Origin of the sequence: Anaerocolumna xylanovorans DSM 12503, from assembly GCF_900143645.1 — a bacterium.
Taxonomy (GTDB): Bacteria; Bacillota; Clostridia; order Lachnospirales; family Lachnospiraceae; genus Anaerocolumna; species Anaerocolumna xylanovorans.
In genome coordinates, this window is sequence record NZ_FRFD01000009.1 from 207,122 (window position 1) to 317,314 (window position 110,193).

General features: G+C 38.9%; 107 protein-coding genes, 1 tRNA gene and 1 pseudogene. 21 read left to right on the top strand and 88 right to left on the bottom strand.

All coding sequences use genetic code 11. From position 1 onward, the window contains the following. Both BUF11_RS15905 and BUF11_RS15910 read left to right on the top strand, forming a co-directional pair. Positions 1-801, top strand: an 801-nt coding sequence (locus tag BUF11_RS15905; protein WP_330393902.1) for a BclA C-terminal domain-containing protein, incomplete at its 5' end; no start/stop codon positions are given. Between the two features lie 155 nt (positions 802-956). Then, a complete protein-coding gene (locus BUF11_RS15910; protein WP_073589839.1) occupies positions 957-2,039 on the top strand; it encodes a tetratricopeptide repeat-containing glycosyltransferase family 2 protein in 1,083 nt (360 codons plus the stop codon). Between the two features lie 182 nt (positions 2,040-2,221). On the opposite strand, the gene BUF11_RS15915 is transcribed toward BUF11_RS15910, so the two are convergent. The 6 genes from BUF11_RS15915 to BUF11_RS15940 all read right to left on the bottom strand — a co-directional run bounded on the left by BUF11_RS15915 (position 2,222) and on the right by BUF11_RS15940 (position 7,444). Next, on the bottom strand, positions 2,222-2,572 hold the full coding sequence (locus BUF11_RS15915; RefSeq protein WP_073589840.1) for a hypothetical protein: 351 nt from the start codon (positions 2,570-2,572) through the stop codon (positions 2,222-2,224). Between the two features lie 301 nt (positions 2,573-2,873). Next, positions 2,874-3,866, bottom strand: a complete 993-nt coding sequence (locus BUF11_RS15920) for an ABC transporter substrate-binding protein (protein WP_073589841.1) — start codon at positions 3,864-3,866, stop codon at positions 2,874-2,876. 114 nt (positions 3,867-3,980) lie between these two features. Then, a complete protein-coding gene (locus BUF11_RS15925; RefSeq protein WP_073589842.1) occupies positions 3,981-4,988 on the bottom strand; it encodes a hypothetical protein in 1,008 nt (335 codons plus the stop codon). Further along, the gene (locus tag BUF11_RS15930; RefSeq protein ID WP_073589843.1) at positions 4,975-5,331 is read right to left on the bottom strand and encodes a PadR family transcriptional regulator; all 357 of its coding nucleotides are present in this window, start codon (positions 5,329-5,331) and stop codon (positions 4,975-4,977) included. Before BUF11_RS15930 ends, BUF11_RS15925 begins: the two co-directional genes overlap by 14 nt. A 253-nt stretch (positions 5,332-5,584) precedes the next feature. Next, the gene (locus BUF11_RS15935; protein WP_073589844.1) at positions 5,585-6,562 is read right to left on the bottom strand and encodes a dipeptidase; all 978 of its coding nucleotides are present in this window, start codon (positions 6,560-6,562) and stop codon (positions 5,585-5,587) included. 54 nt (positions 6,563-6,616) lie between these two features. Further along, the gene (locus tag BUF11_RS15940; RefSeq protein WP_073589845.1) at positions 6,617-7,444 is read right to left on the bottom strand and encodes a C40 family peptidase; all 828 of its coding nucleotides are present in this window, start codon (positions 7,442-7,444) and stop codon (positions 6,617-6,619) included. Positions 7,445-7,593: 149 nt separating this feature from the next. Between BUF11_RS15940 and BUF11_RS15945 the strand changes: the two genes are divergently transcribed. Continuing rightward, complete coding sequence (locus BUF11_RS15945; protein WP_073589846.1) at positions 7,594-8,160, top strand: hydrolase; 567 nt, start codon at positions 7,594-7,596, stop codon at positions 8,158-8,160. A 58-nt stretch (positions 8,161-8,218) separates the two neighbouring features. Here BUF11_RS15945 and BUF11_RS15950 read toward each other — a convergent pair whose 3' ends face one another. From BUF11_RS15950 to BUF11_RS15975, 6 genes are all read right to left on the bottom strand, one after another. Next, on the bottom strand, positions 8,219-8,911 hold the full coding sequence (locus BUF11_RS15950) for an ABC transporter ATP-binding protein (protein ID WP_139243431.1): 693 nt from the start codon (positions 8,909-8,911) through the stop codon (positions 8,219-8,221). A 17-nt stretch (positions 8,912-8,928) separates the two neighbouring features. After that, positions 8,929-11,457, bottom strand: coding sequence for an ABC transporter permease (locus tag BUF11_RS15955; RefSeq protein ID WP_175562080.1), 2,529 nt, complete (start codon positions 11,455-11,457; stop codon positions 8,929-8,931). A gap of 102 nt (positions 11,458-11,559) precedes the next feature. After that, positions 11,560-13,266 (bottom strand): LolA-like protein, encoded by a 1,707-nt coding sequence (locus BUF11_RS15960; protein WP_073589849.1) that lies wholly within the window; start codon positions 13,264-13,266, stop codon positions 11,560-11,562. 76 nt (positions 13,267-13,342) lie between these two features. Then, on the bottom strand, positions 13,343-13,888 hold the full coding sequence (locus tag BUF11_RS15965; protein ID WP_084558701.1) for an RNA polymerase sigma factor: 546 nt from the start codon (positions 13,886-13,888) through the stop codon (positions 13,343-13,345). A 109-nt stretch (positions 13,889-13,997) separates the two neighbouring features. Beyond that, the gene (locus tag BUF11_RS15970; RefSeq protein ID WP_084558717.1) at positions 13,998-15,158 is read right to left on the bottom strand and encodes a M23 family metallopeptidase; all 1,161 of its coding nucleotides are present in this window, start codon (positions 15,156-15,158) and stop codon (positions 13,998-14,000) included. Between the two features lie 99 nt (positions 15,159-15,257). After that, positions 15,258-16,592, bottom strand: coding sequence for an MATE family efflux transporter (locus BUF11_RS15975; RefSeq protein WP_073589851.1), 1,335 nt, complete (start codon positions 16,590-16,592; stop codon positions 15,258-15,260). Positions 16,593-16,873: 281 nt separating this feature from the next. Between BUF11_RS15975 and BUF11_RS15980 the strand changes: the two genes are divergently transcribed. Further along, positions 16,874-17,662: a MerR family transcriptional regulator gene (locus BUF11_RS15980; RefSeq protein WP_073589852.1), complete on the top strand. Its 789-nt coding sequence runs from the start codon at positions 16,874-16,876 to the stop codon at positions 17,660-17,662. Between the two features lie 97 nt (positions 17,663-17,759). Here the strand turns inward: BUF11_RS15980 and BUF11_RS15985 are convergent, their stop codons facing one another. The 18 genes from BUF11_RS15985 to BUF11_RS16065 all read right to left on the bottom strand — a co-directional run bounded on the left by BUF11_RS15985 (position 17,760) and on the right by BUF11_RS16065 (position 42,965). Then, complete coding sequence (locus tag BUF11_RS15985) at positions 17,760-20,234, bottom strand: leucine-rich repeat domain-containing protein (RefSeq protein ID WP_073589853.1); 2,475 nt, start codon at positions 20,232-20,234, stop codon at positions 17,760-17,762. A 258-nt stretch (positions 20,235-20,492) separates the two neighbouring features. Next, on the bottom strand, positions 20,493-22,355 hold the full coding sequence (locus tag BUF11_RS15990; protein ID WP_073589854.1) for an ABC transporter ATP-binding protein: 1,863 nt from the start codon (positions 22,353-22,355) through the stop codon (positions 20,493-20,495). Next, positions 22,348-24,594, bottom strand: coding sequence for an ABC transporter ATP-binding protein (locus tag BUF11_RS15995; protein ID WP_073589855.1), 2,247 nt, complete (start codon positions 24,592-24,594; stop codon positions 22,348-22,350). Before BUF11_RS15995 ends, BUF11_RS15990 begins: the two co-directional genes overlap by 8 nt. Before the next feature lie 42 nt (positions 24,595-24,636). Then, positions 24,637-25,152 (bottom strand): MarR family winged helix-turn-helix transcriptional regulator, encoded by a 516-nt coding sequence (locus tag BUF11_RS16000; protein WP_073589856.1) that lies wholly within the window; start codon positions 25,150-25,152, stop codon positions 24,637-24,639. Positions 25,153-25,423: 271 nt separating this feature from the next. Next, complete coding sequence (locus tag BUF11_RS16005) at positions 25,424-26,701, bottom strand: O-acetylhomoserine aminocarboxypropyltransferase/cysteine synthase family protein (RefSeq protein ID WP_073589857.1); 1,278 nt, start codon at positions 26,699-26,701, stop codon at positions 25,424-25,426. 18 nt (positions 26,702-26,719) lie between these two features. Next, a complete protein-coding gene (locus BUF11_RS16010; protein WP_073589858.1) occupies positions 26,720-29,212 on the bottom strand; it encodes a homocysteine S-methyltransferase family protein in 2,493 nt (830 codons plus the stop codon). 128 nt (positions 29,213-29,340) lie between these two features. Next, positions 29,341-29,739 (bottom strand): hypothetical protein, encoded by a 399-nt coding sequence (locus tag BUF11_RS16015; protein WP_073589859.1) that lies wholly within the window; start codon positions 29,737-29,739, stop codon positions 29,341-29,343. A 27-nt stretch (positions 29,740-29,766) separates the two neighbouring features. Then, positions 29,767-31,548: a bifunctional homocysteine S-methyltransferase/methylenetetrahydrofolate reductase gene (locus BUF11_RS16020; RefSeq protein ID WP_073589860.1), complete on the bottom strand. Its 1,782-nt coding sequence runs from the start codon at positions 31,546-31,548 to the stop codon at positions 29,767-29,769. Between the two features lie 224 nt (positions 31,549-31,772). Next, positions 31,773-32,201, bottom strand: a complete 429-nt coding sequence (locus BUF11_RS16025) for a hypothetical protein (RefSeq protein WP_073589861.1) — start codon at positions 32,199-32,201, stop codon at positions 31,773-31,775. 76 nt (positions 32,202-32,277) lie between these two features. After that, positions 32,278-32,970, bottom strand: a complete 693-nt coding sequence (locus BUF11_RS16030) for a response regulator transcription factor (protein WP_242952386.1) — start codon at positions 32,968-32,970, stop codon at positions 32,278-32,280. 19 nt (positions 32,971-32,989) lie between these two features. Beyond that, positions 32,990-35,677, bottom strand: coding sequence for a sensor histidine kinase (locus BUF11_RS16035; protein WP_073589863.1), 2,688 nt, complete (start codon positions 35,675-35,677; stop codon positions 32,990-32,992). A 140-nt stretch (positions 35,678-35,817) separates the two neighbouring features. Beyond that, the gene (locus BUF11_RS16040; RefSeq protein ID WP_073589864.1) at positions 35,818-36,378 is read right to left on the bottom strand and encodes a potassium-transporting ATPase subunit C; all 561 of its coding nucleotides are present in this window, start codon (positions 36,376-36,378) and stop codon (positions 35,818-35,820) included. A 41-nt stretch (positions 36,379-36,419) separates the two neighbouring features. Beyond that, the gene (gene kdpB, locus BUF11_RS16045) at positions 36,420-38,477 is read right to left on the bottom strand and encodes a potassium-transporting ATPase subunit KdpB (RefSeq protein ID WP_073589865.1); all 2,058 of its coding nucleotides are present in this window, start codon (positions 38,475-38,477) and stop codon (positions 36,420-36,422) included. Between the two features lie 17 nt (positions 38,478-38,494). Then, positions 38,495-40,180, bottom strand: coding sequence for a potassium-transporting ATPase subunit KdpA (kdpA, locus tag BUF11_RS16050; RefSeq protein ID WP_073589866.1), 1,686 nt, complete (start codon positions 40,178-40,180; stop codon positions 38,495-38,497). Next, the gene (locus BUF11_RS16055; RefSeq protein ID WP_139243439.1) at positions 40,177-40,266 is read right to left on the bottom strand and encodes a potassium-transporting ATPase subunit F; all 90 of its coding nucleotides are present in this window, start codon (positions 40,264-40,266) and stop codon (positions 40,177-40,179) included. Before BUF11_RS16055 ends, kdpA begins: the two co-directional genes overlap by 4 nt. A gap of 209 nt (positions 40,267-40,475) precedes the next feature. After that, the gene (locus tag BUF11_RS24430; RefSeq protein WP_175562082.1) at positions 40,476-40,619 is read right to left on the bottom strand and encodes a hypothetical protein; all 144 of its coding nucleotides are present in this window, start codon (positions 40,617-40,619) and stop codon (positions 40,476-40,478) included. Positions 40,620-40,875: 256 nt separating this feature from the next. Then, positions 40,876-42,087 carry a GNAT family N-acetyltransferase gene (locus BUF11_RS16060; RefSeq protein WP_073589868.1) on the bottom strand — a complete coding sequence of 404 codons (1,212 nt, stop codon included), beginning with the start codon at positions 42,085-42,087 and terminating at the stop codon, positions 40,876-40,878. A gap of 74 nt (positions 42,088-42,161) precedes the next feature. Beyond that, positions 42,162-42,965 carry a MerR family transcriptional regulator gene (locus BUF11_RS16065; protein ID WP_073589869.1) on the bottom strand — a complete coding sequence of 268 codons (804 nt, stop codon included), beginning with the start codon at positions 42,963-42,965 and terminating at the stop codon, positions 42,162-42,164. A gap of 131 nt (positions 42,966-43,096) precedes the next feature. On the opposite strand from BUF11_RS16065, the gene BUF11_RS16070 reads away from it, so the two are divergent. After that, entirely contained in the window at positions 43,097-43,783 is a 687-nt protein-coding gene (locus BUF11_RS16070) for a YitT family protein (protein ID WP_073589870.1), read from the top strand. Between the two features lie 89 nt (positions 43,784-43,872). On the opposite strand, the gene BUF11_RS24435 is transcribed toward BUF11_RS16070, so the two are convergent. From BUF11_RS24435 to BUF11_RS16110, 7 genes are all read right to left on the bottom strand, one after another. After that, positions 43,873-45,126 carry a GDSL-type esterase/lipase family protein gene (locus BUF11_RS24435; protein ID WP_084558702.1) on the bottom strand — a complete coding sequence of 418 codons (1,254 nt, stop codon included), beginning with the start codon at positions 45,124-45,126 and terminating at the stop codon, positions 43,873-43,875. Between the two features lie 77 nt (positions 45,127-45,203). Next, entirely contained in the window at positions 45,204-46,607 is a 1,404-nt protein-coding gene (locus BUF11_RS16085; RefSeq protein WP_073589873.1) for an MBOAT family O-acyltransferase, read from the bottom strand. 171 nt (positions 46,608-46,778) lie between these two features. Next, positions 46,779-47,609 carry a carbohydrate ABC transporter permease gene (locus tag BUF11_RS16090; RefSeq protein ID WP_073589874.1) on the bottom strand — a complete coding sequence of 277 codons (831 nt, stop codon included), beginning with the start codon at positions 47,607-47,609 and terminating at the stop codon, positions 46,779-46,781. A 1-nt stretch (position 47,610) separates the two neighbouring features. Beyond that, positions 47,611-48,489 carry a carbohydrate ABC transporter permease gene (locus BUF11_RS16095; protein ID WP_073589875.1) on the bottom strand — a complete coding sequence of 293 codons (879 nt, stop codon included), beginning with the start codon at positions 48,487-48,489 and terminating at the stop codon, positions 47,611-47,613. A 57-nt stretch (positions 48,490-48,546) separates the two neighbouring features. Continuing rightward, a complete protein-coding gene (locus tag BUF11_RS16100) occupies positions 48,547-49,821 on the bottom strand; it encodes an ABC transporter substrate-binding protein (RefSeq protein ID WP_073589876.1) in 1,275 nt (424 codons plus the stop codon). 119 nt (positions 49,822-49,940) lie between these two features. Next, entirely contained in the window at positions 49,941-51,041 is a 1,101-nt protein-coding gene (locus BUF11_RS16105) for a response regulator transcription factor (RefSeq protein ID WP_073589877.1), read from the bottom strand. Continuing rightward, positions 51,013-52,806: a sensor histidine kinase gene (locus tag BUF11_RS16110; protein ID WP_073589878.1), complete on the bottom strand. Its 1,794-nt coding sequence runs from the start codon at positions 52,804-52,806 to the stop codon at positions 51,013-51,015. The genes BUF11_RS16105 and BUF11_RS16110 overlap by 29 nt, the downstream gene beginning before the upstream one ends. A 213-nt stretch (positions 52,807-53,019) precedes the next feature. Between BUF11_RS16110 and BUF11_RS16115 the strand changes: the two genes are divergently transcribed. Further along, positions 53,020-53,691 carry a class I SAM-dependent methyltransferase gene (locus BUF11_RS16115; RefSeq protein WP_073589879.1) on the top strand — a complete coding sequence of 224 codons (672 nt, stop codon included), beginning with the start codon at positions 53,020-53,022 and terminating at the stop codon, positions 53,689-53,691. A 111-nt stretch (positions 53,692-53,802) separates the two neighbouring features. On the opposite strand, the gene pyrF is transcribed toward BUF11_RS16115, so the two are convergent. Genes pyrF through BUF11_RS16130 form a run of 3 tightly spaced genes read right to left on the bottom strand, consistent with a single transcriptional unit; the run spans position 53,803 to position 56,494 of the window. Further along, positions 53,803-54,738, bottom strand: coding sequence for an orotidine-5'-phosphate decarboxylase (gene pyrF / locus BUF11_RS16120; protein ID WP_073589880.1), 936 nt, complete (start codon positions 54,736-54,738; stop codon positions 53,803-53,805). 25 nt (positions 54,739-54,763) lie between these two features. Further along, complete coding sequence (locus BUF11_RS16125) at positions 54,764-56,038, bottom strand: dihydroorotase (protein WP_073589881.1); 1,275 nt, start codon at positions 56,036-56,038, stop codon at positions 54,764-54,766. 60 nt (positions 56,039-56,098) lie between these two features. After that, complete coding sequence (locus BUF11_RS16130; protein ID WP_073589882.1) at positions 56,099-56,494, bottom strand: NUDIX domain-containing protein; 396 nt, start codon at positions 56,492-56,494, stop codon at positions 56,099-56,101. A 216-nt stretch (positions 56,495-56,710) separates the two neighbouring features. Here BUF11_RS16130 and BUF11_RS16135 point away from each other — a divergent pair, with 216 nt between their 5' ends. After that, entirely contained in the window at positions 56,711-56,911 is a 201-nt protein-coding gene (locus BUF11_RS16135; RefSeq protein ID WP_073589883.1) for a hypothetical protein, read from the top strand. Between the two features lie 118 nt (positions 56,912-57,029). Here BUF11_RS16135 and BUF11_RS16140 read toward each other — a convergent pair whose 3' ends face one another. The 5 genes from BUF11_RS16140 to BUF11_RS16160 are packed head-to-tail and all read right to left on the bottom strand — an operon-like array spanning position 57,030 to position 61,644. After that, positions 57,030-57,710 (bottom strand): DUF3298 and DUF4163 domain-containing protein, encoded by a 681-nt coding sequence (locus BUF11_RS16140; RefSeq protein WP_084558704.1) that lies wholly within the window; start codon positions 57,708-57,710, stop codon positions 57,030-57,032. Positions 57,711-57,758: 48 nt separating this feature from the next. After that, positions 57,759-58,604 (bottom strand): sugar phosphate isomerase/epimerase family protein, encoded by an 846-nt coding sequence (locus BUF11_RS16145; protein WP_073589953.1) that lies wholly within the window; start codon positions 58,602-58,604, stop codon positions 57,759-57,761. 53 nt (positions 58,605-58,657) lie between these two features. Then, complete coding sequence (locus BUF11_RS16150; RefSeq protein ID WP_242952387.1) at positions 58,658-59,722, bottom strand: Gfo/Idh/MocA family protein; 1,065 nt, start codon at positions 59,720-59,722, stop codon at positions 58,658-58,660. Then, a complete protein-coding gene (locus BUF11_RS16155) occupies positions 59,682-60,857 on the bottom strand; it encodes a Gfo/Idh/MocA family protein (RefSeq protein ID WP_073589884.1) in 1,176 nt (391 codons plus the stop codon). Before BUF11_RS16155 ends, BUF11_RS16150 begins: the two co-directional genes overlap by 41 nt. Before the next feature lie 31 nt (positions 60,858-60,888). Further along, on the bottom strand, positions 60,889-61,644 hold the full coding sequence (locus tag BUF11_RS16160; RefSeq protein ID WP_073589885.1) for a sugar phosphate isomerase/epimerase family protein: 756 nt from the start codon (positions 61,642-61,644) through the stop codon (positions 60,889-60,891). A gap of 157 nt (positions 61,645-61,801) precedes the next feature. Between BUF11_RS16160 and BUF11_RS16165 the strand changes: the two genes are divergently transcribed. Both BUF11_RS16165 and BUF11_RS16170 read left to right on the top strand, forming a co-directional pair. Then, the gene (locus BUF11_RS16165; RefSeq protein ID WP_073589886.1) at positions 61,802-62,647 is read left to right on the top strand and encodes an AraC family transcriptional regulator; all 846 of its coding nucleotides are present in this window, start codon (positions 61,802-61,804) and stop codon (positions 62,645-62,647) included. 80 nt (positions 62,648-62,727) lie between these two features. Further along, positions 62,728-64,524, top strand: coding sequence for a glycosyltransferase (locus BUF11_RS16170; RefSeq protein WP_175562083.1), 1,797 nt, complete (start codon positions 62,728-62,730; stop codon positions 64,522-64,524). 44 nt (positions 64,525-64,568) lie between these two features. On the opposite strand, the gene BUF11_RS16175 is transcribed toward BUF11_RS16170, so the two are convergent. Then, a complete protein-coding gene (locus BUF11_RS16175) occupies positions 64,569-64,913 on the bottom strand; it encodes a VOC family protein (RefSeq protein WP_073589888.1) in 345 nt (114 codons plus the stop codon). Positions 64,914-65,485: 572 nt separating this feature from the next. Between BUF11_RS16175 and BUF11_RS16180 the strand changes: the two genes are divergently transcribed. The 3 genes from BUF11_RS16180 (at position 65,486) to BUF11_RS16190 (ending at position 68,191) form a co-directional block, all read left to right on the top strand. Continuing rightward, entirely contained in the window at positions 65,486-66,778 is a 1,293-nt protein-coding gene (locus BUF11_RS16180; RefSeq protein ID WP_073589889.1) for an esterase/lipase family protein, read from the top strand. A 266-nt stretch (positions 66,779-67,044) separates the two neighbouring features. After that, positions 67,045-67,917: a hypothetical protein gene (locus BUF11_RS16185; RefSeq protein ID WP_073589890.1), complete on the top strand. Its 873-nt coding sequence runs from the start codon at positions 67,045-67,047 to the stop codon at positions 67,915-67,917. Positions 67,918-67,927: 10 nt separating this feature from the next. Continuing rightward, a complete protein-coding gene (locus tag BUF11_RS16190) occupies positions 67,928-68,191 on the top strand; it encodes a helix-turn-helix domain-containing protein (protein ID WP_073589891.1) in 264 nt (87 codons plus the stop codon). A gap of 16 nt (positions 68,192-68,207) precedes the next feature. Here the strand turns inward: BUF11_RS16190 and BUF11_RS16195 are convergent, their stop codons facing one another. Together BUF11_RS16195 and BUF11_RS16200 are read right to left on the bottom strand one after the other, a co-directional pair. Next, on the bottom strand, positions 68,208-68,882 hold the full coding sequence (locus BUF11_RS16195) for a flavodoxin family protein (RefSeq protein WP_073589892.1): 675 nt from the start codon (positions 68,880-68,882) through the stop codon (positions 68,208-68,210). Continuing rightward, on the bottom strand, positions 68,879-69,472 hold the full coding sequence (locus BUF11_RS16200; protein WP_073589893.1) for a TetR/AcrR family transcriptional regulator: 594 nt from the start codon (positions 69,470-69,472) through the stop codon (positions 68,879-68,881). Before BUF11_RS16200 ends, BUF11_RS16195 begins: the two co-directional genes overlap by 4 nt. A gap of 269 nt (positions 69,473-69,741) precedes the next feature. On the opposite strand from BUF11_RS16200, the gene BUF11_RS16205 reads away from it, so the two are divergent. After that, on the top strand, positions 69,742-70,197 hold the full coding sequence (locus BUF11_RS16205) for an AraC family transcriptional regulator (protein WP_073589894.1): 456 nt from the start codon (positions 69,742-69,744) through the stop codon (positions 70,195-70,197). A gap of 100 nt (positions 70,198-70,297) precedes the next feature. On the opposite strand, the gene BUF11_RS16210 is transcribed toward BUF11_RS16205, so the two are convergent. Continuing rightward, positions 70,298-71,014, bottom strand: a complete 717-nt coding sequence (locus BUF11_RS16210; protein ID WP_073589895.1) for a hypothetical protein — start codon at positions 71,012-71,014, stop codon at positions 70,298-70,300. A gap of 219 nt (positions 71,015-71,233) precedes the next feature. Between BUF11_RS16210 and BUF11_RS16215 the strand changes: the two genes are divergently transcribed. Beyond that, positions 71,234-72,193: a D-2-hydroxyacid dehydrogenase gene (locus tag BUF11_RS16215; RefSeq protein ID WP_242952388.1), complete on the top strand. Its 960-nt coding sequence runs from the start codon at positions 71,234-71,236 to the stop codon at positions 72,191-72,193. An 86-nt stretch (positions 72,194-72,279) separates the two neighbouring features. Here BUF11_RS16215 and BUF11_RS16220 read toward each other — a convergent pair whose 3' ends face one another. The 7 genes from BUF11_RS16220 to BUF11_RS16250 all read right to left on the bottom strand — a co-directional run bounded on the left by BUF11_RS16220 (position 72,280) and on the right by BUF11_RS16250 (position 78,055). Beyond that, positions 72,280-72,873, bottom strand: a complete 594-nt coding sequence (locus tag BUF11_RS16220) for a YdeI/OmpD-associated family protein (protein WP_073589896.1) — start codon at positions 72,871-72,873, stop codon at positions 72,280-72,282. A 171-nt stretch (positions 72,874-73,044) separates the two neighbouring features. Further along, positions 73,045-74,109: a GNAT family N-acetyltransferase gene (locus BUF11_RS16225; RefSeq protein ID WP_073589897.1), complete on the bottom strand. Its 1,065-nt coding sequence runs from the start codon at positions 74,107-74,109 to the stop codon at positions 73,045-73,047. A 391-nt stretch (positions 74,110-74,500) separates the two neighbouring features. Beyond that, positions 74,501-74,848, bottom strand: a complete 348-nt coding sequence (locus BUF11_RS16230; RefSeq protein ID WP_084558706.1) for a hypothetical protein — start codon at positions 74,846-74,848, stop codon at positions 74,501-74,503. A gap of 58 nt (positions 74,849-74,906) precedes the next feature. Continuing rightward, entirely contained in the window at positions 74,907-75,416 is a 510-nt protein-coding gene (locus BUF11_RS16235) for an AAA family ATPase (RefSeq protein WP_073589898.1), read from the bottom strand. Positions 75,417-75,671: 255 nt separating this feature from the next. Further along, a complete protein-coding gene (locus tag BUF11_RS16240; protein WP_073589899.1) occupies positions 75,672-76,304 on the bottom strand; it encodes an undecaprenyl diphosphate synthase family protein in 633 nt (210 codons plus the stop codon). 393 nt (positions 76,305-76,697) lie between these two features. After that, complete coding sequence (locus BUF11_RS16245; RefSeq protein WP_073589900.1) at positions 76,698-77,564, bottom strand: hypothetical protein; 867 nt, start codon at positions 77,562-77,564, stop codon at positions 76,698-76,700. Positions 77,565-77,689: 125 nt separating this feature from the next. Continuing rightward, positions 77,690-78,055, bottom strand: a complete 366-nt coding sequence (locus BUF11_RS16250) for a RidA family protein (RefSeq protein ID WP_073589901.1) — start codon at positions 78,053-78,055, stop codon at positions 77,690-77,692. 420 nt (positions 78,056-78,475) lie between these two features. On the opposite strand from BUF11_RS16250, the gene BUF11_RS24440 reads away from it, so the two are divergent. Genes BUF11_RS24440 through BUF11_RS16255 form a run of 3 tightly spaced genes read left to right on the top strand, consistent with a single transcriptional unit; the run spans position 78,476 to position 79,580 of the window. Then, positions 78,476-78,634 (top strand): hypothetical protein, encoded by a 159-nt coding sequence (locus BUF11_RS24440; RefSeq protein WP_175562084.1) that lies wholly within the window; start codon positions 78,476-78,478, stop codon positions 78,632-78,634. 2 nt (positions 78,635-78,636) lie between these two features. After that, complete coding sequence (locus BUF11_RS24445; RefSeq protein ID WP_175562085.1) at positions 78,637-78,792, top strand: hypothetical protein; 156 nt, start codon at positions 78,637-78,639, stop codon at positions 78,790-78,792. Between the two features lie 20 nt (positions 78,793-78,812). After that, a complete protein-coding gene (locus BUF11_RS16255) occupies positions 78,813-79,580 on the top strand; it encodes a hypothetical protein (protein ID WP_073589902.1) in 768 nt (255 codons plus the stop codon). A 137-nt stretch (positions 79,581-79,717) separates the two neighbouring features. On the opposite strand, the gene BUF11_RS16260 is transcribed toward BUF11_RS16255, so the two are convergent. Beyond that, positions 79,718-80,173: a GNAT family N-acetyltransferase gene (locus tag BUF11_RS16260; RefSeq protein ID WP_073589903.1), complete on the bottom strand. Its 456-nt coding sequence runs from the start codon at positions 80,171-80,173 to the stop codon at positions 79,718-79,720. Between the two features lie 519 nt (positions 80,174-80,692). Here BUF11_RS16260 and BUF11_RS16265 point away from each other — a divergent pair. After that, positions 80,693-81,931, top strand: coding sequence for a plasmid recombination protein (locus tag BUF11_RS16265; RefSeq protein ID WP_073589904.1), 1,239 nt, complete (start codon positions 80,693-80,695; stop codon positions 81,929-81,931). A gap of 102 nt (positions 81,932-82,033) precedes the next feature. Beyond that, complete coding sequence (locus BUF11_RS16270; RefSeq protein WP_073589905.1) at positions 82,034-83,266, top strand: tyrosine-type recombinase/integrase; 1,233 nt, start codon at positions 82,034-82,036, stop codon at positions 83,264-83,266. A gap of 62 nt (positions 83,267-83,328) precedes the next feature. Here BUF11_RS16270 and BUF11_RS16275 read toward each other — a convergent pair. The 3 genes from BUF11_RS16275 to BUF11_RS16285 form a co-directional block, all read right to left on the bottom strand. Further along, positions 83,329-83,400: transfer RNA gene (locus BUF11_RS16275), tRNA-Gly, on the bottom strand. A 96-nt stretch (positions 83,401-83,496) separates the two neighbouring features. Next, positions 83,497-83,868, bottom strand: a complete 372-nt coding sequence (locus BUF11_RS16280) for a hypothetical protein (RefSeq protein ID WP_175562086.1) — start codon at positions 83,866-83,868, stop codon at positions 83,497-83,499. Between the two features lie 559 nt (positions 83,869-84,427). Next, the gene (locus BUF11_RS16285) at positions 84,428-85,642 is read right to left on the bottom strand and encodes an EAL and HDOD domain-containing protein (RefSeq protein ID WP_073589907.1); all 1,215 of its coding nucleotides are present in this window, start codon (positions 85,640-85,642) and stop codon (positions 84,428-84,430) included. Between the two features lie 228 nt (positions 85,643-85,870). Here BUF11_RS16285 and BUF11_RS16290 point away from each other — a divergent pair, with 228 nt between their 5' ends. Beyond that, the gene (locus tag BUF11_RS16290; protein ID WP_073589908.1) at positions 85,871-87,982 is read left to right on the top strand and encodes a helix-turn-helix domain-containing protein; all 2,112 of its coding nucleotides are present in this window, start codon (positions 85,871-85,873) and stop codon (positions 87,980-87,982) included. Between the two features lie 480 nt (positions 87,983-88,462). Beyond that, positions 88,463-89,218: a class I SAM-dependent methyltransferase gene (locus BUF11_RS16295; protein ID WP_073589909.1), complete on the top strand. Its 756-nt coding sequence runs from the start codon at positions 88,463-88,465 to the stop codon at positions 89,216-89,218. Between the two features lie 125 nt (positions 89,219-89,343). Here BUF11_RS16295 and BUF11_RS16300 read toward each other — a convergent pair whose 3' ends face one another. From BUF11_RS16300 to BUF11_RS16440, 28 genes and pseudogenes are all read right to left on the bottom strand, one after another. Next, complete coding sequence (locus tag BUF11_RS16300) at positions 89,344-89,775, bottom strand: DUF6442 family protein (RefSeq protein ID WP_073589910.1); 432 nt, start codon at positions 89,773-89,775, stop codon at positions 89,344-89,346. Further along, entirely contained in the window at positions 89,772-89,975 is a 204-nt protein-coding gene (locus BUF11_RS16305) for a helix-turn-helix transcriptional regulator (protein ID WP_073589911.1), read from the bottom strand. Before BUF11_RS16305 ends, BUF11_RS16300 begins: the two co-directional genes overlap by 4 nt. A gap of 104 nt (positions 89,976-90,079) precedes the next feature. Further along, positions 90,080-90,868 carry a class I SAM-dependent methyltransferase gene (locus BUF11_RS16310; RefSeq protein WP_073589912.1) on the bottom strand — a complete coding sequence of 263 codons (789 nt, stop codon included), beginning with the start codon at positions 90,866-90,868 and terminating at the stop codon, positions 90,080-90,082. 69 nt (positions 90,869-90,937) lie between these two features. Further along, positions 90,938-91,564 carry a DUF2812 domain-containing protein gene (locus BUF11_RS16315; protein WP_242952390.1) on the bottom strand — a complete coding sequence of 209 codons (627 nt, stop codon included), beginning with the start codon at positions 91,562-91,564 and terminating at the stop codon, positions 90,938-90,940. Further along, a complete protein-coding gene (locus tag BUF11_RS16320) occupies positions 91,561-91,884 on the bottom strand; it encodes a PadR family transcriptional regulator (protein ID WP_073589913.1) in 324 nt (107 codons plus the stop codon). The genes BUF11_RS16315 and BUF11_RS16320 overlap by 4 nt, the downstream gene beginning before the upstream one ends. Before the next feature lie 259 nt (positions 91,885-92,143). Continuing rightward, on the bottom strand, positions 92,144-92,599 hold the full coding sequence (locus BUF11_RS16325; RefSeq protein WP_073589914.1) for a hypothetical protein: 456 nt from the start codon (positions 92,597-92,599) through the stop codon (positions 92,144-92,146). Between the two features lie 75 nt (positions 92,600-92,674). Then, positions 92,675-94,183 (bottom strand): methyl-accepting chemotaxis protein, encoded by a 1,509-nt coding sequence (locus tag BUF11_RS16330; RefSeq protein WP_073589915.1) that lies wholly within the window; start codon positions 94,181-94,183, stop codon positions 92,675-92,677. 140 nt (positions 94,184-94,323) lie between these two features. Beyond that, entirely contained in the window at positions 94,324-94,866 is a 543-nt protein-coding gene (locus BUF11_RS16335; protein ID WP_084558709.1) for a GNAT family N-acetyltransferase, read from the bottom strand. 136 nt (positions 94,867-95,002) lie between these two features. Beyond that, positions 95,003-95,461, bottom strand: coding sequence for a GNAT family N-acetyltransferase (locus tag BUF11_RS16340; protein ID WP_073589916.1), 459 nt, complete (start codon positions 95,459-95,461; stop codon positions 95,003-95,005). 255 nt (positions 95,462-95,716) lie between these two features. Next, on the bottom strand, positions 95,717-96,433 hold the full coding sequence (locus BUF11_RS16345) for an SAM-dependent methyltransferase (protein ID WP_073589917.1): 717 nt from the start codon (positions 96,431-96,433) through the stop codon (positions 95,717-95,719). 351 nt (positions 96,434-96,784) lie between these two features. Beyond that, positions 96,785-97,249, bottom strand: coding sequence for an NUDIX domain-containing protein (locus tag BUF11_RS16350; RefSeq protein ID WP_073589918.1), 465 nt, complete (start codon positions 97,247-97,249; stop codon positions 96,785-96,787). Positions 97,250-97,411: 162 nt separating this feature from the next. Further along, a complete protein-coding gene (locus BUF11_RS16355) occupies positions 97,412-97,852 on the bottom strand; it encodes an NlpC/P60 family protein (protein ID WP_073589919.1) in 441 nt (146 codons plus the stop codon). Between the two features lie 281 nt (positions 97,853-98,133). Further along, positions 98,134-98,517: a GTPase RsgA gene (rsgA, locus tag BUF11_RS16365; RefSeq protein WP_242952393.1), complete on the bottom strand. Its 384-nt coding sequence runs from the start codon at positions 98,515-98,517 to the stop codon at positions 98,134-98,136. A 518-nt stretch (positions 98,518-99,035) separates the two neighbouring features. Next, complete coding sequence (locus tag BUF11_RS16370) at positions 99,036-99,833, bottom strand: DUF5104 domain-containing protein (RefSeq protein WP_073589922.1); 798 nt, start codon at positions 99,831-99,833, stop codon at positions 99,036-99,038. 260 nt (positions 99,834-100,093) lie between these two features. Then, the gene (locus BUF11_RS16375; protein ID WP_073589923.1) at positions 100,094-100,924 is read right to left on the bottom strand and encodes a TrmH family RNA methyltransferase; all 831 of its coding nucleotides are present in this window, start codon (positions 100,922-100,924) and stop codon (positions 100,094-100,096) included. Between the two features lie 489 nt (positions 100,925-101,413). Then, positions 101,414-102,025 (bottom strand): CPBP family intramembrane glutamic endopeptidase, encoded by a 612-nt coding sequence (locus tag BUF11_RS16380; protein WP_073589924.1) that lies wholly within the window; start codon positions 102,023-102,025, stop codon positions 101,414-101,416. A 309-nt stretch (positions 102,026-102,334) separates the two neighbouring features. Beyond that, positions 102,335-102,499 (bottom strand): annotated as a pseudogene (locus tag BUF11_RS24770) (IS3 family transposase); the annotation flags it as partial. Positions 102,500-102,590: 91 nt separating this feature from the next. Then, positions 102,591-103,256, bottom strand: coding sequence for a hypothetical protein (locus BUF11_RS16390; RefSeq protein ID WP_073589925.1), 666 nt, complete (start codon positions 103,254-103,256; stop codon positions 102,591-102,593). A 340-nt stretch (positions 103,257-103,596) separates the two neighbouring features. Further along, complete coding sequence (locus BUF11_RS16395; protein ID WP_073589926.1) at positions 103,597-104,103, bottom strand: GNAT family N-acetyltransferase; 507 nt, start codon at positions 104,101-104,103, stop codon at positions 103,597-103,599. A gap of 51 nt (positions 104,104-104,154) precedes the next feature. Further along, positions 104,155-104,706 carry a GNAT family N-acetyltransferase gene (locus tag BUF11_RS16400; RefSeq protein WP_073589927.1) on the bottom strand — a complete coding sequence of 184 codons (552 nt, stop codon included), beginning with the start codon at positions 104,704-104,706 and terminating at the stop codon, positions 104,155-104,157. Between the two features lie 168 nt (positions 104,707-104,874). Next, on the bottom strand, positions 104,875-105,213 hold the full coding sequence (locus BUF11_RS16405) for a serine hydrolase (protein WP_073589928.1): 339 nt from the start codon (positions 105,211-105,213) through the stop codon (positions 104,875-104,877). 129 nt (positions 105,214-105,342) lie between these two features. After that, a complete protein-coding gene (locus BUF11_RS16410; RefSeq protein ID WP_242952391.1) occupies positions 105,343-105,912 on the bottom strand; it encodes a GNAT family N-acetyltransferase in 570 nt (189 codons plus the stop codon). Positions 105,913-106,370: 458 nt separating this feature from the next. Beyond that, on the bottom strand, positions 106,371-106,973 hold the full coding sequence (locus BUF11_RS16415; protein WP_073589930.1) for a DUF6273 domain-containing protein: 603 nt from the start codon (positions 106,971-106,973) through the stop codon (positions 106,371-106,373). Positions 106,974-106,990: 17 nt separating this feature from the next. Then, positions 106,991-107,974 (bottom strand): MerR family transcriptional regulator, encoded by a 984-nt coding sequence (locus BUF11_RS16420; protein ID WP_073589931.1) that lies wholly within the window; start codon positions 107,972-107,974, stop codon positions 106,991-106,993. Between the two features lie 218 nt (positions 107,975-108,192). Beyond that, entirely contained in the window at positions 108,193-109,173 is a 981-nt protein-coding gene (locus tag BUF11_RS16425) for a hypothetical protein (RefSeq protein ID WP_073589932.1), read from the bottom strand. Further along, positions 109,170-109,385 (bottom strand): IS3 family transposase, encoded by a 216-nt coding sequence (locus BUF11_RS16430; protein WP_073589933.1) that lies wholly within the window; start codon positions 109,383-109,385, stop codon positions 109,170-109,172. Before BUF11_RS16430 ends, BUF11_RS16425 begins: the two co-directional genes overlap by 4 nt. Positions 109,386-109,538: 153 nt before the next feature. After that, on the bottom strand, positions 109,539-109,865 hold the full coding sequence (locus BUF11_RS16435; protein WP_073589934.1) for a helix-turn-helix domain-containing protein: 327 nt from the start codon (positions 109,863-109,865) through the stop codon (positions 109,539-109,541). Between the two features lie 78 nt (positions 109,866-109,943). After that, positions 109,944-110,193: IS3 family transposase (locus tag BUF11_RS16440; protein WP_139243435.1), on the bottom strand; the 250-nt coding region annotated here is incomplete at its 5' end.

Sequence of the window (110,193 nt, forward strand, 5' to 3'; positions counted from 1 at the left end):
GGTCCTACTGGCGCTACCGGTGCCACTGGCGTTGGCTTAACAGGTGCTACCGGTCCTGCCGGTCCCACTGGCGCTACCGGCGTTGGTTTAACAGGTGCTACCGGTCCTGCCGGCGCCACTGGTGCTACCGGTGCTACTGGACCTGCTGGCGCTATTGGTCCTACTGGCGCTACCGGTGCCACTGGTGTCGGTCTAACGGGTGCTACCGGTCCTGCTGGCCCCACTGGTGCTACTGGTGCTACTGGTGCTACTGGTCCTACCGGTCCTACTGGTGCTACTGGCGTCGGTCTAACGGGTGCTACCGGACCTACCGGTGCCACTGGCGTCGGTCTAACGGGCGCTACTGGTCCTACCGGCGCTACCGGTGCCACTGGAGCTACCGGCGCGGGAAGTACAATTTATGCCTATATTTATAATTTAGCAGCTCAGGTTGTAGCAATTGAAGCAGATATACTCTTTAGTGATAATGGTGTCATTGTTGGTCCAATAACACATGCACCTGGAACATCAACAATAAGTATAGGCAGCGCAGGCGATTATGCAATACACTTCAATGCAGCAGGCGTGGAGCCAAATCAATTTGCTCTTTTTCTTAACGGTGCTCCTCTTATGGGAAGTATCTACGGTTCCGGAGCTGGAACACAGCCAAATCCAGGCATGGTTATTCTTACTGTATCTGCTGGAGATACCATAACCTTAAGAAATCACTCCAGTGCTGCTGCTGTTACACTGCAAACATTGGCTGGTGGAACCCAAACTAATGCTAATGCCTCCATCTTAATACAAAAATTAAGCAGTTAACCTATATAAAATTAACATTAATTATCATTGACAATTTTATTATAACTGTAAATATAACAGGTTCGTCACGATATTACGTTGAAACTAACGTGTATCGTGACAAATCTGTAATTAAATCAGTAACCTGAAAATTAATTTTATTATGGAGTGAAGCTATGATAACTATTAGTCTATGTATGATTGTTAAAAATGAAGAAAATGTTATTGCAAGATGCTTGAATTCCGTTAAAGACATTGTTGACGAAATTATAATTGTTGACACAGGCTCAACAGACAATACTAAGGAAATAGCCAGTGGATTCACGGATAAAATTTATGATTTTAAATGGATTGATGATTTTTCAGCTGCCAGAAATTTTTCCTATTCTAAAGCTGTTATGGATTATATTCTTTGGTTGGATGCCGATGATGTGATTTTAGAAAAAGATAAAGAAAAATTTATCAATCTTAAGCAAACTTTATTACCTGCTATTGATATGGTTATGATGAAGTATGACGTCGCTTTTGATGAACATGGCACTGTAACCTTATCTTATTTTAGAGAACGTCTGTCAAAACGAATTAATAATTACGAGTGGAAGGAAGCTGTCCACGAATATCTGCAAATAAACGGTATCGTAATAAATTCCGACATTCATATCACTCATCAAAAATTACACCCCTCCTCATCAGGGAGGAATTTATTAATTTATGAAAAAATCATTTCAACGGGTGCTGATTTAACGCCGAGAGGTCTTTTCTATTACGCCAGGGAGCTTTCAGAAAGCGGAAGATATGACGATGCCATTAAATATTATAATAAATTTTTAGATACCGGGGAAGGGTATCTAGAAGATAATATACGTGCTTGTAGCGACTTAGCGATTTGTTATTATATTAAGCATGATTTGCACAACATGTTGAAAATATTATTAAGAAGTTTCGAATATGATACTCCAAGAGCAGAAATATGCTGCCACCTTGGCTTTTACTATTTAGATAAAGAAGAATATGATAAAGCCATTGTCTGGTATAAAATAGCTCTGCAACTAGAGAAACCTGCTGAAGGTTGGGGCTTCATTTTGCACGATTACTGGGATTTTATACCGAATATACAATTAAGTGTATGTTATGATCGACTTGGAAATTTGGATGAAGCGATAATATATAATAATAAAGCTGCTGAATACAAACCCGAAAATTCCCAAGTTTTGTTTAACAAGCTTTATTTTAAAAAGTCTAATGAAATTATCAAATAAGGCCGTTCTTCCCGGTAGTATCCCAAAGCTTGTATAAACCTTCAAACTGATGTAAAATATGATATGTTCTCCTTGTAGTAAACAGTTTAAAAATAAAAATTCTTGTTTTCTCACTGTCTGCTTGACAGAAAGCGGTTCATTCCATCTGTTTGAAGGTTTTTTTCGTTAACTCTTCCATATCCTTACCGAATATTAAAAATAACAGGTACTACTAAGAGCAATATTCCGGCAATACCCATAATAACAGAGAAAGCCCTGTTGTCTGCCGCCAGTTTGATGTCCTCTGTAAATCCTCTGGACCACTTTCTGGATAACTTCGTCTGATTATCTCTTACATTGCTCCTGATACTTAAATCCCCCAGTGAGGATACTCCTCCTATTGCAATCAGCAGGATTCCCACAGATTCCAACACATGCATGTAATCATAATTAAAATGTCTGCTGATTAAATAACATATTCCTACCATTGCCGCAATAAAAAGAAAGAATACTACAATCCACCCAAAGGCCCCCATTTGCTTTCTCTTCTTCATAGTTCCTCCTCAAAATCAGAAATTTGAAATTCCTGTTAATATTTCAATAACTATAAGAACAATAACAATGATTACCAAACATACCTTTTTTGGAAATATACGTAATATAGTATACCTTTTTTCGGTATTTGTCTATCCGTCTTAGCGAATTCTAATCTTAATCTCCTGCTTCTCTTAGCTCTTGCTTCCCTTGGCTCTCGGAAGGCATCTGGTCCTTTGAAAAACAGCTCAAAAATAATGGGGCAGCTGCCCACTTCATACAGCTGCCCCATTATACAAGTACATAATAGCCTTTTACTATTTATTTTGCTTTTTCCGCATACACCGTTGTTACCAGCTTATCATAGGGTGCTCTTGTACTGATAACTCCGCCATCCTCCAGAATATCCTGTAAAAGTGTAAAGTTATCTTCTTTCAATACGGTATTTTCTTTCCAGGTCTGCTGGTCATAATACCTCTTTACAATCGCAGTAAGGGTATCGGGATCTGTCTCCTTAAACTGCGGCTGTATTGTCTTAGCGATTTCCTCCGGTTTATGAGAATTCACATAATCAAGCCCCTTCTGGATGGCATTGGTGAATTTCTGGATAACTTCCGGATGCTTATCAATATAGCTCTTCTTGGCAGAGTAAACGGTATAGGGAACCTTTCCGCTCTCTACGCCAAGAGAAGCTGCAACCTTGCCGGTACCTTCCTTTTCCAGAGCTGTAGCTGCAGGTTCAAACTCTATGGTATAGTCCCCGTTGCCTGCTGCAAATGCCTGTGCCGTCAGTCCGAAATCAATATTCTGGACAAGGTTCAGATCTGTTTTAGGATCTATGCCATTCTTCTTTAAAATGTACTCAAATACCATCTCCGGCATTCCGCCTGCCCGGCCGCCAATGACAGTTTTCCCTTTTATGTTATCCCAGGTAAAATCCTCATTTTTATCTCTGGTCACTAAGAAATTTCCTGCACGCTGTGTCAACTGTGCAAAGTTAACCACATAATCTTCTTTTCCTTCATTGTACACGTAGATAGTTGCTTCCGGTCCCATAAAACCAATATCAGCATCTCCTGACAGAACGGCCGTCATTGTTTTATCGGCTCCGAGTCCATTTACCAGTTTAACATCCAGTCCTTCGTCCTTAAAATACCCAAGTTCAATTGCCGCATATTGAGGAGCATAGAACATGGAATGTGCCACTTCATTTAACTGCACTTTCGTCAGGTTACCGTCACCTTTACTGCAGCCGGGTAAAAATACTGCTACAAGCAGGAGTATAGCCAGTACTGCTATTCCCTTTCTCTTCATTGCATATCTCCTTGTAACTTAGCTGTTACAATAAATATATTTATTATAATTTATTTCGTGCCAGTCCAAAGAAAATTTGGCTAAGAGGGAATATATGCCCTCCATGTCCGTAAGTCACCCTTTTTTCCCAAAACCTTTTATCCATACTGCAATACTGTCCCAAACAGCAATCACAACAAAAATACCAAGTATGACCCAGATTATTCTATTCTCCCAAAGAGCCATATAATGTTTCGGAGTTTCATTCAAATATAGTGCCATACGGGTAAAGAATTCCTGATTAAATAAAAGTTTATCTGTCAGCATTACCGCAATAAGTATACAGGACGCCATATTATAAGCCGCATTGGCAGCTGACAGAGGCCTATTCCAATATCCCTTCATAAACTTTCCGATGAACATGCCAAGCTGCAGGACTGTAAAAAGCAGAATAACAGGAATATATATCCGTAATCTGTCAGATTGGAATAATGGAAATATTTCCGTATTACCGCTCTCTCCTTTTAAATACAAAGCAATTAAATGAGGCTTGAAATATAATAAAGCCGTAAAAAGCACCGTCATAAACAGGGAAATAACTGTCTCTCCTCTGGTTATCCTGTTATTTCCCTGAACAGACATATCCTTTAGTTCATCCGGAGACCATTTCTTATTAAGAATCGGTATATCTCCCGATTCAATACCTGTTTTCTCTAAAATAACGAACACCAAAGTTACCCACAAAGCTCCTTGTATTGCACCTTCCAATACGGCGGAAATCAGGCCGCTTATCATACCGGCAAGATAACCGCTTAACGAATCTGTGATTTCCGGATTCGAAATCCAGGAGATCATCTCCAGGCTTATAAAGACAACAATACAAATACCAATAACGGTTTTCAGTGTCATAATATACCTGTCGTAATACCCGGGCCCTATGAGATATCTTTTCTGCGGGATATATTCATCCGCCAGCTTTATTGGACTTCCAAGTTTTTTCAATACCTGGTACACCTCATCTTCCGTAGGCTCATCAGGCAGCATATCTTCAATATTGGCACGCAGTTCCTTCCCTACATCTTCACGGCTGTCTGCAGGCAGGTATTTCGTAACAGCATATACATACTGGTCAATCATTTTCATTTTCTTCCTCCTCCCTTAAAACGGAATCCAGCTGTTTTGAAAGAGAATTCCATTCCTTCTTTAACTTGATAAATACTTCTTCCCCTTCTTTGCTAAGTCTGTAAAACTTCCGGGGCCGGCTCTCACTTGTATCCCACTCACTTATCAGCAGATTCTGTTTCTCCAGTCTGCGCAGTAAAGGATACAGAGTTCCTGCTTCCACAGGTATATTTTTTTCTTCCAGCTTCTGAACCAGAGAATACCCATACTCATTCTTACGGAGCTGACTAAGAACTAAAAGTACCAGGGAACCTCTTTTCAGTTCCACAGTTAAAGAATTAACTATATTTTCTATTGATTCCATTTCATCACCTCTGTTTTATTATACTGTACGTCATACACTATTGTCAATATCATTATATTAATATTTTAACATTATAATACCATCAATAACATTAGGTCATTATTCTTCATAATGGGGAAGCTTTACCTGATACGGCAATGTACATAAAAAAGATATTGCAAAGTGTCAACTTTACAATATCTTTTTTATCCAATACTTGATGATGATAAAGGACATGCGCTCTTTACTGCTGTAAATAATTCCGGTTCGTATTTTATAACAGCTCCTTATATACCCTTAATACATTCTTATAGAATACCGCCTCGATTTCATGATTGCTTAGCCCCGCTTTCTCCAGTGCTTCTGCTAAGAGAGGCATGCAGGAGCTGTCCTTTAATTCGTCATGTCCCGGTATACCGTCAAAGTCTGAACCCAGACCGATACATTCGTAACCGCCGACATTTCGTATATGAAGGATGTTTTTTACAATGGCTTTAATTGTACCGGCATCAGCATCCTCCCCCAGAAAAGCAGGGTAAAAGTTCATCCCCATGACTCCCCCCCTGCCAGAAAGCTTATAAATCATATCATCCGTTAAGTTCCTTACATGGGGGCAAATACTTCTGGCATTGGAATGGCTTGCCACAAAGGGTTTTGTCGTATGCGCAAGCACCTGGTAAAAGCCTGCATCGGACAGATGGGACACATCAATTATCATCCCGATATTCTCCATCTCCTGAATAAACTCCAGCCCGAAATCTGTCAGTCCGTCTGCAGTGTTTGGAGTATGCCAGTCCGGCCTGCCGTCCTTTATGGTAACATTGGGATAACCAATGCCGTTCTCATGATTCCAGGTAAGAGTTAGCATTCTTACACCCAGCCGGTAGAAGTTCCTTAGATGGGCAAGGCTTCCCCTGGTTACACCGCCCTCTTCAATGGTTAAGAGAGCCGACATTTTCCCGTCTTTTTTGTTTCTTTCAATATCTTCATAGCAAAAGACCGGAGCAATCACTTCCTGGTTCAGTTCCATCTGTCTGTAATACAAGTCTATTAATTCTAAACAATAGAAAAGGGCATCCTCTCTTTCATTCAAATCCACAAACATAGCAAAGTTCTGAAGAAGGTAATCCCCCTTCTTCATTTTCTCAATATCAATATGCAGTTCATTCTTAGCAAGGGTATCTGCCCTTTTGTCTTTCATCCTCTGAAACAACTCTGATATGGTATCACAATGCATATCCACTATTTTCATAGATTTTCTTTCCTTTCATTCTCACTGTTATATTTCATGATTTCTGCTCATCTTCTATCTATAAAAGATACTGCCGACTTCTTTCAAGCGCTTGGCAAGATCTTCCCGGTATAACAAATTCTGTGGATCAAGGCTGTTAATTGCCACACCGTCACTGCCGTTTCTGGCTGTGGAATGGATATACTTTTCTTCTCCCAGGTAGATTGCCACATGCCCTCCAAAGAAAAGTAAATCTCCAGGCTTCTTCTGTTCCCTTTGTATGGGTTTTACAGGGTAGCCCTCTATAATAGAAGCATCCCGGTATATGGTTATGCCATTCATCTGGTATGCCATAAAGGTAAGCCCCGAACAGTCTACTCCTAAGGGACTTTTTCCGCCCCACCGGTACTGGCAGCCCATATAAGAATAAGCCGTCTGTATGATATCATACCGCAATTCTTCCTCTTTTTCCATAGAGTAATCTGCTTTATATTCCTTAAGAAACCCTTCTTTGGTATAGCCGGTTTCTCCGTTGCTTAATCCCACCTTAACATATCCCTGTGAATCTGCAGCCGAAAGTACTGTGAGCAGGGCCCCCTTGCAAAGGGTAATAATATTCCCGCCTCTTACAGACGGAATATCCAAAATATCGGCGAAAGGTACTACTACCAGCTTTTTAAAGGCTTCTTCCCAAGCCCTTATCTTCTTCTCCTCCGTTATCAGATTCTGTCTTTCTGTATATCCACAATAACCGTACTGGGTCTTGATGTAACTAAAGCCGCCTTCCACTTGTTTTAGTATCTCAACCTTTCTCCCATAAAAGTCCTCGTCTGCCAGTTCCCCTCTCTTTCCAGGGTCCTTTCTCAAGGCGGCAATTGCGGTATTTATGATGGCTTCTCCCATTAAAATATTCTCCTGACGATATAATATCTGCTGTTTTCATCTTATTCCTGCGACAATACATTCATTCAAAAAAGTCATGCTATTTGACAAAGGTATCCGTCAGTGCTATATTCGTAAGTATATTTATACACACATCGAAAGGAGAACTTATGAGTTATATACCTACACCGGAACAAGCTTATGAAATCTTACAGAAATACAATAAGGACGACTTTCATCTAAAGCACGGCAGGATTGTAGCCGGAGTTATGGAGTACTTCGCTAAGGAATACGACCCTGAAAATACTGCTTACTGGAAGAGCGTCGGCATGCTTCATGATCTGGATTTTGAACTTTACCCCGAGGAGCATTGCATAAAATTACAGGAAATTATGAAAGAGCTGGATATCGATGAAAGCATTATCCATGCCACAGCAAGCCATGGCTATCAGCTCACTGTAGATATTAAGCCTGAACGCTATATGGAGAAAGTCCTGTATGCTGTGGACGAGCTTACCGGCCTTATCGGTGCGGTAGCGCTTATGAGACCCTCAAGAAGTGTGTCCGATCTGGAAGTGAAATCTGTTATGAAAAAGTACAAGACAGCCAATTTTGCCGCAGGCTGCAGCCGTGATGTCATTAACCGGGGGGCAGAAATGATGGAGATTGAATTAAAAGACTTAATTGATAAAACCATACATGCTATGAGAAGCTTAATTCCAGAAATGGAGATATAACCTTTGTTTTTGCATGGAAAAAGGAGGGATGCTTTACGCAACTTCCCTCCCTTTGACTTTATATAGCCACAACTTCTCTTTGCTCTACTATCTCACCGTCAACCAAACGTATAATTGATGTTCCATACTGCGCTGCGCTTTGAGAATGAGTAACCTGGATCAGAGTCTTTCCGTACTTTACATTAATCTTTCGGAAGAGTTCCATGATTTCTTTGCCCGTTTTCGAATCCAGATTACCAATGGGCTCATCCAAAAAGATGATTTCCGGGTCTGCAATTAAGGCCCTTGCAATTGCCACTCTCTGCTGCTGTCCTCCGGAAAGCTCTCTCGGCGTTTGTTTCCTTTTATCGGAAAGCCCGATGGTTTCCAGTATTTCTGTCAGCTTTATTTCATAATTACGTGGATTTTTACCATCCAGGATAATAGGAAGCATAATATTATCTTCTACGCTTAGATTTTGAACCAGATTATAAAATTGAAATACAAAGCCAATTTTTGTTCTTCGTAATTTACTCATTTCTTTTTTCTTTACCGTACTTAAATCTTTTCCTTCAAAATAAATATTACCGCCGGTTGGTTTATCGAGTCCTCCCAAAAGATAAAGCAAAGTTGATTTTCCACTGCCGCTTGGTCCCATTATTGATACAAATTCACCCTTATCTACGCTGAAATCTATTCCTTTTAACACCTGTGCCTCCTCTTTTCCCGTCAGAAAAGATTTTGTTAAATTACTAACCTCTAATGCTTTCATTGCATCCATCCTCCTGGTCATTCATATTTTAATTCCTGTATAATTGAAAGTTTTCTGCTTCTAAAATAAACGGGAACCGTTGCTATTAACACAATCCCTAAAGAGATTGCATATATCAATGGAAGTGAAGCCCCATCAAGTACGATATCCATATCAAATCCGATTGATTTTGTCATGATTGAAATCAGCCTCAATCCAAAGAAACTATAAATTATCGTTAAAAGCATTGCCCAGGTTACCGATGCAATCGATTCAAAAAATATAATTTTCGTTCTTCCTGTATTCTCCATTCCTACAGATGCCAGTACCGCAAATTCTTTTTTCCTCTGTAAGAAGCTAATCGAAACATTATTGACTATACCTAAGCCAGCTATAATAATTGCCATATAGGAGAAGATACTTAATGCATTTACAAGCATTTCATTTGCCTCTAAATTCTTCTCACACATTTCCTCTCTTGTAATTGCCTTTGCTCCGACCTCTCTTAATACAGGCTTTAAATCTTTCATAACCTTATCAATATCTTTATCCGTATTGAATGTAATTGTATTTGCAAAAGGAACTGCAAAAAATTCCTTTAAGGTATCCAGTTTGACCAATATAAAATATCCGTTATTAAATAATTTTCCATCAACCACACCGGCAACTTTTAGTGTCTGCTTTAATCCGTTGCAGGTAACCTCAACATTATCTCCGGTTCTTTTACCTGTTTTTTTGCTTAAAACCGTTGTGATGATAACTCCATCCTCATCCTGCCCTAAGTTATCCAGATATTTTTTATACTCTGCTTTATCAAGCTGCAGATACCGGTTGTATTCGACATAGGTATCCGGATTGATTCCCATTACAGATACGGGTACTTTTAAGTCTGTTTCATTGCGAAGTTCTCCCTGCTGGAAGCTTAATCTATTTATCTCCTCATCTTCTATCCCCATTTTGTTAAGCTCTCTTACCAGATAATCTGTTGTGGATTCTTCTGCATTTTCCCTGACGGTAGAGATATTGTCGATTTCGACATCAAATACCAGCTTGGTATACGCTTCGGTTACCACATTAATCATACTGGCACCTAAGGATGCTATGGTAATAATAGAAGTCAATGATATAATAATCAATGAAATATTCCCAAGGAGTATTTTGGAAGTACGCAGGTTATTAATTGCATAAATCACATTTTTACTCTTACCACGGAATAACCGGTAAAAGTAACCGGATATCAAATCAATCAGCTTAGGATAAGCAAAAATCAATCCGCTTAAGGATACGACTAAAACAATAGCTGAGAATCCTTTTAACTCCTCCTTAAATATCAGATAAGCAGCAAGGGAACCTGCCAGCATAATAATTCCGATAATGAATTTTTTCCACCCTATAGCTTTCGTAATCCTAACATCGTTTAGGATAATATCCTTTACCTGTAATTTTGAGATTTTACGGACCGGCAGACTTGCAGAGATAATGGATAAAACAATTGCAAATACTGTTCCGATTATAATGTAAGCTGGTTCTATTACAACTATTCCGTATATTCCGTACTCTTTAAGCGGTGATATCATCCGGTTAATTACATATAGCGCTGCAATGCCCAGCCCATTGCCCAGTAACGCTCCGAAAACACCATAGGTAAAGCTTTCCAGGTATAGAATGAATTTCACCTTACCTACGGTAGCTCCCTGGCTTAGAAAAGCACCTATTGTTGATAACCGCTCCGTTATAATTAATTTAAAAGAGCTGTAAATAATGATGGAACTCATAACAACTACTACAATAAGCATCACATACAATAAAGCTTTAAAGCTTGCCGTTTGATCTTTTACCATATCTTCATCAAACAGTTTTTCAGCAGTAAACATCTTATTACCAGCGTTAAAGGTATCTATTCCTTCTTTTATTGTCTTTTCCCCGGAATCAGCCAATATTAAGTTATATTTACCTTCGGCCCCCAAGTCCTTGCTCAAATATTCATATGGCACTATGACAGTAAAGGAATCCTTGCTGTCACTGTAAAAAACACCGGCTGTTCCGCTTATCGCTCTTATTTTAAAGCTTTTTGTCGCTCCTCCAATTACTGCTTTTATTGTATCATTCAGCTTTAGATTTCTCTTATCTGCCGTCCTTTCCGATATGATACAGGATTCTCCGTCAAAGTTCTTCAAATCGCCTTCTGTTATTATCTTCTGGTTGATATATGCCTTTTCTCTTCCCCGTACTATGACCGTCAGCATCGTTTCCTCATCCGTACCGGCTTTATCAGCCATACTGCCCGGCAAATACAATTCTTTGGAAATGCTTTTCTCGTCCAGTCCTTTTGTATTCAACCCTTCATCCGAATAAAAATAGGAACTTTTGTCCGTTGAATTAATCACAATATCTTTGTTTTCATAGGATTCCAACTGCGGTGCAACAATGCTGTCCAAGATAATATCAATCATCCCGGTACTGGCTACCAATAAAGCCATACTGATGGAAATAGCAATAATAAGCAGAAAAAATCGGCCTTTTTTCTCTGTCATACTTCTTAGCACATACTTTAGAAAAACTTTCATGTCCTTCCCCTTTGCATTCTTATTTGTTATTCTTCCACAGTATAATTGTTCCGGAAAAATAATGTAAGTGAATGCAGTCATGAGAGAATATGACAAATGTAATTAGTTTTTCCTGTAATTATTATTCTTATCATATCCGACAACTGTCCAGATACCGGTGCTGTCCTGTCTTACAAGCTGTTTTAAATATATTTTTGAAACCGGGGACTTCTTATTATCCACTTCAATCACCACGGAACTTCCGGTATTTTTTGTTACCTTAAAGTCTTCATAGGGAATCGGGTAATCTCCTGTTATTCCTTCCGGATAGAGCAAAAGACTCGTAAATACCTGTGCCACAAAAGCAGGGTCAAGCTTCCAGGGCTGGTGTCCGGCATCCACACCTTTTTGCGTCTCTTCCTCTGTCTTAATATCATAATCTGCCTTTACCTGTGGTGTATCTTCTTTTACCTCCGGAAGAACAGCCTTATTTCCTGTCAGTGCTTTGACAAAGACATTGATTTCATCCATGGAGCCGTTACCAATAATCTGATATGCTATTCCATCCTGCTGCCAGCGGATGCTGGTAATACCCGTCTGCTGCCCAAAGCTCTCTGCCGCAATGCTTACAGCCTTACTGCCGGCTTCAATGTCAGTTCCTTCTGCATCCGTTATGATTTCCGCTTTTATAGAACCAATTGAGCCCGTAACAGCTTTACTGCTTTCTTCTTTTGCAGCTGCAGCTTTTTCTATAACAGCAATCTTATTCTCCTGCCCATCAAGTCCGTAGTAGACCTTTAGTGCCTTATCCGCTGCATTTGCCGATATCTCCATCATGCTGTAGGAAGTCTCCGAAATATCCGGTAACTCCGGTGTAAAGCCTGATATACCCTCTGCTTCTTCCATCGTAGCGCAAAGCTGCCAGTTATCTTCTCTGTTTACGACATATCCGGTCAAATCACCGTAGCTTAAATATTCTTTTGGTATGCTGCTTGTGTAAGCAATATCCTTATAACTTAGCTCATACGCTATTCCATTTACCATAGCACTTTGCTTTTTAAGAGGCATCCCTGTATTTTTATCCAGCCATAGGCTATAGGTATCCCCTCCCTTTGGTGTGACTTTATAAAGAACCGCCTGCACTCCTCCAATTGTATCCTCGTCTGCTTCTTTTACTGCCTTTGCCTCCTCAATCTCTTTTATTTCCTTCCCGATTTCAAAGGTAAAGGAGTAATTGTCAGGAAATGCTGCATACAGGCTGATATAATTATCTTCCTTTTTCATCTGCCATTTCTCTTTGTTGTTATTGGCAGTGATAAGCCCCTTCTGAATCCCCTGTAATTCCTTGACATAATACCGGCCTTCCTTGTCCGCCCACACTTCCCTGACTGCCTGAACATTACGCTGTCCCTCTCCGTTTATCGAAGTGACAGTTAATATCCCATGATAGGCATTTGCCTTTTCATAAGCCTGTTCCATGGCATATACAGGGTCTGTACCGGAGAAAATCGGTCCTTTTAGGTAAAGTACCCCCAAGAACACAGCTGCCGCCGCTGCTGCCCCCCAGAATACCCGCTTAGGCAGTTTACTGCCTCTTTTTGCAGGTTCCTTCCTTTCCTTCTCTCCTGTTTCCTTATATGCTCTCCACATGGTATCCGAGAGCTGCTTTTCAAAGCCCTCTTCCGGGTAAACAGGTTCTTCCAGACTTTTTAATGCCCTGATAGTATCCGTCAGTTCCTTTATTTCTTCCTCTGCCCATGCTTCCTTGCCGGGTACCTGTTCCTGGTTCAATCTGTCTATATATTCTGAAATTATCTTCTCTTTTCTCATTTTATTAACCTTTCCCTTTCCTATACCTGCAAACTTTGGGCCCCAGGCACAAACTGCGTGTGAACTGCTTTTTATTTCACCAAATATTTTCCTTTAAAATCCCTGCCAGTTTCTCCAAGGCACGAAGCTGGAGAACTCTTATGTGGGACTCCTTTTTCTTTAAGATGACAGCCGTTTCTTTTACCGAATAGCCTTTTAATATTCTAAGCTCCACCACACGCCTTTGCTCCTCTTTTAAACTCTCCATCGCATCCTTTAGAGCCCTCCTTTGCTCTAAGGTCCTGGTAAAATCCTCTTCCTGCCCTTCTAAGTCCAACTCTTCTATGTTAATGCTCACCGGCTCTTTTTTCTGCTTTCTCCATTCATCCCTCACTATGTTTAATGCAATGGCCTTTAAATAAGCGCTGTAATTTTCAACTACTGCGTATTCCTTCTTCAGATATACCATAGCCCTTGCATAGGTTTCCTGGGTAATATCCTCTGCCTCTTCCCTGTTTCCTACTTTATAGTAAATATACCGGTAAACTTCCCTCCAGGTATCCAGGCAAAGCTTTTCTATCCATTTTCTGATTTCTGCCTCGGAGCCGATACGTTCCATTTTATCATTTTCTTCCGTTCCCATTCCTGCCTCCCTGTTTTATCTTCTTCATTAGTATAGACGAAAAAAACATACAAAACGTTACAGTAGTGCTAACATTTTATATGTTTTTATTATTAGTGTATTTATATATCTACTGTCCGGTCCCATCAATGGAATCTCCCGTATCCTCATCGGTATTATGCGGTACAATATTGGTATTGCCTTTATTCTTCTCGAATTCTGCCACCGCCGGGTCCTTGATATTATAGACACGTTTCCACTCCTTGGAATCCGCCACCTTTGCGGTCTCTGACCGGTTGCGGTACAGAAATCGAACTATTTCATAACAATCCACCCAGATTTCATTTGTTCCTTCCTTCTGGGATTCATCAAAGATCAGCTGCAAGCCAAAATGCAGATGGGGAGTATCAATATTATTCACATTTTCCGTGCTGCTGTAGCCTGTTCTGCCCAGATATCCTATAACGTCTCCTGCCTGAACGATGCTTCCTGCTGCCAGTTCTTTATTGTAAGGGTAATTCTTTCTAAGGTGTGCATAATAGTAATAACGTTTTCCGTCAAAGCTTCGGATGCCAATCCGCCAGCCTCCGTACCGGTTCCAGCCAAGTGCTTCCACATATCCGGATTCTACGGCAATTACCGGCGTTCCCACCTGTCCCATCATATCATGTCCCAAATGTCTTCTTTTATAGCCATAAGTCCTGGATACACCAAAGTCGTCATAATCACTGTAAGGAAAGTATCTTGCAAGGGGAAGATAGGCTTTTAATCCATATTTCTTAACCCATACCTTCTCTTTCGCATTCTCTTCCTTTGGAATCTCTGCTTCATATTCCCCTACCATTCCCCCAAGAACTGCCGTATAGGCTTCCAGATAATAGGAGTAGTATTTCATATCCTTTGTAAGGGCCTCCATTGTGGTCTCACCGCTCTTTAACTTATCGGCAAGGGCAGTAAGGTCCTTTTCCTTATATCTTGAAAAATCCCCGCCATAGCGGGTGCCCACATATGCCAATAACTCTATCCAATTTAATTTGACATTCTCTGATTGTGAAGCGACATCCAAATCGCAGGCTTTCTCCATAGCTTCAGCGCAGACATCAAAATCCACCCATTTTATGTATTTCTTTTCTGTTCCTTCCCCCGAACTCGTTGTAAGAAAACGAGGCAGAAAGGTTTCCGTCATAAATTGCTTGATCCCTCCGCTGTTACTGCTGCCAAAAAGAATAATCCCAACAGCCGCCAGCATTAATGCCGCCTCTATCATTATTCCAATTTTAAGTTTTTTCATAAAAAGAAAGCCCTCATCCATAAACTGTAGTAACATTTTATGTCAGACGAGGGCTTCTTAGCACTGCTGGATTTGAATTACTTGGATAAATTGAGGTTCCTATTTCAAATAGGCATGTTTGCCCCATCTGCCTCCCGCAAACCGTAGAGTAAAGCAGATTCCCCGGAACAGCCAGTCGATGGTCATGGCAACCCACACCCCCATTACTCCCATGTGAAGACCTTTCACAAGGAAATAACTGAATCCAATACGCCATACCCACATGGATATGATGGAGACGCCCATTGTGGTCTTTACATCATTGGCAGCTCTTAAGGCATTGGGCAGAACAAAGGACAGCGGCCAGATAATACAGCAGCAGATGCTATGGTAGATAATCAGCGCTATCGTAGTCTTTTCAGAAGGTCCTGACAAATCAAAAAGTCCTATGATTGGCACCCTAAACAGAAATATTCCGATATTTAACACACCAAGGATAAGATAGCACAGCTTCATCAGCTTTACAGTATATTTCTTCGCCTGTGCTATATCTTCCGCGCCAACACACCGGCCTACTACCGTAATCATAGCTAACCCCATGGCACTGCCTGGTATTAATGCAAATCCGGCTATGGTACCTGCCACGCCGTTGGCTGCTATTGCTACTCCTCCAAGGCTTGTGATTAAGCCTTGTACCAGAATCTTACCGATCTGAAAGATACTGTTCTCCAGACCGTTTGGAACACCAATATTTAATATCCGTTTAATCATCGGAAAGTCAATTCCTGCATGAAGAATATTATTTACATGGATGATATTTTTCTTCTGCCTGATCAGAGCAAAGATAATAACAGCAGAGGCCGCTCTTGCTACTAATGTGGGAACAGCAACTCCTTCCACCCCCATATGAAAGAGAAATACCATAATAAAAATTCCGGCGATATTAATAAGGTTCATTATAATAGAAACATACATGGATATCTTCGAATTCCCCATTGCACGAAACAGGGCAGCGCAGGAATTATATACTGCCAGAAAAGGAAAGGAAAAGGCAGTAATAAAGAAATATATGGTTGCGCTTTTCATAATGTCCTTTTCCGCTTCCCCATAAAGCACTCTTAGTATATTTTCATTTCCAATAAGAGAGACTGCCATAATGATAAGAGCAAAAAACAAGGTAGTTATGATAAGCTGTCCGCCGGCCTTACTGGCATTATCCGCTTCCTTCTTTCCAAGATACTGTGAAGATACTACCGCTCCTCCCGTCGCCAGAGAGGAAAAGAGAGTAATTAAAAGAACATTTAAGGTATCAACCAGAGATACTCCGGCTATGCCGGCTTCACCGGCCGCTCTGGATACCATCATAACATCCACCAGCCCAACGGATACTGCAAGAAACTGTTCAGCAATCAGCGGCAGAATCAATTGAAAGAGCTGCTTTCTGGTAAATAGCATAATAAAACTAACCTTTCCTTTGTAAATCAAACGTAAACATCATGTTAACAACAGTTAAATTCCATTATGAAGCTGTAAAATTGAAATTACAATATGGTATTCAACAATAATTCATGTATTATCTTATTTAAAATTTAAAATTTTTTTCTCTTTCCTATTGACTTTAACGTTCCGTAAAGGTTTATGATGTCTACAGAGCTTAAGATAACCGCTGCCTGGGGGCGGTTTATAAGAAGCTCATAGGTGTGCACACAATAAAAACAGCAAGTTAGGGAGGACCTATGGAATACAGTATACTAAAGTTAAGCAAAACAGCAGGTATCAGCACCAGAACCCTGCGGTATTATGACAGCATCGGACTGCTGAAACCATTAAGAATCAGTTCTTCCGGCTACCGCATATATGGAGAGAAGGAAGTCTCTCTTCTCCAGCAGATACTATTTTATAAGGAATTGGGCTTTGGCCTTGAGGATATCCGGGCCATTGTCCTAAAGCCTGATTTTGACAGTCTGAAAGCTTTAGAGGAACACCGGGAAAAGCTGTTGGCTGAAAGAGCCAGGCTGGATATATTAATTACTACCGTTGACAAAACAATTGATAATGAAACAGGGAGGAATACCATGAGTGATAAAGAAAAATTCGAAGGTTTTAAAAAAGACCTTGTAAGAGAAAACGAAGAAAAATACGGAAAAGAAATACGTGAAAAATATGGTGATAAAGTCGTAGAAGAATCCAATAAAAAGATGCTCAACTTATCAAAGGAAGAATATGAACACTGGGAGGACCTTAGAAACCAAATCAACGAAACCTTAAAAGAAGCCTTCCTTACCAGGGATCCGGGAAGTGAAACAGCCCAGGAGGCAGCACGTCTTCACATGGAATGGCTGACTATCAGCTGGGGCAATGCTGTCCCATACACCCCGGAGGCACATGCAGGCCTGGGTAATATGTACGTGGCAGATGAACGCTTTAAGGCTTATTATGATAAGGAGCAGGAAGGACTGGCAGAATTCTTAAGAGATGCCATCCACATCTATACACAAAACCTAAGCGGAAAAACTGATAAATAAGAAAGGGAAGGCTTTCCTGTAAGTTTCCGGATTTTTACGGAAACAGGGTACAGGAAAGCCTTCCCTTATTATAAATTATATCCTGCGTTTCCAGATACTAATTGCTAAATACGCTTTTCAGATATTCTGTATCACCCAGTTTAAAATACAGCTTATTCCCTGCATAATTATAGAGTGCCGTACCATCTGTACTGAAGTTTTTGCTGTCTTCTACTTTTATGGACTGCAGATATTTGTTGTTGACTACAGCATTAATAAAAGCATAATTTATTTCATTTACGGTGGACGGAATTGTTAAAATCGTATCCGTGCGGTCTTTTGAATAGTAATACATTGTTGTATAATTCTCATTGTATAATATACCGTCCTTCATGTGATAATTCGGATTCTCTTCACTAACCTCTACACTCTTAAGACTGGAAAAGTCTACGATACCATATCCTAAGGAATTATAAAACAGTTCCTTCACATTTTTTCCGACGGCAAGTGTTTCCAGATAGGGATGTGAAAAGCTTCCATAAGTATATTGGTAGTAATCACTGCCCTTTTTAAAAACCCATTCTTTACATTGAAAGCCTGACACGGTAATAACCGTATCCGGAATAGAAAAGGCCTTGTCTGTCTTTTGGCTGGGATATGCTAACAGCTGTGTCATATCTTTGTTATATAATACTCCATCCACAGTTTTAAAAGCCGTACTTTCCGCACCGACCTTTATCTCCTTTAAGGCTTTGCTGTATGCCAGCTGGAACCCATCGCTTACCGTTAACCCTGCTGACAAAGTTATACTTTCCAGATAAGGATTTTCAGAAATAACTGCTGCAATGGATTTTACGGTATCCGGCATAACATATTCTTTCTCTTGTCTATTTACCGGATAGTATAGCAGCTGTGTAACATCCTTATTATACAAAACACCGTCAATACTGGTGTATGCACTGTTATCCGGCGCCACCTCAATGGAGGCCCCGCTTTTCAGCCATCTAAGATAGCCTGAATAAATATCCGTAACCTTTGGCGGTATATAAATTTTGGTCAGATTCGGTTTTGTAAAGATATTGCCGTCAATCTTCTTTACCGTTTCAGGAATAATAAGCTCCTTTGTATCGTTTGGTACCTCATATAATACTGTTTTATCCTTGTTAAACACCATTCCGTTTTCCATGGTATGGTACTTGCTGTCTTTTGCCACCGTTATCTTCTTCAAGGTGGGAATATAGACCCAGTCATAGAACTTGGCATTTTGAGGGATAACCAGTTCTGTAACGCCGGAATTCTTTAAATAATAGGAAACAGAAAGGTTCTTTAAGGCAGAGGGAAATTCCTGTTTGCTCTGCTTTTTTAACAGATATAATACTGTCTTATCCTTGCTGTAAAGAGACCCATTATAAAGGGTGAACTTTTTATTTCCCTTTTCCAGTGAAATCTTACTGTAATTTATGTCAGCGCCATATTTAATTTCTGTGAGATCTCTTGGAATAACAATCTCTTTGGACTGCTTAAAATAATATGATAAATCCAGACTCTTCAGGGTGCTTGGAAATTGGAGTACTTCACTTTTGTAGGCGGAGGGAACAGAAATAATTTCTGTTTTCTTTGCATTATAAAGAATTCCTTTATACGAAGCATAATTCTTATTTCCGCTTTCCACTGAAATCGTCTTCAGGGATCCTGTCATATCAAAATTCAACGGCTCCATCTTTGTAACGGATTTTGGTATCGTTATGGCAGTTAGCTTTGTACAGGTACCGAAAGCATTTTTCTCTATCGTCTTCAGGCCTTGGGGAAGGGTTACTTTTTTTACTTTACTATTGTAAAAGGCATTTTCTCCAATTGTACGTGTCCCGGAGGGTACACTGTAAACAGTTCCCTTTCCATTGGGATACCAAAGCAGAGTATCTCCTTTTTTGTTAAAGATCACACCGCTTTTTACACTATAGGCAGTATTTTTTTTACTGACTTTAAATTCTTTGATATTCTTTAATGTTCTTATATTCTTAAGCTGGTTGCTTCCAAGCTTTGCTCCCAGTGTAAGAGTAGTAAGATTGTCTGCGCCTCTGAAAGCATCTGCATTGATACTTGTGACCGTATCAGGAATTACATAGGAAGTATTCGTCGATGCGGCGGGATATTGTATCAGGACTGTTTTATTCTTATTAAACAGGCAGCCCTTATCAGAGGTATAGTTCGCATTATTCTTGGCAACCTCAATAGATTTTAGTTTTGATAATCCCATATCGGCACTGCTGATAAACGTCATTTGGGATACCGTCTCTGATATCTGTACCTTTTCCACATTGGGAAAAGTATGTCCGGTTAAAAATACCCAGTTAAAAGAAGTTACTCCTTTTGCAATGATGACCTCCTTTACGTTTGGATAGCTTGACCAGCTTTCCAGAAAGTCGGCACCAATTACATTTTCCGTAAATACAAAAACTTCTTCTCCCTGGTAGGTCTTTAGATTATCCTTTGTCAAATAGTATTCGGATGCTGCCCGCACGGTCTTAGGTGCCAGTGAGAACAGAGTAAGTGCGATTATAAAATAAAGAACAAATTTTACTGATTTTCTCATATCTCCTCCTATATCATGAGCTTTGAATAGAAATAATACGTTGCTTTTATGTTATTTACAAACCATGTCAAAGCCATGGCAAAAAAGTTATGAAAAAATGAATAAAAAAATCCCCCTGAAAATACCCTGACAAGGATATTTCCCAGGGGGAAATTCTACGTCCCTATATTTAACTTAATCTATCTTACCGACCCCATTGCATAAACCATCTGCCTGGAGATGATTTACTGCCTCAAATCAGGGTGTGCTAATCTCCAATTAAGCTGTCTCTTCAAACTGTGAGTTGTAGAGGCTTGCATAGAAGCCGTTCTTCTTTAAGAGCTCTTCGTGGCTGCCCTGTTCTACAATGTCACCATCCTTCATTACAAGGATAATGTCCGCATCACGGATTGTTGAGAGTCTGTGGGCAATAACGAAGCTGGTTCTTCCCTTCATCAGGTTATCCATTGCTTTCTGGATTCTCACCTCTGTTCTGGTATCAACAGAACTGGTTGCTTCATCCAGAATCAGAATCTTAGGATCTGCAAGAATGGCTCTTGCAATCGTTAAGAGCTGTTTCTGTCCCTGGGATACATTGCTGGCTTCTTCATTCAGCTCCATCTGATAGCCGCCGGGAAGCGTCTGGATAAAGTGATGGGCATGGGCGGCTCTGGCGGCTGCAATTACTTCTTCATCCGTAGCATCTTCCTTGCCGTAACGGATATTTTCCATGATACTTCCGTTAAAAAGCCATGTATCCTGCAATACCATACCGAACATCTTACGAAGCTCACCACGGTTAAAGTCTTTGATATTGTGTCCGTCAATTAAGATATCACCGGAATTAACATCATAGAAACGCATTAACAGCTTCACCATAGTAGTCTTTCCTGCTCCGGTGGGTCCTACGATAGCAATCTTCTGACCTGGCTCAATCTTTGCCGAAAAGTCATTGATAATGATTTTATCAGGGTCATAGCCAAAATGTACATGGTTAAATTCTACCCTGCTGACTACAGTTTCGGTATTTACCGGATTGGCGGCAAACTGGTCTTCTTCGGCTTCATTTAAGAATTCAAATACCCTTTCTGCAGCTGCAGCGGTCTGCTGAAGCTGTGTGGATATCTGCGCTATCTGTGCAATGGGCTGGTTAAAGCTTCTTACATACTGGATAAAGGACTGGATATCACCAACCTCGATCGTCTTTTTAATAACCAGATAGCCTCCTAAGATTGACACAGCAACATATCCAAGATTTCCGACGAAAGCCATAATAGGGTGCATCATGCCGGATAGGAACTGGGACTTCCAGGCTGAATTATAAAGCGTATTATTTGCCTTTTCAAATTCTTCAATTACCTGCTCTTCCCCGTTAAAGGCCTTCACAATATTATGTCCGGAATAAACTTCTTCCACCTGGCCGTTAACGTGGCCTAAATATTCCTGCTGGGATTTAAAGTATTTCTGGGATTTCTTCATTATAAAAGCAATTAATAAAGAAGAAATCGGAAGAGTAAGGATTGCTACCAGAGTCATTCTGCCGCTTATGGAAATCATCATGACAGTGATACCAATTATCTGGGTGACGGCGGTTATAATGGGTGTGATACTCTGATTCAAGCTCTGTCCCAGGACATCAACATCATTGGTTACTCTTGATAATACTTCACCCACAGTCTTTGTTTCAAAGTATTTCATGGGCATACGGTTTATCTTGCTGGAAATCTCTTTTCTCATTCGATAAGTAACCTTTTGGGTTACGCCTGTCATGATATAGCTCTGCACAAAGGAGAATATAGAACTGATAACATAGAATCCTAAAAGCAGAAGAAGCGTTTCTCCGATTTTAGTAAAGTCTATTTCTCCTGTACCCTGTACTTTGCCTAAAAGTCCTTTGAATATATCTGTTGTAACATGACCAAGTATTTTAGGTCCTATGATAAAGAAAATTGTACTTCCTATTGCAAACAGTATGGCAATTATAATACTGATTTTATAAGCGGATATATATTTTACAAGCTTTGATATGGATCCTTTAAAATCCTTGGGCTTTTCTACCGGTCCTCCGAAAGGACCTCCGCCCATGGGGCCTCTGGAATGCTTTGCCGTTTTTGCTGTCTGTACATTCTTTTCATCACTCATATGCCAATTCCTCCTTTGACAACTGTGATAACGCAATTTGGTTGTAAACATCGCAGTTCTTTAACAGTTCTTTATGAGTGCCTTTTCCGACGATCTTACCGTCATCCAGTACTATAATCTGATCTGCATGAAGAATGGTTGAAATTCTTTGCGCTACAATAATAATTGTCTTATTCTCAATTTCTTCATTTAAAGCTTTACGAAGCAATACGTCCGTCTTGTAATCCAATGCAGAAAAACTGTCATCGAATATAAAGATTTCCGGATCTTTAGCAATTGCTCTTGCAATAGAAAGCCTTTGTTTTTGACCGCCGGATACGTTACTGCCGCCCTGGGATATGGGAGTCTGATATTTTTCTGTCTTCTCCTCAATAAAATCAACCGCCTGTGCAATGCGGGCAGCCTTTTTCATCTCTTCTTCACTGGCATCTGTCTTGCCGTATTTAATATTGGATTCAATGGTACCGGTAAAGAGTACTCCCTTTTGCGGTACAAAGCCGATCTTATCCCTTAGGTCATGCTGATTCAACTCTCTGATATCAACACCATCCACGAAAATATTTCCGCCCGTAACATCATAAAATCTCGGAATCAAATGTACCATTGTGGATTTACCGCTTCCGGTACTTCCGATAATGGCTGTTGTTTTACCCGGTTCTGCAGTAAAGCTGATATCCTCTAATACTTTATCATCTGCATTGGGGTATTTGAAATCAACAGATTTAAATTCCACATAACCCTTTTTATCCGGCAGAAGTGCTTGGGGACAGACAGGATCATGTATCGTTACCTTGGAATCCAGCACCTCTAATACACGCCCTGCTGCGACCGATGCTCTTGGCAGCATAATAGATATCATGGAGAACATTAAGAATGACATGATAATCTGCATGGTATATTGCAGGAATGCCATCAGGTCACCTACCTGCATTTCTCCGTTATTGACACCGTGAGCACCGCTCCAGATAATAAGAACGGATACACCGTTCATAACAAGCATCATTAATGGCATCATAAATGTCATTGCCCGGTTTACAAACAGATTGGTCTTCGTCAAATCCCTGTTGGCTTCATCAAAGCGTACTTCTTCCGACTGCTCCTTATGAAAGGCACGAATTACGGAAAGTCCGGTAAGTATCTCTCTGGTTACAAGATTCAAACGGTCTAACAGTTTCTGTAATGACTTGAATTTCGGCATAGCTACAATAAATAAGGTACCTACAATCGTAATAATCAGGATAACCGCCAGTGCAATAATCCAGGTCATGGATACATTGGTATTTAGAACCTTAACAATACCGCCGATAGCAAGAATCGGCGAATAAAATACGATTCGGATCAAAAATACCAACATCGTCTGAATTTGCTGGATATCATTGGTGTTTCTTGTAATAAGAGATGCCGTTGAGAAGTGGTCGAACTCTGAATTAGAAAAGCTTACAACCTTTCGGAATACCTTGCCTCTTAACTCTTTTCCCAGTTTGGCTGCCATCCTGGAAGCGAAAAAGCCTACCAGTACGGTAGAAATCATGGCGATAAGAGCTAATCCAAGCATTTTTAAGCCCGTAAATAAAATATAATGGGTCTGAATCTTATCGGTATCCATTCCCAGTGCCTGGTATTCGTACTTCACGATTGCTGCTGCCCCCTGGGATTTCAGGGAATCCGGCGTGTCTTCTATTTTCTTCGTAATTGGCTCCAGGAATTTATTTGCTTCTTCTTTTGGTAAGGAAATTATCATCGCTAATAAAGGGGCTTTTTGTAACTCAGCCGGAACTAATTTGGCAACCTGCTCCTTTAATTTTGCCGTGGCATCACCTTCCATTCCTAAGGAACCTACGATTAACATAGGGTCATCGATAATCTGGTCTAGATTATCCGTTTTCTCCTTGTCTAAATCCTTAAGAACATAGATATTTTCCTTTTCCAAAGCCGGATATTTATCAAGATAATCCTTGTATTCTTCTGCGGATACGGAATCTTTTGTTACTAATGTATAGGAATCCAGTACTTCCTTCTGTCCCTTATCATCCAGGAAATAGAGAACCGCTTTCATATAGTTTTCCTCTATTGCCTCTGGAACTGCACTTTTTATTCCTCCTCCCTGTATTCCCACATCCACAATATCGGAAGTATAAGTAGGAAGGGATAAATCGCAATAAGCCTGAAGTCCTAAAAGAGCTATCACTACAAGCATAATAGCCCAGGAGGATTTTAACAGCTTTAATATTTTTAACATAGCTGCTCCTTTCTGTTATGTTTTTTCTGTCATCTTTAGGGATTAAAGCGTGCTGCTTTCATCGGATTCCTTTGTTACCTCCTGCATGGCATCATATAGCCTGTTGAGTGTATGAATCAGATTCCTGGCTTCTTCCTCTCCCATTTTCTGAATTGTCTTTTCCATAAATTCATGGATTCTTTTCGTGGAATCCTGGATAATCTCATTCCCGGTTTCCGTAAGTGTAATATAAACTACTCTGCGGTCCCTGGTATCTGTTATTCTTTTGATATAATCCTTTTCTTCTAAACCTTTTAACATTTTGGATGTGGCAGATTTGGTAGAATGAGCCCTTTTACAAAGCTCGCTTATACTAACGCCGGGAGCACAGTCTTCCCCTTTGTCCTCTCCGCACTTGCCACCACCGTGATGGATAGCTCCTAACATCATGAACTCTGCCGGATGAAGCACTCTGTTGGAATGAACCTTTCCCATCAGCTTGCGTACATTGCTAAAAGAAGTGAAAAGCTCCCGTGTTATGGTTTCTTCCAGTTTCCTGTCGTCCTGTATATCTGCCATTTCTATTCTTTCCTCCTTAAGAACTTCCTATAATCAAGCTCTTATTGTTGGTTATAAGCTTGTTTTAGTTGAACACTTCAACTATTGAGGTGTTCAACCATTAATTATAGTTCTTTTTTTCCCTAAGTCAAGATAGCTTTTAAAAAATAGCAATTTCCATAATACATTTGCATTATGCGATTTTTTTATCTTCATAATGCACAAAATGAAAAAAGATTGCAGGTATCTACTATCATTGTACCATGCAATCTCTTTTCTATAGTTTCTCTGTCTATATCTGTTCCAGTGCCTGTCTTAAATCCTCTATGATATCCTCTGCATTTTCTACCCCTACGGAAAGACGTATCAGATCCGGTGCCACTCCGGATTCCCTTAGCTGTTCATCCGTGAGCTGCCTGTGTGTATGGCTTGCCGGATGCAGCAGGCAGGTTTTACTGTCGGCAACATGTGTTACAATGGAAGCCAGCTTTAAGCTATCCATAAACTTTATTGCCATGTCTCTTCCGCCTTTTACTCCAAATGCCAGTACTCCGCAGGACCCCTTAGGCAGGTATTTTTCTGCCAGTGAATGATATTTATCACTTTCCAGACCGGAGTAATTCACCCATGCAACCTTTTCATTCTTTTCTAGAAATCTTGCAGCTGCCAGGGCATTCTCACAGTGCTGCCTCATGCGCAGATGAAGAGTTTCCAGTCCAAGATTTAAGTAAAAAGCATTCTGCGGAGATTGGACAGCGCCGAAGTCCCTCATAAGCTGTGAAGTTGCCTTGGTGATATAAGCAGCTTTTCCGAACTTTTCTGCATATATAATACCATGATAGGAATCATCCGGTGTTGTAAGCCCAGGAAATTTATCAGCATGGGCATTCCAGTCAAAATTACCGCTGTCCACAATACAGCCGCCCACACCCGCTGCATGTCCGTCCATATACTTGGTAGTGGAATGGGTTACAATATCTGCTCCCCACTCAAAAGGCCTGCAATTAATAGGCGTTGCAAAGGTATTGTCAATAATTAACGGAACCCCATGGGAATGCGCCAGTCTGGCAAATTTTTCAATATCCAGGACTGAAACGGTGGGATTGGTAATTGTCTCTCCAAATACTGCCTTTGTATTAGGCTTAAAGTACTTGGAGAGCTCTTCCTCTGACAGCTCCTGGTCCACAAAGGTACACTCAATACCCATTTTCTTCATGGTTACGCCAAACAGGTTAAAGGTTCCTCCGTAAATGGCGGAAGAAGCTATAAAATGATCCCCTGTCTCACATATATTAAAAACAGCATAAAAATTAGCTGCCTGTCCGGAAGAAGTTAACATTGCTGCCACTCCGCCTTCCAACGCACATATTTTACCTGCTACTGCATCATTCGTCGGGTTTTGAAGTCTTGTATAAAAATACCCTTCTGCCTCCAGATCAAACAGCTGCCCCATTTCTTCGCTGGTATCATATTTAAAGGTAGTACTCTGATAAATCGGCAGCTGACGGGGCTCCCCCCTCTTAGGCTTCCAGCCTTCATGAATACATTTTGTTTCCAGTTTGCTATCCATAACTTATTCCTCCAAAAATTATATTTTCAAAAGCTTCTTAATTACTGCTACGGTCTCTCCGGCATCTTTTGCGTAGCCGTCGGCTCCTATTTCATCCGCATAGCTTTGTGTAATAACCGCACCCCCGATAACAATCTTAGCCTTAATACCTGCTTCTTTCTTAAGGGCTATTACCTTCTTCATTTCCAGCATGGTTGTGGTCATAAGGGCAGATAATGCAATAACATCCGCATTGTGCTCCTTTGCTGTCTCAATAACTTTCTCGGTGGGCACATCCTTACCCAGGTCAATCACATCAAAGCCGTAATTTTTAAGCATCAGAACCACCAGATTCTTACCGATATCATGGACATCCCCTGATACTGTGGCAATTACCACAGTTGCCAGCTTTTTCTTCTCTTCCTGTCCTTCCTTTAACAGCGGTTCCAGATAATCAACAGCTGTCTTCATGGTTTCTGCGGAAGAAATCAATTGGGGGAGGAAATAAATCTGCTTATCAAAAAGCCTTCCCACCTCATTAATCCCAGGAATTAAAAGCTCGTCCAGTACAAAAGAGGGTTTTACTTCTTCCTTTAGAGCTTCTTTCACCTTATTTAGAACCTCTCTCTTATTTCCCTTAATAACAGCCTCATAAACCTGATAGAAAATCCCCTTTTGTAATGCCTCTGACAGATTTTCTTTCTCTTCTTTCTTTTTATTCCCATCCGCCGCACTACTGCCAGGGCCTTTATGCTCTGTACCGGAAATAACGGAAGCCGGATGATCTGTCACCCTCTTTATATAGCGGATATCCGCTTCCGCCTTTGCTGCAAGAAGGTCTGCCGCAAAGGCGGTATTCATCAAAAGTTCCTGGGAGGGATTTGCAATTGCCATGGTTAAGCCTTCCTTAATAGCAATTGCCAGGAAGGTGCTGTTGACAAACTGCCTCTCCGGGAGCCCAAAGGAAATATTTGATAATCCTACCACCGTTGCCAGTCCCAATTCTTCCTTGCAATAGCGTATGGTCTCCAGAGTTTGAAGAGCAGCTTCTTTGTTGGCACCCACGGTATTCACAAGCCCGTCAACCACAATATCTTCTCTTGTCAGACCATTTTCCTCTGCCGCTTTTAGAATTGTATGAATGATTTCTTTCTTCTCTTCTAAATCCTTTGGAAGGCCTTTATCCGATAATGGAAGAAGTATAAACATAGCTCCGTATTTTTTCGCAATGGGCAGAAGTTTTTCTATCTTTTCCTTCTCTAAAGAGATGGAGTTTATAAGAGCACGTCCCGGGTAGATGCGAAGGGCATCCTCCATTACATTAATATGGCTGGAATCAATACTTAAGGGCAGGTTCGAAAATCCGGTAACTTCATACACGGCATTTACCATTGTTTCTTTCTCATCAATTCCGTTCATACCCATATTAACATCCAGAATATCTGCACCGTCTTCTTCCTGCTTTCTTGCAAAATCCGTCACCATCTGAAAGTTTCCCTGCCGTAATTCTTCCTGAAGGGCTTTCTTTCCGGTAGGATTAATCCGCTCACCAATAATTAAGAATTTTCCGGTATCCGGTATTTTAAGTGCCCTTCGCTCTGTGGTCAGTATTCTCACCCTTTCAGGGTTAAGAACAGGCGGTGTGAGACCTCTCACTGCCTCATGAAGTACAGCCAGATGTCTTGGCGTAGTTCCGCAGCATCCTCCTATAATTCCTGCCCCTGCTTCTGCAAGTCTTTTTGTTTCCCGTGCAAATTCTTCACTCTCCATGGTAAATACGGTTTCATCATTTATAAGCTGCGGCAGCCCTGCATTTGGCTTTGCAATAATAGGAACAGAGGCATACCGCTTCATTTCCTTTACAATTTCATACATCCCCTCCGGTCCGGTGGAACAGTTAACACCAACCGCATCCGCACCCATCTTCTGAAGAACCGTAATGGCTGTTACAGGGTCTGTTCCGTAAAGTGTCCGGTTATTCTCATTAAAGGTCAGGGTAATCATTACCGGAAGATCACAGGCCTCCTTTACGGCTAACAGAGCTGCCCTGCACTCCTGAAGGCTCATCATGGTCTCAATAACAAAAAGATCCACCCCTGCAAGAAGAAGGTAAGCAATCTGCTCCTTATATACCTCCACCAGTTCCTCAAACATAAGGGTTCCCACCGGATAAAGCTGCTGCCCTGTCATGGTGATATCTCCTGCAATATATACCTCCCTGTCCGCTTTGGCTTCCCTGGCAGCCTTCTTTGAGAGCTTCACAAGCTCCTGATTGATTTCCGATATCCTGTCTTCCAAGCCATATTCCGTAAGCTTAATCCGGTTCCCTGTGAAGGTAGGTGCATAGAGAATATCCGTCCCCGCCTGGATATATTCCTTTTGGAGCTTAATTAAGGCATCAGGATTTTTTAGAATCCATTCCTCCGGGCATACTCCTACCGGCATACCGGCTTTTTGCATATTGCTGCCGGTTGCACCGTCCAGCAAAACAATCTTTTGCTTTATAAGTTCTCTGAATTTTTCTTTCGTCATGGCAACCTCTTTCCTGAATATCAATTATTATGAATATTCATAAATATGTAGTAAGAAAATTTATTTTCCACATAGACTCCATGTGGCGCGCTTAAGTGCGCACTCCAATCAGAAATGGAAATTGCTTTTTAATTTCCACATAGCCACATCTTTGCTTTTTCGAAGTCATCTATAAAGTTAAAGGCAAAGCTTATGCCTTTACCGCTGTGATTAAACTGCTCTTTGATAACCTTCTTTATTTTCCGGTCAACACCTACAAATACAACTCTTCGAAGCTTTTGGAATTCTATCAGCCGGTCCGCTATCTCTGTTGCCATCTCTTTGTCAACAGCTGTCTGGTTTAAGTTGATACCTATAAGCCCGGTAGCCGAAGGTCTTTTTATGGAATCCATATCTTTTTGAAATTTTTCCATCACAAGTTCTTTCCGGTCATAGAGGGCATCCAATTGGCAAAACCATATCTCTCCTCCCATATATGCCATAGAAAAGGATTCTCTGACAATAATATTATTCTGTGCATCCTTCATATGTTTACCGCCTCCCGCCATACATCCTTACTTAATTATGATCTTCTCCATCAGGCTTACCCGGTTAAAGGGAAGCATAAAGTAATAACCGTCTGCATAAGGGCTTAAATCCTTTATTATCTGACTGGCAATATCCGCACCTACCCATTCCGCTTCTGCTTTGTCCATATCGGGGCGGTATTTTTCTACTACCCAGTCCGGCACATGAATACCGGATATTTCATTCTTGATAAAGTTGGCATTCCGGTAACTTACTAAGGGCATAATGCCGCAGAGAATCTTGGTATTAACCTTTGCCTTAATCTCCTCAAGCCTTCTGATATCTTCTTCTGTAAATACCGGCTGGGTCAAAAAGTAACTTGCCCCTGCCTCTATCTTCTTTTCCATCCGTTCAATCACCTTCTCTATCGGACCTCTGCCGTAATTTAAGGCTCCTCCATAATAGATGGGTTCCTGTGCAAAATGTTCCCGGTTCATTTCCTTCACATAATTCATGAGCTGGATGGAATTATAGTCAAATACTCCTGTGGTGGACTGCCTGTGTTCACTTGGAATGGGATCTCCGGTTACAACAAGAATATTGCGGATACCATTCGTGTAAGCTCCCAGTATGCAAGAGCGCATGGCAATCATATTCTTATCCCGGCAGCAGATATGAGGCATCACCGGGAGCCCTGTCTCATTGTGAAGCTTTAAGGCCATAAGTACAGAATCCACACGGCTTCTTCCCATAGGAGAATCTGCAAGGGTAATGATATCCGTCCCCGTTTCCTTTAGCCTGTGTGCACAGGCAATGACCGCTTCATCTTTTGCATCAAAGGGCGGATCAAGCTCAACAGCTACTACCTTCTTCTTTTCTTTAAAAACCTGATAGAATTCATTGGGCCTTACTTCAACCTTCGCTTCCCGCATAACCGATAATACTTTTCGTTCGCCTCTGTAAGATTCCTCTAAGGAAAGCTTCTCTGCCATATTCTTAATGTAATCCGGCGTGGTACCGCAGCATCCTCCCACCGCATCAATACCCAATTCACATATCCTCTGGATATTTTCCCTGAAATACCCCTCATTATCCATGAATATCAAACGGTTCCTGAATTGCTCAGGGTATCCGGCATTTGGCATTGCAAAGATGAATTTGCCGGCAGGAAGAGTGAGCTTTCTTAATATCTGGTACATATGTCCGGAACCGATACCGCAGTTAAATCCTCCCGCTTCAATTTCATCTGTTTCCTCTATGGTTTCTAAGATTGACCTGGCGCTGATTCCCTTTGCCGTAAAGCCATTCTTATTTAAGCAAAAATCCGTTATGATAAAAGCAGCGGGTTTCTTATCCCTTATATACTTAACAAGCGGCTTTAAGTAGTAAAAATCCGAAAAAGTTTCAAAGAGAAAGATATCTCCGCCCTCTTCTAGGAAGGCATTACAGATATCCTGATATTCTGAAAGGATGTCCTCCTCTGTTCTGGTTCCGTTTTCCGGAATGGGACCGATGTCGCAGGCAATATAGACTTGCTCTTTGGCTTTCTTAACGGCTCTCTTAGCAAGCTGATAGGCTTTTTTAATCAGTTCCTTTTGTTCTTCCTTTGTCTGATTCAGAGTCTGGCGGTTAGCCGCAAAGGTATTGGTGCGGATCAGCTCTGCACCGGCCTTAATATAGGCCTGATGTATATTTACAATGGTATCTTCTTCTGTCAGGTTGCCAAATTCCGAAACTGCACTGTCATTGTTTAAAAATCTGGAATAATAGGTACCCATGGCACCGTCTGTTATTAGTTTATGTTCCGTTAAATACTCTCTTAATTCCATGGTTTTATCCTCTCTCCTTCAATGACCTTTCTCTTATTCCTGCTTTGCTGTATATTTATGCAGGTTTGCTGCCGGTATTTTTTCATTTCTTCTATCATAATCAGAAATGCATAAATTGTCTACTAAAAATATTGACAGAAAAGAAAAACGTGAGGCTGCTGCATTTTGGATCATACTCTCCAAAATAATTTGCAACAGCCCCACGCCATTTTTCTTTGATATTTTTATATAAATTTCTTACATTCGCTGATATTATTTTCTTCAAATTTTAAAAGTCTTTGCCCCAGGCTTACAATCTCCTTATCCGCTTCCTGATACTTACGGTTATTCCGGATAATGTCTATTACTCCCATCGTACTGCCCTGCATCATCATTTCTGCTATATGGGAGGCAGATTTATCCGTAAGGGTCTTTACATTAATCATGATATAGGCCGATACCTTCTGGTACAGGCTGATATCCTTTTCTTCCTTGCTCTTTTCCCTTAGAATCCTTTCCGCTTCCTTCTCAATAGCTTCATACTCCTTGTACTGGGAATTTAAAATATCTTTAAACTCTTTCTCTTCTACAATATCCAGAAGCTGTCCGATGGTTTCGGTCCCCATCTGGGCATTCTGGTAAATATAATTTAAATACTCTGCATTTGCATCCATGATATTACCTCCTGGCAGATAATATCTTCCAAATTCCATTATTTTATACTTTCTTTTACAAATGCCTTTCGCTTTTTTATTTATCTGCCATTCGGTAACCTACACCCATTTCTGTCAGGATATATTGCGGTTCACCCGGATTCTTCTCAATCTTTCTGCGGATGTTAGCCATATTCACCCTAAGGGTACGGCTTTCATTGGCATAGGGACCCCATATTTCCCTTATGATATAATCATGGGTCAATACTTTTCCCGGATGCCTGGAGAGTAACGCCAAAATCTTATATTCTATGGGTGTTAAGTGTATCCTCTCTCCTGCCATTTGAACAATTCTTTTATCAAAATCGATTTTCAATTCCCCTATAGTGACAAAGCTCTCCTGCTTTTCTTCTCCATCCTTGCTCCTGATGCCGTGCCTTAGGGCTGTCCGTATACGGGCAAGTAATTCCGAGGTACCAAAAGGCTTTACGATATAATCATCTGCCTCCATATCCAGTGCCTGGACCTTCTCCCTTTCATAACCTCTGGCCGATACTACAACAATTGGAATCTTTGACCACATACGGATGTTTTTTAGTACTTCAAGGCCATCCATATCCGGCAGTCCCAAATCCAGCAGGATTAAATCAGGAACATGGGAGGCATTCATCTGGATGGCCTCTTTTCCGCCTGTACACCGGATTACCTTATAGCCATTTGCCGTTAATACCGCAGAAATAAAATTACCTATGGTCTCATCATCTTCTACTACCAAAATTAAAGGTTCCATATTCCATTTCATCTCCTTCTCAATTTTCTTCTACCGGCAGATAAAAGCGGAAAGCTGCGCCTCCTCCGCTGCGGTTTTCGGCTTCCATTCTGCCGTTATGGGCTTTTATAATCGACATACAGATGGAAAGGCCGATTCCCATTCCCCTGGAAGAGTCTAAGGGCTTATCCCCGCCCGGCATATAACTGTCGAAGATATAGGGAACATCCTCTTTTAGTATACCTCTTCCATTATCCAGCACCTCAAATACCGCCCATTTTTCCTGTTTCTCAAGATGTATTTCAATGAATGCGTCCTCTTTGGAATGCTTTATGGCATTTTCCAAAAGATTAATAATAACCTGTGCAATCAAAGTCCCATCCATAGGCACCTCTAAAAGTTCTTCCGGTACCTTCACCAGGATATTTCTGCCAGGATACCGAATCCGGATCCTGCCCACAGCTTCCGCAATCACTTCTTCCCCGGCTTCCAGTGTCTTTGTCACATTCATCGTACCTTCCTTAATACGGGTAACGGATAAGAGATTCTCCACCATTCTGATAAGCCACTGGGAATCCTCCCTGATATTTACAACCAGCTGGTGGTTGGTCTCCGCATTTAAAGTACCTTCATTTTCCAATATGGCGGAACTGGCTCCTAAAATTCCGGTAAGGGGAGTACGAAGATCATGGGAAATGGCACGTAAAAGATTACTCCGCATCTTTTCCTTTTCTGTCTCTACAAGAATATTCCTCTGCTCATCACTTAGCCTCTGGCGCTCCAGTGCCATAGCAACAAGAGGTGCGATCATTCTTAAAAACAGCCGGTTATTATGATCCAGGTTCCCTTTTTTACAGGAAAGCCCAATTACTGCCAGTACATTACCCTGAAACAGTACCGGCTGGTAATATGCTCCGGCACCCATTAAGGTATCCGTTCCGGCTCCGGCTCTTTTCTGATTGACAAATACCCAATGAGCGACTGCCTTTTCATCGTCTGACCGCATAAAAGAGGCATCTTCCTCTTCTTCGGACTGCAAAAAGCCGCCATTCATTTCTGCCTTATCATTTATAGTATAGAGTATAACAGATCTGCCAAAAAGCTTCACTGCATAATCCAGAACAAGGGAAACAATATTTTCAGTTTCTCTGGTAGCAAGAAGCTTTTTATTGATTTCGTACATAACTTCCGTACGGTGCTCTCTCTCAACGGCCAGCCTTGCCTGTGTCTTGATTCTTACAGTCAGAGCACTTGTAATCAAAGCCACCAGAAGCATTATTAAAAAAGTCAGGGGATATCCGTTGCCAATGGCATTAAAGGTAAAATACGGTTCTGTGAAAAAGAAGTTAAAGAGCAGTACACTGACAATGGAACCAAACACTCCGTAAAAATAGCCTTCCGTAATCCTGGAGACAATAAGTACTGACAAAATGAATACCATAATAACATTCTGCTCCCCAAAATTTAAGGTCTGCAGTCCTTCACAAAGAAGAAGGGAAATTAAAAGGATACCAGCCATTTTAATCATATCACTGCCTTTAAAGCTAAGATGAGGCTTTAAAAAAATCAGCCTGCCTTTTGCCTTAAATCTTCTTGTCAGTGCACTGTCCGGAATAATATGAACCTCTATCTGCGGAAGCAGAGAAATCAACTTGTCTTCAAAATCCATTTCGAAAAGGCTCTTTATCGTCTTTTTGTTCCGGCTCTTTCCTACTACAATATTCGTGATTCCCGACAGTCTGGCATACTCTGCTATGGTTTCGGCAATATCATGTCCGTTCAGGGTGGTCACCTCTGCCCCCAACTTCTCAGCCAGTTCCATATTCTCTCTGATAGCCTGTTTTTGCTCCGATGCAGGCATATCCTCTTCTTCTACATATACCGCAATCCAGTGGGCATGAAAGGCTTCCGCTGCTCTGGCTGTCCAACGAAGACATTTTGCAGAGGAAGGGGAGGCTCCTATGCAGACTAAGAATTTGGTACTTGCCATCTTTTCCTGCATGACCCGTTCATTCTGGTTTTCATTACTGATACGCTCCGTGGCCTTTCTAAGGGCAATTTCCCGTAAGACCTTTAGATTTTCCACCGTAAAGAAATTGTTCATGGCAGTTTTTGCCCGCTCCTCCCGGTAGACCTTGCCCTCCTTTAACCGGTGCAATAGCTCTTCCGGCTCTATATCAATCACCTTAACCATATCTGCCCTGTCAAATATGTAATCAGGAACGGTTTCCCTTACCGTTATTCTGGTAACATCTTCAACCACATTATTAAGGCTTTCAAGATGCTGCACATTTACCGTAGTGTAAACATCAATTCCTGCATTCAAAAGCTCTTCCACATCCTGATAGCGTTTACGGTTCCTGGAACCTGCTGCATTGGTATGGGCCAGTTCATCCACCAGAATCAGCCGCGGCTTTCTTTTCAAAGCCTCGTCCAGGTCAAATTCCTTTAACTCCATGCTTTTATACGGTATAATTTTAGGCGGCAGTACAGGAAGTCCCTCTAAAAACCGCAAAGTTTCAGGGCGTTCATGGGGCTCTGCATATCCAACCAGGACATCCGTTCCCATATTGTAACGGTCCTTTGCTTCATCCAGCATAGCGTAAGTTTTCCCGACTCCGGCAGCATATCCGAAGAAAATTTTTAATTTTCCGGTTTCTTTTTCTTCCTCATCTTTTATTTTTTCTAAAATCGCCTCGGGATCCGGGCGATAATCCTGATTATCCATGTTACTCCTCCATGCATATCGAAAGTTTACTTGCGATACTGCCAGCCTGGCACTCTTTTTTCACCCGGATTTTCCCATTCCTTTTATCTTTCATTATTATATCACATAAATCATTTTAATATCTTATCAGCTTGGTTTTTTTACAGCAAGCCATCCAGGGCCAGATTCACCTTTAATACATTCACCGCCGGTTCTCCAAAGATGCCAAGGAATGATCTTATGGTGTATTTATCAATAATCTCTTTTACCTCATCTTCTGTCATTCCCCTCTCCCTTGCTATTCTGCCCGCTTGATAAGCGGCGGCATCAGGTGATATACCCGGATCAACTCCACTGGCAGATGCCGTTACTAAATCCGAAGGTATTTCCCTTTTATTATCCGGGTCAAGGTTATGCCACCATTCTATTCTTTTTTCTACCAGCTTTTTTTGCTCAGCGCTTGTCGGTGAAAGATTGCTGGTGCCAAGAGGCCTTCCGATTAAGTATTTCGGGTCGGAAAATTCCTGTGCGATAAGAGCAGAACCGTATTCCTTCCTGCTGCCGTCCTTTAAAGTGACCGTAATGATACTTCCGTTTGCTTTCTGCGGAAAGAAAATTCCGGCAATTCCTGTAACTGCCGCGGTATAAAGCACACCGCATAAGGCCGTCATCAAAAGAAGACATACAATTGCCGGTCTTAGAACTCCTCTGCTGCTTTTCATATTAAGTTTACCTCTCCTTCTGCCGCCAGTGCGGCATATAATTATACAAAGCCAAAAAAGGCCAGTAATATATCAATTACCTTTATTGCTATAAACGGTGCTATAATTCCGCCAAGGCCGTATATAAAAAGATTTCTCTGAAGGAGCTTTCCAGCCGGAAGTTCTCTGTATTTAACCCCTCTTAAAGCCAATGGTATCAATGCAATGATAATAAGGGCATTGTAGATAATGGCAGAGAGGATAGCACTGTAAGTACTGGTCAGGCCCATGAAATTAAGCACGGACAGCTGCGGGTAAATCGAAAAGAACAATACCGGTATAATGGCAAAGTATTTGGCAACGTCATTGGCAACAGAGAAAGTAGTCAGGGAACCTCTGGTCATTAATAACTGCTTTCCAATACGTACGATATCTATAAGTTTGGTAGGATTGGAATCCAGATCCACCATATTTCCTGCTTCCTTTGCCGCCTGGGTACCGGAATTCATGGCAACCGCCACATCAGCCTGGGCAAGGGCAGGGGCATCATTGGTGCCGTCACCTGTCATGGCAACCAGATGTCCCTTTGACTGGTAATCGCGGATTAAGGTAAGCTTTGCCTCCGGCGTAGCTTCTGCCAGAAAATCATCCACTCCTGCTTCCGCTGCAATTGCTGCTGCGGTCATAGGATTGTCGCCGGTAATCATAATGGTCTTAATTCCCATCTTACGTAAATCGTCAAAACGTTCCTTTACGCCATTCTTAACAATATCCTTCAGATAGATAACACCAAGTGCTTTTCCATTCTTTGCTACCACCAGAGGCGTACCTCCGGCCTTGGCAACTTCCTTGACGATTCTCTCACATTCTTCGGTATACCGGCCGCCCTTTCCCGTTACATAATCCTTTACAGCCTCGGCAGCTCCTTTTCTGATTTCATTTTTCTGATAATCTATACCGCTCATACGGGTCTTTGCCGTAAATTCAATAAAGGTTGCCTGAAGCTTCGATAAATCTCTCCCCCGTATGCCAAACTTTTCTTTTGCCAGTACTACAATACTGCGGCCTTCCGCCGTTTCATCGGCTATGGAGGATAACTGGGCAGCATCGGCAAGCTCTTCTTCCGTAACTCCCTTTACCGGGATAAATTCACTGGCCTGGCGGTTTCCAAGAGTTATGGTGCCTGTCTTATCAAGAAGTAAAACATCCACGTCTCCGGCCGCTTCAATTGCCCTTCCGCTCATGGCCAGTACATTTGCCTGATTTAACCGGCTCATACCGGCAATACCGATAGAAGATAAAAGGGCTCCAATGGTAGTAGGCGCCAGGCACACCAACAAGGCAATAATATTGGTGATGGATATAGGGGCACCTCTCTTTGCCTGCCTGCTTGCAAAGTCCGTAAAGGGCAGAAGCATTGCGGTAACAACTAAAAATATGATAGTTAACGTTACTAAAAGAATCTGAAGAGCGATTTCATTTGGCGTTTTCTTTCTTGCGGCACCTTCTACCATGGCAATCATTTTATCCAGAAAGCTTTCTCCTGCCTCTGCTGTAATACGGATAATCAGCCAGTCAGATACCAGTGTCGTACCTCCGGTAACAGCGCTTCTGTCACCGCCGGATTCTCTGATTACCGGTGCTGATTCCCCGGTTATGGCACTTTCATCCACGGAAGCGGCACCGTCTATTACTTCTCCGTCCATGGGTACCTGTTCCCCTGCGGCAACATAGACAATATCGCCTTTTTTCAGGCTGTTTGACAACACTTCCGTATACTTGCTGACATCGGTTTCCGAAAGTAATTTCTTTGCCTTAACATCCTTTCTGGCACTTCTTAAGGACTGTGCCTGGGCGCGTCCCCTGCCTTCCGCAATAGCTTCCGCAAAGTTGGCAAACAGGCAGGTAAACCACAAAATAACCGATATGGTAAAGGTATAGCCTGCACTTTCATCCCTTATTCCCGCAAAAGACAGGATAAAAAGCAGTGTAGTAAATACAGCCCCTATATATACAACAAGCATAACCGGATTATGCACCTGCACCCTGGGGTCAAGCTTTTTAAAGGATTGTGCCAGGGCATCCAGTATAATACTTTTATCAAAACTTTTTTCTTTCATAAAGTCAGTCTCCTTCTTTAACGCGTTGTGAAATAATCCGCCACAGGCCCCAGCGCAAGAGCCGGCAGGAAGCTTAATGCCGTAACAATCAGGATAACTCCGATCAAGAGTCCCGCAAACATGCCGTTACTGGTGGAAAGGGTTCCTTCACTTGCTGCTACGGGCTTTTTCCCCGCCATATTGCCGCCAAGGAAAATCACCGCTATTAACGGAATAAATCTTGCAAGGAGCATGATAACTCCCCCTGTGATATTCGTAAAAGGCGTATTGGCCGTAAATCCTCCAAAGGCACTTCCGTTGTTATTGCCCATAGAGGAAAAGGCATACAAAATTTCTGAAAATCCATGAGCACCGGAGTTCGTAAGCCATCCTTGTACGGAGGGCATCAAAACAGCGGCTCCTGTTCCTAAAAGGGATACTAAGGGCGGTACCAGAATAAGCAGGCATACCATCTTCATATCATAGGGTTCAACCTTTTTTCCCAGATATTCCGGCGTCCTGCCCACCATTAGACCGGCTATAAATACCGCCAATAATACAAAGCTAAGGATTCCGTATAGGCCGCTTCCTGCTCCGCCGAATACGATTTCTCCAAGCTGCATTAAAAATAAAGGCATCAATCCGCCAAGAGGAGTGAGACTGTCATGCATGGCATTGACAGAACCGTTGGAAGCGGCCGTCGTTACAACTGCCCACAGAGAAGACATGCCCACACCATGAATGGTCTCCTTTCCTTCCATGTTGCCGGAATAGGAAACTCCCGCATAGGACGGAGCCGTATATTGTTCACTTACCGTAGTAAAAATAAGAGCTGCCACAAACAAAATCATCATGACTGCATACAGAGTTCTTCCCTGTCTCTTATCCTTAACTGCTTTACCAAAGCTTACCAGAAGGGCTGCCGGTATCAAAAGGATGGAAAGCATCTGAAGCAGATTGGAAAAGGAAGTAGGATTTTCAAAAGGATAAGCAGAGTTCATTCCGAAAAATCCACCTCCGTTGGTTCCTAACTGCTTGATGGCAACCTGGCTGGCCGCCGGTCCCATGGGCAGAATCTGTGCGGCACCATCCTGCAATGCAGTAATCTCCTTATAGGAGGAGAAATTCTGCACCACTCCCTGGGACACTAAAAGTACGGCCACCACAAGGGAGAGGGGAAGCAGTATATATACCACGGCTCTTGTAACATCAGCCCAAAAGTTTCCGATTGCTTTCTTTTCTTTTATAATAAATCCTCTTATCAAGGCAAAAAGCACCGCAATTCCCACTCCGGCAGATACGAAATTCTGAACCGTAAGTCCTAAGAACTGTGACAGGTAGGAAAGAGAGGACTCCCCGGAATATGCCTGCCAGTTTGTGTTGGTAACAAAGCTTGCTGTGGTATTAAATGCCAGGTCAAAGCTTAATCCCTTCATTCCTTCCGTATTAAAGGGAAGTATTCCCTGAAGCAGCAATAGCAGGAACAGAAAGAGAAAGCCTGCCATGCTAAAGATAATTACCGAGAAGGCATATTTCTTTGCACTCATTTCTTCCTCTGCCTTAATTCCCATAAGCCGGTAAAAACAATTCTCCACCGGCTTTAACAGTCTCGTTAAAAATACTTTTTCACCGCTCATCACCTTATACATGAAAAGCCCCAGAGGGATAGAAAATCCAACCAATAAAATCAGGAATAAAACCTCCTGCAATATAATCTTACTCATATATTCTCACCTCGAAATAAGACATAAAAAAGATATACCAGCAATCCAAGTCCGGTTATACCTGCCAGAACTATCACAGTTCCCATTCCTATCACTCCCATCTTTGTTAATTATCTTTTTGCCTTACTGTACCTATGATAATAGCAAATTTTGTATTAATAAGGTGTTCAGATACCAGGCTCCGTTGTTAAGAAAGTATAAAGATAAAGCCCTATAAACTCCCTGCCTGCCTTTTAACGGCATATTGCAGAGAGCTATAGGGCTTTTCATATTTATAGTACTACTGTTTTTTTATTTATTTCCGCTGGTTGATAGGACCGGTGCCTTCTCTGACCACGTTATGAGCCTGATTCTGGTTTTCCGGTGTTTCCTTATGAGTAGTCTGGTTAAAGGTTTCCTTGGATTTTCGCTGTTCTTCTTTTTCTGTTTTCTTTTTCATAACTATGCCTCCAACATGATATTTTTAACAGTATTTGCAGCATAGTTCTATTTATTCATCCTTTTATTATCGGCATGCCAATAGGATTCCCGGGATATTATCACTCCAGACCTGCACCTCTATGTAACGCTCCGGTCCGTAAATTCCGTCCGGGTTCCACACCTAAGGCAAGCCGTATTTTTCAATTAAAAGCAGAATTTCCGAATAGGTATAGAGTTGTTTACGGTACTCATGGCATATAGAGAATACTGATACGTTAAAAATAATCCGAGAAATAAGGGGTCTGCTGTTCTATTGCATCCTCTAACATATCCAGAGTCTGTGGACTGCAGGATATACGTCCGATCTTTTGCAGATAATCCGGCCGCTTATAGCCCAAAAGCATAGTAGTCATAGTCTGAATATCTATCTTATCAGAGCTCTTCTCCCCCGTACGGATTACCTTTCCTTTTCCTCCGGCTGTTATATGCAGGGTAAAGGTTCCCTGATTCCAGGAAAGCAAAGGATCATCCAACGTAAAGGTCCATTCTCTGTCTGATGTATCCGGCTTAAAGGGATACGCTGCAATAAACATCTCCAAATCTACTATACGTGCCATAAAGTAAGGTGATATGGTTTCTTTAATATCCGCATCTTCTAAAAGAAAAGCCAGAGGTTCGTCGGTATGGATATTCCCAATAACCTTAGAAATCATGGAAAAATGGGCACTGATAAAGTTCCATAATCCAATGCGCGCTTCTTCATTTATAAAAATCATATCCTTGATATGAAAAACTTCATCTGAAATCCAATAAAGGACGTATCCGTCAGGCTGCCCCGCCTCGTTATAATAAATGGCAGCCATTAAGTCATCCGTATCCCAGAGCCAATATTCGTTCCAGGCAAGCTCATTACGAAGCATGGCACCATGGGTCAGCATTGCAAAACGCTCATAGGCCTTCTTTACCTGGTCGCTTTCTACTGTAACACGCTCTATTTCACCGGATACCCGTTTATTCTTTGGAAGCTGGTAATCGTTAATCTCAAAGGTAATGACGTCTGATATGATCTCCCAGCCCTTTCTGCGGTAATAGGGGATGGAATAAGGATACAGATACGATATAGATTGCTTGCGGCTGCGCATATTTTCAAGTGCCTGGCACAAGAGCTTATGCATCAGTCCCTGGCCGGAATATTCCGGGTAAGTACCTACTCCTGTAAGCCCTCCCATGTCATAAGTCTGGTTAAAGATACGTACCTGAAAGGGATATACTGCTGCCTGGGATATCAATTTATCACCATCAAACCAGCCAAGAACATCTGCCTGCTCTAACACAGGTGACTTAGCCCTAATAATCTCATCCTCTTCCCAGCCGCTCTGATGCAGTTCCCTGTCCGTCACCTGGAAAACATATCTTAACAGCTGATTGTACTGCTCCAGATGCTCAAGCCCTACCTTTCTCATTTTTAATTGTTTTCTTCTGCTCATACTTTCCTCCATTTTTCGTACACCCGGTTAACTCCATACCTTTCTCTGCCCCAATGAACATTTAACACGGCTAATCAAAAAATTCTAACCTGAATTTCCGTTAGAAATTCTTCCTGCTTCATGGTTTCCCGGTTGTCGATAATGTATATTTCAAAGGGATCACTCAATACCTGATACTTCCTCTCTCTGGCAAGGTTAAGCATATCCCTTATCCGCTCTGTGCTTTGAAGGTATTCTCCCCTGTAATGGCAGGACAGATACTGTCCCTTTGGTATCAGAAAATCATACACGGCAGCTGCAGGCTCCAGAATAAAAAATACATTATGGTAAACATTTATAAGCCCATTATTAATATCCTCCAAAGCTACTGTCGCTCCAATTGCCTGATTTCCGAAATCACGTATCTTGCTTTCATGCTTCCTATGGAGCTTCTTTACCGCAAAATCCATTTCTTCATCTCTGGTAATATACTCATTTATCCGGACGCAGGGACGCTCCGGCAATGCTTTCACCGTATAGATATCCGCTTTCGTCCCGGATGCTTCCGTTAAGGCAGCCATCCGCTCTTTAATTATCTGTTTTCTGTTTTTAAGGCTTTTTAACTGCTCTGCTATAAAATCCTCTTCCTCCTTAAGAAGGGCCAGAGTATTATCGATACTCTGATGATCAAGGTATTCTCTAATTTGTTTCATAGAAAAATCCAACCCTCTTAAATCAGAGATAATATTCAGTTTGTAAATATCCTTGAGACTGTACAACCTGTAACCGTTAACATCTCTTTTGGGTTTTAGTATCCCAATTCTTTCATAGTAGCGCAGAGAGTCTACTCCTATACCATAAAGCTTTGATATCTCGTTAATTTTATAATAATCCTTCACAGGTGTATAACCTCCTTGCCGCCCGGGATAATTTATAAGGTACTTGACATTGGTATTATACCAGAGTTTAAACTAAATTGGTAGGGATATCCTCTCTCAAGTATACGAAAAACCAGAAAGGTAAAACAACTATGTTATTTTCAAAGAATAAAAAAAGACTTTTAACCACCGGAAAGATGGCAGCTATCCTGCTCGGCACTGCCATCTCTTCCTTCGGAATATATAACATTCACAGACAGACCCACATCACTGAGGGCGGTGTATTAGGGTTGATTCTCCTCTTAAACAATTGGACCGGCATATCACCGTCCCTTCTAACTCCGATATTGGACATTCTCTGCTACGGCTTTGCCTTCCGGTATCTGGGAAAGGATTTTATTAAGATATCTCTTGTCTCAACCCTATGCCTGGCTGGATTTTTTAAACTATGGGAACAGTTTCCTCCGGTACTTCCAAACCTTTCCTCCTATCCTCTTGCGGCAGCCATTGCCGGGGGTCTCTTTGTGGGTATCGGTGTCGGCCTTATTATCAGGCAGGGAGCCTCAAGCGGCGGTGACGATGCATTGGCACTGATTCTTTCAAAATTACTCCATTGCCGTATTTCACGTGTATACCTTGCTACGGATATCACCGTCCTGGGCTTATCTCTGACCTATATTTCCCTTAACCGTATTGCTTATTCTCTGGTAACAGTAATTATTTCCTCTCTGCTGATTGAATATGTGCAGAATGCCGGAAAGAAAGTCAAACCAGAGACAGATGCCGAGCCGGTGGCAGCGGAAGAAGACATTGTGGAGATTGCAGATGCCAAACTTTAGAAAGAACAGTAAATGCCAAGAAAGCCGGCGGCCCTCTCGATTATACTCTATCGCAGGCCGCCAGCCAGATAAAACAGGAAAATAAGAAATTACTTTTTAACAACCCCATGCTTTAACAGAAAGTCCGTCCATATTTTATAATAAACAGCCTTCAAATGGATATTATCAAAGGTGTATTTTTCCGGTATCCCCCCTGTATTGTCCGTAATTGCTTCATTCACATCAATATAAAAGACTTTCTTATTATCGGCAAGCCTGGCAAGGTGTTCATTTCTCTCTTTGATGTTTTTATTGTTAAATATAGGGTCCGTATCGGATTTTTTCTTCGTTACATTCATAATGGCTTCTACAAATATAGTGGCGTCCGGCTGCAGTTTTTCTATCTTCCCCACTACCTTTTTATATTCCGCGGTAAAGGTCTTGGCCGTGCCGGTTCCCATTTCGTTGATGCCTAACATAACATATATTTTCTTAAAACTTTTCTTTTTTAAAGCTTCCTCTATTGTAATCTTTTGTCCGTCAACCTCTGCCACTTTCTTATCAAAAATATCATATATGGTAAGACCTACATCGGCGTAATAGGTTGGGTCTTCCCACCCTGAATATTCTGACAGCCCAACGGTTCTGGAGTCTCCGATGAACAAAGCATCTTTAAAATAGCTTTCTTTTACAGTAGCAAACTCATAGGTATCTTCTTTGGCCCCAGGCTTTGAATCCGTTGGCTTTTTCGAATTCTTTGAGTCTTTTGAATCCTTTGAATCCGCTGAATCCTTTGCGCCCTTTGAATCCTCCGGATTTTTTGCATTCTCTGAATCTTTTGCACCCTCCGGATCTTTTGCATCCTTTGAATCTTTTGCATCCTTTGAATCTTTTGCATCCTTTGAATCTTTTGCATCCTTTGAGCCGCCGGAAGCAGATACATCCTCTTTTTCCGTATTATTTGAATTACCGTTATCTGCCTTATCTTCTCCCGTTGTTTTGCCCGTATCCTCTGCCTTGCTACCGGTGGTTTTATCTATCGTATCATCCTTGTGACTGTTTTCCGATGTATTTTTCTCTATTGAAGCATTTTCATCTGCTGTGTCATCCACATTTGCTTCACTATTGTCAGCCACTTCTTTATTTATATCTAAAGAAGTGTCGTCTTTTGCTGCTTTCCACGGATAATTCCTGTCCTTTATCCCCTCAAAAACCACCGCAAGCTGCGGGTTCTTAAATAAATTCACAGAATAACCCGCATAAACGGTGTCTTTGCCTATATAGCCCAGTACCGTAAGGATCAGGGTACTAAAAATCAGCAGCATCATAAAGGGATATCTCCCCGGATTCTTAAAGGACTTCATACTAACTCCTTTCGAAAATATCAAATCTTTACAGCATTTTTGTTTTTTCAACCCGAATTTTCTGTTACATTCGCTTTTTAAAACTGAAAATACAGAAAGGGATTATTTATCCCATTTGCAAGCTGGTATACACAATACCAGAAAATTAAAAATAGTATTCCTGTACTCCAAATACTGTTCTTATACTTTTCAAACCACTTCTGCCCATAGGGAAGGCAAAAGAAGATTCCGAACAGGAAGAGCCATTTGTACTGCCCCAGATATTTTATAATATCATAAGGATTTACGCTTATCCCGGGAACCAAAGAAAACATTCTTCCGAAATAAATCCCTGCATCCGTAAGGTTATTGATAGCAAACAGCATCCAGGTAAGCGGTATGACAAGCAGCATATAGAGTCTTGCCAAAACCTTTGATTTATCCAGATAAGGTTTTAAATAGAGCTTTTCCAGCAAAATCAGAAAAAATAGTGACAAGCCCCAAAGAATGTAATTCCAGCTGGCTCCATGCCACAGACCGGTAAGCAGCCACACAACAAACAGATTGAAGGCAAGACGCCCCTTTCCTCTTCGGTTGCCTCCAAGCGGTATATATACGTAATTCTTAAACCATTTTCCCAGAGTAATATGCCATCTGCGCCAAAATTCCGTAACGGATTTTGATATATAGGGATGATTGAAATTATCAGGCAGCTCAAATCCCATCATCTTTCCTATCCCTATTGCCATCAGCGTATATCCTTGAAAATCAAAGTAAAGCTGTAAACTGTAACCAAATGCTCCAAGCCAGGCAAGCGGCGTTGAGATGCTCTGAAATCCAATCGTCTGTATATCATTCCAAAGTATTCCGATGCGGTTGGCTAATAAAACCTTCATGCCAAGCCCGATGGTAAAGACTTTTAACCCCTCTTCTACTTTTAAGAAACTGTTTCTCCGGCAGACAAGCTGTGCCTTTATGTCCTCATATGGGGTTATCGGCCCTGATACCAGCTTAGGGAACATGAAAAGATATGTACCAAGTTGCAGGATAGATGGCTCCTCCTCCACATCTCCCCGGTAGACATCAATTATATAGGCTGCTGCCTGAAAGGTATAGAAGCTGACTCCAAGCGGCAGCCCCGTTTTAAGAGATGCTATGACAGCATCCGGGGAAATCATAGTTAGGATTCCATTGATATTTTCAATTGCAAAGTTAATATATTTAAAGAAAAAGAGCATGCCGAAATTGTACATTAATGCTGCAATCAGCCATGCTTTTTTTCGTGTCGGTGCCTGCCTTTGCTGTCTTATATTTTTTGCTGCAATATAGTTGACTATAACAGATAAGAAAAGTAAAATAAGGTATTTATAATCACCTAAAGTATAAAAAATTATACTTCCCAGAAGAAGAACAACATTCCGATACCTCACAGGTACCAGGTAATATAGTACCAGGAATGCCGGTAAAAAACGAAAAATAAACTCTAGACTGCTAAAGACCAATGCTTTGTCCTCCCTCACGCTGTACTGTTATGGCCATCCTGATATCAGTAATAGATTATTACTTACAAGAGAGGATTATACACTATTTTTGAAAGAATACCATTAATTAAACTTTAATTAATTTTACAATTTGATAAACTAACTTACAGAAAAGTTAACAATTGAGTAATTTCACCCTTTTACCGCTCCCTCGGCAATCCCTTTTAAAATCTGCTTCTGAAAAATGGCATAGAAAATAATAACCGGTATTGCCGCCAGGATAAGGGCACTTAAAATGGCGGACCAATCACTGCTGTACTGTCCGAATAAGGTATTGGTCGATAACAGCAGCGTATACTTTTTATTATCCGATATATTTATCAAAGGCAAAAGGAAATCATTCCATACCCACAAAACATTGGTAATACAAATCGTTGCCGTTATGGGTTTTAACATGGGAAATACAATGCGTGAAAAGGTTTTTATATTATTGCAGCCGTCAATAGCAGCCGCCTCCTCCAAGTCTATCGGTATTCCTTTTACAAAACCATGGTAAAGGAAAATAGCCATACTGACTCCCAGTCCAGCGTAAACAAAAGAAAGTCCCACCAGTGAATTCTTGATATGAAATGCCAGTACTACCCGGTACAAGGGAATCATAATAGAACTGAAAGGTATCAGCATGGAAAAGACAAACAGGCTGAAAATAGCAGATGAGAGCTTTGTTTTGGTGCGGCATAGTTTCCATCCGGCTAAGGCAGAAAACAGTATGATAAGAACCACACTAAGGGAGGATAACAGAACCGTATTGCCAAAGCTTCGAATGTAATGCATTTTCTCAATGGTACGTATGTAATTTTTCAAGTCAATCGTCTTTGGCATTGACAGGACATTCGTTAACAGCTCTCCGTTTGTTTTAAAGGAATTGACAAATGCCATAATCAGCGGAAACAGCCAGAAGACTGCTACCAATGCCAACAGAAGATAAATCATAACATCAAAGATGGATTTTTTTCTTAACATATTAAAGTTCCTGCTCCTTTCCCTTCATAATCCTTAGCTGGATAATGGTAATCAGAAGTATAATAAGAAAGAGCACCGATGATTTCGCTGTTGCATAACCATACCGGATATTTCCTGAAAAGGCTTCCTCATAAATATTAATAGCAACCGATTGTGTTACCCTTCCCGGCCCTCCGCCCGTCAGGGAGTATATAACATCAAAGACCTGAAAAGCTGAATTTAATGTCCAGAAAATACAAATTGTCAAAGCCGGCTGAATCATTGGAAAAATAATCTTCCAAAACCTGTGCCATGCATTGGCACCGTCTAAACTGGCGGACTCTTTTAAGTATTCCGGAACTCCCTGCAGGGCTGCCATATAGATAATCATCAGGTATCCGGCAGAGCCCCATACAGATACAATGATAATGGCAATGAATGCATACTTCGGGTCACCAATCCAGGATTTATCAAGAAAAGTAATTCCCCAGTTATCCGCCAGATAGTACAACACCTTTGTAAAGATAAAGGACCACATATATCCGCCGATAATCATGCTAATCATATTCGGCATATAAAAAAGCGTCCGGAAAATCCCCCTTCCCTTTGCCCTGCTCTCAATTGCAACAGCAAACATAAGTGCGGTAACATTAGCTACAACAAGCATTACCACCACATATTTCGTTGTAAACAGAAGGGAATTCCAATAATCGGTATCCGCCATAATTTCTTTAAAGTTGCTGATTCCCACAAAGTGGTAGCTCCTATTTAAACCGTTCCAATCCGTCAATGCATAAAACATACCTGCTATGGCAGGATAAAGTTTAAAGATGATGTATACGATCAAAGCCGGTGTCACAAAGAGCATTAATGTCAGGTTTTCCCGTTTCTTGCTATGCATTTTATTTCTCCTCATTCTGATAGAAAAGGAGCAGGCATTTGCCCGCCCCTTAACTTTTTACTTATTAAAAGCATTTGATTCTTTAAAAGTCTCATCCAGTTTCTTTATAATTTCATCCGCCTTCACTGCACCGACACAATATTCCTGCAGTAATTTTCCCTGCTCATCTGTTACTGCCGAGGGTAATACCAAATCCTGATAAGAGCGTCCCTGCTCTACGTATTTGGATGCATCAGCAACCCAGGGTGAGGATTCATAATTATGAACCGTTGCCAAAGGGTTAAAGGAACAGGATTTAAAAAGTGCTGAGGAATCCTTATCATCCAGTACATAATTTGCAAATTCAAGAGCAATATCGAGATTCTTGCTGTTAGGATATACCCCTAAGGTCGTTGAGGTTGACAGATTCACAAGAGTACAGTCTTTATTGTTATTGATAGGAAGCGGAAATACTCCCATATTCATATTAGGATTTGTTGTCATAATAGTCTGGGCTGCCCAGGTTCCCTGTACATACATGGCTGCCTTTCCATTTGCAAAATCTGCGCTTCCGGCCTCACTGCCTTCTTCCATTGGCCTTTGCGTACCATTTTGGATGATAACATCAATCGGATCGAAGATATCCTTAATTTCCTCATAGGAAGCTTCATCCTTATACATTCTCTCCAGCCAGTCCTTATTCTCCCCTGAGACCTTTCCTCCTATGGTAAGGGCTGTCATAAGCTGAGGCACCCACTGTTCCTGGAAGGCAAGCATAAACGGTGCATATCCTTTTTCCTTTAAAACCTTGCAGACATTCTTTAATTCATCCAATGTATCAGGGGCTTTCAGACCGCATTTTTCAAAAATATCTTTATTATACAATACTCCCCATGCCTGGCTCTCAATTGGTACCGCTAATACTTTACCATCCACTGTGACAGTTTTTCTTACGTTTTCATAAATTTTGCCTGTAAGGGGCTGGTTTGTAAGATCCGTCAGGTTCCCTGCCTTCGCATACGCGGCTATGTTATTGCTATGCAGCGTATAAAGGTCCGGTGCATCATCCCCGGAGATCCTGGCCTGTAATACACTTTCGAACTGATCGGAGCTTGGCATCTCCAGGTTCACCTTCACCTTAATCCCTTTTTCTTCCATTTTAGCTTCAAATTGCTTGCAATAGGTTTCCCACTGGTCCATATACTGCGGAAAACTCATCATGACATTTAATTCCACTTCTTTCACCGGTGCTTGAGTCTGTTGTTCCTTTGTCTCATTCTTTGCACAGGCCCCCATAGAAAAAATTACGCTTACCGCCACACCCAAAGCCAGCAGCCTTCTTACTGATTTCATAACTAATCCTCCCGACTGAATATAATAATATGTTTTACACTTCTTATGTCATCTATCTCCCGTCTGAATACATTATAAGATACCGGATGGTAAATAACATTTTCCATTTCAGTTTAAGTTTATTGTATATTATTATCTTCCTTCAGCTCTCCTGGAGTTCTCCCATAGAACTTTTTAAAGGTCTTATAGAAATGCGCCTGATCAACATAGCCAAGCATTTCACCAACCTCCTTTATCGGAATCTTGTAGGAGACTATCAGCTCTTTCGCACGTTCCATACGAAGGGAGGTAACATACTCTGAAAATCCTTTCCCTGCAACCGTTTTAAATATCTTGCTTAAATATTCCTTACTGATGAAAAAAGTCGCGGCAGCCTGCTCTAAGGTGATTCCCTCCGTATAATGTTCTTTTACATACTCTATGATTTGTTTTATATCAATCCGGTTTCTGGTATGGATCAACTCCTGTATTCTAGTATAAGCCGTATAATATAAATCTGTCAGAAAGCTATACATTTCTTCAAAGGAACATTCTTTGCTGAATACAAAGACAGTACTTTTACCCTCAAAGATTTCCTTCGCATCATACTGCCTTTCCATGATAAACTGCTGCAAGATACCAAGCATGGAATAATAAATGCATATCATACTCCCTTTTGGAACCGGCTCTGATTCATTCTTTGCTATAAGTTCATAGATGTCATTCAGAATACTCCTCATTACCTGCATATCACTGGTAATCATGGCATCTGCAAGGGAATCCCTAAGCTTATAATAGCTTCCGGCCCAGGCAGTATCTAAAAAGCTTCCGATTAAATTTTCTCCCCTTACGTCCTTTTTCTCCCGAAGTGTATGAACGCATTTTCTTAACAGCTGATTCAGCTCCTCCTGCTTTACCGGTTTTAGGAGATAATCCAAAGCTCCCAACTTCATGGCGCTTCGGACAAATTCATAATTATCATACCCGCTGACAAAGATAACACAGGCATCATTGCCTTCCCCCCGCAGTGCGGTAATCAAATCAAGTCCGTTTAACAGCGGCATATTTACATCAACCAGGATAATTTCCGGCTTCATGTGATGTATCAGCTCCAGACCATACTCTCCGTCAGAAGCTTCCCCAACAATCCGGATACCAAATTCTTCCCAGTATCCCAATTGCCTGATAACCTTTCTGGTCCAGGTTTCATCATCAATAATCACTGCTTTCACCAATGTCATATTTTCTATTCTCCTTCACGGCCTTTGTGAGTATCCGGACGGTTGTCCCTTCCCCTGTCTGGCTTTCAATGGTGACTCCGTATTTTGTATCAGGATACTTTAGCCTTATACGTGAATGTACATTTCCGAGTCCAATATGGGAGCTTGTTTTTAATGCATTTCCCGCATCTCCTCTTAATATCTCACGAATTTGTGCCAACCTCTCCTGTGATAAACCAATACCGTTATCACTGATTTCTAACAGCAAATCATCTTCTTCCGTAAGCATGGCCTTTAACTGTATCTTCCACGTTCCTGTTTTATTGATGAGTCCATGCCCAAGGCTGTTTTCCAGTATTGGCTGTAAGATAAGCTTGGGAACCACATATTCCATCAGCTCCTTTTTTACCTGTACTTCAAATTCTATCCGGTTATCAAATCTTTCATTTTGAATATTCAAATACTCCTGTAAATAGCGTATTTCCTCTCTGATGCACACCATCTCCCTGGTAAAGCTTAAAGAGTAACGCATAATATCACTTAAGGAGGTAGTCATATCATAGATTTTAGTTACGTTCTTTTCTAAAGCAATTCCGCCTATAGTCTGTAAGGTGTTATGCATGAAATGCGGGTTTATCTGTGCCTGCAGCGCTCTGACCTGTGCCTCTCTTTTTTCTATCTTACTTTGGTATTCCTGCTTTATTAACCTTTGGTTACGTTCCATCATTAGATTAAAGCTGTTTTGCAGTATTCCGATTTCATCCTTTCTATCAGAGGGAATCTCTTCGGAATAGTTATTAATCATTGCTGTTTTCATCTTCTCTGCAAGTGCAATAATCGGCTTACTAAAAATACCCGAAAATAAAACAGAACCGCCAATGGAGATAATCACTGCAATACCGGAAATAATTGATCCGGCAATCAGCATCTGCCTCATAGCATTGGTAATCACGAAACTTGGCACCGCAAAAAGGATTATCAGCTTTCCTCTATTCACACTTCTGTAAAACCAGAAATTATCTTTATAGTAGAATTCCTGTTCCTTGCCCTTTGCAAATTTCTCAATAACCTTTGCCAGGTCTGCTGTCTGTATTTTGGAATCGCTTTTGCTGTAATCAGCCTCTATTAATTCCTGCTCATCATTAAAAAGCATCACCGATTCATCTTCTGTTGTTTTAATATTTTCTAATATGTCCTGAATTTCATATGGTCTTATCTTTATTGTTATCAATGCAACCGGTACATTCTCATAAAAGTCATAAACCTGATGGGCTATCATAATTTCTTTCCCTTCCCGTTTAAACACAATGTTCGTCTGCAGAGATTTCTCTCTATCCTTCCAAAACTTCAGTTTATCTCCTGCCGCTTGCATATCCGCTCCGGAACGCTTGGCTACCAGGACCTGATTTGTCTTCAGATTAAATATTTCAATGGAATTGATGTTACTATCCATGCTTATTACGGTATTCATGGCTGTGATAAGCTGCAGTTTTGAGGTATAATCCAGGCTCTTTCCTGTTTTGCACCAATCCATGATGACGTTTTTGATTCCCTTATTGACTTCGAAATTGTAAAATTGATTTATATAGTCTTTTGTTTCAAGGCCTAACCGGTCCTGCAGCCAGCCAATACTCATCTTTCTGTTATAGATTAGTTGATCCTTTAATGTACTGCGGGATATCAGTACTGTTATCATGGTAGTCGAACCAACCAAAAGCAGGGAAAATACTAAAATCACCAGCAGTATTTTCTTACGGATAGATGAATTATAATATATTCCTTTCAACTTTAGCTCCTCCCAAATATTTCATTGCATAAATTATAACACGAATAACAGCCATTTGGTGTTTCGCTTCATGAATATATTTAGTTTTATTTATTGTATTTTTTTAAGATGGCTATTCTTATATCACAATTAATTATAGCATCCTATTAGTATATTGCTGTATAATGTATACAGCAAATGATGAAGGGGACTTTTTATGTGTGGAGGTGCATCTTGTCAGAAAAATATGAAGAAATAAGAGTACAGGAAAATGCAATTTACGAAGCAATAGAACAGATTTCAATCCCTGCAGCAAAATCAACCGGGAATGATGTGTTTGACCGGGCATTAGACTGGCTATGCCAGGATACGGAAGCTGTCTTGGATTTTGGCTGCGGACACGGTACTTTGATTTTTCTTTGTTCCATACGCGGAACAAAAAATCACACAGGCATCGATATATCCGACATAGCAATAAGAATTGCGGAAAAAAGAAAATTATCAACTTCCAATGGAACATTTGCTTTTATTGACGGCGGACTGGAAAAACTAAGTGATATACAGGATAGTACATTTGATGCTGTTATCCTGTCTAATGTCGTAGATAATTTATACCCAGAAGATGCCCGCAGCCTGCTGTTACATATTAACCGTATTCTGAAAACATCCGGAAAAGTACTCGTTAAATTGAATCCTTATATCACAAAAGAACAGATGGAGGAATGGGGTATAACGGTAATAAAAGACAATCTCTTAAATGATGGGTTTTATCTATGGAATAACACAACAGAAGAATGGCGGGATATACTCTCCGCCGGTTTTGAGATTACAGATTATCAGGAAATCTACTATCCTGAACACGATATGTATAACAGATTATTTTTATTGACAAAAAGCAGTAAATAGTAATTTTAACAGAAAAAGCCCTGCAGCTATTCTTCACACCGAACTTAAGCCCGTGTGTTACAGGAAAATTGCAGGACTTCTTCTGCCGTTTATTTTACAACAGCCCTGATATTATTTAATACCACCTTTTACCAGTGCTGTATTAATCTCTTCTCTCATGTCAATAACAGCCTGTCTGGAAGCGTCTGCATAGGCCTCCGGTCCGAATTTTTCATAATTCTTAGCCTTATAGGCAGCAATAATACCCCTGGAGGAACTGACAATGGCGCCAAGACCGTCCTTGTTAAAGTAATCCACTAAATCTTCTGCCTTTCCTCCCTGTGCTCCGTAACCGGGAACCAGGATATAAGTCTTTGGCATAAGCTTTCTTAGTATCTTTCCCATTTCCGGATAAGTAGCACCAACGACCGCTCCGATATAGCTGTAGCTGTCTCCCATATGCTCCCTTCCCCATTCTGAAACCATCTCACCAATCAGCTCATATAAGGGTTTTCCGTCAACGAGCTTATCCTGAATTTCACCGCTGGAGGGATTGGAGGTCTTAACCAGAATGAAGAGTCCCTTCTTTTCTTCCTTGCAGACATCAATAAATGGCTTGACACCATCAGAGCCCAAATATGGATTTACCGTGGCAAAGTCTTCATCAAAACCCTTATACGTATTCTTTCCTACCGTAACCTTTCCCAAATGTCCTACGGCATAGGCAGCAGAGGTAGAGCCAATATCTCCTCTTTTGATATCTCCGATAACAACAAGTCCTTTTTCCTTGCAGTATTCAATGGTCTTTTTATAAGCTATCAGACCTTCAATACCAAACTGCTCATACATAGCAATCTGCGGCTTTACAGCCGGTATCAGGTCATAGGTTGCATCTACTATTCCTTTGTTAAACTGCCAGATGGCTTCTGCTGCTCCTGCTAATGTTTCCCCTTTTTCCTTGTATGCCTTTTCCTTTATCTGTTCCGGAATATAATCAAGCATGGGGTCAAGTCCTACAACAATGGGTGCCTCTGTTTTCTGGATTTTGTTAATTAACTGCTGAATCATTACTGCCTCCGTTTTATAATTTTTGTCAGTCTTTATAAACCACCTGTCCGTCAACAAGGGTGTACTTTATTTTTCCTTTTACTCTTCTGCCATGAAAAGGGGTATTTCTGCCCATGGAAGCAAAAGTCTCTTTATCTATCTTATACCACTCACCGGTATCAACAATTACGATATCAGCTGCCTTCCCTTCCCTTAGGCTTCCTCTTTCTATCCCCAGTATATCTGCCGGGTTATAACTAAGCTTTTTCACAAGTTCCATAAAGGTAAGTATTCCCGGTTCCACCAGTTCGGTATAAGAAAGGGCAAAAGCTGTCTCCAGGCCTACTATGCCAAATGGTGAATGAAGAAATGATTTTTCTTTCTCCTCTTTGCTGTGAGGTGCATGGTCTGTTGCAATTGCATCCAATACACCGTTCTTAAGCCCCTCTTTTAATGCCTGTACATCCTCTTTGCTTCTTAGGGGAGGATTCATCTTATAATTGCTGTCGTCACAAGGGATATCATCATCCGTCAGGGTAAAATGATGGGGGCACACTTCTCCCGTTACGGGAAGTCCCTCTTTCTTAGCCCATTCAAGGAAAGCTACGCTGTCTTTTGTGGAACAGTGGCACAGATGAAGCCTTACTCCTGTTTCCTTGGCAAGCAGGATATCCCTGATTGCAATAATATCTTCAACGGCATTGGAAATACCGGGTAAATGAAGCTCTTTTGCTACATTTCCTTCATTAATGACTCCATCTCCTGCCAAATCCTTGTCTTCACAATGGGCAAATACCGGAATTCCTGCCTCTTTTGCCTTAAGCATCCCTTCTCTGTAAAGGGAAGTACTCATAACCGATTTTCCATCCTCACTGATAGCTGCCGCCCCTGATGCTGCCATTCCTGCAATATCTGCCAGTTCTTCACCGGCCTGTCCGTATGTTACGGCGCCTATGGGAAGAATATGAACCCGCGCTTCCTTTTTTTCCTTCTCCTTGAGCCACTCAATCATCTCTTTGCTGTCAATAGCCGGCCTGGTATTTGGCATGGGGCATATAGTGGTAAAACCACCCCGTGCCGCCGCCCGGGAGCCAGTCATAATGGTTTCCTTGTATTCGAAGCCAGGCTCTCTTAAGTGCACATGCAAATCAATAAATCCCGGCATAACGTAAAGTCCTTCCGCATCAATGACCACATCCGCAGTAATCTCAAGATTCTTACCAACTGCTGCTACGAGTCCATTTTTTACATACAGATCCCTTATTCCGTCCACCCCGGTAGAAGGGTCCAGTACATGGCCTTTCTTAATTAATACCGACACATTATCCTCCATTCTTTTACACGGCTTGTACATCATAAGCTTGTACTATAGTTAAAAGTTTTATAATTCAGCCTTTGCAATATCTTCCAACATCGCCTTATTGCTTGCATATTTCTCAATTTCTTCTTTCGTTACCCATTTAAAATCATTTAATTCTTCCGAAAGAACCACATCATCACTCATACACAGAAGATGGAAGCAGATTCCTATGTTGCAGACATCACCTATCATAAAAGACCATGTATATAATATCCGGTTAATATGGGCAGTAAGCCCTGCATTTTCATAAACAATACGAAGCACTCCCTTTTCCGGACTTTCTCCGAATTCCAGTTTTCCATCTATGAATTCCCATTGGTACGGATCCATGATCCTGTCATCATACCATCTCTCCACCAACAAATATTTATCTTCATATTGGACAATACCTTTCACAAGTATTCTGTATTTCTCCATAAAATAACCTCCCGCTTTTTTTCTTTCTTAATTCAGCTTCGACAGCTTTAGTTATTTTCTTCCATCCTGCCTGTTTTTATTATAACGTAAGCCTTGTTCAAATACAACCTTTCCTTTCATCCAAAAAAAGGATTGTATAATTAATTCTTTCCTGTAAAACCTATTCCTGTAACAATTATTAAAAGATAGTGTGAATGTGAAAGAAAGGATGATTTTATGGATAATTTCCTGGGATTTAATAATATGCTCCCCCCTGCTCTGGCAGTTTATCTTGCCAATGATGTAGCAGCAAGGGATGCTTTTCTGGAACTGGATGATGCAAAGAGGGACGAATTCCTGGCATATTCTAAGGAATTTCAATCAAAAGAAGAGCTGGAAAGATATCTTTATTACCACGATGAAGATAATTTCCGATAAATTTAAAGAACATAAGAAATCCCGTTGCTTTCCTTTACACCAGATTCAAGACAGTGTATTACGAAAAAAGCGACGGGATTTCTTACGCCATCCAAAATAGCTTTTGCAGCAGCCCATACTAGCAGCGCACAGGTACTGCCCCTCCCTCCTTAAAGGGTATAAGAAAGGCCTGTATTCCGTTAGAATAGGGAGCGATTTCATAAAGTTGGAAGAATATTATTATTCCTCCCGGTACTACATAGAAGTTCTTTTCATTAAAATTCTCTCTTACCAGATCCTTTACATCATCAAAATATAAGGTACTGTTATCTATCATGTTATTTGCTATCTGCTTGTTTATTTCATCAATGATATAAGATGTATAATCTTTCTTTCCCGGAAAAAATTCCGACAATTCTATTCTTCTTCCGCTTTTTAAATTCCAGGTATCTGCACTTCTGGTTGTCATTCCATGGGCTCCTCCTGTATATTCATACCGGTCAAAGAACAGGCTTAATACACAGTTGTCATTATACGTAATTGTATAATTTGTTAACACTTCGTAGGCCCTCACCGGAAAATCATTGGCAGTGGCGTATTCATAATCATCAATTGCCATTTGAAAAAGCTTTGTTACATGATACTTCTTGTAAAGGGTAGCCTCTGCCTTGTAATATACACTAAGCTTTCTTGCGAAGCTGCGAAACCGCTCTGAAGCAAATTGCGGATACTGAATCTCATAGGTCAAAAGCTTCTGTCCCTTGTACTCCATCTCTCCCTTTAACTGATATTCCCTTACATTAACACTATTAATACCCAAGCTTGCTTCACCATAGAAATCTTTGTGTTATTATATGCTTTACAGGGCTTATTGGTTCAATATATTCCTCAAAGCTTCATAGGCCATTGTAAACGCCCTCTCACTATCAGAAAGAGAAAAGTTCATTCCGTCTCTCTCAAGCTGCCGGAAACCTGCAAAATCCGCAAGATGAGGCTCAAGGCTTAAAAATCCCCGGTATCCTTCTTTATCAAGCTCTTTTAGTATTTCCTTCACCCTGCCGTCTCCCTCTCCTGCTACTCTGACTTCTCCGGTTTCCTTTAACGCATCTTTTATATGCACATAGGAAATATACGGTTTTAAGAGTTCATAGGCCTTTACCGTGTCCTCTTTGCACTGTACAAAATTTGCGAAGTCAAATACCGCTTTAAAGCTGTCACCAAAAAGGGCTTCCATAATATCTTTGCAGCGAAGGGCAGAATCACCGTAAATACCCTTTTCATTCTCGTGCAGCAGAATTACCCCATTGCTTTTCCCATAATCTTTAAGCCTTCCAAGGCGTTCAATCACTTCATTTTTATATTTTCCCGCCTCTTCTGTCTCCGGGATATAAAAGCTGAATATCCTGATATTAGGGGTATTAAGGATATGGGCTGTTTCCGCTACCCTCTTAAAGCTGTCAAAATGCTCCTTAAAGCTGTCATTTATAGATATCTTTCCTACGGGAGAACCAATGGCTGATACCTTTATCCCCTCACTGTCTAAGTATGCCCTTATCTCTTTTACTTCTCCCGCAGCAAAATCTGCCACGCTCCTGCCTCCTGCACTGCGAAATTCCAGATATTCCATTCCAAGCTCTTTTAAAAGTCTTATCTGGATTTTAAGCTCCTCACTGATTTCATCTGCAAAGCCTGTTATCTTAGAAAGTTTAAGCATGCCGTCCTCCTTCATTTATTCATCCTTTCCAGCATGATGCCTTTTCTTCACGCTTACAGGATAACTTCTTTCCCATTTCTAGCCGATTCATATATCGCCAGCATTAGTCCCACCGTGTCTTTTATCTGTTCGATACCCAAAGGAACCTTCTTTCCTTCCTTTAATGCCTGGTAATAGTCCGTAATGCAATCCTGATGCCCTGCTCCCCAATAGCTTTTGCCCATACTTTCCTTTTGTTTTGCTAAACTCACAGGAAACTTCCCGGTATCTATTTCCCTGCCTTCAAAATCAAAGCAGGCTGTTCTCATCTCTTCAATACGCAGATTCATATTCTCACAGTGCAGTTCAATAATGGGCGGCATATTGGTACAATAAGCTGTTGTCGCATAAAAGCAGCCCTTTACACCGTTTTCGTACTGAATATAGGCTTCCATCATATCTTCCACCTCTATAATACCTTTCAGATGATGGTTTGCCATTACGGCATCTGCTTTAACCGGCTTTCCAAGAAACAGGGTAAGTAAATCCAGAGAATGTACCGCCTGATTGATCAAGACTCCTCCTCCCTCTGTCTTAAGGCTGCCTCTCCAGCCGCTCTCTGTATAATATTCTTTATTCCTGCTCCAACTGACAAGAGCCCTTCCCCCTATGACCTTTCCCGGTATGCCGTGCTTCATAAGCTCTGCTGCTTGCAGGGTTCCGGGATTATAACGGTTCTGAAAGCATAGTCCTAACTGACCTTTTGATGTACCTGCTGCTTCTTTTAATCCGGCATATTCCTCATAGCTCATGGCCGGCGGCTTCTCCATGAATACATGCATTCCCTTTGTTAATGCGGCTTCTGCCATCGGAACATGAAGATAGTGGGGCGTGCAGATATGAAGCACTTGAAGGTCCTCTTCCCGTAACATTTCCTCCAAGGAAGTATACACCTTCGCCCCATACCGTCTTGCAATCTCTTCTGCCCTCTCTTTTCTGATGTCACAGACAGAAGTAAGCTTTATCCCTTTTTGCCTGTCCAGACAGGCCGCATGAACCTGTGCAATACTGCCGCACCCTACGATTGCTGCTCTTATTTCAGTTTCCATTTTTGCTACCGTAGCTGCCTTTTGTATCAAAAGTGATTTCCTTCACATTCTCTTTACGGGCAGATGCCTCTCTTCTCTTATTAAGTTCTTCCAAAAATAACTCTTCGTCTATGGGAAGTGTTACCGGCTTATTTAACCAGGAGGATAAATGCATGGCATTGGAAAGCATCAGCCCCTGTATTCCTTCTCTTCCGTCAGCTATTAAGGGAGTTCCTGAAAGAATCCTTGCTGCAAAAGCTTTTAACACTCCTATATGCTGGCTGTTCTCTCCTGTAATGTCTAATTCCCTATAAGCCCCTTCCGGCCTTTTAAAGCCTTCCGTAGCTGTAAAGCAGTATTCTCTTTCATTTACTGCAAGTTCATACAAGGTAAGCTTACCCTCTTCGCTCACTAACTTTCCCTTTTCCAAAGTGATTTCAAAACGGTTGGTTCCCGGTGCATCACCTGTTGAGGTAATGAATACGCCTGTAGCACCGTTTTCCAGTGTAAAATAAGCCGTCACATCATCCTCCACCTCAATGTTATGCCATTTGCCGTTATGGCAAAATGCCTGTACCTCTTTTGGCATACCGCATATCCACTGCAATAAATCCAGGTTATGAGGGCATTGGTTTAAAAGTACGCCTCCTCCCTCACCGTCCCAGGTCGCTCTCCAGTCCCCTGAATCATAGTAAGCCTGGGTACGGTACCAGTCCGTAATGATCCAGTTGACCCGTTTTATTTCCCCGAGACTTTTACCCTCTACCAACTCCTGCATCTTTTTATAGACCGGATTGGTCCTTTGGTTAAACATCATGGCAAATACCAGATTGTGCTTTTCTGCCTCCTCATTCATTTCTCTGACCTGTTTTGTGTATACTCCTGCCGGCTTCTCACATAAGGCATGAAGCCCATGATGAAATGCACTGATTACAAGACCCGGATGCTGATAATGAGGTGTAGCCACCAGTACTGCATCACAAAGGCCGGAAGCAATCAACTCTTCTCCTTCTAAGAAGATAACAACCTCTTCTCCCAGATTAGCACGTACCCATTCCCTTCTGCTTTCCTTTCTGTCTGCCACCGCAGTCAGTATAAGTCCTGGTATTTCACCTTTTTTAATATTCTCTGCATGGGTGCTTCCCATATTTCCGATTCCGATAATCCCGATTCTAACCTCTTTCATTTATATTTTCTTTCAACCTTAATCCTTTCTGTTAATATCCCAATTTCTTCAGATTGTCATAGCTTTGTTTCAAGCAGCCAAAGGGACTGGTCTGGCAGGTGTCCTGTTCCACCAGCAGATAGTCACAGTTGGTTTCCTCTAACGCCTCCAGTATTCCTGAAAAATTAAGGTTTCCTTCTCCGACAGGTGCCATCACCCCATTGCCGCCAACTACCGCCATATCCTTAAGATGCACACAGGGCAATCTGTCTTTTAGTTTCTTAATCCAGCAGATAACATCTGCTCCTGCTGCCTGTACCCAGTAGGTATCCAAAGTTATTCCCATCTCCCGGGGTGTAAAAACTTCCAAAAGCCTCTCCAGTATGGTTACCCCATTTTCCTTCTCAAATTCAAAATTGTGATTATGATACATAAAAAGCTTCCCGCTTGCAGCAATTTTCTTTACCGGCTCCTTAAAATCCTCATAAAAATAAGGCAGCCAGTCCGCTCCCCTGTATTTCTCAGGCATGGCTCCAAGTCCAATATAAGGACAGCCTAAGATGTCATGTTCCTTAATCAAATTCTCCGTATCATACAAAATACGGTTGACATCACTGTGAGTCAATACCGTCTTTACGCCATGGCTGTCGCAGATTTCCCGAAGCTTTTCCGGGGCTATCCCCTTTCCGGCTCCAGATATCTGTACATAACGGTACCCAATATCTGCAATCTTTTTAATAGTCCTCTCAAAATCTTCTTCTGTTTGGATATAATTTCTTACCGTATATAGCTGCGCTCCCACTTCCATAAGTTTATGCCTCTTTTCCTTATTTTCTTTTGTTTTCTTCTAGTTTGATTCTACCGTATCTTCCCGGTATATACCATTGCATATGAGGACAATTATATTGTAAATATAGCGGTTTTGTTTTATAGTTAAGAAAACGAAGGCTTGAAAGGAGCTTCCTATGGCAGCACTGGCAGAAATCACAACGGAACACATTATGTTTGGCTACAGCTACAGCAATGAAACAAGCAAGGACTATCAGCTCCATTGTCATAACTTCTTTGAAGTCTACTACTTTTTGGAAGGCGATGTGGATTATTTGGTAGAAGGTAAACACTACAAGCCGGTTCCTCACAGTATGCTGCTCCTGGCTCCTAATGTCTTTCACGGAGTACGGATTAACAGTGATACGACCTACCGCCGGATTGCCTTGCATTTCTTCCCGGAACTGTTATCCATGGAGCGGAGAACAATGCTGTTGTCGGTATTTCCAGGCGTCACCAGGGAGGATAAGAAAGAGATTTATTACGAGGGAACAGCAAAGGAGAAATTCTACCCCTTTCTGGAGGCATTGATTGAATGTGCAAAGCTCCCGGCTGATCTTCGTGATACTTTCGTTCCTGTCTATCTGGAAGCACTCTTATCACGTATTAAGGCATGCCAAAGCAAAACCGGTATCCCTGATAAAACGGAAGGAAACTCTGAAACCATCAATCAGGTGATCAACTACTTAAATGAGCATTTTACCAGTCAGATAACCCTTGATTTCATTGCCGAAAGGTTCTGCCTTAGCAAACATCATCTAAACAAAGTCTTCCGAAGGGCAACCGGAACCACACTTTGGGATTATCTGACCTATAAACGTGTCATTTACGCCAAACAGCTGCTTATGGGAGGTCACAGTGCAGAAGAAGCTTCCCGTCTCTGCGGCTTTTCGGATTATTCTGCCTTTTACAGAGCCTACCGTAAAATCACGGGAAACAGTCCGGTTAAAGACCGCGGATCACTGCCTTCTCTCATACAATAGTAAAATAGCAGTGTCAAGTTAGGTATTCTTTGAATACCTTAATGGTGAACACATCCGCTTTAAAAGGGATAGAACCAGCCATGGAAAATAAGAAAACCGTAAGTCTGTGTATGATTGTAAAAGATGAGGATTGGATACTGGATAGATGCCTTAACAGTGTTACAGATATTGTAGATGAGATTATAATCGGCGATACGGGCTCATCTGATAATTCAAAAGAAATTGCTGCAAGATATAACGCACAGGTATTTGATATTCCCTGGGAAGATGATTTCTCCAAGGCAAGGAACTTAACATTGGAAAAAGCCTCCTGCGATTGGATACTGCTTCTCGATGCGGATGAAATCTTTAACAGAGAGGATTCAGAAGTCTTCTTAAATCTTCTTGGCGATGAAAAATATGATGGTTACCATTTTACTCTTCTTAACTATTTTAATGAGGAGAATACAAAGGAATATTCCGTTCATTATGCCTTCCGGCTGCTAAGAAATACAGGGGAATATTACTTTGAGGGCAGAATTCACGAACAGATTAATAAAAAAGGAGGCCGCTTTGATGCCTCCCTCTTCACCCTTGCCGATGTCACTCTTTTTCATTACGGCTATACGGAGAAAGCCGTTGAAAAGAAACAAAAACATACACGGAACATGCCGCTCTTAAAAAAGCAGCTGGCAGATAACCCTTCCGACCCCTATTTTCTCTTTAATATTGCAAATGAATACATGGCACAGGGCGAAATTAACAAAGCCCTGGACTACTACTTGAAATCCTATGAAAAGAAAGCCCTTACACAGGCGTATTTTCCGCATATCTTCTACCGTATCATCCTTTGCTGCATGACCATGAAAAATTCCGTAAAGGCTCTGGCTTTCGCGGCAGAGGGACTGGCTTATTATCCCGAGTGTACCGATTTCGAGTACTTAAGGGGCTGTATCTATCAAAGCAGCCACCGCCATCTGCTGGCGATTTCCTCCTTTAAGCGCTGCCTGTCTATGGGTGAAGCACCGACCAGATTCCGCTTCACCGGAGGCTGCGGTACCTATAAGGCCTATCTTTCCCTTGGGGATATATATACGGAAGAGGAAGTGTATTTAAGCGCCGTCGATTGTTATGCCAAATCTCTACAATACAAGGAATCCCCAGGTTGTACAATATCTCTTGGAAAGGCTCTTTCCCATCTATACACAGATGACTTTTTGCTCTTTGACCAGTTAATGAGTTATCTGCCCTATGCCGATTACGGTGAAAAGCTTCTTCATGCCGTTCATATACTGACAGAAACAAGGCTTTATAAATCAGCACAAACTATTTTAGAACAGAGTAACCTGTTTTCAGAATGGAAAGGGGATTACCTGTTTCTGACCGGAAAGCTCTCCTTTTATCTTCATGAGTATGAAAAAGCAGTTTCTGCCTTTTTGGCATTCTTTGAAGAAAAACTCTCCTTGTCTGCTCTTGCATGTTACAAGGATGAGGTACCTTCCTACTTTTTCTTAAGCCTGCTATTTCATGATACCCTACACCTTGATAAATTGTATGGCTTTTTTAGCAGTCTGACTGACAAAAGAAAAAATACCTGCTTCCTGATTGCAAGCTATCTCCTGCCTGAAAGTTTCCCGGAAGGGTACGCCTCTTCTTTTGATTACAGTTTCTTTTACACAGTATTTGAAATACTGCTAAAATCAGAAGGAATGTCTGCTTCTGGCAAACTTTTGCCCGGCATTCCAAAGCTTTTTATTCTGGATGCCTATACAAAACTTGGCGAAATATATGCCGCGCAGGGCTATTATGAGGAGGCGGCAGCTTCTATCCTGCAATCCGTTAAAGAATATAATTATATTGATAAGGATAGTGCCTGGCGTTTAGGTTCCTGCCTGTAGCAGTTTTTACAGTATAGGGCGGGACTTATCCTGAATGCCATGAGTTATATAAAACTGCGAAAATATATAATATTTCTGTCCGGGTCATAAAAGCTCATATTTCTGGCACCCCAGGGACGCGTTTCTGGTTTTTCAATTATATCCGTCCCCAATTTCAATAACTTTTGATATTCTTCATCCACATCATCAACAGTAAAAGCAAGGCACATGTTCCGGTTATTGTTTTCTTTAACACTTCCATCATTATAAATTGTCAGCATGGTTTCATCTGCGATAAGTGTCTGATGCACAATATCACTACTACCGTTGTCAATATTTAATAATGCCTTATAAAAATCCGCCAGCCTGACTACATCATTTGTCAGTAATCCTACTTCACCTATTTTCATAGATCAACCACCTTACCCTTTTTATAATTTCACATGTAATATAGCTTATGCCTCCGTATTTTATTTCGTAAATACATTGATCTTTTCAATACTGATACAATTCATATGATCATCGGTAAGTTCTCTTGTTTCATCATTATGATTATTATAATTAGGTTCAGCGTGCCTCACAAAATAAACAACTGTCATTTTTAAAGCCTCCTATAATATCTAACTTATCCTTTGATTTTATATACATTATAAAGAATGTTACTCCTCTTTTGCAATTCAAATAACAATTAAAATCATATTTTCTGCAGCAGCACTAATTGAGATAAAATGGCAGCTACAGCCACACTTCTATTTACTTATTATTTGTCAACTGACAAGTATAGCAGGAATTAAAAGTAAAATAATGTATATGTAAAATATTGGATGTTTGCAGGCTCCCAATCAAATTTTAGTGCTTAATATAACCATTTTAGAAGTTTGACTGCAATATAGCCATATGCTATAACGAAGTCACCAACCCCACTAATAAACGGTGGACAAGGTAAAATTTATTTTAAGATATAAAAGAAAGGGGTATAAGTATGAAGGTATCTTATTTAAAAAGAATTATGGCATCTGTTCTTATCATCTGTACAGTCTTTTATCTGATTTCGGTTCCTGTTGTAAAAGCTGCAGATAATAATGATGCCGCTGTTTATGGGAACAATTATCCCATCATCATGGTACATGGTTGTTTTGGCTGGGGCGGCAATGAACCGGACGGAGTCTATTACTGGGGAGGTGCAGAAAGTCTGACTCAAAAGCTTACCGCAAAAGGATATACAGTATATTCTCCTTCTATCGGTCCCGTTTCCAGTAACTGGGACAGGGCATGCGAACTGTATGCGTACATAGTGGGTGGAGTAGTTGATTATGGCGAGGCACATTCCAAAGAGTATGGGCATGCGAGATATGGAAAGACTTATCCCGGTGTTTACAAGCAGATTGGAACTCTGGACGCTTCCGGTGATATTCAAAAAGTCCATCTGATCGGCCACAGTATGGGCGGACAAACCATCCGTCTGTTAGCCCAGCTTTTAGAAAATGGTGATGCAAACGAAGTATCGTCTACCACAGACGGAAGTATCAGTCCCCTTTTTACCGGCGGAAAATCATGGATATCCAGCATTGCCACTATTGCCACTCCTCATGACGGAAGTCAGGAAGCACACCGTCAATGTGGTATTGAGCCCCTGGTGCATCAATTCATTGCATCAATTGCCGCAATTAAAGGCAGCAACAGCGTTCATTTAGATAACATGAATTATGATTTCAAATTAGACCAATGGGGTTTAAGCAGAGAACCCGGTGAATCCTATTCAGACTACTACAACAAAGTAATCAACAGTAATATCTGGAAAGAAACCAAGGATTTAAGTATCTGGGATTTAACACCGGAAGGCTCCAGGGATTTTAATTCCTATGTAAAAGCACAAAATGATATCTATTATTTTTCAATTGCGTGTGCAGATACCCACGAAGATCAGCTGACACATTTTTATGTGCCAAACAGGAATATGAATCCACTCCTTTTAAAGAGTTCGATTTTTATGGGCATGTATACCAATAATAAAAACGGCGAGGTTCCAATAGACGAAAGCTGGTGGCAAAATGACGGTGTTGTAAGCGTAATATCAGCCATGAGCCCCAAGGTCGGTTCAACAGATCAAACCGTAAATTATACCGGTACCGCTGTAAAAGGCGAATGGAATTACCTTGGTGAATTTGATAATACCGACCATATTGAGGTTTGCGCAATGAAATACGACCGAAGCGGAATTGAGCAAATGTATTATAACCTGGCAGATTTGCTTTCAAAACTTACCATAGATTAAACCATGACAAAAGAAGCCCTACAGCTTTCCTGTAATACACTGCCCCATTGCGGTGTCCAAGGGAAAGCTGTAGGGCTTTTATTATATTTATGTCTGCAATTTTACCCATTATATCATTCTTTTTTACACATGCCAGTGTATTCCAATGGGCGTAAATTTAACAATGTATGATATTGCAATTCCATATGCAAAGTGGTATTATAAATAGTAAGTAGTAAGTAGTAACTAAAAACAAATTATTAAATAGCAGGCAATGGAGGATTTTTATGGATTTGACATTAGCAGAACGTTTTGCACTTATTAGCTTTAATAGTAAGGAAAGTGAACACAGGGAAGTAGCAAAGCAAAATGTTTTAAAGATATTAGCTGTTGCTGTGTATCTTGAAGAAAATTATAACGGCACTGCTGATAAATGGAATTTTAATGAAAAGGATATAAAGGTTGCTATCAAGAAAGCAAATAAGAAAGCACTGGAACGCACCTATGCAGAGCGCTTACAAAATTATCAGTTAATTTCAAGGGTAAGTAGTTTACTGGGCTGTGATTTATATTTCGATAAAAATATCAAGCTGAAAACCTATGTCAGCAATCCGAAAGAATTCGACTGCCAGCTGGATCTGTTAAAGGCTGAATTTCTGGAAGAAGGCCCCATTTCAGACGAAAGCATTATTATGGTATGGCTGCTTTTAGAATCTTTGTGCTTCTTTCAGGTCTTTTCCCTCTATGAGCAGGATAAGATAACCAAGCGGATTACAACACTTCGCAATGAAAGCACACTGGCAAAAGCCCTGTATCCCATTGAACTGCGTTCTCTCTGGGGCACTGTATCAGCCGATTTCCTTCGCATGAAGAGCCATGCAGCTGCTACTGAAACAGGAAAAGGCCTGAACTTCATATTTCCATTCTTTGAAAGGAAACAATCTATATTTATTGATACCGAAGGATATTTTCCCAATGCAGAGATGCGGTTGAAAAATGTTTTGGATCGAATATCTGCCCAGGGACATATTTATGAGGTGCTTCGCAGCGGTGATGTCCCCATCGTAAAAATCGATAACGTTAAATATGAGCTACTCCCGGAAGCTATCGGAGGATATGTACCAATTCACGGAGTAAGATTACGCCTTTATAATCTGTAAGGAGCAGGCTATGTCAAGACAACGGACAATTGAAAAAATAATGGATTCGGAATATGTAACAATTGGTGAGCTGGTACGGCTGGCAAATACCAGATACAGTACCCTTAAGTTTTATACCGAGGAAGGAATGCTGCCCTTTGAACAGGCAGATACGAATCTGACCCGAAGATACAAAAGGGTAGAGGCATTATGCCGCATCGAGGAAATCAGAGCAATGCGCCAGAGCGGTAAAACCATACCGGAAATTAAAGAAATCTTAAATTCCCACAAATAGCCGCATTATCCTAAAGTTAAATCCAGCCCTTTTCCTTCCAGTAATTCATATCGACCGGATTGTAATCCATGCCTTTATGCATCTGCTTCATTAGAAAAAACATAAACCTGGCTTTAATTCCTGGTTTCACATGACCTGATTTATGCCGGATTGCTTTTGCGATATTGGCTGCCTTTCTTTCTGCCTGCACTTTTCTTTTTGCATTCACTTGCTCCCAGTTCATTGCAGAAACTGTTACCGGCAGCTGATATGTCTTCCCTACTGCCCACCAGGACATCTGGGATGCAATAAATTTCGTGGTCTTTCTGGCTCCTGCTCCTGCCGTAGTTGAAATAGCAACTCCTATTTTCTGCTTCATGGAGGGGTATGGCCTGTGGGATATCCAACGATATCCCATATGGTCCAAAAAAGTCTTCAGCTGACCGGACACACTTAATACATAAGTCGGTGAATCAATTACTATTATATCCGCTTCTTCCAGTGCTTTTATAATATCTTCTGTCTGCCTGCGATGGGGACAGGTATCCTCTCCCTTCATGATGCATTGGAAGCACCCTACACAATCTCCAATACCATTCACATAGAACTCCGAAACATCTTCCTTCACACAATTCAACTTCTCCAATAACATCCGGGTTATATGATAGGTACTCCCCTTATGTAACTGTCCATGAACTACTGCAATTTTCATAAGCCATACACCTCCGCGAATTGAGTAACCAATAATTCTATCTTTTTTAATGCTTCTTCCATTGTTATATTTTTATAATCATATTCCTGCAATAAAATAAGAATCGGGGTATAAAAATGGTATGCCATCATAGCAGTATCCCTTCCCTCCAAAGCTTTCGCCTTTAGAATGATTTCAAATATCGCCGCCTGATACTGCATAGGTGCCACAATAAAATACTTTGCATACAAATTACCAATATCTTCCCTGTTAAAAGCACTTATCAAAAATAGCTTTCTGCATTTTGACACAAATGGCTCTTCTGCATATACCTGAAATGTTTGCTGAATCATATAAACCAAGGTTTCCCGTGATATATCCAAGTATTCTCTGCCATCAGGTAATGCCGGCTCAAAAATACTTTCCGTCTTTTCTTCGAATCTCTGCACGATTGTATAAAAAATATCTTCTTTACCGGAATAGTGTTTATATATGGATGCTGCTTTGATGCCAACTGCATCAGCAATGTCTGACATGGATACCCCATCATATCCTTTGACAGAAAATAAGGCCAATGCCTTTTCTAAAATCGTTTCCTTCGTATCACGCATGTTTTATTTCCTCTTAAAATTAAGGCTAATGATTGTTAGCTTTATTATAGCTAACAACCATTAGCCTGTCAATATTAATTATAGAAATCTCCTTATTTACATTTAGGAGGTCAATCCATAACCTAACAGAAAAGTATCTATTTAACGCCACCGCATTAAAGTTGCAAGAGAAATTGGAAAATTTTAAAAAATAACTTGCTAAAAATTTTATATCATTATAGGATGATTTCAGACATCGATGTACTAAAAAAGAAAAAGGAAAATAGATATTGGATATAAAAATAGAAAACATTCCATATTGCAGAATTGCATATATAAGGCAAATTGGTCCTTATGGACAGAATAATGTACAAATAATGGAGGAACTAAAAACATGGGCACAGTCTAAAGGCCTACTTGATGAAAAATCCGTCATACTGGGAATTGCTCATGATAACCCTGAACTGGTTGAACCCAAAAATTGCCGTTATGATACTTGCCTGGTTATTTCAAATGATTATTGCATTGATGACGATTCTATTAATGAGGGCTGTATTCACAGTGGAAAATATGCAGTCGTTAAAATAAGCCATACCGCTGAAGCTGTTCAGAAAGCATGGTTTGCAATTTTCCCGGAGTTATTCAATCAAAACTATCAGTTGGATAAATCAAGGCCCACCTTAGAAAGATATAAGGCTGAACTGGTTAAAGAGCATTACTGTGAAATTTGTGTACCAATTCACTAAATACGTAGCTTATGACGACCTATTAAATTATAACAAAATAATGCAGGCCCATCTTTACCGGTCCTGCGTTATTTTATACAACCATATTATAATATAAGTATTACACCATAAACCTAAATGGGTTTACTGCATTTTCTTTTCCGTACAATTTGCACGCCATCCTGTACATGGCTTTTGCATGTATTCTATCATGCCAAATAAATCTTCTTAATAATTTTCTTAAGGACCATTCTTCATTATAACTTCCAGATTTTACTTCGTTGCTTAAATAATTGACATAAGTCTCTAATTTTTCAAACCCTTCTTTCCGGCATGCGAATATGTCCGGTTCATTATCAACTTCAATGCCAATCTCTCCGAAATAATATGAGTTAACATTTTTGGTATGTAAATACATTTCCTCTGCCGTTCTTGGTATCAATCCATAAAAAGTTTTTCTTACCGGCAAGATGGAGTTTGCCTTATCCGGTATTGAATCATATAAAGACTGAAAATCTGCTGCTGATTTTAAAGCGAACTTCTTTAATGTTAAATATTCTTCCTGTGTCAACGGTTCTTTCTCGCTGGTAAATATTATATCACTATCTGCATCTTCAACGTTTAATTCTGATTTTTTTCGGTCAACCACAATAATATTGATATCTATTTCAGCCAGGCTGTCATCTCTCCATGAAAGATATTGGAAAATTTCATTTTTTAACTTGCCCAAAGCTTCTTCTTCATATCTTCCGCGTACATATGCGCCAGGAAAATTATCTGCATAGATCAAATATCCGTTATTATTATATTCTTCAGCAACCTTTACCTCTACTAACATAAACTTCTCCTTTTGTACTTTATAATATAATCCCTAATTGACTTTCGTATTTTCGAAATATTATTCCCATGCCATTCTCCCCTCAATGCTAATAATTATAAAATCCCAGAATGAATTGACTTTTTAATAGGTTATATTTATGATAAGCATATAAAATATTCGTGTAACTTTAAATTAGATAATCTAAATGCAACAGGGTAAAAGAAAGGACAGAAAATCATGATGAAACGAATTTTAGTAACGCTGCCGATAACAGAATATCACAAAAAACGCCTGGAGAGGAATGTTACAAATTGCAGTTTTCAGTATGTTCCTTTATCAGAAGTAACCATTGATATGGTACAAAATTCAGAAATAATTGTCGGTAATGTGCCTGTTTCTTATATAAGTGCATCCAATAACCTGGAATTACTTCAATTAAATTCTGCCGGAGCAGATGCTTACATCCTGCCGGGAGTTCTTTCTTCCGGCACTATACTGACCAATGCCACCGGAGCATACGGAAAAACTGTAGCGGAGCATATGTTTGGAATAATGATGTGTCTGCAGAAAAAATTACATCTTTATAGAGATGATAGAGTAACCGGGGAATGGAATGATTATGGTACGGTTACCTCTATTTCCAATGCTATAGTAACGGTCATCGGGCTAGGTGATATTGGGCTATATTTCGCCGGAATGGCAAAGGCTTTAGGTGCTTATGTCATTGGTATCAAGCGCCGTAAAAGCGATTGCCCGAAACAAGTGGATGAACTGCACCTAATGGAAGATTTCTATGAAATCATACCGAAAGCAGATATCATTGTTTCCTTTCTTCCTAACACACCATCTACCTATCATCTTTATAATGCAGAATTTTTCTCCAAAATGAAAAATACAGGTATATTTTTAAATGGAGGACGAGGAAGTGCCGTAGATCAAGATGCTCTTTTAGCAGCAGTACAAAATCAAGATATTTCTGCTGCCGGCCTAGATGTAACTGACCCGGAACCGCTCCCATCCGAACATCCTTTATGGAAAGAGAAAAATATAATGATAACTCCCCATGTATCCGGCTCTTATCATTTACCTGAGACCTTGGATAAGATTGTAGAAATTGCAGCTGCAAATATAGAGAACCACCTTGCCGGTACACCACTTAAGAATTTAATTGACTTTGAAACCGGTTATTGTAAATAGAATAGTCTAATGCTGTCTTTCTTAAAAGAAAAAGCTATTGCAAAACCACCAATTTGGTAAACCTGGCAATAGCTTTTTCACTGGAGCTAATCATTTAATCCCTTTCCCTCTAAAATTTGCTGCCTATATTTTTCAACCCTTGACTCTCGGGTTTTAGATTGCTTGGGTTGAGAGAAATAAAGAATGTACGCTCTTTGCCTTCCCGGCGTCAATGCTTCAAAAGCAGCCTTTAAGGCAGGGTTTTCATCTAATTTATTTTGAAATTCTTCCGGAATTATAAATTCTGTATTCTTCTTAAACTCCACTTCCAAACCGGCTTTTTCAATTTCAACAGCTTCATAAATATAGGCTTTTAAGACCTCTTCCATATCAATTATTTCCTCAACATTGGTGAACCGAACCTGGCGTCCCGCCTGCACATTCTCCGTTTGCCGGACCAGAATGCCACGGGGATCCTTTAGCAAAGCACCTTTGATAAACAAAAGCGCACAATACTCTTTAAATCCATGTATTAAAACTATATTGTTTTTCTGAAACGAGTAACAAGGTTTACCCCACTTCAACTCTTCGGTCAGCTGACAGTCAAGAATGATCATCCTTAATTTCTCAAATTCCTCCTGCCACTTTTGGGCTTTACTTAAAAATTCATCAACCTTAGGATTCATTTCGTTATTTGTCATCAAGGAACACCTCTCTTCAATTTTTGGCCTCATTCTGCTCTTTCCTATAAGGTCATTTTAGTTTAATCCACTGGCCTTGTCAAACACCGGATGGGAATATTCCTTACTCAAAAGAGCTCTTCTTAAGCAGGTTAACAATATTCTACAAGTATTACTAACGAAGATTTAAGTTCAACAAGGAATATTTTTGTTTAGAAAATCTAACCAAACCTGGCTTCTAAAATTAGAACCCAAACCATAGTTTTGAAGATAAATAATATAATCTTTAATACTTGAATAATCCAGGGTGATTTTTCTCTGCTCCATAGAGGTCATAATACTAATGGTTTTTTCAATATCATTAGATTTTATATAACAATACATAGAACTCGATATCAAACAATCCTGGGTTTTAGAAGCATTTTCTAAATATTCACCCCATTCAAACCATTCAGATTCAGATAAATCTTTTATATTCTCAATTGGCGGATATGTTGAAAAAGCATAATAATTATTATTGTATTTAAATCCTAATTTTTCGGCTAATGCGATTGACCCCTTATTAGTATCTACACAAAGCCAATTTATTTTTTCGTAACCTTTCGTAAAACAATCCTTAACAACTGCAGAAACAACTGTTTTTCCAAACCCATTTTTTCTATATCTTTCATCTGTATGTATTCCAATTGTGATTTTCTTGTCAAAACTGCAATCACTCAATGACCAACTTACAATAACCTTGCCATTATGTATAAAATATCCTGCTCCATACTTTTGAAATTTTGCATCATCTCCCCAGTCCGCAGTCCATTCAAGTAGTTTCTCAGAGTTTTCATAGTTTCTTTGCCTTAATAAATCAATGTCAACTTTCTCAAGTATAAAACCATCTTTTAAAGTTTCCTTGCATTCCTTAAAATCATCAACAGATAATATATAATGCCTTCTTTTATATTTTCTGATAAAGGGATTTTTATGAATAGTAGGTATTAGATCTATCCACTCACTTGAATCGGGCGTTAACGGGTCCCAAAAATCTAATACCATAGATACTTCAGAATTAAAATTGGCATCATTAGAATTACCCGCGATTAAGTTACATTCACAGGTCCTTATCAATGCAGCTGTTGGATTATCAATACTGTTTACATATATTTCACCAGGCATAGCACCTTTTATAACAGAAAGTACAGATAATTCATTTTGGGATTTGACTAATTGTATTACTTTATTAAAATCATTGTTATTTAATTTAAACACAAATTCCTCCATAAATTCTAATCAGTGGTAGTGTATATTCCAATAACGGCTACTCATCGCATTGCAAGCGGACTTCCAAAACAACAATATTCTATACTTTAACACATCTGCCAATATGTGTAAATTCCACAAATAGTTATATCTATTTTTTCCTTTATATTATTATGTCCATTCTAACATTTCATCTTATCTAAGCCGACAAATTCCAATAAGCTTTGGCAGATTGTAAATACGCTTTCAGAGATAAAAATTCCCCAGAAGCCTTGAATTCTCAAAGCCTCCAGGGAAATTAGTTAAGCGCAGGACAGGATTTGGTCAAAAACAATGTGCTCTCTTTTCTTTTTACCCATTTAATCTCTCCAAATCAAATACTTGAAACACAACTTGATAATCAGACCCCAAAATGTATCATGTACTTGTCATTATCAATAGCCAGCTGTATCATATCAGCTAAAAGTACAAGACTTTCATCGTCATTTATTCTTTTGTCTGAAATTACTATATCTTGAAAGGCTGGCAGAGATTCTGGTGGGATGATGGTTATTCCCCAGCGAGCAAGTGCAGTTGACGGTCGATTCAGATTGTGAAAGTATGTCTTTATGTAAGCCAATTTATCCCACCAATCATTAATATAGATGTCATCATTTATAGTAATACATTTATATTTATCCGGTTCATATTCTGAATAGTCCTTTTCTTTGTCAATACAGTCAATGATTCCAAACTCTGCATAAGGCATTTTTGATTAGTTCCCTTCACAATAATTTGTTTAATTATATATTTCCAATGAATTATTCTCATAATCTCCGCAAAAATTCATTTACTTGCCTGCGATTTTTCAAAACTATTTTGTTTACAGCACTTTCATTATTAAGCATATCATAAAACCGTTTTCTATTCGTCTTATCATGGTTCCAAATAGTCTTTATAAACTCAATTTTTTCTTTATCGAATTTTTCAGGGCAATAACCTCCCATATCAAAGCGGCTTTTTCCATAATTTTTGACCACTCTCATTATCGCACCATAAACACACATAGTGCGTGAGAAATCCATGTAAATCACAGTATCACAATACTTTAGTCTAAGAGGTATTGAACGATTCATATTTCCGTCTATAATCCATTTTGGTTTTGAGAGCTCTTTCATTAACAACTCATCAAATTCATCTTTTAAAGCATTTTTCCAATTATCTCTCCAATATAGAACATCAAGATGAATTAATGGAAGTTCCAATTTTTTGGCTAATTTTTGTGCCAATGTCGTTTTTCCGCAACCATTGCCACCTATAATCAAAATACGTTCCATAAAAACCTCCGCAACTTCCTGTTTGTCGATTTCAAATACTATATTATCATATCAAGGAAAATAAATAAATATAATATAATAGTTGTGAAACTGCCCTAGTGAGTTTACTACAGATATTCTGAATTAAAAGAGCTGAAAATTATTTTCTGAAAAATCGTAAAAAAGCGCTCCTTTTTAAATTCGTCTGTCATTTTTATTAATGTACCAGATTAACAAATTTTTAAAGGAGGAAATTTTCTATATTAATGATGATAATTAACCTCCTAATGTAACATCACAATCTTGATACCATCTTAAAGCATCCAAAAAATGTGATTTGTTGAAACTTGGCCAATAATCATCAACTATAAAAAAATCTGCATAGACTGATTGAGCAGGTAGAAAACCACTTAATCGTCTACGTCCTCCCCATCTTATTATTAGGTCTACTCTTGGTATATCATAAGACTCTAACTTTTTATTCACTATGAGGTTTTTTAAATCCCACTCCCAATCATAATTTACGAGAAAATTAAGGTTAATTAAACCTCGACCAAAATTAATTCTTTTATTTGCATATTTTAACAACTCCTTGGGAAATGCTGTTGATTCAGTATTTCCAATCACTAGTAGATTAGCATCTTTTCCGCTTAATAATTCAACTGCATCAATGCAGGCTTTTGTAAAAGCATCTCTCTGCTCCTTATCCCTTTTGTTATTATCTTTTGTAAAGCCATAAAAGGTAGCTTCTTTTATACCAAATTCAAGCATCATCTCATATAGCTCGAATCCTGGCGCAATACCGTGAATATATCCATCTTTTTTTTGATATCCATTCTCTGCAGCCCATCGCCTATTACCATCGGGTATAATACCAATATGTGCAGGAATTCTTTTGAATGCTTCCATCTATTTCCATCCTATAAAAATAGTTTACATTACCTTATAACTTACATATTAACCAATTTTTAAAAAATTATAAGTTTCAATTGATAACGGCTTAATAATCTGAAAAATTATCATATAATGTATACATATGATTATCCCCTAACATAATGCACACATGATTTTTAGATACAAAAAACAGGAAAGCTTGATTTTACTAGCTTTCCTGCCATTTTCCATTAAGCGCGAGACGGGATTCGAACAAATCCCCGCACACAAAAACACTGATAAATAGGAGGTTTGCGGCTTCTGTTATTTATCTGCACACATTCTTGCACACATTGGATGTGTGTTTTTTTATGTAAAAATTGATTTGCTAATGTGAAAAACTGCGAAGTAATTCGACGGCGGAAATGCTTATACTTTGCGATATTTTTCAGATAGCAATGCATATAATGTTATCCATTTATTGGGTTCACCTATTTTCCCAACCTCAAAATACGGAAAGGATTTATCAAGAATATATTTACCATCATAATCTTTTTTGCTATCTAACAATTCTAACGCTTTATTACAATTAGGATGATTCGCCCCGCCAAGAACCGAAAGACCGTATATAGTCATTTGTAAACCCAATTTCACATGGTCAAATGGATAATATGTCCCCACCATTTCTTCAATGATTGCCTTTCCTTGGTTATCAGGGTGGAATGCAACGTAATGGCTGATATAAAAGTTTATCAGCGATTTAAACTGTGGCAGAATAACGCCAATCTTTTTCAACTCCGCCGCAAGCAAAAGGTAGGTTGTAGTTTGTCTGTAGCACCCCATGTCGGGAAGCTTAGAGTCGTTTGTTTTCTTAGTTTTGTCCAGGCACCGGCATGTACCATCTTCCCGTATGGTGGAAAAGGCTATAGATATTTCTTCTTTCACCCATGTATGCTCGTAATAACCAAGGGACACCAAATTCCTTAATAGCAATATTTTGGCACATTTCATACTGCGATCCATATTCCTAATGACACGTTCCATATAATCATCAATAGGAACATCAAAGCGTGTTACGCCAAATTCCGCAAGCGCACATAAAGCAGTGACATCTTCCCATTTTTTATTAAGCTTAAACTTATCCATGATTAACCTGACAGTGTCTGACTTCAATAAATCGTCATAAGTCTTTTTTACTTCAGAATCATCTTTTGGAATATCTAAAAACTCTATCATTGTGCGGTATTTTACCTCTGGGGTTTCCCTTTCAAGAAGCCAATAAATTACATTGTTCATTGATGTACCACTTCTTTCTTTTCGTTATTTCGTAGAATATTTCCGTACATTATGCTATTCAAAAAATATAAGCTCTTAACTAAAACACTTTTGTTTCAAATTTCACAAATTGTATATACTGCTGATTATCCCTTAAAAGCTATTGCATCTATTTGTATTTGAAGACCATCTACACCACCTTTATTCGCAAATTCGGTGGAAATAGTTTTCCTTGCCGGATAGTTGCCATTAAAGCGTTGCTTAAATACCTTCTCCATAATTGGGATATTCCACGGGTCCTTCATCATCACGTCCACTTTTACAATCGATTCCAAGGATAAACCGACCATTTCTAAGCGGCGGCACATATCGTCAATTGCACCGTTCACCTGCGCTTCAATGGATTGTCCAACATTTCCTTCACAGAAAGAGAGAAAAACAAAATTACCTGCTTCAACAATGCCGGAGTACGCCCATTCCTCATTTACTTCATGCCTTATAATTTTTGACATAGCAATCTCCATAATATAAATAATCCTCGTGGTTAACTTCTAAATTAATAGTTCGTTTTTGCAGTATTTGTAAAGTAAATAAAAATTTATTTTATTATACATTTCTAAATATAGGAAGTCAACTGATTATACAAAGTGTATATCTACATATACCGTAAAGAGTACCCTTTTCAATACAGACACATGTTTTGTTTTCATAAGGCAATATCTGTTATCAGATAAAGCGTTATAGCCGGTAAACCGGCTGTCTGGACGAAGAAAAGAAGAAGGAACGAAGTTCCTCCGACTCAGGACGTATCTGTATAGAGAAATATATCTGACAAACCACTGTATTTGAGATTGTAGACCATTAAAAGCCGCTCCGTTGATAATGGTTAGGCTGGATACCCTTTGACTGTATCCGTAGGAGTAATAATCACTATGCCCTGTGATTTAAATAAATTGGGCGTGCTCAGCTTAAACAAAAATACAATTGAAATTATGGTGGTTATAGCGAAAGTAAAAGTACTTCCGCATGGTAAGTTTGTGCCCAAAGCACAACTTTGTCAGGCGCAATTAGCTTGCGCAGAAAAGAGGTAAATATGGCTCGAAACAGAGAAAAACATGAATCACTGGTTCATCGGGTAGAGATGAAACTGAAATCCAAGTTAGCAATCGGTCAACCAAGAAATGATGACAAGAACGCTGACAGCACGAAGCGGACCGAAAAAAAGAAACCGGTTCCCGGGAAAAATTGACCTATGAGGAAAGTATCACCATGCATAAAATCTATACATGGGGAACCTTCAAGGATTATCTAAAGCATGCATGCTATTTCGTGAAATGGTGCAAGGAACATTATGGCTGCCGGACGCTGGATGAATGCAGGCAGTATGCAGATGAATGGCTGACTACAAGATTGGTGCTTTCTCCACATACTCAGAAATTGGAAGCATGTGCCTTAGCAAAAGTTTATGATTGTACATCAGAGAATTTTATAAAGACCGGCATACGCCATAGGGCAGGTATCACCAGAAGCAGGAAGGCGGCAAAGCGTGATAAAAATTTCTCTGTAACAAAGAATAAGAAGTTCATAGAATTCTGCAAGGCAACCGGATTACGTAAGAAGGAACTAAAACATCTAAGGAGAACGCAGCTAATAATGAAGAATGGGTTATATTACATAGCCGTCACCAGAGGGGCAAAGGGCGTCAGATACCGTGAAGCTCTCATCATATCAAACGTTGAAGCGGTTGTGAAACGTATGGAGGAAGCCGGAAGCAGAAAAGTGTGGTCATATGTTTCTGATATGGACGTGCATTCTTTCCGTAGCGAATATTGCACAGAAGTCTACAATATGTTAGCTAGACCGCTTGAGAAAATACCAAAGAATGAACGTTACCATTGCCGGTGTGACTTGAAAGGTGTCTGTTATGATAAAAGAGCCATGCTGATTGCTAGCCGGTTCCTTGGACATAACAGAATCAATATTTTACTAGCTTTCCCGCCATTCTTAGACAAGCGCGAGACGGGATTCGAACCATAATCCTATGCTACAAATACTGAAAAGAAAGGGGTTCCATCCACTTCTGATTTATGTGCACATAATAGTGCACATATTTTTATATATCAAATATGGAAAAATAGATTTGCTTAATTAGCAACCTCGTTGACAATTTGAATTTATCGTTCTATTAAAAAATGAACTTCTTTTACATTTCCATTCATCTCAGTGCCATCTATTTTAAATCCGCATTTCTTAGTGTAAAAAGCAATGTTTTCTTCTTTGTCTGCAGGTGTTACTAATGTTACTTTATTCCAGTCTGAATAAAAATCCAACATAAATTTAAAGGCTTGTGTACCAATTCCCTTACCTTGAAATTCTGGAATTACACAGAGACATCCGAGATAATATTCTCCATTTCCCTTATCTGCAACTGAAATAGCTCCAATAGGATTGTCATCATTATAAATAATGAATTTGGGGAAATTTTCTATGGATTCTTCCATATTTGCTCTTGTCCTACCATAAGCAGGGCATTCTCCATACTTAATATAATCATCATAGAATGATGCGTTATAGATTTTGATTATCAAGTCTGCATCATCTTTTTTGGCTTTAATATATTTTAAATTCATAATACTCCCTTCCCATCTAAAACTCCCTATTTTAAACATCATTATAACATATAAATATAATAAGTAAATAAATTTACCAGTAATAAGTGTATACCAATTATCAATATGAACTTCCTACACTTTCTTAAATTGTGTATGCTTTCTCCAAATTTGAAGAAATGTAATTCTATTTTCGTATAAAAATAGGCAGTCAAATGAATTTAATAAAACACTTATCTATATATTTTATACTGGAATATCAACAATATCGTAGAATGTATAATCGTAACAACGAAGCTCCATGCTGCACATGGATCCTTCGTTGTTTTGATGTAAGGATGATGCAAAAGCGTCGCAGACCCCTCGGAGAGCGAGCAGGGCAGTTGCAGTTTAACTGCCCTAGTGAGTTAATTCAGATAATCTGAATGGTAAGAGCTGAAAATCATATTCTGAAAAAATGGAAAAAAATGCTCCTTTTTAAATTTGCCTGTCATTTTAATTAATGAAACAGATTAACAAATTTTTAAGGAGTAAAAATTTATGGCAAATGTTTGCATTGTAAGACATCAGGGTCACATAAAATCCAAGATGCATTTTCCCTATCAACACAATTTTAGAAAGCTGAAAAATTACGGAAACAAAAACATTGACGCATCGCTTTCTCATCTTAACACCAACATAGTTAATAATCTGAAAGATGGAGAAACCTATCTCACTGCTTTCAATCGCATGTATGAAAGCGGAGAATTCAAAGGGCAGCTAAAAGTGCAAGGTGCAGTGGATAAGCAAACAAAGTTTTTGGATGAATTTCTGGTGTATCCACCGAATGAGAAAATATCAGAAATGAGTCTTGAAGAACAAGATATATTCTTTAAGAAAGTATTGCAGACACTTCAGAAGTACTTTCCAGATATGATTATCTTATCAGCACAGGTACACCGAGATGAGGTGTTTCATCCTCTGGATGAGGAAATGAAGGCTCTCTTTCCCGAAGGGAAAGTAACACCTCATATGCATGTAATTGCAATACCAATAGTCCATGATAAAAAGAAGGATTGTAAGAAAGTCTCCATAACAGAACTATGGAAAGGACAATTCAGTTATCGCAAATTTCAGGATTATATGTATAATGCGGTCGGCAAAAAATATGGCTTTGACCGAGGAGAAATGCATGATTTTGGCGAAGCCCAAAAGCATTTGGAAGTAGAAGAATTCAAATTAAAAGAAGCAAAAAAGTCACTGAAAAAGCTGGAACCAGAAATCATTAAGAAAGAACAGGAACTTGCTGAAAGGGCAAAAGATATAGAACCGGAAGAACAAATTAATCTTTTTAATATTAAAGATGTTATAAAGCAACAAAAAGCCGTCAACTATGCGCTGAAGATAGAACGAGAAAAGAACTCTCTTCTTCAGAAAGAAAAAGAAAGCCTAAATCAAACGGTAAAAGATAAGGATGAATTAATTCTTGCCCAAAACCAAGAAATTCAAAATCAACAGAAAAAACTCTCTGAAATAAAGAAAGAGTTATCCTTGGAGAAGGATAAAACCAATGACATTCTGAATATCAAGGTATCAGATGAGCGCCTGCGTCAGGTTTATCTTGATGAATCAAGACAGAAAATCAAATTGTATGACATCATTGTAAGAATTATTAAAGACTTCTTGCCGGAATTGATAAAGGCATCTCCTAAATTCATTCGTGAATTATTGGATTACAAGATTCTCCACAAAGAAGATTTACATAGGGAACGCGAAAACAATCGCCATAAAGGCGGATAAAGTAACTATTAACAATGATAAGGCAGAATTAAAATCTGACACTCTGAATCAAAGAATATTTATAACAAACAGAAGCCTTTTTTCTGAAAGAAGGGTTTCGTTATGTTAAATTTTGATAAAATGTTGCAAGAAGCAATTAGTCGTGATATCCTAACCGTATCAGAAGTGGATGATATGTTGAAGATGACACGTAAAAAATTAGTAGAACAAAAGCATCCATATGCAATTAATAGCCGTACCAATGGCAGAGTAATTACAACAGTAAGGGAGGATGGCAAGCTTAAGCAGATATCCGCAGTAACCATGGAGGATATGCTTGATAAACTGTATCTGTTTTACTTTGAGAATAAGAAGAAATTGACCTTAAATGAATTGTTCCCAGAATGGAAAGCAGAACGACTTAATGACAAGAGCCTTAATATTAAAACCGTCAGACGGGATAATGAGCATTGGAATAAGTATTACAAAGACCATTCCATCATTTATGTACCGATTTCAAAGCTAACCACCAAGATGCTGAATGATTTCTTTAATGCTACCATTACCAAATTTAATCTCTCTAACAGAGAGTATAACAACATGAAAAGCATAATGATTGCGCTGATGCGGATTGCTATCGATGAAGAGATTATTATGGAAAATCCAATGAATGGAATCTATATCAAAGCAAAATTCCGTGCTGTCAGAAAGAAGAGTGATGGTTCCAAGCTATATTTGAATGATGAATTCAATGCTTTAGATACCCATCTTGAAGAGAAAAGCACGTTAGAAGCATTGTGCATTCAGCTTATATTCCAACTTGGTGTCCGTATCGGAGAAGGCGTAGCACTTAAATTCTCTGATATAGAGTATGGAAAGATAGCAATTCAAAGGATGGAAGAAAAGGTACTTGTCTTTGACGGAGAGAATTTTAAGAGTGCCGGTGTCCAGATAGTGGAGCATCTTAAGAAGGAAAATGACTCGGAATACCGTTTTATTTCTCTTACTGACGTAGCAAAGGATATCATAAGAAAAGCTAAAGAACTTAATCCCGAAGGTGAATTTATCTTTGAAAGAAATGGGGAGCAATTAATTGCAAGAGCAGTAACCTATTGGCTTAGTAAGTATTGCAGAGATGCAGGAATTACATACAAAAGTCCTCATTGCACAAGAAGGACAACTGCAAGTCGCTTGAGTACGGAAGGAATGCCCTTGGATAAGATAAGGGATATTCTTGGACAGGTCGATGAAAGGACTACTCTAAGCTATATTTACAATCCCAATACCGAACAAGAGAACTTGGACATTATGAACAAAGCTCTGAATAGTAGCAATAAAAAGAACAAGAAAAACTAGTGCACATATGGTGCATATATCATGCGCAACAAAAAATCCCTTGAAAATCAAGGGATTTCGTAAGCGCGAGACGGGATTCGAACCCGCGACCCTCGCCTTGGCAAGGCGATACTCCACCACTGAGCCACTCGCGCATATTTGTAATTTCAACCTATGGCATTTATTACACCATCTGGCGAACACAAACAATATTATAGTACAAGCCTAGCTCCATGTCAATATCTTTTTTATTATCGTTCAAGAAATCTTGTTCTTATAGTAGGATTAGGCTTTTCTCCTACCTGATACTCATCAACCTTCATGGCATTTCTCATTTCATTGGTCATCGTATCCGCACATTCACGGCAAAAGCGCCCATATTTTATACTGCCGCCGCACACTTCACAATTAATAAAAATAGGAGACTCATCTGATATAATCAGCCGCCCATCTTTTAAATAATTCTTTATTCTAATGACTCTAACACCTGTCTCCTTAGACACTTCCATGATTGTTGCAAGAGGATGGTCATATATATAATTCTTTACCGCCTGGAATTCTTCTTCGTCCTCTTTTTTACAACTATCACAGATACATTTTCCTATCCCTGAATAAAAAAACATATTCCCGCATCTTAAGCAGCTCTGTAATCCGCCATTTTTCTCCATGCGACAATTTCCCTGACCTTTCATCCGCCTTAGCGGGACAATCATGCTTTTATCTTTTGACATATTCTGCATGTACTTTGTATTATATTAGCATATAAGCAATCTAATGTAAACGGTTAAACTCTAAAAAGTGGCATTTTATTTCATATTTATAGTTTAATTGATACCATATATAAAAGTTTCCAATAGGATATAGTCAAGCAAATATCACCTCATATTCCAAGCCTCCCATTACATATGCAAATATAATTAAAAATTCAAAAAATTTTATTTATTGTGAATATTTTTTTCTCCTATTGCATTGTGTTGAATTTTGTATTATATTATTAACAAATATAAAAATATTTAGGAAAGTTCAATCTGATGCATGTCCCCTCACTTGTGTCGATTGCTTTCAATAAAGTACATTTTGTTTCCCCTCATTAATTTAAAACACCTCTTTAAGTGTAAACCACTTTTAAGAGGTGTTTTAAATTCTGCGATACCATATTCCAGATATCTTCTACCTCACCTGTTACTTATCCTTAAGTGTCCTTTGCCACTTTATAGCCTCAAAATACAATGCCATATATCTCTCTGCCGGTACCCCGGGATAAATGGAATCTAACAATAGCTGCTCCCAATTTGCCTGTTCAAGTGCAAGAACGGTATCCAGATACCATCTAAACTGATTCTTCTTTCCAAGCAGCGCCTCTCTTACATCCATGGACAGAGGAAGTCCTATTAATGCCTTATCCATGCTGGTATTCATAAGTACATCAATGGAGGAAAACATCCCCCCGATAAAATAATCAGATTCATCCTTTATTTGCAGCTCCTTAGCCAATAAAGACAGCATCTTTCCTCTGACTATTGAGTTTTTGACCAGCTCTGCGTTATCTATACATTGTACTCCTCTTAACATCATCAGGTATATCCAACGCTTGATTTCATCGAATCCCATGAATAGAAGGCCTTGTTTAATACTTTTTATCTGATATCTTGCTCCATAATATACCGAGTTTGACATCTTTAGGAATTTGTAAGAAAGTCCGACATCCTGCTGTATGATTTCTGCAATTTTATCATAGTCTATCGGTTCAATATTAAGAACATTCATAATACGGACCAGATTAACATTTAAAGCCCCAATATCCTTTAGATTTTCCATAACCGGCTTGCTGAAATAGTATCCTTGAAAGAGTTTAAATCCCATATTCATGGCACGCTGATGCTCTTCTCTGGTTTCCACCTTTTCCGCCAAAAATGTTATTCTTCTGCCAAACTTATCAATAATTTTCTGTATTCCGTCGCCTTTAATAGCGGGAAATTCAACCTTAATGATGTCTGCCATTTCAATGAGCGGCAAATAATCTTTCGTATACTGTTCAAGAACAAAGTCATCCAGGGCCAGGATATACCCTTTTTCCTTTAGCTTTTTACAGGCCTCTATCACCTTTTCATTTGGCTCTACCCGCTCCAATATTTCTATCACTACCTGGTCTTTTGGAAGCATATAAGCCAACTCACCCAGAATAAGATTCTGCGAGAAATTGATAAAGCCTCTTGTCTGCTCTATAAGCTCCTGAAACCCGAATACCGAAAAGGAATCATTTATCAATGTAGTTGTTGCCTGATCATCATCTGCTCCCTCAAAATAGTTATTATTACTCTGTCTGTAAAGGAGTTCATATCCATATACCTTCATTTTACGATTGAAGATTGGTTGTCGCGCAATATATACGTCCATAAACCCTCCTATTGTAATTTAATATTTTTTATTTCAAGTAACTGGTCAGAACATCCATATCCTTCCATGAAAACCTTTTTTAATCATGTTGTTATAATAATTATATACCAATATAAGATTGTTGTGGATAAAAAATTGTGAAATTAGAAAAAATAGCAGGAAAATTTTATAACTATGTTGATTCTTGTAATATTTTGTATTATATTTTTACCAAAAGGAGGAATTAATTTGCAGGAAGCCAGTATTTATATAAAACGGATTATGGATACCTTCTATAAGGTTACAGAAACCGGTTCTTACTTTTATGACCCCCGGTTGAATTTGATTTCATCTCATCCTGAACCTCTTTCCCTGTACGAGTTTTCCTGCTTAGGGCTTAACAAGTTATTGTCTTTCCTTGCTGAAACTTTTTCAGATGTTGTCCACGACAATAAATATTTTGCTTTTTTCTTACACAATAATATTATTTGCCATGTAGTATTCTTAATACGAGACAATAAATATCTTGGTGCTATAGTCACAGAACCTATACTGGTTAACCAAGTATCGGAAATCGACCTTAATGCTTTTGTGTCCTGCGCTCATGTTCCTAATCAGAACAAAGAAAACATTCATAAAATTTTGTCAAAAAAGAAAAGTTTTGCTTATGATAAAGTTATGTCTTATGGAACTGTCCTATATTCCATTTGCTCGATATTCTTCAAAGAAAATACAGCTCTTCAAATATTAAAAAGCTATCCTGATACAGCAAGCAGCACTATAAAACCACCGTCCGCTGCCACCCACCTTTTGAATATAAAGGGACTGGAACGGCATATTCCTTCCTCTACCTATCTTAGCATTAAAAGTGCCATAAAGGAAGGAGACACCAAGAAAATCACTTATATCTTAAATCAGCAAAGTGCAGCTGATACCCCAATGTATCAATTGCATAAAACAGATCATATCAGAAGCATTAAAAACAATTTTATTAAGCTGTGTTCCATGGCCTCCTATATTGCTGTGGATGCGGGTGCACCATATATTCAAACCCTGGATATGGCTGATGACATGATTCTTAGGATGGAATCTGCCGAAAATATAACAGACCTTTTTGAAATGATGAAAAATGTCCTGGTTGAATTTGCAAAAGCAGTTTCTGACAGCAAAAAAAGCATCTACTCCCAGCCTGTAAGAAAAATATTGGATTACCTTTATAATCATTACAGCGAAAAAATAACATTAAAGGATTTATCCAACATAACCAGGCTAAGCACTTATTACATATCAAACCTGATAAAATCGGAAACCGGCCTTTCCCTTAACGATAACATAAATAAGATTCGAATTGAACAAAGCCAGAAAATACTTCTGGAAAAAAGCATTAATATCTTAGAGGTCGCACAAAATGTAGGCTTTCATTATCAGAATCATTTTGCTGCTGTATTTAAAAAATACACCGGATTCACGCCTTCTGATTACCGAAACGTACATGGTATAAATCATTCCGGTACACAAGCACAGGTTCAAACAACAAACAATACTCTTATTTCCATGGCACTCCAGCAAATCAGGTCAAGACTTACCCACTTTGAGGGATTTTATGATGCCGCCCGGGTCGTTGACCCCGTTGAACATACATCCTGGCTTATATTCGGAAATGACATGCCCAATACCAAATTAATCTGCTATAGTTTCTGGACCAGAAATGAAGCCTGTCAGAATTGTATTTCCATGCGTGCTTATATGCAAAATGATACTTTTTTTAAATTAGAACACAAAAACGAGCAGACCTACCTGGTTCTTGCTTTCCCTGAATATATCGGAAAAGCAGTTTATATTACAGAAATCCTAAAAGACATCTCTAATCAGTCTGTCATCAATATCGACCAGAGCTTTTCTGTTAACAACACAGACAGATTCAAAGATGCTAACACCGGGTTTTATACCAGATACTATATTGATAAGCAGCTGCCTCTGGAAATCCAAACAGCCAAGGCTGATAATATGCCCCTGACATTAATCGCCGCTGCTTTTACCTTGCCGGAACAATATACTGATACACATGAGTTCCCAGCTTTTCTGATAGATTCCATCCAGTCCTTCCTGCCTTCTCCAAACGACTGGATTGGTCATTATGCCGGTAATATGCTTCTATTCGTACTGCATGCAGAAGAACACCAGGGAGAGTTATCCCGTAATTTGGAGAGCAGCTTTACCGATAAGCTGAATTCACTTGGATATACTGATATTTTTATCCATATTGCAGAACAAAGCCTTAACCTGGAAATTCTTGAGGTTGGCGAATTTCTTTATTTGTTATTTGCTAAATTATATGGGAAAGCACAATCTGATACATGACCCCCCTCGTCTGTATCGATTGCTTTCAATAGATATTTTGTTTCCCCTAATATTTTAAAACACCTCCTGAAATGCGTCTCATCCGTTATTACAGACGCAGCAGGGGGTGTTTTAAAGTATGCATTGCATTTTTTAATTTCTTATTTGGGCAGTTTCGTGTAGATTGCAAGCAATTTACTGGCAAACTTGCGAAATGCATGGGGCTTAATATGCCGAAAATCTTTCGTTTGTACTGGCAAAATCAAACACTGTATTATATAATTATACTGTGCTTTAAGCAAATCAGTCTGACCCTGAACTTACAGGGCAGTATAAAGGGGTGAACACCTTATGTGGAAAATGCGAGATAACTACTCGGTGCAGTTTAAGGCTTATTCATAAGCCGTCTGGCAGCATATTGCATCGAGGAAAATTATATAGTGAAATGTTATCAGAACTGCACCGGTTTCCTTATAAATAAATTACAAGGAGAAGTGCATTATGAATGATTTAGAATTAATGGAGTATTTATTAAAAGAAGAACAACACGCCTTTCAGGGATGGGATTTTACCTATCTTGACAGCAGATGGGAAAGTGAAATGCTTTCCTGGGATTACACATCTATTATAAATAAATATAGGAAACCTACGGACATTCTTCTCGATATGGGAACGGGCGGCGGTGAGTTTATCCTATACTTAGGCCATCCATATCCTTTGATTTCTGTTACAGAAGGCTATCAGCCCAATCTGCGCTTATGCAGGGAACGCTTAGAGCCTTTGGGTATAACGGTAAGATACGTAGGTGAGAATGACAAATTAGATTATCCGGACGAGCAGTTTGATTTAGTGATTAACAGGCACGAATCCTTTGATGCCTCTGAAGTTTACCGGGTACTTAAGCCTGGCGGGTATTTTATAACGCAGCAGGTGGGCGGGCAAAACGACAGAGAGCTGGTTGAAAAATTGCTTGGACAGATTCCTCTGCCATTTCCTCACCATGATTTACAGCATAATGTCGAGCTGTTACAGGGCCACTGCTTTACAGTTCTTGAGCAAATGGAAGAAATGCCGCTGATGAAATTATTTGACCTTGGTGCCGTAGTTTATTTTGCTAAGCAAATAGTATGGGAATTTCCAGATTTCTCTGCCCGCAAATATTTTGATCAAATAAAAGCCTTAGAAAAAGAAAGAAAGCAGAAAGGCTATATATCCAACAGAGAACACAGATTTTTAATTGTTGCACGAAAGAATTAATTTCCAGGTAACATCTCCTATTTAATGCGGGGTAAACTCTTCCCTGTAAGTTTAGCACAGCTTATTTCTCCATGTCTAACTTACAGGGAGCGCTCCCCTGCATTGTACCTGTGCTGATATTTATCTCACATTTCCTTCTCGTATTTGGATCGATAATAAATACTGTATCCAATGACAAATAAATAAGCAATGACCAGCAGTAAAACGGCAGTTATATCTATCTGCATTAATGCAAATGAAAGCATTAATGCCCCAAAAACAAATATCATCATGTCATAAGCTTTGGCTTTCGCCCGGTTTCCAATTGCAATATTACGTTCATCCGTCTTCTCAATTTCAATTTGCTTTGCAGCGTCAGGATTATTCTTTAATGCTCTGAAGTTTATGATATTTCCCATACCATGGCCGAATCCCCCGCATCCAATGCCGATAAAAATATATGGCAGAGCGCGCATAACCCCCTGAGGATCGGATAAAGTCTTTATCCAGAATAGCCCTGCTCCAAGCAATAATAAGCCTGCTCCGGATATATAATAATTGATTCTATGATTTTTCATTGTATCTCCTCCTCATAGATAAAAATTTCTTCAATACTCATGTTAAAGTAACGGGCAATTTTAAATGCTAAGATAATGGATGGATTATACCTGCCGTTTTCAAGAGAGCCGATTGTTTGTCTCGACACTTCAAGCACTGCTGCTAAATCTTCCTGCTTAATTCCTTTGCTTTTCCGTATTTCTTCAAGACGATTTTTCAAGAGGAGCCTCCTTTCTATGTAAAGTTCACTTTCCATAAGAGTACTATAATACTTTCCTTTCCAAATGTCAAGTATGCTTTCCATAGAGGTTTTGTTTTATACAATTACTGCTTTCTGCAAATCAGCATTGCATGGTTCGCTAAACCGGTGCAATATTCACTGGCTACAATCAAATCCGAAAGATGAAACCATACTTTTCGCTGTTCCTCACTTAAATTTGCTATTACATCATCTGAAAGCAGAAAGTCCAGTCCTGCCAAGCGTTCATAAGTAAGTCCTGCCTTCATAGACTCTGCAATCATTTCCTCCGGCATTGTATAGAAGAAAATATCCGGATTTATATCATCAATGCCCTGAGTCAGTACATAATCATCAATCTTAGATGTTAATATTTTGTCCCATCCGAATACAGGTGCAAATTTCGCAATAACTCCCGCCTTATTGATAAATGCAATTGCTACAGTACCACCCGGTTTGCAGATTCTCTCACATTCTGCCATACATTTTGAACGGCCTTCCGGGTTCAAATGGTACATGGGACCAAGGCACAATACAACATCAAAACTGTTATCTTCTATGCTGCATAAATCAGTTGCATCTCCAACCTCTGCTTTTACATTATCGTACCCCTTTTCTTTTATCAGTTCTTTAAATACCTGAATATTTGCAGGAGATAAATCAACGCCTGTATATTCCTGGCAAGAAGCCGCAAAATACATTCCGTAGTATCCTCCGCCGCATCCAATTTCAAGAACCCGCTTGTCTCTTGCTATATATCCTTTCAGTATTTTCTTGGTATTTATAAACTCCATCCCATACGTTCCAGCTTCTGCTGCACGGTTAATTTCATTTCCTGATGCATATGCGTTGATTATTTTTTCTTTATTTTCCACAGGCCTCTTCCTCCAATACTTTATCTGCAACTTTAAAAATAGATTTTTTCAATGATAACACCTGCTGATTTACTCTTTTGCTTTTGCTGCCTTAACAAAATGGCAGATTTCTTTTTGATAGAAAATAACAGGAATTAGAAACAGAATTCCAATTAGGCCGAAAATGATTACCTCTTTTGAAAAAGTCTGGTTACTGATATATTGCCAAAGAGATAATGCAACGAACAGTATTACACTCGTCAACCATGCATTTCTTATTGGTTTATAATAAGCAGCGATATCTGTATTTGTTGTATGCAATTCAAAGGGACGCCCGTCATTTTTCTTTTTAACAATAAACAATTCTTTATTATAGCTTCCGGGATTGGCAGAAATTTGTCCAGTACCGCTCCCATAAGGTCTCCAAACCATCTTGTATCTGGAAAAATTCAGATTTATATTTTTATAAAACACGGTATAGCCCATTTCTTCAAGGAAATCACGGTATTCTCTTTCTTTTTTATAAGATTGATTTGCAACAAACTCCACAGAATATTGATATTGATCCGGTTGACATTCCTCAAATTCATAAGAAATCTTACTTGTTTTAACCAGATGATATCCTTTATGTGCCATTTCATTTAACCATCTTTCCTGTGTACTTAACCGTCCGCCAAAAAAGCGGTAATATTTTTTCATTTTTATATTTTCTTTCAACCTTTACCCCCAATAATTCTTGAAGCTGTTACAGTTAAGCTTTTTAATCTTATCAATTCAGCTTCTGCGATTTTTTTTCCTGTTTCAGTTATCAGATACTCTTTTTTGCGCCCGGTCCCAGCATCGGCATGGCAGATCCATCCTTTTTCCAGCAGAACATTTAGCGCACCATACAAAGAACCAGCTCCTATATTCAAGCGCCCCTGGGTCTCTTTCTCCACGAACTGCATTATGCCATACCCATGTCTTGCTTCATATAAGGCCAGCAAAATGAAGAATGTAACTTCTGTCAGAGCCCCTCCTTTTGTATTATCTCTCACGCACTCTCTCCTTCTACTATTACGTTTACTGTAATAAATATATCACTAACCGTAATATAATTCAAGTTTATTACAGGTAAAATATTTTAAACTCAAAGATATCTATTTATATCTTTATGATATATAAGTCATAAAATGATGCTCTCATTCTTAATTGAGAACAAAAACCTGCCAGCTATTTTTCATAGCTGGCAGGTTTTTAAAAGGTATCTTTGTGCCGGCACCGCTAATCCTCAAAACAGCTCCGGCTTATATGAATTTAATGAGCTCGTAAATCATCATTCCATATTGAATCCAGATCTGCATTGTAAAATGAATACATCACATAGTGATTTTCGGTATTATTAATTTTCTCCAGTTTCTTCTTAATGTTATTGCAGGAACTCCCGAAATCGTATCCCTCTATAAAATCATTAAAGGAATCATTATTTACGGCAACAAGAAATATGCCTTCTTCGTGTTTATTCTCCCATTTCAAAGGTTCCTTTGAGTGGATTAATAATGCTGAAAAATATTGCATTCCATTCCCGTTTCCTACTAATTTCCCGCATTCACTATCTTTTGCTAATACTTCATAATCTGCGTTTAATTTAACATGTTTTAATTTATTGGTATATTTATCAAGAATAATATTATTCCCAATTGGAACAAATAACACCGCGAATGGTAAGAGAATCAATAAAACAATACCTATATACTTTAATATTTTTTTCATGATAATTCGTCTCCACAAATCATAGTTTATCTGTCTGTTATATGAATCATCTGTTTTTATATAAACAAAATATCACTAATTCTCCAGGTATTTATCAAACCGCTCTGTTGTGTGAAGCACTTCTTTCAGGTATTCCTTCGTACTTTCCGCATTTTGAAGATTTTTTTCACTAATTGCTGATACTTCTTCGGAGCCTGCCGTGATTTCTTCCGTTGTGGCTGACAACTGACTGATGTTGTCAACAATCTGATTATTCGCTTCTGCCAGCTCTGACAGCATCTTATCAATTTCTTCAATATGTCCGGATAATGTACTTACATCTTCATTTATCTTTTCAAAACTTTGCGATGCTGTTGTGATAAGGCTTCCCTGATTTTCTGCAGATACAATAGACTCCTTTACATTACCAGTGGCTTCTGCTGCATTCTGGTTCAATTCGTCAATTATCCTCTTTATATTCTCGGTAGAATTTCTGGTCTGTTCTGCCAGGTGCCTGATTTCCTCTGCTACAACAGCAAATCCCTTTCCTGCTTCTCCTGCTCTGGCGCTCTCTATCGAAGCATTCAATGCCAGTAAATTGGTTTGGCTGGATATGCTGAAAATGATACCTGCTATATCCTGGACTTCTTTCATCTTATCCTGCAGCTTCTCCATAGAATTAACTACTGCTGCATTTGCTGATGCAATGTACGCTGACTGCTCTTTTAAGTTCCCCATTATCTGCAGCCCACTACCAATAGCCTCGGATGAGTTGTCAGCAATCACTACCATCTTTTCAGAATATTGTACCGTTTGATTGATAGATTGCTGGATTGTCTGTGTCATAACGGTCTGTTCCTGAATGTTACTGGCGGTAGTCTGCGTACTGGCAGAAATCTCTCCAATGGCAGTGTTGACAATTTGAGTGGATTCACCTAAACTTTGCACTATTTGGTTACTTTGAGAGGCAGCATTTTTAACAATCCTGGCAATCTCTAGTATATCACTTAACATTTCTTCCTGCATTTCCTGTTGATCCTTAACAGCATGCAGGGAATCATGAGAAAACCGGTGTCCAATATCCGTACATTTATATATGGTGTTAAGTGTCAATAAGATAATAATCAGCTCCAGGATATTCTGCAGCATATTATCGGATTTTGACATAACTAATAAAACCGAATAAATGATATTAATAACAGCATTCCAAATACAGAAGATTTTTACTAATTTGGTATCATAAAATAAAATTACTGCAACTAGTACAGGTATCGCACTAATTCTGACAAAACTGCTTCCATTACTAAAAAGAAAAATAGAGTAGATAATCATGTAACTGGTTAAGCTTCCCCATCCCAATATATTACTGGTTGCTTTTTTCATAAAAGTGAAGGCATTGATGCCCGTTGCAAGACAGCACAAAACAATAAGAATGACAGCCAATATAAAAGGAATTTCCTTTGACAGGCAATTCCCAACCAGAACCCCTATATATAATGCATATAAAATTGTAGTTCCCAGAAATATAAACTTATTAATAACTTTGTTTCTTTCCTTTTTCTCATTAAACTTCCTGACTTTTTCCCCTTGATTAATAGCGTCCATAACCTCTTTTAACGTCTCCTTTTCCCTCATAATTAACTGGTATTATTTAGAAGAATACCACTATTGTCGAATTAAGTCAATATTATACAATTTAAAAAGAAAACGTTTTTTGTAAGCATCAATGATAATTGACACCATACCTAATCGCACATAAAGAAATCATATATCATAGGTGTATACCTGATTCCTTCATAATCAACCGCTTCTCCAATGTCTTCAAAACCAATCGCATGATAAAACGGAACAGCATATGGGGAAGCATTAAGCTTAATGAATCTTTGATTATGCTCTTTCAATTCCTTTATTACCGTATCAAATAGCAAAGTACCTATTCCTTTTCTATGAAATTCTCCTTTTACAAACACGCATGAGATCGTATTATGATTGCTTATAGAAAGACATCCAACAAGGATTCCCTCACTATATGCTCCATACATTCTCTCACTCCCATCAGAAAATTTATCAATAAACCTCTGGTTATGTATAAAGCTGTCTTTAAATATTCTGATTCCTTTTTCTGAATAATCCGGTGCAACAAACTTATCAAAGCATTCTTCGATCAGCTTCATTGCAAATGAAATATCAGAATAATCTACCATTTTTATTTCTGCACTCACATTCCCAGCTCCATATAAATTACTATTTATTTTACTCCTGTAATTCTCTGAAATCTCTATTACCATATTATAATATTTTATTTTTATCCATCAATACAATGTTGATAAAAATCACCAGAACCCCTGAATTCTCAAGGTTTCTGGTGAAATTAAAAGAGCCGGAAATAGGATATGAAGCAAAATCCGAATCAAAAATGCGGATTTACTTAATTGCCATTATATAAATTTGACAAGGATTCCATTCATCCCATAATGTAGGGAAACATTCAAGTTCTTTAAAACCTAATTTTTTATAAAACTGAATTGTCCTGTCGTATTCGTCATAGTGACCTTCTTCTACGGTTTTTACCTGTATAAACGAATAGCCATGCTCTTTTGCATAAGAATAAAACGCATCAAATAATTTCTTTCCAATACCATTTTTATGTACTGCCTTTCGTACACCCATAACATAAATTTCAGCAGTATATGAACTTGTTTCTTTTAAAGTAATAAACCCTTTTGCTGTATCATTTTCTATCTCTGCCCAAAAAGGCAGTTCTTTACTGCATCTAATGTATTCGGCTGTACTATCCGGTAACCCAAACCAATCAGGTAAATCAGATAATATAGTACTTGAAATCAATTCTTTTTGTTTCTCATCTTCGATATAAACTATCATTAAACTTCCTCCTTAAATTTATAGAGGTTATTTTAAAGTGTATCCTCCATTCACTCTTCTTACATCAGTCATTTTACTTCTCCTTTCCCCGTTATTTATTATAACGCCAAAGCGATATAACACTTAAAAATCGCCTGCAAACATATATATTTTTTTACTTGGCAAACTAAACATAAAATATCCCCCCGAAAAAACACCAATGGAAAGGGACTTTCCAGTGCATCCAACTCTTATACTCACTTTGATTTAAAGGTTTTACTGCTGTCTATTCCCAATAATAGAAATTAAGTTCATATATCTTCCGTTGTCGATTTCAAGCATAAGTTTATCAGCCATTGCATAGCTATTTTCCGTTTTGAACCAATCTTGCCATGCTTCTTTAAAACAATCCATTTCCCGTATGCTCTTAATTTCAATTTTATCAGATTTTGAAAATATTTTTCTCCACCATTCACAAGAGTTCCATGTTGTAACTGCTTCCTTGCTCCAATACGGTTTCATTTCATCTGGAATACTATTATGCATTTCGTATTTCATTCCCGGAACAGCTATAGCAATTAGAGCATTTTTCTTTAAAATTTTAGATAGGTTTGAGTCGAAATAAGTATCATTGCTTCCAAAATAGTGATATGCATCAACACTGATAACAGCATCGAAATATTCGTCTGCAAAAGGTAATTGTGTCGCGTCAGCATGAATTGGAATAATCTGATTTTCTAAATTCATCTTTGAAAAGCGTTTATAATTTTCACTTGCTGAAATCCATAAATCTACTGCAAATACCTGTAGCCCGTATTCTTTTGCGAGAAAGATGGATGTCAGACCATTACCGCATCCTAAATCTAATACTCTCATATTGCTTGTTAATTGAACATTCTCTAATAAGTTCTCCAGAACTATCATTGAATTTGGTCCCATCATATTAGCTTTTACAAATTCATTATCGTACTTTTTACTTTTTAAATTCTTCATTTTCTTTTCCTTTCTTAAATAAATTTTTCAATGTTTACCTTACAGAAAAGAAAAGAGATATAGCGAAAATACTATACCTGTAATACATTCTATCAGCTATATGTCAGTTTCGTATTTTCTGTAAGGCATAATTAAGTACACAAAGCGGGTAATCTCGCTATTGTCCTAAATAAATTAATAAATGCACATTACAGAATCACTACCAAACAGACACCGCCTTTCAAATTATATATTATGTACCTATTATATCCATATGCTGTATTTTGTCAATTGTTAAGCAAATATCCCAATTGCTTTATCTAATAGATACATTCATCAACTTCACTTCCGCAATAACTTCCATGTAATTTGCTAATCCAAACATTCAGGATCACCTATTTCCTCGTTACCCAAATATACTTTATACTTGTCGCCATAATAGAAATTCATAATTTGCCTGCGCAGTTTTGAAGGATATAAGGGTTGGGTAATTAAAGTTTGTATATCAAGCCAATCATAACCTGCTTGATTTGTATCTCCATGAAGCACAGCATCTTCAATTTCACCAATATAGTCACATAGAAAGATTAAATCAACACGATGAAAAGTTTCTCCATGAACTTCTTCAACAACAAAAGCCAGCTCTTTTGGTTCTACCATAAATCCCATTTCTTCAGCAACTTCTCTACGAACGGCATCTGTCAACAATTCTTCAGCATTCTGGCCTCCTCCGGGCATAATATAAAAAATATCTCCATTATCATTTATCTTAATTGCCAACATTTTTCCGTCTCTAATAATAAGCGCTTTGGCAGAGTTTCTAATTTGTTTATTCATAACATATTTGACTCCTTTGATTGGCAGCTTTGCTGCTAAATTGGGATTTACTCAATCTCACCCTCATTAAATCCTTTTATTGAACTTCCAAGAAAGTTTCCTGCAAAATGCCAATGACGATGCCTGCGGCCATGAATGCCAAATTAGGAAGTATGATGGGTGTCAATAGTTTTTCTTTTGATAACCCACCAAAATTCGTTCAAGTGGTACCCATCCAATATATTTTGGTTGACTCCAGCCAGGAGCTGCCGGTAATCTTTCCACCTCTAAATAATTATCAATGCGAACAACATTCCATGCATGAATCACTTCACCATTACCGAGAGATAATCCGCAATGTCCCCAATCTGCAAGCTTGTCACCAACTACACCCACACAGCCATAGAATACAAATGTACCTTTAGGTGGTAGACCGGTATTTTCATGTGCAGCATATAAGGCAGCTGATTCTTTCGCGGAATCACCACCAAATATCTCAATCCCGTTGCTTTTTTCAAGTGAATCCTCTATGAACCCTAAACACTTCAACTGATATTCTTTCGAGCCGACATGTGCTTTTGCCCATGCTATTGCATTTTCTGCAAGTATTACTTCATTCATCATACATTTCCCTTTCCTTCATTTCATTTTAATATATATCTGAATAGGACAACATTTCATCAAGTGTACCATCATGTTTTATTTCCTGCTAATTTTATCCTTTGACTTTTGTTTGGCTGTATAAACAGCTTTCTTTTGACCCCATTCATTTTCATTTCTCAATTGACAATACAATTTCCAGCGTTCGTTAGAAATAATCATGTTTTCAATTGCTTTTTTTACTGCACAGCCAGCTTCCGTCGTATGTGTACAATTACTATATTTACAATTGCCAAAAAGTTCAGTTATATCTGAAAATGCATCATCAATTGCCTGTGGGTAGTAGTATGACGTCCCTTTGAATCGTTTTCACGTATCTCACTGACTCTCATCAGTTCTTCACCTGCAATTGCATTCAAAAGAGTAGATTTCCCAACACCTGCCAAATGTCCTGAAAAATCTGTTCTTGAAAACTTACTTTTTCTCTCAAAGACTTTTTCAATAATAGAATATCCACTTTGATTAACGCAAATTAATACTTTATCCCCTACAACGGGGAATATGCTATTTTCTTTATAAAAAGATCCTCTTAATTTTGCATGAACTTCTCCCTGTTCACATATTAACGTAAACAATTCTCGTTGAACTTCGCAAACAACAGCATGCATTTCTGTTCCATTTTCTTTCATTTTCAATGATTTCCCTCCAATTTTGGGTACAAAAAAACTTGCCCATTGGCAAGTCTGTTTATACAGTATTTACAAAAGGGTTCTTGTACGCAAGAAGCAAATGCTTTCTGCATACTTCAATATTAAATTATTGATTTCTCACCATATTCATTTTTTTCATAATTTAATCAGCCCCTTCCGCAAGTAAATTGAAGTCTTTTTATACTAACTTAATTATTATAAATCTAATAGCATCCAAAATCAAGTATATATTTCCACTTTTAACCCCTTTTACCCGTGTATACCAATTTTAAACGTGGCCTCTACACTTCCTTGCTTTATGATAAAAATAATCCATGAGTTCTTGCCAGAACTGATGGAAGCATGCCCTAAATTCACTCGTGAATTATCGAGCTACAAGATTCTTCCACTCAGCGCAGCAAAAAACTTGAAAATCAAGGGATTTCATAAGCGCGAGGCGGGCTTCGAACAAATCCCCGCACACAAATTTGTATTATGCATATTTCGCTAATTATCATTTAGTTTGTTTTTTCACCTATGACTTGTTTTGTACCATCATCGCTTATAATAACGATTTGTGATATCCCTTTATAAGTTTCATTTTCAGCATGAAGAAGATATGCGTAAAATTCAATTTTATATACCTTGCCCGCATCGGTTTCAATGTTTTCGTTAAGTACGGTTATGGAGGTTTGAGTCGGTTCATTGTTTTTCACAATCTCATTTTCGCTGACAGAAGTATCATAATCATGATTTCCATCATAAACTATATTCTCCCCCTCAACTTTTCCCATAGTTGCTTTACCTTCAAAAAAATCAAATCCCTTTTGAATTTGTTCATCAATGTCCGCTATTTCCAGGGTTTTAGCGCAGAACATGGATTTAAGTCCATCTATGTCATTTTCGCTAAATGCATTTATGACCTTGTACGACATGTCTGAGCCCTCTCTATAATAACTGGGCCATTTGTAGCCTATTTTATATTCTGTACCATCGCTGCCTGTAACAGTGATTTGCGATATGCCTTCCCTGTTTTTATCGTTCTCGTAAATAATGTATGCGTTAATGTCAATTTCATATACTTCGTCCGTATCCGTTAGAATATCTTTAACAAACCAATACCTTTCAAGCAGCGTTGTTTTTCCATGCTCAATAGATTTTTCCTCAGACCCCAGTAAATCTTTATTAAAGGATACAACTTTACCTTTAAAAAGATCAAAGCCTGCTTGAATTTGTTCATCAATATCCGTCAATCCCTGTAATAATACAACCATAGAACAGCTTAAAATCACGCATATGACCTTTTGTATTTTCATTATAGCAATCTCCTTTTTGAGAGCATCACACAATGGCGGCAGCTGTGTATATTTCAATTGTGGCTACGCCAACCCGGCAGTCTGATTTGTATTATATCAATAATTTCCGGTTCACTTAACTTATGATAACTATAATTTATCTCATTATACCGCACACATGATTTTAAGGTAAGAAAAAATCGCAAATCCTTGATTTATAAGAATTTGCGATGCTTTTTAAAAGAGCGCGGGAAGAGATTCGGGCAAATCCTCGCACACAATCAATTTTTGAATTGAAATCTTTGTCTATATGCTTCGTAAAACATAACGGTTGCAGCACAACCAACATTAAAGGATGATGCATATGATGTTTCAACCATGGGAATTGTTCCTAATATATCGCAATTTTCTTGAAATGCATAGCTTAAACCCTCTGTTTCATTGCCAATCATAAACAGTGTTGGCTTTGTCAAATCTAAGTTGTATAGCGGATGTTCTTTGTGTGCAGTCGTTCCTATAGATTGAAAAGTTGGATAATTCTTTTTCATTGTTTTAATAAAATCAAAGACTTTCTGATTTTCTGGTACACATATAACTTTCATGTTGAAAAACGAACCCATAGAAGAAGTGATAACATCTGGGTCATATAAGTCAACGGAGTGTCCTGTAATTAATAAGGCTTCTACACCCAATGAATCGCATGAACGGATAATGGTTCCTAAATTCCCTTTATTCGAAGGTCTATCAAATAGAGCTATAACCGGATTGTCAGAAAATACCAAACTCCCCAAGTCATCTTCGTTCATCTTAAGAATGGCCAATAATTCTGAAGTGTCTTCTTTTCCGCTGATTTCATTCATTAACACTTGGGATAATTCATAATTTGTGCTTGTCTTGATGGTGCTCAATAAGCCATTGGCCCAATTTGATAGAGGCATTTCCGGGCAATATAAAAAAGCTTTAATCTCCCATTTGTTTTTTATGGCTTCATTAATATTTCTAACGCCTTCAACTAAGAATTCTTGATACTTATATCTTTTATTGCGATTGCTTTTCAAAACTTCAAACTTTTGATATATCGCGTTTTTGGAATTGACTTTTTCTATCTTCATTCTCTTCATCCTTCAACAATAAATTTATATAAATTATATCTTTCAACATACAGAAAGTCAATCTGACTTGAAAGAAGCATATTCTTTACACATAAAGCGAATGTATACACCTCTTACTACAGACAAGATAACGTTTACTCGTTACACCTGCGAGTAAACGAAGATATACTGGATAGCGAAGTATATATTCATAAGATGGAGATTGTTGACAAGGAAAGAATAAACGGAAAAAGCATAAAAGCTTCTGGAAGAAGCCGAAAACTCTCATCTGAAAGTGAATACTTTTTTACACAGACCAACAGTGAAAGAATGACGAGCAGAAGTTTTAACTACTGGCTAGAGAAGTATTGTGTTTTAAGAAACAAAAAGGGGGTTCATCCACTTCTGGTTTATGTGCACATAATAGTGCACATATTTTTTGTAGTAATCTCTTGATATATTATCTGGTTTTATGGGGGATTACGTTAACAAGTTTGAAGTTATAAATATTTAAATAATTGAAAACATAGAAATCAATGACGAAACAGTATTTGACAAGCTATGTATTATCCAACTTGGGCATATGGAACCATTTGCCTTTTTCTCGTTTACATATCCCATAAACCATGCAATCGAAGCAGTGAAAACTATTACCAGAACGGCTTTTAAGATACCTATTAAAGAAATAAACATAATTCCATGCATAATGCCAAACAACATACTTTGCAGTATATTTGCAATCGTAAAACCAAATTTATTTTCTAGTCGTTTTAATAAAAATCCTCTAAATAGTAATTCTTCCGGTAATGCCGTATTAAGAAAAGCATATATTAATGCTGCGGGTAATACTTTTATTCCCATACCAGCGAAATCTGAAGTTGCTGTCTCGGTTCCTTTAAGGATATATAAAATAAAAATGGAGATAATCATAAATCCTATTGTTACAAAAAATGTCATTCTCCATACAGTTGTTCTTTTCTCGGATTTTATCTTTTTTATACCTACCCACGAAAAAAAACTTTCTTTCTCTTTCGCAGAAACTAACCACCATATAAATGGAACAATTGTGAATACTATAATTTGTAAGACACTGCTTAGCAGCTTATTAATAAATAATTGCATAGAATCCTCCTAAAACTTCCTGTCCATATATTTCTGCCACCATATTATCATGTTAAATAAATAAAGTAAAATTAATTTTCCATTAATTTGTATACACCAATTTTTAATGTGTACTTTCTACACTTTCACAAAAAAGCGTATGCCTTCTGTCAACTATAAATATAAAGTTGTTTTCTGTAAAAGCCAATATGCACATAACTGCTATACCAATAGTCCATGAATAAAGCAATGTCAAAAAGTAGTGCACATATCAGCGCAATAAAAAAACCCTTGAAAATGATCTGACCCCCAAAGGTTGGACATAAATATTTAAGCTACTTTGGACTTAGTTCTGTGTTGTGCAGGACTAAGTCCTTTTAGTTTACTCTTAATACGATAGTTATTGTAATACTCTATATATTCCTCCAGTTTCTTCTGGAACTGTTTCATAGATTCAAATTCTTCATGATATAAAAGCTCTGATTTTAAAGGGCCTTTTCCAGCATATCTACTATCTGCAGAAATATGGGTTTTTCTGAAATGTTATAACTGATGATTTCACCATTATATAAAATAAATGATTACTTTATTGAAGTCCAAAATGAGCTGATAGGATTTTTACAGTCTCATCCTTGGTGTCTTTATTAGTATCCGTTCTTACTAGTGTAAAAAATCCACTCGCAGCAAATTCATCATAATGCCTTTTACTATTCACTTTAGCCAGACAGGCTTTAAAATTCTCCATTGTTTTTTGGGGATTTTCTGCTTTCATTATCTGCTCTTTTAGAAAAGCCTTGTCAGGGTCATCACGGTCAAAAAACTTCTCAACTGACATTGCCTGTGGTGACAGCATTATTGCCACCTGATGATAATCTGCAATATCATGCAATATATAAAGGGGTATATTAGTATCCACAATTACTCGTTGGTTTTGAGAAATACCAATTAATTCAGCCACTTCAAACTCAGCTGCTTCCAGTGAGCACCCCAGAATCCATTCTTCATATTCTTCAGGTGTCCTATTCAAAAACTCCTGCCAATCTTTCATTGTTTTAAAATAACACAGATTTGGTTGACGTTCCGGCACTATAATTTCATCTGCCACTCGGGAGTGATAATTCTCTCCACATTGAACTAATCCATATTTTTTTGCCAGCAAAGCTACCATTGTTGACTTACCAGCATATGCTGTACCTGTAATAAACATCACATTTTTTAAATAATGTTTAATAATGCTATTATCTATCTTCATGTTATTGTCTCCTTTATTATACAACAAAATCACCTATGCTGATTTGCATAAGTTCTGCTTACTAACGAATTCTATTGTTGTTATATAAAAAATGACACCACATGTTTTGTTCTCCAAATTTAAAATAATATAAAATCTTGTCGAGTATTAATTTTCAGGCCTAATGATAGCATTTATTACTCAATCACTAAATCATTTGTTTCAGTAATTCATATAGAATGTACTTAAATTATACTTTTCGTGATGTAGAAAGTCAATCTTTGCTGGGAAAAAGTGTAACATCATAAAAGGAGAGCCAAAAACTCGAAACTATAGATTGATCAAAGTTGTTACGTTTATTTTATGAATTAAAAAAGAAAACATCTGCCAAAGTACCATCATCATATTCAGTCCGGGGATATGAATTGACTAATTCATAATTACCGTTTGTATAATCACTAATAACCTTATCCCAAAAATAAACAGACGGCAAGTTTTTAGGATGTCGTTTTAATTGCCATTTACCTTTGTGGATATCTAGCACCTTAAAAATAGCTTGTTTACCAACACCTGTGCGGCGATATTTATACATTACAAAAAATTCAGCGATTTGAAAATCCGTATCTCTATCATCAACTTCCGGAAAATCGATAACCATTACAAATCCCGCAAGATTTCCATCCACAATGATAAAATATGCCCATCTGTTTTTTTCTGTCCAATAATAATCAAGATATTGATACCCATACAATCCCAGTTTATTCACATCTCGATTATCATATTGTGAAAACTCATAATCATACTTTTCCAGCAGATTACTAAGAATTTCTCTTTCTTCTAATTTTACAAGTTGTAATTCCACATTCATTGCTTTCCCTCCCTACAAATTCCTGCTTATAATTTTCAAAACATTTTAAAGCTAATAAAAATCCATCTTATACTTTACCGTGCTCTTACTAATGTAATCTATCATTGCAGGGATATCACATTTAAATACATCTGTAGGAATTTTGCCATCCATCTGAAGCTCTGTTTTAAACACTTTTGCTCCTAATTTTCTATAGAATGAATTAGAAGATGAATTGTGATAGTTATATACAATAATCTCTTTTAGTCCTAACTTTTCGTAGTAATCTAAGATTTTCGATATTAACATTAAGGAAATTCCTCTCCCCCTCATTTCGGGGTAAACCCATAATCCATTTAATTCAATCCCAGAATTTGAATCTTCTATTTCCGCATAGCTAACAAAAGCCACTCCGAGCATTTTGTCATTTTCAAATGCACCAAGTAAAGCTCTTACATCATTATTTTCAATTCCTGCATGCATCCAATTAGTCCAATATGAATACTCCTTCTCTATATTTAACTTTTCTTCTGACATCCCTGCCAATTCCTCTGGCAAACAAAGTGCTTTAAGCTGAATCGCCTCCAGCATATCTTTATCCCACAATTCTCTTATTGTAATCAAAATCTTAACCCCCATAAAGATTCTGTATGCAAGAAACATACAAAGTCATTATACAAATCTTTTAGTGTTATTTTACATTATATTTATTTTGATATCTACTATTGTTTACTATCTCTATAAACTGTTTGAACTATATAATTACAGAGTGCCTGTAGTAATAATTGGGCATTATTTAAAAATTGCCTCTGTTACTTCATAAACTATTTCAGCTCCTATATCTGCATTATTCATTGCAACTGCACCATTTCCTTTATCAGGAGAGAATACCATATTTGAATGATAACCATTATTACAGCCATCGTGCCCAAAGCATCTATGTCCATCTCTTTCTGATACAAAAAATCCCAATCCTGTTGGAGCCGCTTGGTTAACTTTAGTTATCATAAGTTGCGCTGAACGTTTACTCATAAATCTACTATTCCCGTTAATTGCTTTCATAATCTCAATTCCAAATATAGAAAGGTCAGTCGGTGTTGTCCACAATCCAGCAGCAGAAAGTTCTGGCATTACATTACAGCCACCAGGTATTTGAAGATTGTAAACATCATAACCATATGCAATTCTTGATATCCACTTAATTAAGCTCCATTTTTATCTTTACATATTATTATAATGCTATATAACCATAACAAAGTCTTATGTTTTTTGTAAGTATTCTTCTTTTGTAAGTGAATAAAAAGGTTCACCATTATAGAAATCAAATTCCTTTGGAAGCCCTTCTACCATATATCTAAATTTCAAACCAAGATTTTCAAGAACCTTCTTTGAAGCAATATTCTCTGGTTTACAAAGCCCTACGATTTCATTTACCCCTATGACATTGAACCCGTAGTCAAGCAATGCCGCCGATGCTTCTTTAGCGTAACCTTTCCCCCAGTATTCCCTTCCTATTAAGTAAAAAATCTCCTTCTGATTGTGTTCGAACTCAACTCCTCCTATGCCACACCAGCCTATGTGGGTGCCACTTTCCTTCATGGTTATATTGAAGGAATATTTAAAATCTCCATCAAAGCCTATTTTATAACAATCAATTAACCAATTAAATAAGCCTTTATAATCTTCAAATGACATAACATCCATATCCAAATATTTGAATAGTTCTTTGTTTTGCATTAATTTAAAGCACTCTTCTAAATCTTCTTCCCTATATGGTCTAATCACTAATCTCTCCGTTTCAATTCTCATTTGTCTTAATATATTCATCATTATTCCCCCTCGTATAAATAACTATATTTCTGCCTTTATTCGATGTTATCTAAAGCAAATTCTATTAAAATGATATCATTCTGTATAGTAGTACAGCAACCTTAAACTTTTTTCCGAATTATAAATGCACCAATTCGAATCCTGTTAGTTCGCTTTAGTAAACAATTGCCAAATACGCATGCCGAGGTTAAATTCCGCTCCGTTCAAAAGAAAAAGGATGCTACCCACATTATTTTCGAGCAATAAAAAATCGCAAACCCTTGATTTGTAAGGATTTGCGATACCTTTTATAAGAAGCGCGAGACGGGATCCGAACTTTGTCACTGTCCGCAAACCATATAAATAAGGAGAAATGCACACTGTCTGTTAAGTGTCTACAGCCTGTCTACAACTAAACCAACTTCAATATATGGATAGCCGACCACCGTGGGTGGTGTTGTGCTTATTATCCGATTCTATTACAGCTTCAACCACAAAGCAGGACGGACACCGCCTGTACATTTGCCATCGCTGATGTTGCCTTTCAATATATTGTTGCCTTGAATACCTATATTACCGTCAGTGCCGAAGATATACACGGCTTTTACATTAACGCGGCCGGGGGATCGAAGCCACCACCACCAATCCCATTCTTTACCCTGAAGTCTTGCTAATCGCTTACTGTTGTTTTCATCTTTTCTTTCAAACCAATATCTTTGATTTTTTCCTCGGTTTTGCAGTTTTGAACGGCTGTCACCGAAATATTTGCACACTTCCTCAAGGCTTAACAAGAATATGCTGTCCCTCGTATCTGCTCCGCCTTTTGAACCATACCACTGATTGTCAAGATTTTTATTTATTACCGGAATTATTCTTGATTTATCAGCTGCGGTGAATTTGTCATAAAATTCATCGTTAAGATATTTTCTTAACGAGCAGTCAGCCCATGTTATATCCTTATAAGCGTCATGGTAAGCGCGTTGCTCTATAATATTTTCGGTTATAATCAAAGCCGTATTGTTTTGTATGTCAAGCACTCTCCATTCATATTTGTCAAATGCTATTTTATCTCCTATTTGCATAAGTGCCTCCCTGTATATTACCTGAAATCATCTTTTAACTTGATTGGAAAATATCTTTGCATTTGTTTATAGCCAAGTCCCTTTTCTATGTCTTTATAGGCAATATCTCTTCCATCTTCATATAAATAAGGCATATTGAACATAACATTGCTGCCTTTGTCAAGCTCAAAATTTGTGCTTTCAATCCATCGGCAAACTTTATCTTCCACTTTCTGTATGCTCTCGTCGTCTTCGTCAATGCTTACCGCCATAGCGTATAAGCCTCCCGGAAAATCGATTAATTTCAAAGGGCTTACATCAACGTCGGTAACACCGTCTTTAACGGCGCATATCCATTCGGCTTTGTCATTTTTAGACAGCAAAAAATCAAAACAATCGAAAATCACACTCTTATACAAATGACAATGCTGCCACAATTGGTACATATATCCGCCTTCTTTGAACATTTCTCCCCACGGTTGGTCGCCGCACGTTACCGCTTTGAATCCCGGTATCCTGACGACCATTATATCAGGAATCTTTTTATCTAACTTTTCCGTTATTTCAATCAAGCGGGTTATATTGGAGGGCTTGCCGATATAGTCAACGCTTATCAACTGTGTTTCTAGTTCTTTCGCTTTGTCATACAGCAGTTTTATATCGGAATTGTCAGCAAAATCTACTTGTTCTATTTCACGTATGAAGTCCAGAACAATATCTTTCAACTCATGCAGGAGAGCAACTTCATCGTCTATGTTCTGCACTTTCTTTTCCAGCACTTCTAAAACTATGTCGGAACTGGACGTGCTGAAAATACGCTGAATGTCTTTTATGCTAATATTCAGCTTGCGTAAAATGAGTATTTGCTCAAGCCGCCTGACAGCGCTTTCGTCGTACATCCTGTATGCGTAGTCATCGCTTCGGGTACTGTTTATCAGCCCCATGTCCTCATAATAGCGCAGTGTGCGGGCTGTTATGCTATACTTGCTTGATACATCTTTGATTTTGATTAGGTTGTTCATTGGTTTCGACCTCTTTTCTGGTTTTTTGTGATGAGTCTAGTATAAAGGCTTCCCTAAAGAAAGAGTCAAGGGGTAATGCTGCTTTTCTGCAGAGATTATAAAAATCCTCGCCTAGCTGCCGCTTCGGCTGCCAACACAGCTAACGAAATCTAACTGCATATAGTATAGAATAAACGTCCCGGAATTCATAATTCAAACTTCTCTCCTATGTAGTGTATTTATTTAAAAAATTCCCATTGTTTTATTTGATTCTCATTATACCAACTAATCACCTGATTATAAAAAAGTTTATAATCAAGTGAATCTTTACCGCTAGTTGTGGTATAACATTTACTTAAATCAACATTTGTTGATTTTTGCTCTTGTATATTTAATTCCCCTTCAAATTCTGCTAAAGGCGAAAGTGAATTTAATTCCTCTACAGCTAGTCTTTGATTATTATACCATTCCGAGCCAAAATCGGAATTTTTATCATTAAGATACCAATTAATTATTGATTGTTTATCCTGTGAAGCAACATTCACACTTTTACCATCTTTTAATATACTCACATTAACTGATGAAGCGTCTGGTCCATCAGAGTTTGTATTTGTGAAACCTATCTGAAAAAGATTTGCTCCTGTGATATCAAACAAATCTGAACAGTTATAACTATTAATATCTATTTCCGACCCCGTCGAGTTATGAAAACCAAAAGGATAATATCGAGTATACCATACTTTTTCTTCTTTTACGTTTGACGTCGTGCCAACAAAAACAGAAACATTCATTTTATCATTATTAATTGGCATAACTTTTCCCTCCATAAATGTTATGCCATTTTGATAAACTTGACCGCCTTCTGCAATAAAAATGTCAAATAATTCAGGCACTCCATCAAAATTTAAATCTATCAGCAACAGATAAGGAGCATATTGAGCTTCATTATTCACAATATAATCATAATAAGCTTTTATCCAACTTTCATCTATTTTAGATGTTGAGGTTCCTTCACCTTGAGTTGGTGTAGGTAAGGGGGTTGTTGTGGCAGCAGGTGTAGGGCTTAGCTTGGGCCCAGGTGTCGGCGTCAACGTAGGAGTAGTTGTATTGTTATTTGGTGGAATGTTGTTTTCCTCTGTTTTTTTACATCCTGATGTGGATAAAACTATTAGAATTATGAAGCCAATTACAATAATTGATTTATGTTTAATATTTATCATATAAAATCCTCCTCAAGAACGATATTTACGTAATCTATGGTGCATTTTAGTTTTTCCAGTTTCATAAGATTTTGTACAGTCTTATGATTCAAAGGATAACCACGATTGCAGAGTTCCAAAGTAATCTTCCGATATCCATATCTGCCCTTATTTTCATGGAAGACCTGATGGATTATCTCCTTCACCGAGGCATATTTATAGGGTTGTTTCATTCTTTTCCGCTGATAATAAGTACTGCGGGGTATTCCTGCAAACGAAAGAAGTTGCTCAAGTTTATATTTCGGACGTAGATCATCTATTGTTTTGATGATGATTTCTTCTGATGTTTTTCCTGCATCATACGCTCTCTGATTTCTATCTTTTTTTTAGAAATCATCCAGACCTTTCTCAATATAGATACTTTTCCACTTACATACAGTTGTAAAGCCTGGTATGTTGAAATGAGCTGCAGCATTACGCGCAGAGGAGCCAGTATCTTGCATATATTTTAATACAGATAATTTAAATTCTCCAGTATAAGTTCCATTCTTTGTTGTAAGACCATCTGGCCCGTGACAGCGGTAAGCAGCAACCCATTTCCTAACATCACCTCTATCTACATAGAATTTTTCAGCAGTATCTGTAAATGATCCCTTTCCAGCAAGATAATATTCAACTACTTCTTTCTTTAATTCAACAGTATACATAGACATAAAAAATGTACCTCCAAAGTTAGATTAATCTTTGATATGTACCCAGTTTTCTGGACACATCATTATTCAACTGGATGATTAGGCACTCTTGATGGATGTCTTCCTGTATATTACAGGAGGCATCCATTTTGTTTTTGATTGAATTCTCCTGTTATTATAATAATCTATATATTCATCTATTGCTTTCTTAAATTCATCGAAGGATCCAAAATCCTTTTCATGACCATAAAACATTTCGGTCTTTAGTCTTCCGAAAAAAGTCTCCATAATGCAATTATCGTAACAGTTTCCTTTACGAGACATAGATTGAATTATTCCATATTTCTTT

Excerpts from the sequence above, each read along its gene's own strand:
- BUF11_RS16020 (WP_073589860.1), bottom strand. The coding sequence starts at position 31,548 with ATGGAATTAAGAGAGTATTTAACGGAACATAAACTAATAACAGACGGT.
- BUF11_RS16155 (WP_073589884.1), bottom strand. The coding sequence starts at position 60,857 with ATGAAAGAGGTTAGAATCGGGATTATCGGAATCGGAAATATGGGAAGC.
- BUF11_RS16070 (WP_073589870.1), top strand. The coding sequence starts at position 43,097 with ATGTTATTTTCAAAGAATAAAAAAAGACTTTTAACCACCGGAAAGATG.
- BUF11_RS15945 (WP_073589846.1), top strand. The coding sequence starts at position 7,594 with ATGAGTTATATACCTACACCGGAACAAGCTTATGAAATCTTACAGAAA.
- BUF11_RS16195 (WP_073589892.1), bottom strand. The coding sequence starts at position 68,882 with ATGAAAATTGCAGTAGTTCATGGACAGTTACATAAGGGGAGTACCTAT.
- BUF11_RS15940 (WP_073589845.1), bottom strand. The coding sequence starts at position 7,444 with ATGGGAGAAGCCATCATAAATACCGCAATTGCCGCCTTGAGAAAGGAC.
- BUF11_RS16145 (WP_073589953.1), bottom strand. The coding sequence starts at position 58,604 with ATGCTTAAACTTTCTAAGATAACAGGCTTTGCAGATGAAATCAGTGAG.
- BUF11_RS16260 (WP_073589903.1), bottom strand. The coding sequence starts at position 80,173 with ATGAATTTAAAATATATTAAAGCCAAAAAAGATGATGCAGACTTGATA.
- BUF11_RS15970 (WP_084558717.1), bottom strand. The coding sequence starts at position 15,158 with ATGAAAAAACTTAAAATTGGAATAATGATAGAGGCGGCATTAATGCTG.
- BUF11_RS16355 (WP_073589919.1), bottom strand. The coding sequence starts at position 97,852 with ATGATGAATGAAGTAATACTTGCAGAAAATGCAATAGCATGGGCAAAA.
- BUF11_RS16370 (WP_073589922.1), bottom strand. The coding sequence starts at position 99,833 with ATGAAAATACAAAAGGTCATATGCGTGATTTTAAGCTGTTCTATGGTT.
- kdpA (WP_073589866.1), bottom strand. The coding sequence starts at position 40,180 with ATGAGTAAGATTATATTGCAGGAGGTTTTATTCCTGATTTTATTGGTT.
- BUF11_RS16055 (WP_139243439.1), bottom strand. The coding sequence starts at position 40,266 with ATGGGAACTGTGATAGTTCTGGCAGGTATAACCGGACTTGGATTGCTG.
- BUF11_RS15950 (WP_139243431.1), bottom strand. The coding sequence starts at position 8,911 with ATGAAAGCATTAGAGGTTAGTAATTTAACAAAATCTTTTCTGACGGGA.
- BUF11_RS15915 (WP_073589840.1), bottom strand. The coding sequence starts at position 2,572 with ATGAAGAAGAGAAAGCAAATGGGGGCCTTTGGGTGGATTGTAGTATTC.
- BUF11_RS16040 (WP_073589864.1), bottom strand. The coding sequence starts at position 36,378 with ATGAAAAGCAGCAGAGGAGTTCTAAGACCGGCAATTGTATGTCTTCTT.
- BUF11_RS16335 (WP_084558709.1), bottom strand. The coding sequence starts at position 94,866 with ATGGTAATAGAGATTTCAGAGAATTACAGGAGTAAAATAAATAGTAAT.
- BUF11_RS16010 (WP_073589858.1), bottom strand. The coding sequence starts at position 29,212 with ATGACGAAAGAAAAATTCAGAGAACTTATAAAGCAAAAGATTGTTTTG.
- BUF11_RS16350 (WP_073589918.1), bottom strand. The coding sequence starts at position 97,249 with ATGAATAAACAAATTAGAAACTCTGCCAAAGCGCTTATTATTAGAGAC.
- BUF11_RS16105 (WP_073589877.1), bottom strand. The coding sequence starts at position 51,041 with ATGACATTGGTGAAAGCAGTGATTATTGATGATGAAACCTGGACCAGA.
- BUF11_RS15975 (WP_073589851.1), bottom strand. The coding sequence starts at position 16,592 with ATGCTATTTACCAGAAAGCAGCTCTTTCAATTGATTCTGCCGCTGATT.
- BUF11_RS24445 (WP_175562085.1), top strand. The coding sequence starts at position 78,637 with ATGGCTCGAAACAGAGAAAAACATGAATCACTGGTTCATCGGGTAGAG.
- BUF11_RS16200 (WP_073589893.1), bottom strand. The coding sequence starts at position 69,472 with ATGCGTGATACGAAGGAAACGATTTTAGAAAAGGCATTGGCCTTATTT.
- BUF11_RS24440 (WP_175562084.1), top strand. The coding sequence starts at position 78,476 with ATGCCCTGTGATTTAAATAAATTGGGCGTGCTCAGCTTAAACAAAAAT.
- BUF11_RS16420 (WP_073589931.1), bottom strand. The coding sequence starts at position 107,974 with ATGAACAACCTAATCAAAATCAAAGATGTATCAAGCAAGTATAGCATA.
- BUF11_RS16325 (WP_073589914.1), bottom strand. The coding sequence starts at position 92,599 with ATGAAAAAAATATTAAAGTATATAGGTATTGTTTTATTGATTCTCTTA.
- BUF11_RS16210 (WP_073589895.1), bottom strand. The coding sequence starts at position 71,014 with ATGTTAGTAGAGGTAAAGGTTGCTGAAGAATATAATAATAACGGATAT.
- BUF11_RS16380 (WP_073589924.1), bottom strand. The coding sequence starts at position 102,025 with ATGCAATTATTTATTAATAAGCTGCTAAGCAGTGTCTTACAAATTATA.
- BUF11_RS16265 (WP_073589904.1), top strand. The coding sequence starts at position 80,693 with ATGGCAAATGTTTGCATTGTAAGACATCAGGGTCACATAAAATCCAAG.
- BUF11_RS16215 (WP_242952388.1), top strand. The coding sequence starts at position 71,234 with ATGATGAAACGAATTTTAGTAACGCTGCCGATAACAGAATATCACAAA.
- BUF11_RS15935 (WP_073589844.1), bottom strand. The coding sequence starts at position 6,562 with ATGAAAATAGTGGATATGCATTGTGATACCATATCAGAGTTGTTTCAG.
- BUF11_RS16300 (WP_073589910.1), bottom strand. The coding sequence starts at position 89,775 with ATGAAAAATCATAGAATCAATTATTATATATCCGGAGCAGGCTTATTA.
- BUF11_RS24430 (WP_175562082.1), bottom strand. The coding sequence starts at position 40,619 with ATGAAAAAGAAAACAGAAAAAGAAGAACAGCGAAAATCCAAGGAAACC.
- BUF11_RS16005 (WP_073589857.1), bottom strand. The coding sequence starts at position 26,701 with ATGGATAGCAAACTGGAAACAAAATGTATTCATGAAGGCTGGAAGCCT.
- BUF11_RS16430 (WP_073589933.1), bottom strand. The coding sequence starts at position 109,385 with ATGAAACAACCCTATAAATATGCCTCGGTGAAGGAGATAATCCATCAG.
- BUF11_RS16180 (WP_073589889.1), top strand. The coding sequence starts at position 65,486 with ATGAAGGTATCTTATTTAAAAAGAATTATGGCATCTGTTCTTATCATC.
- BUF11_RS16030 (WP_242952386.1), bottom strand. The coding sequence starts at position 32,970 with ATGGAACCTTTAATTTTGGTAGTAGAAGATGATGAGACCATAGGTAAT.
- BUF11_RS15965 (WP_084558701.1), bottom strand. The coding sequence starts at position 13,888 with ATGGGAACGGAAGAAAATGATAAAATGGAACGTATCGGCTCCGAGGCA.
- pyrF (WP_073589880.1), bottom strand. The coding sequence starts at position 54,738 with ATGATTCAGCAGTTAATTAACAAAATCCAGAAAACAGAGGCACCCATT.
- BUF11_RS16295 (WP_073589909.1), top strand. The coding sequence starts at position 88,463 with ATGAATGATTTAGAATTAATGGAGTATTTATTAAAAGAAGAACAACAC.
- BUF11_RS15930 (WP_073589843.1), bottom strand. The coding sequence starts at position 5,331 with ATGGAATCAATAGAAAATATAGTTAATTCTTTAACTGTGGAACTGAAA.
- BUF11_RS16250 (WP_073589901.1), bottom strand. The coding sequence starts at position 78,055 with ATGTCAAAAATTATAAGGCATGAAGTAAATGAGGAATGGGCGTACTCC.
- BUF11_RS16240 (WP_073589899.1), bottom strand. The coding sequence starts at position 76,304 with ATGGAAGCATTCAAAAGAATTCCTGCACATATTGGTATTATACCCGAT.
- BUF11_RS16000 (WP_073589856.1), bottom strand. The coding sequence starts at position 25,152 with ATGGCAGATATACAGGACGACAGGAAACTGGAAGAAACCATAACACGG.
- BUF11_RS16280 (WP_175562086.1), bottom strand. The coding sequence starts at position 83,868 with ATGTTTTTTTATTCAGGGATAGGAAAATGTATCTGTGATAGTTGTAAA.
- BUF11_RS16390 (WP_073589925.1), bottom strand. The coding sequence starts at position 103,256 with ATGAAGATAGATAATAGCATTATTAAACATTATTTAAAAAATGTGATG.
- BUF11_RS15910 (WP_073589839.1), top strand. The coding sequence starts at position 957 with ATGATAACTATTAGTCTATGTATGATTGTTAAAAATGAAGAAAATGTT.
- BUF11_RS16130 (WP_073589882.1), bottom strand. The coding sequence starts at position 56,494 with ATGGAGAAATACAGAATACTTGTGAAAGGTATTGTCCAATATGAAGAT.
- BUF11_RS15925 (WP_073589842.1), bottom strand. The coding sequence starts at position 4,988 with ATGAAAATGATTGACCAGTATGTATATGCTGTTACGAAATACCTGCCT.
- BUF11_RS16230 (WP_084558706.1), bottom strand. The coding sequence starts at position 74,848 with ATGCCTTATGCAGAGTTTGGAATCATTGACTGTATTGACAAAGAAAAG.
- BUF11_RS15995 (WP_073589855.1), bottom strand. The coding sequence starts at position 24,594 with ATGTTAAAAATATTAAAGCTGTTAAAATCCTCCTGGGCTATTATGCTT.
- BUF11_RS16025 (WP_073589861.1), bottom strand. The coding sequence starts at position 32,201 with ATGGATGCAAATGCAGAGTATTTAAATTATATTTACCAGAATGCCCAG.
- BUF11_RS16235 (WP_073589898.1), bottom strand. The coding sequence starts at position 75,416 with ATGGAACGTATTTTGATTATAGGTGGCAATGGTTGCGGAAAAACGACA.
- BUF11_RS16170 (WP_175562083.1), top strand. The coding sequence starts at position 62,728 with ATGGAAAATAAGAAAACCGTAAGTCTGTGTATGATTGTAAAAGATGAG.
- BUF11_RS15990 (WP_073589854.1), bottom strand. The coding sequence starts at position 22,355 with ATGAGTGATGAAAAGAATGTACAGACAGCAAAAACGGCAAAGCATTCC.
- BUF11_RS16015 (WP_073589859.1), bottom strand. The coding sequence starts at position 29,739 with ATGAAGGATGCACAGAATAATATTATTGTCAGAGAATCCTTTTCTATG.
- BUF11_RS15985 (WP_073589853.1), bottom strand. The coding sequence starts at position 20,234 with ATGAGAAAATCAGTAAAATTTGTTCTTTATTTTATAATCGCACTTACT.
- BUF11_RS16165 (WP_073589886.1), top strand. The coding sequence starts at position 61,802 with ATGGCAGCACTGGCAGAAATCACAACGGAACACATTATGTTTGGCTAC.
- BUF11_RS16035 (WP_073589863.1), bottom strand. The coding sequence starts at position 35,677 with ATGGATAATCAGGATTATCGCCCGGATCCCGAGGCGATTTTAGAAAAA.
- BUF11_RS16285 (WP_073589907.1), bottom strand. The coding sequence starts at position 85,642 with ATGGACGTATATATTGCGCGACAACCAATCTTCAATCGTAAAATGAAG.
- kdpB (WP_073589865.1), bottom strand. The coding sequence starts at position 38,477 with ATGAAAGAAAAAAGTTTTGATAAAAGTATTATACTGGATGCCCTGGCA.
- BUF11_RS16245 (WP_073589900.1), bottom strand. The coding sequence starts at position 77,564 with ATGAACAATGTAATTTATTGGCTTCTTGAAAGGGAAACCCCAGAGGTA.
- BUF11_RS16405 (WP_073589928.1), bottom strand. The coding sequence starts at position 105,213 with ATGCCAGAACTTTCTGCTGCTGGATTGTGGACAACACCGACTGACCTT.
- BUF11_RS16100 (WP_073589876.1), bottom strand. The coding sequence starts at position 49,821 with ATGAAATCAGTAAGAAGGCTGCTGGCTTTGGGTGTGGCGGTAAGCGTA.
- BUF11_RS16330 (WP_073589915.1), bottom strand. The coding sequence starts at position 94,183 with ATGGACGCTATTAATCAAGGGGAAAAAGTCAGGAAGTTTAATGAGAAA.
- BUF11_RS15955 (WP_175562080.1), bottom strand. The coding sequence starts at position 11,457 with ATGAAAGTTTTTCTAAAGTATGTGCTAAGAAGTATGACAGAGAAAAAA.
- BUF11_RS16160 (WP_073589885.1), bottom strand. The coding sequence starts at position 61,644 with ATGGAAGTGGGAGCGCAGCTATATACGGTAAGAAATTATATCCAAACA.
- BUF11_RS15980 (WP_073589852.1), top strand. The coding sequence starts at position 16,874 with ATGGAATACAGTATACTAAAGTTAAGCAAAACAGCAGGTATCAGCACC.
- BUF11_RS16425 (WP_073589932.1), bottom strand. The coding sequence starts at position 109,173 with ATGATAAATATTAAACATAAATCAATTATTGTAATTGGCTTCATAATT.
- BUF11_RS16435 (WP_073589934.1), bottom strand. The coding sequence starts at position 109,865 with ATGTCTATGTATACTGTTGAATTAAAGAAAGAAGTAGTTGAATATTAT.
- BUF11_RS16255 (WP_073589902.1), top strand. The coding sequence starts at position 78,813 with ATGCATAAAATCTATACATGGGGAACCTTCAAGGATTATCTAAAGCAT.
- BUF11_RS15960 (WP_073589849.1), bottom strand. The coding sequence starts at position 13,266 with ATGAGAAAAGAGAAGATAATTTCAGAATATATAGACAGATTGAACCAG.
- BUF11_RS16190 (WP_073589891.1), top strand. The coding sequence starts at position 67,928 with ATGTCAAGACAACGGACAATTGAAAAAATAATGGATTCGGAATATGTA.
- BUF11_RS16410 (WP_242952391.1), bottom strand. The coding sequence starts at position 105,912 with ATGATGAATATATTAAGACAAATGAGAATTGAAACGGAGAGATTAGTG.
- BUF11_RS16185 (WP_073589890.1), top strand. The coding sequence starts at position 67,045 with ATGGATTTGACATTAGCAGAACGTTTTGCACTTATTAGCTTTAATAGT.
- BUF11_RS15920 (WP_073589841.1), bottom strand. The coding sequence starts at position 3,866 with ATGAAGAGAAAGGGAATAGCAGTACTGGCTATACTCCTGCTTGTAGCA.
- BUF11_RS16270 (WP_073589905.1), top strand. The coding sequence starts at position 82,034 with ATGTTAAATTTTGATAAAATGTTGCAAGAAGCAATTAGTCGTGATATC.
- BUF11_RS16345 (WP_073589917.1), bottom strand. The coding sequence starts at position 96,433 with ATGAAGAATTTAAAAAGTAAAAAGTACGATAATGAATTTGTAAAAGCT.
- BUF11_RS16220 (WP_073589896.1), bottom strand. The coding sequence starts at position 72,873 with ATGACAAATAACGAAATGAATCCTAAGGTTGATGAATTTTTAAGTAAA.
- BUF11_RS16135 (WP_073589883.1), top strand. The coding sequence starts at position 56,711 with ATGGATAATTTCCTGGGATTTAATAATATGCTCCCCCCTGCTCTGGCA.
- BUF11_RS16060 (WP_073589868.1), bottom strand. The coding sequence starts at position 42,087 with ATGAGCAGAAGAAAACAATTAAAAATGAGAAAGGTAGGGCTTGAGCAT.
- BUF11_RS24435 (WP_084558702.1), bottom strand. The coding sequence starts at position 45,126 with ATGAAGTCCTTTAAGAATCCGGGGAGATATCCCTTTATGATGCTGCTG.
- BUF11_RS16095 (WP_073589875.1), bottom strand. The coding sequence starts at position 48,489 with ATGCATAGCAAGAAACGGGAAAACCTGACATTAATGCTCTTTGTGACA.
- BUF11_RS16340 (WP_073589916.1), bottom strand. The coding sequence starts at position 95,461 with ATGATAGTTTATATCGAAGATGAGAAACAAAAAGAATTGATTTCAAGT.
- BUF11_RS16375 (WP_073589923.1), bottom strand. The coding sequence starts at position 100,924 with ATGAAGATAGAAAAAGTCAATTCCAAAAACGCGATATATCAAAAGTTT.
- BUF11_RS16090 (WP_073589874.1), bottom strand. The coding sequence starts at position 47,609 with ATGTTAAGAAAAAAATCCATCTTTGATGTTATGATTTATCTTCTGTTG.
- BUF11_RS16175 (WP_073589888.1), bottom strand. The coding sequence starts at position 64,913 with ATGAAAATAGGTGAAGTAGGATTACTGACAAATGATGTAGTCAGGCTG.
- BUF11_RS16415 (WP_073589930.1), bottom strand. The coding sequence starts at position 106,973 with ATGCAAATAGGAGATAAAATAGCATTTGACAAATATGAATGGAGAGTG.
- BUF11_RS16395 (WP_073589926.1), bottom strand. The coding sequence starts at position 104,103 with ATGAATGTGGAATTACAACTTGTAAAATTAGAAGAAAGAGAAATTCTT.
- rsgA (WP_242952393.1), bottom strand. The coding sequence starts at position 98,517 with ATGAAAGAAAATGGAACAGAAATGCATGCTGTTGTTTGCGAAGTTCAA.